Origin of the sequence: Acetoanaerobium pronyense, from assembly GCF_017874355.1 — a bacterium.
Classification (GTDB): domain Bacteria; phylum Bacillota; class Clostridia; order Peptostreptococcales; family Filifactoraceae; genus Acetoanaerobium; species Acetoanaerobium pronyense.
This window is the reverse complement of sequence record NZ_JAGGLI010000004.1, coordinates 1-115,343: the sequence shown is the minus strand read 5'-3', so window position 1 is coordinate 115,343 and position 115,343 is coordinate 1. Positions and strand designations below refer to the sequence as shown.

Below are 115,343 nucleotides of genomic sequence, written 5' to 3'. Positions count from 1 at the left end.
ATTCTTGACCGCATCGTACACGATGCATACAAAATCAATATTGAAAGCATTAACCCGTCAAAAGATGTATCCATGCGGGAGGTGTACGGGCTGAATCCCCGGGCAAGTGAGTAACCATTGTGTTAAGTGTCCTTAAAAAGGTCAAAACCGGGTTGTTTAAGGGCGCGAAATGGATTTCAATTTTCCTTGGAGGTCTGTGCCCGCGGAGAACATTTCTAGTTGATTCAAGGATGGTTTGATGCGGGTAACGGCCCCAAAAGGCGGGGCCTCCATGCGAGCCGGCCGCCTTGTAAAGGCAAAGCAAACTGCGCTTTGCCGGCGTCCTCTCGCATTTGGCTCACTGAATTTCGAATACTGGATTGAAATTTATTCTAAAAACCAGTTTTCAAAGATCATTTGGTGATGCGAGTGGCTTCCGCCACTACCACGATGGCTCTCATTGACGCACACAGTGGATCAAAATCATCATATTCATGATTTGTATGGAATATCACCAACAACGGTATCGTGTTTCCGGACTGGCGGTATCATTCATTCCGGATTCGCGGTACTCTTCAAGAAGAATGTTCAATGGTCTAATCTTACACAATTGGTTTCTGAATAATATAGTAAAGATGCCATCGTTACAGGTTGATGATTTTTATACCCTACAAATAATTTAAAGTATTTATTTTCCATGGCATTCATTAAAAGTTCTATTTCATATTCACTCTGGTTAGGTATCAATATATCATGTACAATTCGCTCGTCCCATGAATTTAAACATTTAATATTAATTTGATTAGAACTATCAATTTGATTTTCATCAGTTAAAATCATATATTGATCGTCGTGATTTACTTCTATCTTAAATCCATGTTTGATTAATATGTTCTTATTTTTGTGTAAATAACCGTTAATAAAGGGATGATAAATACGAGGGGTAATTTGTTTTTCTTGATAGAAAGCTTTAATCTCCTCTAACATTAAGTCTGTTATATTTGACGCAAATATAACACAGTGATTACTATCATGTGATGATTTATTATTCTCATTAAAAAACAGTATTCCCCAGTCTCTTTCTTCATGGTTCGAAAAAAACTTAGGAAATAGTAATTCTGTTTTAATAAGGTCATCATTCATATAATCAGTTGTTTTCACTCAACTCACCTACTCTTATTTTATAATTGATACACAGGTGAACTAATCATGGTATTGAATAATTATTAAGATTGCTTAGTTTCTCTTGACCACCTATCAGGTTTTTAGCAGCACTCTCACAGTTTTCTCCCCTGAGCTTTTTTAGTTTATTTTACGAAACCCATTCTCAACCGGCGTAGATACTAATAACCATTATACACTAAGCGTCCCATTTCTTTTATGAATATATTATTAAATCTTTCTAAAAGCAGAGCGTATAGGCCACATTTTGTGTCCTATACGCTCATTGCCTTTAAAACATTTATTAACTTTTACCCTAGTAAGCCTTGCTACACTTCACATGTCTGGTGATAGTGTCAACAAAAGAATAGATAGCACTTGCCCCTAAAATCCCCTTTCGGGATTTTTATAATTAGCCATGAAATAATCTATATCGAGTAGGAAAGTATAATGTATTTTGGATAGCAAATAATAACTAAAAGCTAAGATGAGGGAGTTAGACGTAGATTGAAGAAGAAAAAAATAATCATAATCGGAGCTGGTGTAGGTGGTCTCGCTACAGCAATTAGATTGCTTAGTAAAGGTCACGACGTAACTATATACGAAAAAAATAGCACTATAGGAGGCAGAGTTAATGTCTTGCAAAAACAAGGCTTTTCCTTTGATTTAACCGCTTCTATTCTGCTTTTGCCCGAAGAGTTTAAAGAGGTTTTCCGATGGGCAAATAAAAATTACAAGAATTATGTTACATTTAAGCAAGTTGACCCTTTGTATCGGATACATCATCATGAGGATGCCCCCCTCAATCTTTATTCTGATATAACTAAGTGTTCTCAGTCTTTAGACTCTTTTTCCGCCGCTGATGCTAAAGGGTATCTAAGATTTTTAAATGATACCTATCAAAAATATACTATTGCTAATAATCACTTTCTACAGAAATCTTATGCTCACGCTTCAGAGTTCTTTAATTTTTATTCCTTGATAAATGGGCTTAAATTAAAGCCTTTATCTACTAGCTATTCCTTTATTTCAAAATACATTAGAAATAAAAAGTTAAGAGATCTGTTATCCTTTCAGTCACTCTTGTTAGGAATTTCCCCTTTTGAGGGTCCAAACATATATACAATATTACCCTGTGTAAGTCAATTATATGGTCTTTGGTATCTAGAAGGGGGTATGTACTCTTATATTAAAGCCCTTGAAAAATTAGTGAATGAGTTAGGCGGCATAATTTTATTAAATAGTTCTGTATCTGAAATATTACTCTCCAATCAGACGGTCATAGGTATTAGAACAGAATCAACTATTGAAAAGGCTGACATTGTCATAAGTAATGCAGATTTTCCATATTCAATACAGCACCTTATTAAAGATGAAAACGCTAGAGGCAAATATACAGATGAAAAACTTAATAAAATGAAATATTCATGTTCTACCTTTATCCTTTATTTAGGTCTAAATAAGAAATACCCTGAATTAGGTGTGCACAACCTTTTTATGGGTGATCATTTCAAGGAAAGTGTTGAAGAAGCTTTTACTGGGTATCTGCCTAACGATCCTGTCCTATATATGTATTGTCCTAGCTGTATAGATGAAAGTGTTGCACCAGCTAATATGGAATCTCTTAGCATTACAGTACGTGTTCCTAATCTTTCTTTTCACCGAATAAAGTGGGATCACAAGACAATAGACACTTTACGGTCACAAATTCTGAACCAGATCAGCAAAATAAAAGGCCTTGGGGATATTAAAGAGCATATTGTTTTTGAGGATTATCTTACCCCCCTCGATCTATTTAAACGTTTCAATGCATACCACGGAACAGCATTTGGCTTGAGCCCTACCCTCACACAATCACTTTACTTTAGACCAAGTATAAAATCACCCAATGTGAAGAATCTATATTTTGTAGGAAGCTCCGTTCATCCTGGTGCAGGGATATCCTTAGTGCTACTATCTAGCAGGTTAGTAGCAGAAGAAATATTAAAGAATATTTGAGACTATTAACAATGGATTATGCTAGTATTCTAAAAACTAAGAGAGAGGTTGTAACATGAAAAAACTATTATATATTATCCCAAGTTCAAAACCTGAGGAAATATCCTCTAGCCAACAGACAGCACGGAAATTTATCAACCAATTTTTAAGTGCCTATAATGATTATTCAGTTCAAGAACTTAATCTGTATCAGGAATATATTCCTGAGCCAAATCATAGGTATTTTGTCTCTCGTGCCCAATTAGTTTCTGGAGAAAAATTTGAAGAATTAAATGATAGAGAAAAAAAAGATGTACAGAGAATGCAAGAACTATGTAATATCTTTAAATCTGCTGATCGTTACGTCATTGCTGCCCCGATGTGGACACTTTCTTTCCCTTATAAACTTAAGCAATTTATTGATTGTATCATACTAAACGAGCAGACTATTTCTATATCTACACAAGGGGTTAAAGGTCTAATGAAAGATAAGGAAAGAAAACTGCTATATATACAATCCTCTGCGGCCATTTTTCCATTCACTGCAATTAATGTTCCTTTATTAGGATCTAGAGTAAATCACGGAGTAACTTATGTGAAAGATGTATTTACATTCCTTGGCATAAAACATACTCATCAATTACTCGTTGAGGGCACGGAGATTGATGATATAGGTAGTGACAAAGCAATAGAAAAAGCTTCTACAAAGATTCAGAAGCTAGTAAAAGATATGAGATAAATACTATAGGAACTTTGTAGAGGTAGATTCACATCGCTACAGCTAAATTTGATAATATCCTGATTCCTAAAACCCAAAAGAGGGGTCTCTAACTACTATCTTGTAGTTTGGGACACCCTCTTTTCGCTTTATTAATATATGAATTGATCTTGTTGTGTCTTATCTACGGTACCATCCGCTTTAAAACATTGTATTAACTTTTACCCTTGTAAGCCTTGCCACACACTTCACTTGTGTCGAGTGACAAATGGGAATATAGTTCTTTCCCCTTCTTTAAAAATCCTTTATAGAGGACATCTTAACCGTGTTTATATATTCTTATTTTAAATTTCAATTATTAGTATTTCTTCTTCATTCACAAGTGCAATTTCTTTCCCAGTTAATATCCTTCGCCATTATATCTTTATATTATTTTCACTAGCATATTTTTTGCTCCATTCACATAAGTCATTTAATATAGGTATTAAACTTTCACCATATTTAGTCATAGAATATTCCACTGTAGGTGGAACTGTTGCATATACTTTTCTTGAAATTATTTTACTACTCTCAAGTTCTCTAAGCTGCTCAGTAAGTACTTTTTGTGAAATATCAGGTATAGATTTTTTTAATTCAGTAAACCTTTTGCTCTCTTCAATTAAATACCAAAGAATCATCAACTTCCATTTTCCACCTATTAAGTCTATAGTAAGTCCTAAAGAGCATATATATTGATTTTTAATTTTTTCCATATCAACCTCCTGTATATTCTTATTAGTTTCCTTTTCGTAACTATATAACAAAAAAGTGCCTTATTGTTTCCATAAATAACCCCATGTATAATAGTGTTAGTTTAATTGATACTAAATATATAAGCATTATAACATAACGAAAAGATAGGAGAGATTTATATGACATATCCAAGAGCATTTTCACACATAGGGTTATCAGTTACAGACTTAGATAAAGCTGTAAAATTTTATAAAGATGTTATGGGATGGTACGTAGTTATGGAACCGTCGGATGTTAAAGAAGAGAATGATACTGCTATAGGGCAAATGTGTATAGATGTATTTGGTGAAGGATGGGGAACATTTCGTATAGCTCATATGGTAACTTCGGATGGAATAGGTGTAGAAATATTTGAATTTCCTAATAGTGAAAAACCAGAAAATAATTTTGAGTATTGGAAATCAGGTGTATTCCATTTCTGTATCCAAGATCCAGACGTAGAAGGAATGGTTAAAAAGATAGTAGAAAATGGTGGTAAACAAAGAATGCCAGTTAGAGAATACTATCCAAATGAAAAACCATACAGAATGTGTTATGTAGAAGATCTATTTGGTATAATATTCGAAGTATATAGTCACAGTTATGAAGTAACATACTCATCAGGAGCATACTAAAAGTAAAGAACCGTATCTATTTTTATGATACGGTTCTTTTTTCTCTGAAATCTAGCATTTTCGATATATCTCAAAGTGTCAACAAAGTGGAACCATAAAATACGCAAAACCTATACCTTTACGCAAAACTCCATATTTCTGCGTAAAAGTTAACCCCCCTTAAATAAAACCCCTCAAACTTATTAGTCTGAGGGAACATAAAAATTGCCTTAAACCCGCTCTATTAACACAACCGTCTCCACATGGGTTGTATGCGGGAACATATCCACCGGCTGTGCTACCTTCATCTCATATCCATAGTCTTTTAGTATTTCTACATCTCTTGCTAGGGTTGATGGGTTGCAGGATACGTATACTACTTTCTTTGGTTTCATTTCTGCTATTGTTTTTAGTACTATTTCTTCGCATCCTTTTCGTGGGGGATCTACTACTACGACATCTGCAGTGATTCCTTGGTTATATAGCTTTGGGATGAGGTCTTCTGCTTTTCCTGCATAGAAAGTCGCGTTGCCTATATGGTTTTTTGCTGCGTTTTTCTTGGCATTTTCTATGGCATCCGGCACTATCTCTACTCCATAGACTTGCTTTGCACTTCTTGCTAGGAAGAGGGAGATAGTTCCGATTCCGCAGTATATATCAAATACTGTATCTTCTTTATTTATATCTGCAAATTCCAAAGTTTTTCTATATAGTACTTCTGTCTGAAGAGGGTTGACCTGATAAAATGAAAGTGGGGATATCTCAAATACTAGGTCTTCTATAGTATCTTCTATGACCCCATCTCCGTATATAGTTTTGTTTTCTCTTCCAAGTATTACATTTGTTCTTTGAGGATTAATGTTTTGGACTAAGGTTCTAAATCCAGGAACCTTTTCTTCTAACATATCAATTAAGTATTTTAGTTTAGGAATTTCCTTTTCCTTAGTTACAAGTATTACCATCACTTCTTTTGTATAGTGCCCTATTTTTGTAACTACATGTCTTAGATTTCCTGTGTGAGTCTTTTCATCATAAACTTTGATATTGAATTTAACTATATATTCCCTGACTATATCTAAAATAGTGTCATTTATAGGGTCTTGGACGTAGCAGGTTTTTAGGGGGATTATATCGTGACTCATTTTTTTGTAAAATCCCATAATCGGCCTATTGTTTTTATCTAGCCCAACTGGAAACTGTACTTTGTTTCTATAGTAATAAGGGTCTTTCATCCCTATAGTTTCTTCTACCTTTGGATTTTCTAGTTTTCCTATTCTTGTAAGGTTTTCAAGAACTGTATTTCTTTTTATCTCTAGCTGATTTTCATAATCAAGCTGCATGATTTGACATCCTCCGCAGGTATGGGCTAGTGGACATCTTGGCTCTACTCTTTGAGGGGATGGCTCAAGTACTTTAACAAGGTCAGCTACTGCATAGTTTTTTTTGGATTTTATTACTTTGCCTATGACCTTATCTCCCTTTAATCCACCTTCTACAAATACTGTAAATCCTTCAAATTTTCCTATCCCTTCTCCTTTGTGTCCCAAATCTACTATATCTATTTCATAAGTCTTTCCTATTTTTAGCATATTTTTCTCCTTAAATATATATTTAATCTAGCGTTGGGCACCTGCAAAGGCATCTGCGGTCCTTTTCATCATTGAAGATATAGATAGACCATATGGACACCTAGATTCACAGGCTTTGCAATTTGTGCAATCTGATGCTTTAACAGGAGCACTTTCATATCTATCTACTGCCCACTTTTTCAGGTCATATCGTTTTAGATATCCTTCAACTATAAACTGGGCAGGGATGTTAATTCCAACTGTGCAAGGCATGCAGTAGCCGCATCTTCTGCAAAATTTATCTCCCATTTCTTTTTTTATTTTATCTATTTGTTTTATCTCTTCATCTGAAAGAGGATTTTTATCAGATACTGCATTTATATTTTGCTCTATTTCTTTATCATCTGCCATCCCAGGAATTATTACGTCAATAAAATCATGAGACATTATATATCTTATTGCAAGACTTGTATCTTCAATCGCTCCCCCAGCTAGCGGCTTCATCACTATGGTTCCTATTCCCTTTGATTTTGCTTTTTTAAACATTTCTATACCCTGATTTTCCACTATATTGAATGGAAACTGAACTGTTTCAAATACTTTTTCATCAATGGCTTTTTCAAGTACTTCAGAGCTATGACTAGTAATCCCAATATGTCTTATTTTTCCTTCTCTTTTTGCTTCAAGTAGAGCCTTTACAGCTCCATCATTTCCCATTACTTTATCATAATCTGATAATCCTAGGTTGTGAAGCTGATATATGTCTATGTAATCTCTACAGAGTTTTGTAAATGATGCCTCTATATCTTTTTTCATATCTTCGTATGTTCTAGCCATAGACTTAGTGGCAATTACAAAATCCTCAGTATTTTCTTTTATTGCATATCCTATGTATTCTTCAGATACTGTATACATTACAGCTGTATCTATGAAGTTAATTCCTTTTTTTCTGGCATTTTGTATCACTATTTTACTTTCTTCTTTTGAAATTCTTTGAATAGGTATTCCTCCAAAGCCCAGTTCATATATATTGAGTCCTGTAGATCCTAGTTTAGACATTTTAATCCCCTGCCTTATTTTAAAATATTTTTCATATATCCATAAAAATATTATACACAATAGTAGAGCCCATATCCATCTATAGATATGAGCTCTAAATTAATCTTTTATTTAGGTTAATGTGAAGTTTTTATAGCATTTCAACTTTTCCTCTATATACTATACCTCTTAGGGCATCTACTGTAACTACTTCTCCATCTACTACGTTCGTCATAGCACCATGAGCAGCTACAATAACTGGTTTTCCAAGGCTCACACCAACTATAGCGGCATGGCTTGTAAGTCCCCCTTCTTCTGTAACTATTGCAGATGCTTTCTGAAGCATTTCAATCATATCCTTATCTGTACTAGATGCGATTACTATATCTCCTTCTTCAATAGTATCGTTTGCTGTTTTGATTACTTTAGCGCGGCCATATACGTTTGTAGTACCTATTCCTATTCCTTTTGCTATCATATCTGTAGCAAGGTGGACTTTAATCAGATTTGTAGTCCCTGCTTTTCCTACAGGTACTCCTGCTGTAATTACTACTAGGTCCCCAGATTTTATATATCCCTTTTCAAGAGATGCTTCTACTGAACTTTCAATAAGATCATCTGTAGATGTCTCTTTTTTAGTAAGAAGTGGATATACTCCCCATACCATTCCCATCTGTCTCATTACCATTTCTGAATGAGTAGATGCTATGATAGGTGCTTTTGGTCTAAAGCTTGATACCATTCTAGCCGTATGTCCTGATGCTGTAGCCGTGATTATGGCACTTGCCTTTAAATCAACTGCTGTAGTACATGTAGCATGACTTATAGCGTTTGTTATATTTATTTGTCTTTGGTCAGATTTGTTTCTAAGGATTGAAATATAGTCAAGCTGTCCCTCAGCTCTTTTAGCTATAGATGCCATAGTTTTTACTGATTCTACTGGATATTTTCCTGCTGCTGTCTCTCCAGATAGCATTATTGCATCTGTACCATCAAATATAGCGTTGGCGATATCTGTAACCTCAGCTCTTGTTGGTCTTGGGTTTCTAATCATGGAGTCAAGCATCTGAGTTGCAGTAATTACTGGCTTACCCATAATATTACATCTTTTTATTAGGTCTTTTTGAACAATTGGTATATCTTCTGTAGGTATCTCTACTCCAAGGTCTCCCCTTGCTACCATAAGACCATCAGATACTTCAAGTATCTCTTCTATATTGTCTACACCTTCTTGGTTTTCTATCTTGGATATTATTTGAATATTTGTTGCGTTATGCTCTTCTAGAATTTCTCTTATTTCAAGTACATCTGATGCTTTTCTTACAAAAGATGCTGCAATGAAATCTATTCCATTTTCTATACCAAACTCTATATCGTTTCTATCCTTTTCAGTGATTGCAGGAAGATTAATTTTTACGTTTGGAACGTTAACCCCTTTATGGTTTTTAACTACTCCAGCATTTTCTACTTCGCATATGATATCTTCATCTTTTATTTCTTTTATCTTAAGTCCTACAAGTCCATCATCTATAAGGATTCTATCTCCAACTTTTACGTCATGAATAAGGTCTTTATAAGACACTGTACACATCTCTGATGTTCCAAGCACATCTTTCATAGTTATAGTGAAAACTTGTCCTTCAACTAGGTTAACTTCAGGCTCTGCAAATTTTCCTGTTCTTATTTCTGGACCTTTAGTGTCAAGGAGTATTGCCACAGGAGCGTTTAACTCTTCTCTAACTTCTTTCATTACTTTTATTCTTTCGCCGTGCTCTTCATAATCACCGTGTGAGAAGTTTAATCTGCATACATTAAGTCCATTTTGAATCAGTTCTTTAAGTACTTCCTTCTTTTCACTTGCAGGTCCTATCGTACATACTATTTTGGTTTTTTTTGAAAACATATTTTCACTCTCCTTATTTATTTTTTAAGGGTTTTAAATAGATAATATTTGAGCAAGTTCGTACATTTCTGTATCAAATTCATTTTTCATATCAAGTGCCTCATGTATCTCCATATCAAATATTTCATTTTTACGTATTCCTACTACTCTTGATGATTTTCCTTCCATGAGTATCTTTACTGCCATTGCTCCCATTTGACTTGCAAGGAGTCTATCTTTTGCTGTTGGGCTACCACCTCTTTGAATGTGTCCAAGGGTTGTAGACCTTGTTTCAAGCCCAGTTTTTTCGTGGATTATATCTCCTATTTCAGCTGCAGTTCCCACTCCTTCTGCAACAAGTATTATGCTCTGAGTTTTCCCTCGGTTGTTTGAGCTTATGAGCTTTTTGCAAATTTCGTCAATATCATATTTTACCTCAGGTATTAGTATAGCTTCGGCTCCACCTGCAAGCCCTGAGTAAAGAGCAATATCACCACAGTTTCTACCCATTACTTCAATTAGAGTCACTCTTTCATGGGATGATGTAGTGTCTCTAAGCTTACTGATTGCATCTAGTGCAGTATTTAAGGCTGTATCAAAACCTATGGTAAAGTCAGTATATGCGAGGTCATTGTCTATAGTTCCTGGTACTCCAATAGCTGGGAAACCCTTGTCACTAAGGGCTTTTGCTCCCATAAAGGAACCATCTCCTCCTATGATTACAAGTCCATCTATTTTAAAGACTTCAAGTACATTTATGGCTTTGAGTTGACCTTCTTCTTCGATAAACTCTGGGCATCTTGCAGATCTTAATATAGTTCCTCCTCTGTGTATGATATCTCCTACTGAGGAAATAGTCATTTCATGAAGATCTCCTTCCATAAGACCCTTGAAACCTCTTTTTACTCCATAAACTTGAATTCCGTGATATATTCCATATCTTACTACTGCCCTTACAGCAGCGTTCATTCCTGGCGCATCTCCACCGCTCGTTAGAACTGCTATTCTTTTCATATGATATATCCTCCTAAAGAGTCTGGGACGATTTTGTCCCTATGATATTTTTTCAATCCCGCCTCAATTAAAAAATATATGGCAGGGATTCTCCCTTACCATACCAACTATATAATTATAGCAGATAAGGGAGAGAATTTCAAAAGCATTCACAAGATTTACTTTATTTTTACATTACTTTCTCCTAAAAGATCATTTAGGTCTTCAATTAGGTCCTCACAGATATTAATGCTAATGTTTTTTGTTGGTACAAATTTCTTTTTCTTGGTCTCATCATAGTAAAAAACATCACTAGTTCCTATATATCTTTTTAATAGATTATCTATCTGTGATATTAGTTCTTTGTCATCTATATTTTTTACCCTTAAATATAAAGAAGAATCGTTTGAAGGCTTTATTTCCTCAATTTTTTCAGATATTATTTTGGGTTCTTCATCTTCTTTTAGTGATAGTCTTCCACTTACTATAATGGCTCTATCTTCTGTCAAAATATCTGATTCAGCTTGGAATATTTTTGGGAACACAATCACTTCAACACTGCCGTACATATCTTCAAGAGTGATGAAAGCCATCATATCTTTATTTCTTGTGGTTTTGATGTTTTTCTTGGAAACAACCCCTCCAATAATCACCCTCATGCCATCTTTGTTTTGATTTGCTTCGAAGTTTTCATGAAGCTCTCTAAGCTGCATTGTGTTTGTGCTGGTTTTCCTTTTTAGTATATCTTTATATTCGTTTAGAGGATGTCCACTTAGATAAAGTCCAAGTACCTCCTTTTCCATCATTAGCTTTTCCTTTTCTCCAAATTCTGATACATCTGGAAGCTGGAGCTTTATTTCATCTTTAAGGGCTGTATCAAAGAGTGATACCTGTCCATCTATGTTGTTTTTCTTTGAGGTATTTATGCTTTCGAGGATTTTTTCATATCCTGCCATAATCGATGCTCTATTTGGGGATATAGAATCAAGGGCTCCGCATTTTATAAGGCTTTCAATCACTCTTTTATTGAGGTCTTTTCCACTGAGCCTTTTTGCAATATCATGAAAATCCTTATATTTTCCTTTTTCATTTCTTTCATTTACTATGTTCTCTACCACATTTACTCCAATATTTTTTACAGCACTAAGACTAAACCTTATGCTATTTCCCTCTACTGCAAACTCGCTGTAGCTAGAGTTTATATCTGGATTGAGGACTTCGATTTTTAGTCTTTCACATTCTCTTATATATTCAACCACTTTGTCTGTATTTCCCATTACACTAGTCATTATTGCCGCCATAAATTCTACTGGGAAATATGCCTTTAAATAAGCTGTCTGATATGCAAGGACTGCATAAGCTGCTGCATGGCTTTTGTTGAATGCATACTTTGCAAAGTCTATCATTTCGTCAAAGATTTTGTTTGCTGATTTTTCATCTATCCCGTTTCTTATGCATCCTGTAATTTCTATTGTTCCATCTTCGAAATCCTTGCCGTACACGAAGTTTCTTCTTTCTTCTTCCATTACATCCATTTTTTTCTTACTCATGGCTCTTCTTACAAGGTCTGATCTGCCGTATGAATATCCAGCAAGCTCTCTAACCACCTGCATTACTTGTTCTTGATAAACAAGTATCCCTCTAGTTACTTCAAGGATAGGTCTTAGTTTTTCATGGGTGTATGTTATGGCGTTTTGAGAATTTTTGTTTTTTACATATCTAGGGATGGACTCCATAGGTCCCGGTCTATATAGGGATATTCCTGCAATAATATCTTCAAAAAAATCAGGCTTTAACTCTTTCATAAACTGTCTCATACCAGAGCTTTCAAGTTGGAATATTCCTAGAGTATCTCCTGAAGACAAAAGCTCATAAACTCTCTTGTCAGCATATTTTTCATTGGAAAAATCAATATCTATATTCTTGTTTTTCTTTACAAGGTCAATAGATTTTTGAATCACTGTAAGTGTCCTAAGACCCAAAAAATCCATTTTGAGGAGTCCAAGCTCTTCAAGGGTTGTCATAGGGAACTGAGTTGTTACTGAGTTTTGATGAGTATAAAGAGGAACGTAGGTGTCTACAGGGTCTTTTGAAATCACTACACCTGCTGCATGGGTTGAGGCATGCCTTGGAAGTCCCTCTACGTTTCTAGCTACATCTATAAGCTCCTTGGCCTTATTGTCTTCTTCATACAATTTCCTAAGGCTTGGATTGGTCTCAAGGGCTCTATCAATTGTCATATTAAGAGCAAAAGGTATTTCCTTTGCTATTTTATCTACGTCACTGTAGCTAATCCCCATTACTCTTCCCACATCTCTAATAGAAGCTCTGGCTCCAAGGGTACCAAATGTAATTATTTGGGATACGTGGTCATCTCCATATTTTTTCCTTACATATTCTATTACTCTTTCTCTTTTTTCATAACAAAAATCTATATCGATATCTGGCATGGATATTCTCTCTGGGTTTAAGAATCTTTCAAATAGCAGAGAATATTCTATAGGGTCAATATCAGTAATCCCAAGTACATAGGCAACAATAGAACCTGCTGCCGATCCTCTGCCGGGCCCTACCATGATGTTTTCTTTTTTTGCAAAATCTATAAAGTCCCAAACTATAAGAAAATATTCTATATATCCCATAGTCTCAATTACGTTTATTTCAAATTCAAGCCTATTCTTCACTTCCTCAGTAATTTCTTTATATCTATTTCTAAGTCCTGTTTCACAAAGCTCCCTAAGGTATGAGGAGGGTGTATATCCACTTGGCACATCATAGGTTGGAAGATGTATCTTATCGAACTCAAAGTCTACATTGCACCTTTGGGCTATTTCCCAGGTGTTTAATAGAGCCTGCTCGTCTCCCTCAAACAGCTCATACATTTCATCTGTTGATTTTAGATAAAATTCATTTGTTTGAAACTCCATCCTGTTATCATCAGCAAGGGTAGTCCCTGTCTGTATACAAAGAAGTATTTCATGGGTCTTTGCATCATCTTTGTCTACATAATGAACATCATTTGTTGCAACTAGAGGAATTCCTGTATCCTGAGACAGCTTTCTTAAAAATATATTTACTCTTTTTTGCTCTTTGATTCCGTGGTCCTGAAGTTCAAGAAAAAAGTTCCCTTTACCAAAAATCTCTTCAAGCTTAAGGGCAGATTTTTTTCCTTCCTCATAAAGTCCATTCATAAGGTGCTGCTGGACTTCACCTGCAAGGCATGCAGATAGTGCAATAAGACCTTTTGAATGTTTTTTTAGTATTTCATAATCAATCCTTGGCTTATAGTAAAAGCCTTCTACAAAACCCATAGAAACTAGCTTTATAAGATTGATATAGCCTTCCCGATTTTCGGCAAGAAGTACTAGATGCCCTGATTTTTTGTCCTGACCTTCCTTGTCATGCCTTGTCCTTGCTGCCGTATATACCTCACATCCTATCACAGGCTTGATTCCAGCTGCTTTTGCTTTTTTATAAAAATCTATAATCCCAAACATAACTCCATGATCTGTAAGTGCCACAGCATCCATAGAGTACTCTTTCGCTCTTTCTATTAGTTTATCGATTTTTGTAAATCCATCAAGCAAGCTATAGGGGCTATGAAGATGAAGATGCACAAATTTTTTCTCTATTTTAACCACCATCCTGTATTTTAATCAGTAAAACTAAGATATTTTTAAAATAAACTATATATTAAAATATTGATTATAGTAAATTTTAGCTTCAATTAATATTTTTTCTTCTTATTATATATTATCATTTATAATCCCATCTCACTACTGCCTGTATAAATAATTAATGACAGTAAATCCTAAAGCTTTGGTTCAAAAAAAAGATATAGAGTATGTAGCCTTATTTAGCTAATTACTCTATATCTTTCTTTAATATTACTTTATTTATATACTTTAGTTTTATTTCTATATTCATATTTGTTTGATAAGTTTATAGAATTTTTTTAAAAGGCTGGAACTACAGAGCCTTTGTATTTTTCCTCGATAAATTTTCTTACGCTTTCAGATTGAAGAGCATTTACTAATTTTTTAATATTTTCATCGTCTCTATCTTCTGGTCTTATTGTAATTATATTTGCATATGGAGAGTCGCTACCTTCTATTATTATTGCATCTTTTACTGGGTTCAGTCCTGCTTCAAGTGCATAGTTTGTATTTATTACTGATGCATCAACATCATCTAGTGTTCTTGGAAGCTGAGCTGCTTCTATAGGTCTGAACTTTAGATTTTTTGAGTTTTCTACTATATCTGCTGATGTAGCCTCCAATGAAACTCCATCTTTAAGCTTTATAAGTCCCTTTGACTGAAGTAGTAAAAGTGTTCTTCCTTCGTTTGTTGGGTCATTTGGTATAGCAATCTCAGCTCCTTCAGTAATATCTTCTAAGGATTTGAATTTGTTTGAATAAAGCCCAAGAGGTTCTACATGAACATTTCCTGCATTTTCTAGCTCTAGGCTTCTTTCTCTTGCAAATGTTTCCATGTAAGGAACATGCTGAAAGAAGTTTGCATCTATATCTTTGCTTGTAAGAGCAAGATTTGGAGTTACATAATCTGTAAATTCAACAATTTCTAGCTTTATTCCTTGTTTTTCTAATTCAGGCTTTATATGCTCAAGTATTTCAACATGTGGTACTGGAGTTGCTCCTATTTTTAGTGTAACTAAATCCCCTTCATTTTTTGCATCTGCCTGACCGCATCCCGAAAGCACAAGAGCACCTATAATTAGTGTTAAGATTAAATAAATATTTTTCTTTGTCATTTTATTCTCCTCCTATTTTGTGTTTAGCTTTTTTGATAATGTGTTTCCTAAAGTCTGTATGATTTGGACCATAAGTATTAATAAAACAACTGTTCCTATCATTACATTTGTCTGAAACCTATGGTAACCATATCTTATTGCCAAGTCTCCTATCCCACCTCCTCCTACTGCTCCTGCCATAGCAGAATATCCCAGTATATTTATTATTGTTATTGTAATTCCAAGTACAAGTGAAGCCAAAGATTCAGGAATTAGTACTCTTGTGATAATCTCATACTCTCCTGCTCCCATTGATAGTGCCGCTTCAATAAGTCCTGAGTCTACTTCAAGAAGGGAGGTTTCAACTACCCTTGCGAAAAATGGTATTGCCGCTACAACCAGTGGGACTATTGCTGCGTTTGTTCCTATTGATGTCCCAACTAGCAAACGGGTAAATGGAAATATAAATATCATAAGAATTACAAATGGAAGTGACCTTCCGATATTTACTATATATGATAGCGCTTCATAGATAGTGCTGTTTTCCATTATATGTCCTTTGGATGTAGTAACTAAAATGATTCCAAGGGGCATTCCAAGTAGTATTGTAAAAAGTGTGGATACAAATACCATATATAAAGTCTGAAGTATCGAAGGAAACATAAGTCTAACTAGCTCTTGTATTTCTAGCATTTTCAATCACCTCCACCCTTACGTTTGATTTTTCAAGAAAACTTATTATTTCATCAATAATATTTGCCTGAGCATCACATTTTATAAGGAGCTTTCCAATTGGGATTTCCTGAATATATTCAATGCTCCCCCATACAATATTTACATCCACTCCAAACTTTTTTATGATTTGAGATATAATTGGCTGTCCTGCACTACCTTTTGTAAAGCCTAGTCTTAAGGTATATCCAGAATCTGATGATACTGGATAATATTTGTCATCATCTACAAAGTGTCTTGTTTTTTCCTGTGAAGGACTTGAGAATAAATCTATAGTGTTTCCTGAATCTATGATTTTTCCACTTTCAAGTATAGTAACTTTATTGCATATTTCTTTTATTACATCCATTTCATGGGTGATTACAACTATCGTCAGTCCCAAATTTTTATTTATATCTTTAAGTAGTGCAAGAATCTGTTTTGTAGTCTTAGGATCAAGTGCTGATGTAGCTTCATCACAAAGCAGCACCTCTGGGTCATTTGCAAGGGCTCTTGCTATTCCTACTCTTTGCTTTTGTCCTCCACTAAGATTTGATGGATATGCATGGGCTTTGTCAGTCAAATCCACAAGCTTTAAAAGCTTTGATACCTTTTCTTTAATCTCATCTTCAGATACTTTCATAATCCTTAATGGAAATGCTATATTTTCAAAAACTGTTTTGCTGTTTAGCAGATTAAAGCCTTGAAATATCATCCCAATCTTTTTTCTAACATCCCTAAGTTCTTTTTTTGAAAGATTTCCCATGTTTACCTTCCCTACAATTACTTCTCCGCTATCAGGTCTTTCAAGCATGTTGATACATCTTACAAGGGATGATTTTCCTGCTCCACTAAGCCCTATTATCCCGTATATGTCTCCTCTCTCTATATCTAGAGATACGTCATCAATAGCTTTTACGTATATATTTTCTTTTTTGTAGGTCTTTTTCAAATTCTTTATTTTTATCAATTTTGACATCCTTTCATATGAATTTATTTTTAAAACAAAAAATCTCCTTTCCAAAAGACGTGAAAGGAGATTAATCTCTTTCTCACATCTTCCAGTTATTTACTGACGGAATTAGCACCAATGCCTTAATGGCTGGTTGCTGGGTTTCATAGGGCCGTTCCCTCCACCTCTCTGGATATGAGCATCATATTCAATTAAAAAAGCCTCTTCCAAAGGAAGAGGCGCACATTAAAAATCAGGTTCGCTTCTCATCTTTGGATATATTTCATCCATGGAATTGGCACCATAGCTATATTTAAAAAATATAACCGGTTGCCGGGCTTCACAGGGCCAGTCCCTCCGCCGCTCTTGATAAGAGTATAATTATTCGGTTGATTTATATTAAGGATTATATAGCATGAGCTTTGCCTATGTCAACAGTATTTTTAAAATATTTTTAAAAAAGAAAAACCGTGAAATAGAGATATCTCTAAATCACGGTTTTAAAGTCTTTTATTTACACTCTAAAAATTAAAGTGAGAAATATATTGGTGCATCAGGTCCTATTGGAAGTCCAGCTACGAACCAGATTATCATAAGAACTGTCCAACCAGCAAGGAATAAAAGCGAGTATGGAAGCATCATAGATATTAATGTTCCTATACCAGTTTCCTCATCATACTGCTCTGCAAATGCAACTATTACTGCGAAGTAACTCATAAGAGGTGATATGATGTTTGTAGTTGAATCCCCTATTCTGTATGCAAGCTGAGTAAGCTCTGGAGAGTAACCCAGTCTCATAAACATAGGTATGAATATTGGAGCCATGATTGCCCATTTTGCAGAAGCTGATCCCATAAATAGGTTGATAAAAGCTGCTACAATGATGAAACCAACCATAAGAGGTACTCCGCTTAGGCCTATAGCCTCTAGGAAGTCCGCTCCAGTTACTGCAAGTATAGTTCCAAGCTTTGAATAAGTGAAGTATGCTATAAACTGAGAAGCAGCAAAAGCAAGCACTAGGTATCCACCCATTGAGCTCATTGCTTTACCCATAAATCTAGCAACGTCTTTATCATTCTTTACAGTCTTTGCAAATATTCCGTAGAATACTCCAGGAATTAAAAAGAACATAGCTATGATTGGAACAAGTCCAGCCATAAATGCAGATCCTCTTAGGATTTCTCCTGTTTCTGGGTTTCTAAGTATAGCGCCTTCTGGAACTAAAAGAGCAAGCATAATTCCTATAAATACAAGCATAGATACAAGTGCTGCTGTAAGACCTTTTTTTTCAGCAGGTGTGATATCTTTGATGTTTGTATCAACTTGCTTACCTTTGTATTCTCCAAGTCTTGGCTCTACAATTCTTTCTGTAACTATAGTTCCAAGTGCTGCAATTATAAATGTAGATGCAATCATGAAGTACCAGTTAGCTGTAGGTTGTACAGTGTATCCTGGAGCCATGATATTTGCAGCCTCTGTAGAAATACCTCCAAGTAATGGATCTAGTGTACCGATTAATAGGTTTGCACTGAATCCTCCAGATACCCCTGCAAACGCCGCAGCAAGTCCTGCTAGTGGATGTCTTCCAAAACTTAAGAAGATTACAGCACCAAGTGGTACTAGTACAACGTATCCAGCATCTGATGCTATGTTTGACATGATTCCTAAAAATACAACCATAACTGTGATAAGTTTTCTTGGTGTACTTAATACTGCTTTCTTAAGAGCAGCGTCTATAAGTCCTGTTCCTTCTGCAACTCCAACTCCTAGCATTGCTACAAGAACTGTACCAAGTGGTGCAAATCCTGTAAAGTTGGTTACCATTGTAGAGAATATATACCTTATTCCGTCAGCAGAAAGTAAGCTTACAGCTGCAACAGTTTGCTCAACTGTAGCGATTGTTCCATCCTCTGCCTTTTGAGTTACTTCATAAGTAACTGACACGCCTAGCATTTCACATATGTATGAAATAAGTATAACTGCAATTGCTAGGATAAAAAATAGAGTTACTGGATGAGGTAGTTTATTTCCTGCTACTTCTACAAAATCAAGAAATTTTTGGAAAACTCCTCCTTTGGCTTTTTGATCCTTAGTCGCCATAAATACACACTCCTTCTTTATTTAATTTGATGTAAAAAATAAATAATATATTTTACGTACTTTATACATCAGTATTACCATTATATTTTTTTTCTGTATTTGTGTCAATAATATTTAATGTTGTATTTCTATGGCGTACAGCACTTTTTACTTATCTAATAATTTATTGTCAACCAAATACTCGAGTTCTTGGATAGCGTTTTCCTCATCTGGCCCATCCACTATTATTTCTATTGTTTCTCCATGAGAAACACCTAGAGCCATAATACCCATAATTGACTTCGCATTTATTGTGCTATTACCTTTTTTTACCATTATTTCAGATATAAATTTATTTGCAGTTTGAACAAAAAGTGCTGCTGGTCTTGCATGAAGACCTATTTTATTTTTGATTACTACTTCTTTTTTTATCATTAATCTCTTCTCCCTTCTCTAAGCTTATCAGCTATTTCTTCTATTTTTTTTAGTCTATGATTAACTCCTGATTTACCAAGAGGTGATTCCAGCATTTCTCCTAACTCTTTGAGACTTAAATCATCATACTCTATTCTAAGCTCCGCAATTTCCCTTAAATTATCAGGCAGATATTCAAGGCCTACTGTTTGCATTATATATTTAATACTTTCCACTTGTCTCATTGCAGCGTTTACAGTTTTAGTCAGATTTGCAGTTTCGCAATTGACTATCCTATTTACATCATTTCTCATTTGCTTTTTTATTTTTATATCTTCGAGCTGAAAGAGTGCATTATGAGCTCCCATTATATTAAAAAAATCTGATATGTGATTGCTCTCTTTTAGGTATATAACATATGTATTTTTTCTAGGAATGATTTTAGCATTAAAATCATAAGTATTTAATAGATTCATAAGATATACGCTCAGCTCTTCGTCAAGGGTTACAAGCTCTACATGATAAGTTTTTTCGGGATCGGATACAGACCCTCCACCTAAAAAAGCCCCTCTTATATAAGCTCTTTTGCTGTCTTCATCCTTTACTATAAGATCTGGTATATCACTCCTTATATATACGTTTTCTCCTTGTTTTTCAATAATTCCGACTTTTTCGAGAATATCGTTAGCCCCTTGTTCGTAAGGTACAAGAAGAGAATAAGTATTATTCTTTTTTAAATTTTTGTTTTTTCTTACTTCAATATCCACGTGAATTCCAAAACAGCTTTTTAATAGGCTGAAAACTTTTCTTGCTATGGCAGGATTTTCCGTAACCACTTTAAAGGAGAGCTTGTTAAAGCCCATAAGCTTAAGGCTTCCGCTCATCCTTACAAGTGCCGCCAGCTCAGCAATTTTCACGTGCTCTTCATCAGCTATTATTCTCGACAATTCATTTTTAACTTCCATAGAAAATGACAATTTAATCACCTTTTTATTATCTACAGTTTCTTTTTTACTTCTTGTAATGCTACCTTTATTATTTCCTTCTCATCATCGTATTTCGCTATATCAAGTACCCTATCTATATGAATGAATTTGGCTTCTATAAAGCCTTCTTCTCTTTGAGGCACCGTTTCCATAGTCCTTGAGCTCATAAGATACCAAAAAACTGTTTTGTGGACTCTTCTATTGTCATCCCAGTTTTCCTTGTAAGTATAATGGATTTCACCAAGATATCTTATAATCTCAGCTTTAATTCCACTCTCTTCCATTACTTCTCTTAGGGCTGCTTCGTCTTTCATTTCACCTTTTTCAACTTTCCCTTTTGGTAATACCCAGTCGCCATTATATTTTTTGAGGAGAAGGATGGCGTTTCCAAAAACGACTACTCCACCGGAACTGATTTCTTCTCTCATGCTGCCCCTCACTCCTTATGAAATTGTAGGAACTAACTAAAAAACTATATTGAGCTCCTTAATTTTTGTTTAATACTATATCATTCTATAAATAAAAATAAAACCCTTTAGTTTTTACAAGTTTTTATTTATTTTTAGAAATTTTATATATTTTAGTAGTAAATATATCCTCTATATTAAATATCGTAGCAGCTATTTTATCACTATCATGAATAATATATCCATTTTTTATTTTTACTAGGTCAGACTCAATCACCTTGATTCCCATTGCATTTAGCTCATTTTTTTGAGCCTTATCAATATATAATGGATATTGTCCCTGTTCTTTATATCTTTTTAAAATAGAACCTGGAATTTTTTCTTTATTTACTATTACATAATTTAAAATATCTTGAGCAGAATGTTTATATATAGCCTTTACATGGTCAACTATATTCATTCCATCTGTTTCTCCATGTTCAGACATTATATTCGCTACATAAACCTTAGGAGATGAAGTCTCAGAAATGCATTTTGCAATCCCCTGAGTCAATATATTTGGGATTATGCTTGTATAAAGACTCCCTGGTCCCATGATTATTATTTGAGATTTTTCAAGTTGCTCAAGTACTTCTTTAAAAGGCTTTACATTTTTAGGAATAAGATTAATTTCCTTTATTTTAGTATTTTTTTCTATACATATTTTGGAAATATTGCATTCGCCTTCTGCTTTATCTCCATTTTCAAGAAGAGCTTCAAGACGAACATCATCTAAAGTTACTGGCAAAACTCTTCCCTTTACAGCTAGAATCTCACAAATCTTTGAGATGGCTATTTCAAAATCTCCGTGAATCTCATTTAAAGCCGCAAGAAACAGATTTCCAAAACTTTGGTCTTTTAACCTGCCTTCTTTAAATCTATGTTGCATAAGTACTTCCATAGCTGGCTCTGCTTCAGAAAGAGCAACTATGCAGTTTCTTATGTCTCCAGGAGGAAGCATGCCAGTTTCAGTTCTCAGTACTCCAGAGCCACCACCATCATCTGCCATCGTGACAATAGCAGTGAGATCTACATCATATTTTTTAAGTCCCCTAAGGAGATTTGATTGCCCGTTTCCTCCCCCTATTATTGATATATTAACTTTCACTATAACCACCCATTTATCTACTTATTTTTCACCTAAAAAACTTTTTTATGATTTTTATTTTAGAGTATAATCTCTATGTTTTTTTAATACTCTATAGCCTTTAGATTTCAGATATTCATAGAGAAGATTAGTAATAGTAACTGATCTATGCCTTCCCCCTGTACACCCTATAGCTATAACTATATGGTTTTTTCCTTCTTTGATATAATTAGGCACTAAAAAATCAATCATATCTTCTAATTTTTCTTTAAATTCTTGACTTTCATTGGAGTTCATGACATAGTCCCTGACTTCTAGATTGTCTCCGGTTTTTTCTTTAAGCTCAGGTATATAATATGGGTTTGGCATAAATCTCACATCAAAAACAAGATCAGCATCTAAGGGAATCCCATGCTTGAATCCAAAGGACATCACTGAAATTATTAGATTGCTTTTTCCATTGCCTTCGTTGTATAGATTGATAACCTCATCTTTTAGCTCCCTTGGGCTCATATTTGTCGTGTCTATTATATGGTTTGCTTCTTTTCTTAAAAGTTTTAGCATATCTTTTTCTTTTTCGATACCTGGAAGTATATTGTCCTCAGAAGATAGTGGATGTTTTCTTCTTGTCATCTTATATCTTCTTACAAGAACATTACTATCTGCTTCAAGAAATAGTATATCAAACTTGTATTCCTGCTTTTCCATGTATTTCAAACTGATATCAAGATCCTTGAAAAACTGGTAGCCCCTTATATCTATCCCTAAAGCTACTTTTTCTATCATTCCTTGGGACTGAGAGCATACCTCTACAAATTTTGGAATAAGTGCTGGTGGAAGATTGTCTACACAATAAAAATCCATATCTTCCATCACTTTCATAGCCTCACTTTTTCCCGAACCTGATAAGCCTGTAACTATTACTATTTTCAAGATTTATCATCTCCTTGCATTGTATATCCTCGAAAAGTCGATTTCTGCCTCTAATGCTCTTTGGATTGCCAAATCAAAATTTCCTACATTTTCAGGAGTATGGGAGTCTGAACCAAGTACATACTTGACATCCAGAGTCTTGATTTTTAGAAGCTGGTCAATTGTTAAATTTTTATGGTGAGCATTAATCTCAAGCAAGGTATTTGTTTCTATGGAAGCTTCTGCTACCTCCATAATATCCACTTCACCCTTATCTCCTGGGTGCGTCAATATGAATATATCGTTGTTTTTCATGGCGTTAACAAGTGCCCTTGTATTGTAGTCTTTTTCAAATTTATTGAAGGTTCTAACATAGTTATTAAAGTGATTTCTTATACCTCTTACCCATTTGGTGGGAGCCGAGCCAAAGTGATAGCCCGCCATAAGATAATCAAAATATTTCAAGATTTTGTCATCTATATCTATATTTCCTCTATCATCTAAAATATTACATTCTACACCCAGCATAATCTTAATCTGAGGATATTTTTCAGAAAGCAAATCAACTTCATATCTCATTTTTTCAAACAAATGGTGTTTTACTCCAAAACCCATATGTTTGTATCCATGATCAGATATTCCTATGATTTCTAGATTCTTTGCTATTGCAGCCTTTACATTTTCTTCTATTGTTCCTTTTCCATCGCTATATATTGTATGAGTATGATAATCTGCAAATATTTTCATGTTATTCCTCTCCTACTATTTTCACCTCTTCTTCAAGCATTACTTGAAACTTTGAATAAACTGTAGCCTTAATAAATTCAATTAATTCAAGTATGTTTTCGCAGCTTGCTTTCCCAAGGTTTATTACGAAACCGCTGTGAAGGTCTGATACTGCAGCTTCTTTCATTATTATACCCTTGAGACCTGCCTCTTGAATCAGCTTTCCTGCAAAGTTTCCTTCTGGTCTTTTAAAGGTTGAGCCTGCACTTAGAGCTTTTAGGGGTTGCTTAGTAGTTCTTCTTTCAGTAAAGTCATCTATCTTTGCTTTGATTTCACTATAATTACCCTTTGGTAGATTCATGGTAACTGATATAACTATAAGTTTTTTTTCTGTAACTAGACTTTTTCTATATCCAAAATTCATCTCTTCATTGGTGAAGTCAAAGATGTTTCCATCAAGATCCATAACCCTAACTGAAGTGATTACATCTTTTATTTCTCCATCATACGCCCCAGCATTCATAGTTACAGCTCCTCCAATAGTTCCTGGAATTCCTGAGCCAAACTCAAACCCTTTTAATGAAGCTTTTAGTATATGCTTTGATATAGTAGACATAAGTATTCCACTTTGTGCTGTTACTAGATTTCCTTCTATAGAAAACTCAGAGAAATTATCTGATATTTTCATTACGATTCCTCTAATTCCCTTATCTCTTACTAGAAGATTGCTTCCATTTCCCATTATAAATAAAGGTATATTCATTTCTTTGGCAAACACAACTATTTTTTTTATATCTTTTTCTGTTCTTGGAGTTACTACAAAATCTGCTGTACCACCTATTTTAAAAGATGTATGGCATCTCATAATCTCATCTTTTCTTATATCTTTTTCATCAAGTATTTCCAGTAATCCATCGTATATATTATTCATTACTATTCCTCCCAAAATTTCATTAACCTTGTTATTATATCATAGAAAAAGAAGGAATTAAATGAATGCTTGACAATAATAAGTTTTAGTGTAATTCATTTTAAGTTCATAAAAAAATAATGATGCCTTTTTTATTTTGACATCATTATTTTAATGACATTTAAATAATCTTAATTTCATCACCTGGTCTTATTATTCCAGTTTTTAATACTTTGGTGAAAATTCCTTCTTTGGGCATTACACATTCCCCAGTTAATCTTTTTATTTCACATCCTCCATGACATTCTTTTCCAATTTGAGTGACTTCTTGTATTGTTTCTCCTATTTCTATTTTTGTACCTACAGGAATCTCATATAGTATTATACCTTCAGTGGTGAGGTTTTCAGCAAATTTTCCTGTGCATAAGCCTTCAAGTCCCTTTGATTTCATTTTCTCTATGCTTTCTTGTCCTAAAAGACTAATCTGCCTGTGTCCTGGACCGGCATGAGCATCTCCCTCAAGCCCATGATTTTCTATAAAGAGTCCTTTTGAAACTGGCTTTTTGATAGTTCCTTTTTTTTCACTTATGTTTATTGCAATTACTTTAGCCATATTATAACTCCCCTCTTTGATAGTGACCGCTTTTTCCACCCTTTTTTTCATTGAGCCTAATATATTTTATTTCCATATCTTTAGATATGGATTTTACCATGTCATATATTGTAAGTGCTGCTATCGATACAGAAGTAAGGGCTTCCATCTCTACTCCAGTTTTTCCTTGACATCTTACTATAGAGTAAATCTTTATGGATTCATCTTTTGTTTCAAAATCTATTTCGCATCCGCTAAGATTTATGTTGTGGCACATCGGAATCAAATCCCATGTCTTTTTGCTAGCCATTATACCAGCAACCTGGGCTACAGCGATTACATCCCCTTTTTTAACCTTATACTCTTTTATTGCTTTTATTATCTCTTTTCCTACGAATATTTCTGCCTCAGCAATTGCCTCTCTTGTGGTCTCTTTTTTCTCTCCAACATCAACCATCACAGCACCAACATTTTCTTTAATATGGGTGAGCATGTATCATCCTCCTATCTTAGACATTCCTCTTATTATATACTCCATGTTTTCAAGGTTATGTTTCTTAGGTTTTGATATTATTGCAGATTTCATCTTTTTATCGATAGCCTTCATATCGTTGGAAACTCCCTTTACATCAATTTCTTGATTGGAGTGAAGACAGGGCTTTAATTTTCCATCAGCTGTAAGACGAATTCTATTACAGGCTTCACAGAAATTACATGAGATAGGTCTTATAAGACCTACTTTATATTTATGACCAGGTATCTTATAGTATTTTGCAGGAGAAGAATAATCATAGCTTTCTTCCTCTATAAGAGATGGGCAAAGGTTTAAAACTTCCTGTGCAGACATAAAATGTTTCTTCGCATAGCTAGCTGTATTTCCTATAGGCATTAGTTCAATAAATCTAACTTCAAATCCATATTTACTAAGTCCTACAAATTCTGGAATCTCGTTGTCATTAATACCTTTTAGAAGAACTGTATTTATTTTTATTCCTTCAAATCCAGCAGAAATCGCGCTTTCTATTCCTCGTTGGACGTCAATGAGTTTAGCACCTCTTGTAATCATAGAAAATGTCTTTTCCTCCATGGAATCAAGACTTATATTCAGTCTATCTGCCCCAGCAGATTTAAGATCTTTTGCCATACTTTCAAGCAATACTGCATTTGTCGTGATAGCTATCTCTTTTATTTTGTCTATGTTTTTTATTTTTTCTACAAGATTAATTATTCCTTTTCTTAAAAGAGGCTCTCCGCCTGTTAGTCGTATCTTGGTGATTCCATTTTCTGCTGCGACTTTACAGATATTTTCTATTTCTTCAAGTCTTAATATTTCGGCATGACTTTTTTTCTCAAAATTATCGGATATGCAGTATCTGCACCTCAAATTACAAAGATCTGTTACAGATATTCTCAAATAGCTTATATCTCTATTGTACTGGTCAATCATCGTAATCACCTGACCTTATTATCTTCGGTTCATCAACTTTATATCCACCAAGCTTTTCTAGCTTTTCTTTAAAATCTTTGGAGGATATAGCCTTTAGTATCTCACTGAATCTATAATCCTCAATAAAATATTTTTTCATTACAAAGTCATACTCTTCATATCCAATTTCTATAAAGTCAAGATCCATGGCCTTCGCCGCAGAATATACTCCCATAGCAACATCTGCTCCATCTTCCAACACCTCTGCTGCTACCGCCATATGAGTTGTAAGTTCTCTTTCATATCCATATATAGAGCTTTTATTTATATTCAAATCCTTTAGTTTATAATCCAGGAGTACTCTAGTACCAGCGCCTCTTTGCCTATTTACAAACTTTATATCCTCCCTTGTCAAATCTTTTATTTCGGTTATATTTTTAGGGTTTCCTTTTTTTACTATAAGGCCTTGAAGTCTTTTTATGGATTTTAAAACTGCCCAGTCCTCTCCTAGATATTTATTTAGGTAGCTTATGTTGTATAAACCTGTCTCTTCATCTAAAAGATGACTTGGCGCTATATGACATTCATTTGTTTTTAGGGACAATATGCCGCCAAGACTTCCTGAATTATTTGAGGAAAGTGGAATCATGTCAGATAAAATATCCATTATCAAGTCATGACTTCCTATTGATACTATTTTTCTGTCTATATCCCCCAAATCCTTCAAAAGCCTTACCTTGACAACTTGGCCTTTTTCTATTCCTTCTACATTTCTTGGAACTTCAATAATCCCATCTGCTTTTACAAGGCTCATTGTGATTCCAGCTCCCCTTTGTAAAGGGGTAACTATGGTCTTGTCATCTACTCTACCCACCTGAACTCTTACAATTTCTTTATGCTTTAGTGATGAAGTGATCCTCTTGCTTAGTATTCCTTCTATGTATTTTATTTTTTGAGACTCTATATTTAGCAAACTTTCTAATAGAGGTCTTACAAATTCATCGAAGGCTACAAATGCAGAGACTGGGTATCCAGGTATTCCAATTACTGGTTTTTGATTTATTATTCCTAGTATAGTGGGTTTGCCAGGTTTTAGAGCTACGCCATGACAATGTACCTCCCCTACTGACTCAATTGCCTTTAAAGTATAATCTTCAGTTCCAGCAGATGAGCCTGCATTTACAATTACAATATCTGAACTTTGAGAAGCTTCTATTATCGTATTTTTCAATTCTTGCAAATCATCTCTTATTATATTTTTAATTAGAGGGTTTCCCCCAAGTTTTGTAATTAATGCCGAAAAAAGTATGGAATTTGAGTCCATTATTTTTCCTTTTCCTATTTCCTGTGGATTTGATATTATTTCCTTACCTGTTGGTATTATTGAGATTTTAGGTTTTTTTACTACTTCTATTTCTTGGACTCCTCCCTGAATCATAGATGCCATATCAAATGGATTTATGCGTTTAGCAGATGGAATTATCATTTCATTTGCAACTATATCTTCCCCAACTGGCCTAATGTGATCGAAAGGCTTAGAGGGTGAGATTATAGATATATGTTCATCGTCTGACTCTATTACGTCTTCTATCATAATCACGCTATCATAAGGGGCTTTGATAGGATTTCCAGTATTTACATAGTCAAAGTCTACTGATTTTTTCAAAACTATAGGGTTTACTTCAGAAGCCCCTTTTGTAATTTTATGGTTTAAGGCTATTCCGTCCATTGCCGCTGCATGGTAATACGGGGAAGATTTTTTGCTATATATAGGGCAAAAACTTATCCTATCTAGTGCTTCTTTGATATCTACCTTTTCAGAAGAGGGTAGTAGTTTTAGTATGGATTTATAAGTTTCAAGTGCTATAGAAGGGTCTGAGTTTCCTATATAGATATTTCTCTGATTTTTTGTCATTTTGTCCTCCTTAAAAAAAGTTGACATTCACTTCTTGTTCTTTGTACAATCCTTCGCTATCCATAGGAATTTCTATATATCCATCTGCTTCAGAAAGACAGCTTATCATAGAAGATTTCCCCAATATGGGAATTGCCCTTTCTTTTTCGATTTTTACAAGCTGTATGGTATGCTTTCCAGGAGCTGAGTGGACATTTGTAGAAATTTTGTAAACTCCTACACGTTTTTTTGCACTACATTTTTCTAATTTGTTAATTATGGCTTTTACTACTACTTCAAATACGCTTATAGCTGCTCCAGGGTGTCCCGGCAATCCTACTATTGCGGTTTTTTCAGATACTCCTAGTATAGTAGGTTTCCCAGGTTTTATTGAAATCCCATGAACAAATACTTCCCCCATAGATTTGATTACATCGTATGTATGATCTCTGTCTCCTACTGAGCTACCTCCAGATATTAACACCAAATCACTTTTACTTATAGCCTCTTTAAGGGTCTTTTCAAAGAGAGATTTGGTGTCTTTTAAAACTACTTTGGACATTACTTCACAGCCACAGTCTTTTAGCATAGCCTCTATGGCATAGGTATTTATATCTCTTATCTTTCCTTCTTCTATTTTTTCATTTATATCTATAAGCTCATCCCCTGTAGAGATTATAGTGCATTTTATTTTTTTTCTAACCTTCACTTTATCTATTCCAACAGATGCAAGAATTGCTATTTCCTGTGGTCTTATTTTTTTTCCTTTTTGTATTATTTTAGCTCCTTTTGAGATATCATCCCCAGCTTTAATTATATTTTCTAGATGAGCAACCCCTTTATATAAAGCTACTTCATCTTCAGATAACAGCTCTGAGTGCTCAATCATTACTACAGCATCAGAATTTTTAGGGACCATTGCACCTGTAGGAATATAAGCTGCCTCCCCAGATGATAAGCTCATTTTGGATTTTTTCCCCATTTCAATTTTTTCTACTATTTTATGAATGGATGGTATAGCCTCTGATGCCCCAAAGGTATCATTTGAAATCACGCTATATCCATCTACTGTAGATCTGTTAAAATGTGGCAAATCCTCTGGAGAGATTATATCTTCGGAAAGTACTCTTCCTAATGAATCTAAAATATTGATATCTTCAGATTCAATACATATATCACTATATTTCTTTTCAATAAGCTCTAAAACCTCTTTATACGTCAAAGTGTTAAAAAAATCCATTTTAATGCCCCCTAGCAAGCCAATAAATTTAAAAATTCTAATATTTGTAAATTTTCCGATATTATAGAATATTAATATTTCTTTCATTTTAAAACAATATTCATAAACATACAATTGGAAATATCATATTTATATATTTTAATATATGGATAATTATTTCCTTGCACATTCTGAGCTTTTACCCAAAAGAATATCTAAGCCGTGATAAAGCGTATCTATTACAAATTCAAGACTTTCACGAACTGCTTTAGGACTTCCAGGCATATTTATAATCAAGCTATCATCTTTGATTCCCGATGTAGCTCGTGATAGCATAGCTCTTTTAGTTATATTTAGACTATTATATCTTATTGCTTCCGAAATTCCTGGAGTCTTTCTTTCAATAATCTCTTCAGTAGCTTCTGGAGTCACATCTCTTTTAGAAAACCCAGTACCTCCAGTTGTGATTATAAGGTTGACTTTATTATTTATCATATTGTAGAGAGCTTCTTTTATTTGCTCCTTTTCATCGGGAACTATAACCTTTACGGTAACATCGAATCCCGATTTTAAAAGTATCTCTTCGATTACTTTTCCACTTTCATCCTGTCTTTCACCTTTAGAGCCTTTGTCACTAGCTGTCAGTATTCCTGCCTTATACATAGTCCACCTCTTTTCTAAATATTCTGTCATCTTAATTTATATTATAACAATATTTTGTGTTTTTTTATACCATTAAACCTTTTAAATATGGTCTTTTTTTCTGATATAATGTATTAAAATTAATTTGATTGAAAAAGAAAGGTTTTTATTATGTGGAATGATAAAAGATACCATAGCTTGAACTATGAATTAAAAAAAATATTTGGGGAAAAGATAATAAAGCTTTCTATCGATGGAGGTTTTACTTGCCCCACCAGAGATGGCACTAAAGATACTAAGGGGTGTATATTTTGTAGCGAAAGAGGCTCAGGAGATTTTGCTGGTTTTTCAAGCACCCATATTCATGAGCAAATGAAAGAGCAAATAAACCTTCTTAAAAACAAATGGCCTAATGGTAAATATATAGCATATTTTCAAAATTTCTCAAATACCTATGATGATATAGAGAGGTTGAGAGAAAGATATGAAAAAGCCTTAGAGTTTGAAAACGTTGTTGGTCTAGCCATTGCGACGCGCCCAGACTGCATATCCAAGGAAATAGTTGATTATCTATCTACCCTTAATAAAAAGACATTTCTTTGGGTAGAGCTTGGACTACAGACTTCAAATGACTCTACAGGTGAGTTTATAAGAAGAGGATATTCTTCTAAAGATTTTGATAATGCAGTAGATTTACTAAATAATGCTCAAATTAGAACTGTTGGTCATGTAATTCTTAGTCTTCCAGGAGAAACTAAATTGGATTTTGAAAATACTATAAGACAGATGACTAAAAAAAATATTTGGGGTATAAAGATACATATGCTTCATATATTAAAAAATACAGACCTTTATAAATATTATCTTGAAAATCCATTTCCTCTCTTATCTCAAGATGAATATGTCAAATTGGTGTGTGATCTCCTTGAAATCATACCAAATGAAGTGGTAATACACAGATTAACTGGAGATGGTCCTAGGGAATTACTACATGAACCTTTATGGACTGGAGACAAAAGAAGAACTCTTAATTCAATAGACAAGGAATTAAAGAAAAGAAATACTCTACAAGGCTTTCGAGCATAACTAGATTTTTAGTTCATTTTTATATTAAAATAGGGTAATATTATTCTAAACAGCTAAATTTAGGAGGGATTAAATTTATGGAACTTTATATGAAAAACTATGAAAAATGGGTCAATGATTCTTTTATTGACGAAAAAACAAAAAAAGAGTTAGAAGAGATAAAGGATAATAAATCTGAGATTGAAGATAGATTTTATCAGGATTTGGAGTTTGGTACTGCTGGACTTAGAGGAAAAATTGGTGCAGGAACAAATAGAATGAATGAGTATGTAATAGCTAGAGCTACCCAGGCTTTTGCTAACGTAATAAATAAGCATGGAGAGGACTTTGCAAAAAGAGGAATAGCAATCGCTTATGACTGTAGATTATTTTCTCCTGAATTTGCTAAACAAACGGCCCTTGTAATGGCGGCAAACGGAATTAAAGCCTATCTTTTTGAATCTTTAAGACCAACTCCTGAACTTTCTTACGCTGTAAGATACTATAACTGCAGCGCTGGAGTTAATATAACAGCAAGCCATAATCCAAAAGATTATAATGGCTATAAAGCATATTGGCAGGAAGGCTCTCAAATTAAATCCGATATAGCAAATATGATTTTGGAAGAAATATCAAAAATTGAGTCTTTTTCAGAAGTTTCTATTATGGGTGAAAATGAAGCTCTTAAAAAAGGCTTGCTTGAATATATAGGAAAAGAAGTTGATGATAGCTATATTAATGAAGTAAAGGGAGTTTCTATAAGAGATAAAGAACTTGATAAATCTATCAAAATAATATATACACCTCTTAATGGCGCTGGAAATATTCCTGTAAGAAGAGTTCTTTCTGAGATGGGATATGAAAATGTATTTGTAGTCAAAGAACAGGAACAACCAGATGGAACATTCCCTACTATAGAATACCCAAACCCTGAAGATTTAAAGGCATTTGAGTATGCTGAAAAACTAGCCGACGAGGTAGATGGAGAGCTTTTGATTGCAACAGATCCAGACTGCGATAGGCTTGCTGTCCAGATAAGACATAACGGAAAAATAACTCCTCTTAATGGTAATCAAACTGGAGTAATCCTTATAAATTATATATTGTCATCTTTAAAAGAAAAAAATAGAATTCCGGAAAACCCAGTTATTGTAAAATCAATAGTTACAGGCGACATGGGAACAGCTATTGCAAAAGACTACGGTGTAGAAATGATAAATGTTCTTACAGGCTTTAAAAATATATGCGCCCTTCCTAATGAGTATGACAAAACCAAAGAAAAAAACTTCATTATGGGATATGAAGAAAGTATAGGTTATGCAATTGGAACATTCGTAAGAGACAAAGACGCAGTATCAGCATCCCTTATGCTTGCAGAAGCCGCAGCATTTTATAAAGCTCAAAACAAGACACTAATTGATGTGTTGAATGATCTTTTTGAAAAATACGGTTATTATCAAGAAAACACTATTTCTTTAGTACTTGAAGGAATAGAAGGACAAAAGAGAATAAAAAGAATGATGGAGCAGTACCGTGAAAAATATCCAAATAATATTGGAAGCTCTAATCTTATGAAAAAAATAGATTATGAGATTCAAATATCAACTGATATTTCCAGCGGGAAAGAGTCTAAAATCGATATCGAAAAAACAGATGCATTAAAGTTTTTATTTGACGATGGATGCTGGTATGCTTTAAGACCTTCTGGGACTGAGCCAAAAATAAAGCTTTATGTATATTCGAAGGCAAATACTTTAGAACTTGCCCAAGAAAAACTAAAAGAATTTGAAAAAGATGTACTTGAAAAACTTCACTCAATAGAATAAAGCTAAAATAAAAAACAAAGCTCATAATATTAATCGAGCTTTGTTTTTTTATTTGTTATTATAGCTATCTTAATTTAGGCCCACCTTGACCTTTTTGAGGTCTCATTACCTGAACTCTTACTGGCTGAAACTGGATTATTTCATTTGACTTTTCTTCAAAATAAACTCCATAATAATTTCCTGTTTTCATAGAAAGCTTTCTAAGAGAGAATAGTTTTTTTGAAATTTTTCCGTTTTTCATTATAATAGCGTACTTTCCAAACTTGCCCTTTGGAGGAGTTATAGACAAGACCTTGCCTTCAAAATAATACTTTTTTCTTTTTAATGAAACAAAAATTCTTATTAAGAATGCACCTAAAGCTGCTGCTAATACAATAAAAGGTGCTTTAATCCACCAGCTATTTATAAAAATAGCACCTGCAACAAGAGCTATAAATACAACAACCATAGCGGCTATCCTTAGTATGGCTTTTCTTTTTTCACTTTCCAAATGCACATCCCACCTTAACTATATATTTGACAAATTACATTATACCAAAAAACATCGTAATTCCCAACCTTTAATATATAATCCTAGGGGAGATTTCATATTTCTAACCCAAAGATTTTTTTTGAACTATTTGTTGCTCCACCTCTTCAAATATCTCTACAATTTTAGGGTCATATTTTTTCCCTTTTTCTTTTCTAATAGTTTCTAAAGCTTCATCAAAAGTCATTTTTTTTCTGTAGGGACGTTCACTAATCATTGCGTAAAATCCATCTATAAGGGCCATCACTCTTGAGTTTAAAGGTATTTCTTCTCCCTTTAAACCCCTAGGATATCCATTCCCATCATAGTGTTCATGATGATATAATATATCTTCAGCTATATATGACAGTCCTTTTGTCGCTATCGCTATCCTATATCCTACTTCTGGATGTTTTTTTAATATTTTCCAGTCTTCTTCAGTAAGGGTATCTTTTTTTTCAAGGAGTGATTCAGGAATAGAGAGTTTTCCTATATCCTTATAATCACTTAATAAAATAAGAGAGTTTATCTGTTCTTCATTTAGTTTTAATTTCGCTCCTATTTTTTTTATCAACTGTTTCATATCTACAAATTCTTTAATTTTATTATCTTGGTGTGCTATCGCAAGGGATTCCTGCAATGTCTCAAGTATGGTATCTTTGAGCTTGATTCCCTCAAGTAACTTTGCTTTATACATTTTATCTTCAGCTTTTGAAAATTCTTTCATCAGGTTTCCTGCAAGAACATCTTTTGTAATTCCTCCAAAAGAAATACTTGGCTTTACTTTGAAATTTTTTAAGGCTTTTATTTTTGCTTTTATTCTGTTTTCTACGATGTCTCTTTCTTTTTCATTTGTCTTTGGCAAAATTATGGCAAATTCATCTCCTCCAAGCCTAGCCACTATATCATCATCTCTTGATGAGTTTTTTAATACTCTTGCTATAGCTTTGAGTATCCTATCCCCTTCTTCATGGCCAAAAGCATCATTTGTAAGCTTTAAACCATTTACATCCCCAACTAGAAGACTAATCGGAAGATTTTCCTTTTTATTAAGATCTTTTATCATCATTTCAAAATAACCTCTGTTGTAAAGCCCAGTAAGAGAATCATGAAGGCTTAGATATTCAATTTTTTCTTTCATTACTTTATCTTCTTTTGAATAAACTGCAATTCCTAGCATTCCAATTAATCTTTCATCTGGTGCCGAAAGTCTTACCTTAAAAATATCTAAATTTATTTCTTCCTTTCCAATTAAAAAATTCTTGGAATAGTGAAGTATTTCGTCACTTCTTACTACAAAATCTTTTGATTTAGTCATTTCCTCTAAGATATCTTCTCTAATCTCATCTACAGAGCTTACTTCTAGTTCATTTAGTATCTTTGAATTTACAAATATTATATTGTCATTCATATCTACTGCCCAAACTGCTAAAGGAGAATTTTCTAAAATTGCATTTAAAATTGCATATTGATATATAAATTCATCCTTTAATCCTTTAACTAATTTTGTTTTGTATGGTAAAGGATTTATATCTAACATATTAAAGTAGTTTTTTTTATTCATTTCATTACCCCCTTACCAACAATACTTGTTAAAATTTATAAGTAAATATTTAAAGGAAGAAAAAGGTAAATTTTTTTTATAATTTTATTATATTCGTTTTTATATACTTATCCTATGTACTGATTTTCAAACTCATTTTGTTGAAATCTCGAAAAAATTATTACAAAAGTAGTTTTTCTTCTTAATATTTAAATACCATTATTTTTGAAGAATAATTCATATTTTTTATTTATAAATGAAAAAATAAATGATATACTGTTAAAAAGTCTTATTGCAAATAAATTGCATTTACGAAAATGGAGGTTAATATATGAAAAAAATTATTTATTTTACATTTGTCATTGCATTTTCTATTCTTATAATAGGCGGATGCACAAATAATCAAACTGAAGTAGAAGATACTCCCCAAAGCATTGAAGAAGTATCTGATTATGAAGTTCCAAAGGTATATGCATCATTTTATCCTATTTGGGATTTTGCTCAAAGGATTGGCGGAGAAAGAATAGACCTTGAGCTTATTATTCCAGCAGGTGCAGATCCTCATCATTTTGAAATAAGTGCTAGAGGGCTTGCTGATATGGAAAATGCAGACTTAATATTTTTAAACGGACTAGAATTTGAACCATGGGAAAATGACTTAAGAAGCATTGCTCAAGGAAATGTAATATCTCTAGGAGAATATGCCAGACCTCTACCTTTTGGAGATGATCATCATAGTCATGGGCACGACCATAATCACGACCACGATGGAGAAGATAATCATGAGCACGGTCTAATGGACCCTCATGTTTGGCTTGACCCAAATAGAGCAATAGATATGAGCTCTGCACTTCTTGATGCACTCATAAGCATAGCTCCATCTAATGAAAATTACTATAAAGCTAATTTCGAAGAACTTAAAGATGAACTAGATGAACTTGACAGAAAGTATTCGGCTCTTAAAGATATAGAAAATAAAAAACCTATTGTAGTATCTCACAACTCATACGGATATATTTCAGATACTTATGGAATAGAGTTTTATTCAATATCTGGAATGTCAGCTGAACAGGAACCTAGCCTTAGAGTTCTTTCTAATATAATAGAGCTGGTAAGGGAAAAAAATATAGAAGTTATATTTTTTGAAGAGCTAGCAAATGAAAAGGTTGCTCAGACTATAGCCAGTGAAACCGGAGCAAAAACTGATGTGCTTTATACAATAGAAGGTATGACAGAAGAAGAAATCCAGTCTGGAATGGGATATATTTCAAAAATGAATGAGAATCTAAATAAGATACTAGAAGCTATTCAATAAAAGCTTTATACTAAGTTAAGAAAGAACCTTACTCATAATTTACAAAATATGGATAAGGTTCTTTTTAATTATGATTTTAGATATAAGGTTTTTTACACACGGTTATTCGGATTCATCATTGATGTTGACATGTACCCTCCAGAATGAGAAGTTATATCATTTACTGAAATGAAGGCTTTTATTTCTTTTTTCTGTAGATAGTCGTATACTTCGTTAACTCTCTTTCTCTTCAGAGTGATAAGCACCATTAATCTCTCTCCATCCTTACCTTCTCCTCTGAAAATAGTTATTCCAAAACCTTTTGCTCTTAGCTCATCAATTATATATCTAGATTCATCATTAATTATAAGTCTCATCTGGACATCTCCAAATGCTAAAAGTCTCTCAACTCTAGATCCAATTAAGTTTCCCAGAGAAAAACCTATAGCATAAGCAATAAGATACCACCAGTTGTCTAGCTGGCTTACAACATTTCCTAGAACTTTAATATATACTATTACCTCTACAAAACCAATCATTGCTGCAACCTTAGACATTCCTTTAGTAAGAAGTATAGTTCTTACAGTGGCTAAGGACACATCACAAATCCTTAAAGCTATTATCATCAACATATTTATAATCAAAATCCCCATAGTCAATCCTCCAAAAAATAATTAATTACTCACTAATATTTATAGTATCATTTCTTCTAATATCTATACTTCTCACTTTACTCATATTCCCACTTTTGTCAATTGCAAAATATGTCAATCTACTCCCTTGAGGACTTACTATTCTGTATCCTCCTTCATATTCATAAGGTCTTATACTAGGATATCCATCTCCCAAGGAATAATATATCTTTACTTCTTCATCAGAAAAAAGGGTGATTTCTGAGTTTTTAATCTCCCTATATACCCTTGGAGGTGTCAAATCACCCCGTGGATGATTTATAGCCTCGTGATTTAGTACAGAAATATACCACGACATGGTATGATGCTTTAGCTTTCTTCTTGTTACCTCTTCAATAAAAAAGTATATTCTATCCATTGCAGATCTTTTAGAATCCACATCACTATCTTCTTCAATAAATACTCCTTGATCATATACTCGCTCGTTACCTATCTGCCTGAACTCTGGATTATTGGTCCTAAAAATAAAAGCAAGTAGTCTGGATTTATTTAAATATTTGTTTTCAGATATGAAACCTGCGACAACATCTCTAATATAATCAAAAGCCCTTACCCCTCTATTACTATAGGGTACTATATCATATCTTTCCACAATTCTATGAAAAGTCAACATATTAGTAATATTGTCTGAAGAAAAATATCTTTTTTCAAAGGTCTGATCTGTAAAAGGGGGAGCTCCAAAGCTATATACGGCTATGTTTTCCCTTGGGACATTGTTTATTTTTTCATCAACGAGCATAGCTCCATAAATTGCTGCCATTGCACCACCAGAGCTATGGCCATTTAAAATAAAAATATCTTTTGAGTATTTTGCTTCATCTATAATTTCTCTTAAGGTTTTACTACCTAGATATATACTTTCTTCCAGTTCTTGAAAAGCCTGTACACATGCCAGATATCCTCTATGAACCTTGACATCTTCTAGCTCTTTATGCATGCTATCTTTTGCAGATATGGCATTTATGAGCCAGTCCTCATGGACTTCTTCTGGTTTGTTAAGTCCTTCTGTCCCTCTAAATGTAATAGAGATTACTCTTACAGTATCACCATTTACATTCACCCATTTATATCCTACTATTGCCTGTGTAGAAGCCTTTGCTAAGTTTTTTATTTTAGGAGAATCAATGCCTATACTGCCACTACTTCCTTTTCTTATAAATCTCCATAACCCTCCATAGCTTTTCAAAAACTCATCGATATCAAATCTTTCTGTTTGATACTGATGAACTAACTGTATGTCATCAAAATTATTTTTATATAATATTTCTCCAAAGTATCTGTTTGAAGAGTCTACTAGCTCTGCTTCTCTAAGCTCTACTGGATTTCTATAGCTTTGTGAAGAGCTATAGGCTGAAAACTGAGCCAAAGGATATGAAAACTCAGGGTTATATCCATATATTTCTCCAATTCCTCTTGCATAATCCTGATATTTTGGTAAATATTCTCTATCTCCCAAAATAATATAGGGTCTTTCCTGAGCAAGGGAAATTTGAGAAAATATAATTAAAAAAAATAAAACGGCAAAAATAACTTTTATATATCTTTTCATTACTAAGTTCAGTCTCCCAGCTATTTGACAATCTATACCTGTATTATAAACCTTTATATCTCTTTAATCTACTAAAGGCGTCTGTAATTATTGATATCTTCTATCATCTCTTTAGTAACTGAAATAGCCTTATCAAATACACCTTCTCTATATAGATTGAAAAGTATAAGACCTAATGGTATTGCAATGAGCATACCTAAAAAACCTCTAAATTTGAATCCGGTATACATAAGAACAAGGGTAACAAGAGGATCTAATCCAATTGAATCTCCAATAAGCTTTGGCTGGATTACTTGTCTAGTTACCTGAACAGTTGTATATATAATTAAAAGTCCAAAAGCCGTAAAATAATCCGATGTCAAAGCCTTAAATAATGCCCAGGGTATAAGTATTATTCCTGAACCAAATAAAGGCAAGAAATCAAGTACTGCAATGAGTATTGTTAAGATAAAAATATAATTTACTCTTAAAACCAAAAAACCTATGAGAACTATAAAAACTACTATTATCATTAATTGGAACTGTGCTTTAAAATATCCACCTAAAACCACTTTTAGATTTTTAGAAATAAAGTAGTATCTATGAAGTATATAATTTGGAGTTATATCATTTATAAATGAATTTAGTCTATCTCTATCCACTATAAAAAAATATGCCGCTAGTATAGTAATTATTATATTAAGGAGAGTACTTGGAAGATTTTTGGCAATATTACCTGCGGCTACAACAGTTGGAATCCCCATGTTTTGGATAAATTCTCCAATATATTCACTTAGGTTTTCTGTTACTAATATTAGGTTATCCTTTAAAGGTGGCGGAAGTATTTCGTAGAATCTTATAAGATTCTGCTGAACTTTTAATATATCCGATTCAAGATTTTCATATATTTGAGGAAGATTTGAAACAAACTCTACACTCTCCGAATAAATCTTAGAGAAAGCAAAATATATACTAAATATAATTAAAGTTAATACACTGATTATTATTATAGCAGAGCTTAATTTTCTAACAATATTCACCTTGGTTTCTAGAAATTTCACAAGAGGATTAGCTATTATAGAAATTATCCATCCAATTAGGAAGGGCATAAAAAAAATCAAAGCCCTAGGAACTATAAAAAATATAATTAAAACCATAATAATAAGAAATATTATATTTACAAATATTTTGAGATATTTATTCGAATAATTATTTTGACTGTTCATAAGAGTATCTCCTTAATAAATAGTTGAAATATAGTAAATCTTCCAGAATTTATATTAGATAATTATACCCAATTTTTCATGTGCAATTCTTATTATCCTCTACTATTGCCATAATTAATCTTTCATAAGTATTAATGCACTTCTTGGAGAAACACTCACTGTGTTTCCTTCAACTATTCCAATTGGAAAAGCTGAAGCTTTATGCTCATCTGTATATATCTCCCATCCAGAATAAGGTAATTTAACTGTTTTCGAGCTTTTTAATGCATTAAATATTATAGCAATATATTTTTTTATATCTTTGTTTGCATTATTTTTCAAAATATAACCAACCATATTTTTGCTTGGCATATCAAGAAATTCCAGATTATTATTTAACATCTTATAATCAGTCATCCTAAATGCTGGGTGTTTTTTTCTAATTTCGATTAACCCCTTATAATACTCAAACACCTCTTTATATTTTGTTTTTCTGCTCCAATCGATTTCATTGACTGAGTCTGGAGATTTATAGCTGTTTTCTACAAAATTCTTTGTTCTTAATAATTCTGATCCACTGTGTATAAACGGTATCCCTTGAGACGTGAGCACTATAGCATCACAGAGTTTATTTATTTTTATTTTTTCTGATTCACTTTCATCACAGTTTGTAAGATTGATTTTATCCCAAAGAGTATGGTTATCATGGCAAGCTACATAGTTGATGCACTGAGCTGGAGAGTTTGCCCAAGGTCTTGAGGAATAAAGTATTTTAGAATAATCTACTTGTTTATGGAAGGTAGCACCTACAATCCCAAATTTCACAGTTTCCTCTAAGTTATTTTTTCCACTTGCAAAACCCTTTTCTCTTTCATCATTATAACTACCTTTTATTGCATCTCTTGTGTCATCATTAAAGGCTGCTATTTTATCAAGTTTATATGTGTTTTCCTTTACAGCCATCCTTTCAGGTCCTAAAGAAAGTTCGCTAGCCGCCCACCCCTCTCCGTATACAAGTATAGAAAAGTCTATTTCATCCAGTCTTTTCCTCACTTCTTTCATTGTCTTTATATCATGTATCCCCATTAGGTCAAAACGAAAACCATCAATACTGTATTCTCTTGCAAAATAAACAACAGAATCTACAATAAACTTTCTCACCATAGACCTTTCAGATGCAGTAGAATTGCCGCATCCTGATTCATCTATAAAATTTCCATCTTCATCTAATCTATAATAATAATCTGGAACTGTTAAATTTAAATATGAGTCCTTTGTATTTCCTGTATGATTATAAACAACATCCATAACTACCCTTATCCCATTTTCATGTAAAGTTTTTATCATTTCTTTAAATTCTTTTATTCTAAGAGCTCCATCATATGGATTTGTAGAATAGGATCCTTCAAGAGAATTATAGTTTAAGGGATCATAACCCCAGTTATATTGAGGAATATCCAAATTTTCTTCATCTATACTCAAAAAATCAAATACAGGAAGGAGATGAATATGAGTTATTCCTAACTCTTTTAGGTGTTCTGCTCCAGTAGACTCCCCTTCGTTATTTTTAGTATTTAGCTCTGAGAGTCCTAAAAATTTCCCTTTGTTTTTTATTCCAGATGAATTATTTATAGATATATCTCTAATATGTGCTTCATATATTATTGCATCAGTCATGTTTTTAAAAGGTGGCTTTTTGTGATTCAGCCATCCCTTAGGGTTAGTACTTTGCAAATCTATAATCATTCCTTTTTTCCCATTTACACCAACCGCTTTTGCATAAGAATCTACTACTTCATTTCTTGATTTTCCAATATTAATTTCATAGGTGTAGTAAATCCCATGACTATATCCTTTTAGTCTAGAAGACCATACTCCTTTATCTTCTTTTGTCATTTTTATTTTTTTAAAGCAATCTTTATCTAGTGGGTTTTTATATAGTTTTAAGATTACCTGATCTGCTGTTGGAGCCCATATCTTAAATCTTGTTTCATCACTAAGGCACATCACTCCTAGATCTTCTTTATCATAAAAAAACAACTTATCAAATTTTTTGCTGTCAAAAATATCTTCAATATTAATTTTCATAGAAGGTCTCCTTTTTAAAAAGATTTAGCCTAGATGAAATTTATAATACCATTTCATCTAGGCTAAGTCTAATTTTTAAATAGTGAGCTATCTAACTAAATTGATTATATATAGGTATTATATAGGGTTTTCCAGTCATAGGATTTTCAATTAGATTAACATCAAGATTGTAAACGTTTTTTATATTTTTCTTTGTTAAGACAGCTTCTGCTCTGCCAAAAGAAATAATTTCCCCTTCGTTCATTAATATTATTTCATCGCTATATTGTGCAGCAAGATTAAGATCATGAAGTATCGCTATTACTGTTAGATTTTTTTCCTTATTTAAATTCTTTATAGTATCTAATAGCCCAATTTGATGCTGAATATCTATATTTGATATAGGCTCATCTAATATCATTAAGTCAGTATCTTGGGTTATAGTTCTTGCAATAATAACACGTTGCCGTTCTCCACCGCTTATTTGATTTATCTTTTTGTCTCTAAGGTGCCAAACTTTGGTTATATCCATAGCTCTTTTAGCTATTTTAATGTCTGATTCACTTTCAGATTGAAATCTTCCCATATAAGGTGCTCTTCCCATTAAAACTATATCCATAACTGAAAAATCATAGTCTATTGAAGTATTTTGAGGAACACAAGATATTTTTTTTGCAATAACCTTTGCACTCATTTTTTTTATATCCTCTCCTTCAACAAACACTTTTTCACCTTGAACATCAACTAATTTGGCAATATATTTAGCTAAAGTTGTCTTGCCTGAACCATTTGGCCCTATGACGCTGTAGAATTTACCTTTTTCCAGAGATATTCCAATATCATTCAATACTATATTGTCACCATATGAAAATTTCAGTTTCTTAATCACTATTGAATCATTTATATTTTTTTTCAATTTGTCACCTTCTTTTTACTCTTAATTAAAAGATAGATAAAATATGGTGCTCCAAAAAGGGATGTAATTGCACCAACTGGTATTTCCGCTGGAGACATTAATGTTCTAGCTAATGTATCTGAAATTATCATAAAAATTGCTCCTAAAACAGCTGAAAATGGAACGAGGTGTTTATAATCGGGTCCCACTACCATCCTTACAGTATGGGGAACAATAAGTCCTACAAAACCAATAATCCCACCTACTGATACAGTTGCTGCAACAACAATAGAGCAAAGTAAAAGAAGAATTTTTTTTACCTTCTCTACTTCTATGCCTAGTGAACTTGCAGTGTCCTCTCCCATAAGCATAATATTTAAGTCTTTGGCAAAAAATATTACAAAAAAAGTTACTATTAATGTAATTGGAGCAAGTATTTTGACATGTGTCCAGCTTGCTGCGGAAACACTTCCCATTATCCAAAATACTATCTTATCCAGTTGAGATTTATTAAATATCATCATAATTGATATTACTGAGGAAAGAAGATAGCTTATTGATATTCCTGCTAAAAGAAGGGTTATTACAGGTACCTTTCCCCCAATTTTTGCTATATGATATACGATTATCATAGTAGTTATAGCTCCTATAAAAGCCATAATGGTGATTGATCCAAGTCCTAACAAACTGCTTTGAAACCCTAAAACTATACCAATTGTAGCTCCTAAGGCAGCTCCTGAGGATACCCCTAGCACATATGGATCCGCCATCGGATTTTTAAACATACCTTGAAATGCCGCTCCAGATACAGATAATCCGCATCCTATAAGAGCAGACAGTAAAATACGAGGAAATCTTATATCCCACACTATGGTTATATAATTATGTTTTATTCCATCTAATGATATTAGTCTATCCAATAAAATTATTCTATTTAGTATGATTTTTGCTCCATCTACAAAAGTTATATCTGCAACTCCCACCATACTAGATATTATTATTACTAAAAATAGCGCTATAAAGGATAGTATAAGTAATAATCTATATCGGTTTTTATTTTCAAGATATGTCATAGTTTCACTCACTTCTCAAATGTTCAATATTTTTAAAATGCATCTGGATGAATTAGTTTTGCCAGTTCTTCAAGTCCATCAGCCAGTCTAGTTCCTTGTCTATCTAATTTGTTATTATCTATTTCAAATAATCTTCCTTCTTTTACAGCTGTTAGCTGAGAATAACCATTTGCATTTTCAATACCAGTCTTTGTATCAAAATACTTAGAACATATAAGAATATCAGGATCTTTTTCCAACACTTTCTCTATACTATATTTCCATCCTTGGGCATCATCCGCTGCATTTGACCCTCCTGCCATCTCAATCATTTTGGAAATAAAGGTTTCCCCTGTTGCAGTGTAATCTCCAAACTCTCCATATCCAACAACATAATATACAGATGGTTTTTCTCTTCCCTGAACTCTACTAGTTACATACTCGACTTTTTCCTTCATTTGATTTACAACAGTTTTGGCATTTTCTTCTTTATTTAATATAGCCCCAACTTTTTCTACAGTTTCATATACTCCCTCAAAGCTTTCTGGTCCATATAAAATCAATACTTTTATTCCAAGCTCTTCCATTTTCTTTAAAACATCTTCCTTAAAATGTGTAGAAGCAATTACAATATCTGGATTTATTTCCATTATCTTTTCTATACTAGGATCAGTTAGACTTCCGATTGATTCTATTTCGATTACATCTTCTGGATAGTCACAGAAATCTGTCCTTCCAACAAGTTTTTCCTGTGCATCAATTGAATATATTATCTCTGTTATGCTAGGTGCAATAGATATGACTCTTTGAGGTTCAGTTTCAAGTTCAACTGCTCTACCATATGAATCTACTATAGTCATTGGATATCCAGATTCTATTTCCCTTATTTCACTATTTTCCGAATTAACATTTTGACACCCTGACAAAAATACTACTGAAAACAAAAATATAAAGCTTAGTAACAAATTTTTTCTCATATTTAGTCTCCTTACTATATTTTTTTTGCAATAAAAAACACACCTAAGGTGTGAAAATAAAATATGTATTCTCATCCTCCCTCCGAAGATTTTGATTGAAGATTTATGGCAGGTTTCCTGACTAATGGCTCAACTTACTATCCAACCTTCTCGGTTTCCCAATGGTTATTTGGATTTCATCACCAATTACAGTAGCGGGGGCTGTAGCGAACTTTCATCGCTTTCCCTTTTAACCCTATAGGGCACCACAAATCTAAAATATTTAGTTTTTATTCATCTAATTGAGATTATAGCATCTCAACTAGATTATTTCAAATTTTAGGTTTCTTTTTAGTTATAAATATAGCAAATGTAATTAGGAAAATAGCTAGTAAAATACCAATTAAATTAATAAATACATCTATAATACTGCTAACTCTACCATCTACAAAAGACTGTCTATATTCGTCAAGTGCAGCAAAGGAAAAAGTGATTACAAAAGCCCATATCACAGATGTATAATGTTTTTTTGTATACTGATTTATCAGATAATATATTATTATGGTAAGAAAAAAGAAAACAACAACATGGGCTATTTTTCTAAGTATAAACTCTATTATTGCAGGATTTTCTCTAGCATATACATAAAAATCATCACTTACAGTCCTAAATGGTCCAAGCTCCCCCATATCCACAGGAATATGCCTAGAAAGAAATTGAGCAAAACTTACAAAATAACTGTCAAATCCTCTTAATATAACATTCAATTGTCTAAGCACAGGCAAAACTCTTAGTCCAGGTATTGACGAAAGGTAAAATATTCCCCCTATAGCTATTATGGCTATTAACCATGTGTTAAATCTTCTCATACAGCTACTCCTTCGCTAGATTTACCTTTGGTGCATATGATTCATGGTTCAAGGTTTTATAAAGCTGTGCATATGTTGCTTCATAATAAGGGTGAACTAAAAATACCCCAATCCCAAACATTAGGGCTCCCAAAATATACCATCCTAAAAAAGACAAATCTAAAACAAACATATCCATTTTATGCCCTTGTGTCATACTCATGCTCTTTTTTATAGCTTCCGAAGAATCAACATCTGGATCTTCAACTAAAATATATGGTACCATTTTATATGAGTAATGTTTTACAATGCCTGGAATTATAAGTAGTAAAGTCCATAAAAGAGTATATACTCCTCTTAAAACCATAGTTATTACTATGTTCGGATATGAATTTGACCTAAATACCCAAGATAAATCCCCTACCCTAGGTTCTTTTTCAGTTCCATCAAGAAAAAATTTTCTTCCTCCTATTTCAAGAGGGATTCCTATAAATACTCTCAAACTAAGAAATAGAATTATTATCATAATAGCAACTATTAATGAGATTGCAATAATTCCAGGTATTCCTATGGTATCAAATACTCTTCCTAAAAACGAGTCAGAATTATTTATTACTACTTCTCTTCCCTCAAAACGTACCCCTGAACCTTCGCTTGAAGAGCCTCTTCCACCTGAATTGAAAACTATATTTTCATTTCCCCCTGCAAGAGCAATTACAAGGGCCACTGCAAAAGCCTTCCAATAATATTTATTAAGAAACTCTTTGGCTTTAGTTTTTAGTTCCTTTCTTGTCCACATAAAAAATCCCCCTTTTAATTATCTAATATATATTATACTCAAAAAAATAATATATAACTGAATTTTTTATTCTTTTAATTTAATTTTAATGAACTCCTTGTTTTATGAACATCTATGTAGTATACTAACTTTAGTAAGAGATATATTCACATTTAATATCGCGGGGTGGAGCAGTTGGTAGCTCGTCGGGCTCATAACCCGAAGGTCATAGGTTCAAGTCCTATCCCCGCAACCAAAAAGAACTTAAAAACCCAGCGAATTCTGCTGGGTTTTATTATATTTCAGAAAAAAATATGGCATATTTTAAAAGGGTATATTAAAAAATATACCCTTTATTTTTATATTGTTTTATAATTGTTTTATTAGATTAGACATTTCTATAGCTGTTGCTGCGGCTTCAAAGCCTTTGTTGCCAGCTTTTGTACCAGCTCTTTCTATTGCCTGCTCTATTGTATCTGTAGTAAGAACACCAAATATAACTGGTATGTCTGATTCCAGTGATACACTTGCAACACCTTTTGTCACCTCACTTGAAACATAATCAAAATGTGGCGTTGCTCCCTTTATGACTGCTCCTAAGCATATTATAGCATCGTATTTTTGACTTTTAGCCATTTTTTTTGCTATCAGTGGTATTTCAAATGCACCTGGTACCCATGCTATCTCAATATTTTCTTCTTCTACTCCATGTCTTAAAAGTCCATCTACTGCACCCGATAAAAGCTTCCCACCTATAAACTCATTGAACCTTCCCACAATAATTCCTATTTTTTGACCTTGTGCTATTAATTTACCTTCATAAGTTTTCATTATTTTTCCTCCTCAAATTTTAATAAGTGACCCATCTTATCTTTTTTTGTTTTTAAGTAAAATTCATTTCTTTCATTATGATTAGTTTGTATGGAAACTCTTTCAATAACTTCTATACCATACCCCGATAAGCTAGCTATTTTTTTTGGGTTATTTGTCATAAGCTTGATTTTTCTCACTCCAAGATCATAAAGGATTTGAATTCCTATACCATAGTCTCTCATATCTTCTGGGAAACCTAGTTCTAAATTCGCCTCTACAGTATCCATGCCTTGGTCTTGAAGATGGTAAGCTTTAATTTTATTTAAAAGGCCTATACCTCTACCTTCTTGCCTCATATAAAGAAGTATGCCTCTTTTTTCTCCCTCTATTTCCTTTAAAGCATGAGCTAATTGATCACCACAGTCACATCTTAAAGAGCCAAAGGCGTCTCCTGTAAGACATTCAGAGTGAACGCGAACTAAAATCGGCTCATCTGACACGATATCTCCTTTCACTAGCGCTACATGATGCTCTCCATTTAGCTTATTTGTATATCCTACCATCTGGAAATCTCCGTATTTCGTTGGGAGTTTGCATTGTGATACTTTTTCAACTAGAACTTCATTTTTTCTTCTATAAGCTATCAAATCAGCTATAGTTATTATTTTCAAATCGTGCAATCTAACATACTCCATAAGATCCGGTACTCTAGCCATAGAGCCATCATCATTCATAATTTCACAAATCACTCCAGCACTGCTAAAGCCAGCCATTTGAGCCAAATCCACGGCTGCTTCTGTATGTCCCGCTCTAACAAGTACCCCTCCATCCTTTGCACAAAGGGGAAATATATGACCAGGTTTTGTAAAATCTGAATGGGATGCATTTTCATCTACAAGCTTTTTTATTGTTATAAATCTCTCTTCAGCAGAAATACCAGTTTTAGTATTTATAGCATCTACTGAAATTGTGAATGCAGTCTCCTTTGGGTCTGTGTTTTGATTTACCATTGGAAATATCTGAAGCCTATTTAATCTATCTTTGGTCATAGGTACGCATATTAATCCCCTGCCATATTAAGCCATAAAATTTACAGCCTCAGGGGTTACGGCATCTGCCGCCATAAGTAAATCTCCTTCATTTTCTCTATCTTCATCATCTACGACAACTATCATTTTACCTTTTTTTATATCTTCCAATGCTTCTTCAATACTGTTGAACTTCATATTTTTCCTCACTTTCTTTATCTATAAAAAACCATTTTCTTTGAGAAATTCCATATCCAATCTACTAGAATCTGTGTGTTTACTGTTAAACATAGTTAATCTTTCTACGTATTTTCCAAACATATCACATTCAAGATTAACAGTTTCACCAACCTTCATATCAGTCAATGTGGTCTCATCTTTGGTGTGAGGTATTATAGAAACTTTAAACTTCTCTAAATCTACATATGCAACTGTAAGACTTATACCATCTATTGCAATCGATCCTTTTTCTATAATATATTTCATTATAGAAGGACTTGCTTTTATAGTTATGACAGTAGCATTTTCATCTTTTTTTATATCTGTTATGCTTCCAGTTCCATCTATATGTCCTGATACTAAATGTCCACCTAGCCTATCACCTAATCTTAAAGCTCTTTCAAGGTTTACTTTTTTCCCTTTACTTAGGTCTTTCAGATTGCTTCTTATAAAGGTCTCAGGCATTACATCTACAGTAAAGCTATTGGATAAAAAATCCACAACGGTAAGGCAAACTCCGTTAGTACTTATGCTATCCCCTAGTTTTACATCTTCAAGAACTCTATATGCTTCAATTGTAAGCTTAGATGACTTTTTACCTTTTTTAATATCTTTGATTTGTCCAACTTCTTCTATTAGTCCTGTAAACATAAGCTAATCCTTTCTAACATATCCTTCTATTAAAATATCGTCACCTATTTTTGTGGCTTCTAAACAAGATATATTTATAGAATCTTTTATCAGCTTTATCCCATCTCCTCCAACAGGTGTTTTTGCTTCAACACCACCTATAATCTTTGGAGCAATAAAAGCCATAACCTTATCAACAATTTGTGCATCAAATGCAGAATAGTTAAGAGACGAACCCCCTTCTATAAGTACGCTATCTATTTTCATCTCCCCTAATTTTATTGCAAGAGCTTTTAAATCAACCTTGCCATTTACTTTAGGAAGTATTATTACTTCGGCTCCTTTGTCCTTTATTCTTTTAATCTTTCCATCACTTGCATTTTCAGTTGTCACTATAATTGTTTTTGATTTTGAATCTAGATTTAACACCTTAGAATCAAGAGGAATCCTACAAGATGTATCCACTATTATCCTATGAGGATCCATAGTATCTTTCATATTAAGTCTTGTTGTAAGACTTGGATTATCTTTTAAAACCGTTCCTATTCCTACCATTATTCCAGACATTCTATGTCTAATTTTATGCACTTTTTCTCTTGCTAGCTCTCCTGTAATCCATTTTGAATCACCCGTATAGCTTGCTATTTTACCATCTAATGTCATAGCTGTTTTTACTATAAAAAAAGGTATCCCTGTAGTAATATACTTTATGAATATTTCGTTTAGTTTTGTTGCTTCTTCTTCCAAAACCCCTACAGTAACATCAATATTATTTTCCTTTAAAATTTTTATGCCATTTCCGCTGACAAGTGGATTGGGGTCTTTCATAGCTATCACAACTCTTTTGATTCCTTCCGCCACAATCCTATTTGCACAAGGAGGTGTCTTACCAAAGTGAGAGCAAGGTTCAAGATTTACATATATTGTAGCTCCTATTGGACTTTCAATAAGACTTTCAAATGCATCTACTTCAGCATGATTTTTCCCGTATCCTCTATGAAACCCTTCTCCAATAATTTTGCCATCTTTAACTATAACTGCACCTACTAATGGATTTGGATTTACATAGCCTTCACCTTTTTTTGCAAGCTCTATTGCTCTTTTCATATATATCTGATCGATAGCTATAACCCCCTTAAACACAAAAACCGCCTGTCTGAGTATTCTTCAGAAGGCGGATTTGATAGTAAATTCTATAAACATAATTCATATTAGCAGTCAAAAATTACTGAGATGCTAAAGAATTTTGCCATATTTACAACAAAAGCTCTGAATTCGTTTAATTAGAATTCAGAGCTTTAAAATAGCTTTATCAATTTTGATATAAGATATTTTTCTTCTTCCATCCAGACTTTACTGTCGGTCTTGGAGTTACACCAAGTCAACCACAATGTGGCTCGCGGACTATCACCGCCGGTCGGGAATTTCACCCTGCCCTGAAGATAATATTTAATTTTGAAATAAATTTATCATTTAAAAATTAACTTGTCAAGATTTTTATTTTTTAATATATATTTAAATTTATCATTTTGCGAAAATACAATATCTATGTCCTTCTGTTTTAAAGCACTGATTACATGTTATGCATTTAGATTTTTCAAGATTTCCTGATTTCCATCTACTTACTAAATCATACTCCCTAAGAAATGGTTTTGACATTGAGAGATAACTTATCTTTGTATTGTTTAAAATTTTTTCCATATCAGAAGGGGTTCTATTTCCTCCCACTAAAATCACAGGAACACTGATACTTTTAGCAATTTCTATAGCCTCTTTTAAATAATAAGCTTCTGAATCTCTCGTCTTATCAACTCCGCCACCGCTAATCTCAATACCATCTATTCCAAGTAATGAGAGTTCTTTGCAAACCCAAAGACAGTCTTCATAATCTAATCCGCCTTCAAAGTAGTCTCTAGAGTTGATTTTTATAAAAACCGGAAAATCTTCTCCAACCTTATCTTTAATAGCTTCTAGAGTTTCAAAAATTATTCTAGCTCTATTTTCAATACTTCCTCCATATTCATCTTCACGCTTATTAAAAAATGGAGATAAGAACTGACTATAGAGATATCCATGTGCTCCATGAAGCTGTACACCATCAAATCCAGATTTTTTAGCTCTAAGGGATGAATCTGCGAAAGCATTTATCAACAGCTTAATTTCGTTTTTTGATATTTCCTTAGGAGTAATTTTTGAGGAAGGGTTTTCAACTTCTGAAGGACCCCATATAGTTCTACTCTTTGTATTAAATCTAGTACTAGAGCCACCATACACTATTTGCATTATTATATTGCAGTTATTTTTATGAACTAGTTCAGTAAGAGGTTTGTATGCTTCTATAAATTTGTCATCGTATATCCCCATCATCCCTGGATTGGGCTGCTCATCTTTCACTACATAGGCATACCCCGTAATTATAGTGCCCACATCCTTGCTTGATAAGTCTTCATATATATTGAGTAGCTCTTTTGTCGGCATCCCATCTTCATCTGCAAGTTGCTCCCATGTTGCAGACCTTATAATTCTATTTTTGAGATTCATATTTTTGATTTTGGTTTTGTCAAATAGTGTTTTTATTGATATCAGCCCCTTTTTAATTATTTACAAATAATCAAAGAGGGCTAAAATCACCCTCTCTCTAATTTATTTATATTATTTGCACCTTTCTATAAAAAAATCAAATATTTTTTTCTGTTCTTCATATTCACTTCCCATAAACTCTGGCTGCCACTGGACTCCCATAGCAAATGAGCTTCCAGCATACTCAATCCCTTCTATAACTCCATCTGAAGCCTTAGCTGTGACAACTAAATCTTTTCCAAGCTCTTTGATTGCCTGATGATGAAAGCTATTTACAAATATTCTGTCTTGATCAAATATTTCGAAAAGATATGAGTTTTGTTCTATTACAACAGAGTGGGACTTTTCACTTAGTATTGATGATTGAAAGTGCTTTATTGGGTTTCCTCCCATATAAGAAATATCTTGGTAGAGACTTCCTCCCATAGCAACATTTAGTACTTGTAATCCTCGATCTATACCAAGTACTGGAATACCTCTTTGGATTGCTTTTTTTGTAAGCTCTACGTCAAAGAAGTCTTTTTTTGTATTAAAATATCCAAGCTTTTCAAGGGGCTCTTCCCCATAAAACATAGGGTTTATATCTATTCCTCCAGTAAGTATGATTCCATCTACAAGGTCTAGATATCTTTCAAAGGTTTCTGTGTCATGAGTATGAGGAAAAAGTACGCAACTTCCTCCAGCTTCTTCAACCATTTTTACATTTTCGCTTACTAGAAAATATCTTTCTTGGCCTTTTGTTGCACTTTCATTGGAAATGATAAAATTAGTTGTTAGTCCTATAAGTGGTTTCATAAAATACCATCTCCTCTTTTAATAAAGGTTTTATAATTCTTGTAAGATATATATCCCATTACCTAGTTTATATTCATCAAAGAATTTTTTGTATGAAATTTAATTACTTTATTCCCAAATTATAACTCCGTTTTCGTCTGTCTCATATTTATCATAATCTATTTCTAATGAAACCTTAAGTGAAGGGTAAAAGTCTATTCTTAAATACCTTTTAATCCAACTGTCTGAATAGAGAATTAGGGCATGCTCCTTAACTGCTTCCCCTTCCATATCTTCATATTCATCATCTATAAACTCGGCTCCATTTATCTTTGTTCCATCTATGACAAATACTTCTCTTCCATAAAACTTATTTTTTAGAGACATAAAGTTATTGTCATCACATTCCATTATCAGAAGATTTTCATTCTCCTCCAGTAGTTTAAGATTTACTCCAATTGATATTTTATCTTTTTTTTCTCTAAAGATGAAATTATAAACTCCCTCCTCATCACTTTTAGCTTTAATATTAAATTTTTCAGCAATAAAATCTTTTAATAGCATAATCAATCTCCTTTCCCGTGAATTTTAATAAATATTCTATATTATAAAGTGTAATATAGAATGTTCATATAATCCAAACTTTTATTAGTTAAAAAATATTTTTTTATTGACTTATCCTTAGTTTAGTCCTATTATGAAAATATAAGTAAATAATTTTTACTATTAATTAGGAGGTTATTATGAGAAAAATATTAGCTTTTACTATTTTAGTAAGTGTTTTAACCACAACTATATCCTTTGCATCTCTGGATAATCAAGGAAATTCCAAAGGTAATAAAAATAATGCTCCAGGAATTCAAAAAAAACTTAATTCTCAAGAAGACAAGTTAAATCAAAAAGATAATTCTGAAGACTACATATCTACTGAAATTGAATCATCCGAAAAATCAACAAAAGAAGAAACAGCTATAAAGGTTCTTAGTAAAAAAGAAATTCAAGAAGCTAGACGAATTCAAAAAAAATTATTAATTGAAGAATTTAAAAAAAATAAATCAGACTTAAAAGAGAGGAAGCTCGAAGAGAGGATATTCGTAAATGGTATGAATATTAAGTTTGAAATTCCTCCTGTCATCAAAGAAGGAAGAACATTAATTCCTGTTCGTGCAATTACAGAAAGTTTAGGTGCTGATGTGGTTTGGGATAGTAAAACAAGCACCGTTACAATATCAAAAGACGACACTGTAATCATACTAACACTAGGGAGCAATATTGTTTTAGTCAATGGAGAAGAAAGAGAGCTTGAAATATCAGCACAATCTATAAACAACAGGACTTTTGTACCTTTAAAATTTATAAGTGATATTCTTAAAGTTGATGTGGATTATGACTTGGAAACTGGAGAAATAGATATCATAGATTTAGACGATAATGAAAATATACCTGGCGAAAATCCATCTGATTCAGATGATGAAACTACAGAATAAAAAAATTTATATTACCGCTGTCAAGAAAGCTCTATTCTTGGCAGCAGTAATAACTTTTATAAATAATGCTTTATTTGAAAGATTGCTAAGAATTAATTAACTCAAAAGATGCAATAAACTCTATACCTTTTTTTGATATTTCTTTAAAAGGCTTGTCTTTCCATATCCCTTTTATTCCCATTTCATTTGATGTGAGTTCAAAATGACACATTGCAATGCCAATGTCTATTTTCTGCATCTCAAATCCCATTTTATTACCTGGATAGTTTTCTGTTTTTTCGAGATAAAAATCATAATGATTTAAGTCTTTAGATACTATAATTACCCATGGTTGCTTATTTGAAGCTGATGGCCCAAGTCTCACCATTTCTAAAGGTGTCCTCAGAATCTCTTTTCTAGACTTATCAATTGGATTTAATTGCTCATCAAAAAATATCTCATCCCAATCTTTTCTATTGTCAGCCTTTACAGCAATCCTCATAGCTCTTTCAAGTAAAGATCTTTTTTCCAGGGGGTATCCTATTGGAGTAATACATGGAATTATTTCTTTGTCATTAAGAGTAATTGACTTGTCTAGCTTATCTCTAGTAAATGTGCCTCCAAGCCAGCACGTTCCTATTCCAAGACTTGTAAGATAAAGAATTAATTTTTGAAATACATATCCATATTCTACAAGCTCCCTTGAATCATTTATAGAAATTCCTACAATATAAGCCTTGGCATTTTTTATCACTCCATATGTACCTATTTTACCGTTTTCAGTCGTTTTATTTTCTAAAGTAGAGATTACCTTAAATTTTATTTTTGTACCAAACGGTCCAATAAGATTCTTGTCTTCTCTTATATAGTTTTCTATTTTCTTTAAATCGCTTCCACTTATTTTCTGAGTCAAAAATGTTCTAGTGGATTTTCTTTTCTTGATTATCTCCGAAATAGGCTGGCTAAACCTCATTCATTCATCCTCCTTATAAAAATTATCCTTACCTCATTATTTATAAGAAAAGTATATCATTCTTTAGCCCTATTTTATTATTTTTACATTTAATTAATTGTTTATTTGGGATATATTTAATTTATGTATGTTATTGGGAAGGTGTTTTTAATTTTATTTCTAGTTTCAATTAATAGATATGTAAATTATCTATGATGTAATTATGTTATAATTAGTCAAGAATGAACTATTTGAAAATTTTTTTATTATTGAAATAATAGTTCAAGATTTATAAAACTTACGATTCGAAAATTAAATTGATAACTATTTATAAAGGGAGATGATTGAATGGGAATTAAAATTGTGACAGATAGTACATGCGATATATCAATGGAGCTAAAAAAAGAGCTTGATATAGAAATAGTCCCACTAACGGTTATATTTGGAGAAAAAGAATACGCTGATGGAATTGATATTTCAAAAAAAGAGTTCTATGAATTAATGAGAAGCTCTGATTCTTTACCTAAGACAAGTCAGGTTACCCCTTTAGCATTTGAAAATGTATTTAAAAAAATACTAGATGAAGGTAATGATGTTTTGGGAATATTTATATCAAGTGAGCTTAGTGGTACCTATCAATCTGCAACTATAGCAAAATCTACTCTCGGAGACGATAAAATACATCTAATAGACTCAGAAACTACTACGTTTGGTCTCGCATCACTCGTATATGAGGCTATAAGATTAAGAGATAACGGTAATGATATAGATTCAACAATAATAGCTCTAGAAGAACTAAAGAAGAAAGTAGTTGTTTATGCTGCAATTGAAAATCTCACTTACTTAAAAAAAGGAGGGAGATTATCTTCTGTAGGTGCTACTATAGGAACCATGCTAAATCTAAAACCAATAGTCGAAATAAAGCATGGAAAAATCAATGCAATTCATAAATCTCGTGGTTATAGTAAGGCTCTAGATTGGATTATAAAAAAAGCTCTAGATATGAATATAGATACATCAAAGCCTGTGTATTTTGGTCATTCTGATGCCTTTGAAAAGGCTGAAAATTTTTCTAAATCGGCTCATGAAACAATTGATATAAAAGAATCTAAAATTATAGATCTTGGTATAACAGTTGGAACTCATGGTGGCCCTGGATGTGTAGGCCTTGGATTTTTCACTAAATAATCATTAATCTGATATTCTAAAAATATTCAAAATATACCCCTTGATTGGAGGCTTTAATTTTGAAAAAACAACTCCGCAAACTTAAGATATTAGAAATAGATCCTTGGCTTAAACCATTTAAAAATGAACTTAATATAAGAATGGAAGAATATGAAAAAAACAAGAAAAAATTATTGGAAAATCATGACTCTTTTAAGGATTTTGCAAATGGTCACCTTTATTTTGGCTTTCATGAAGTTGAAAATGGATGGATTTATAGAGAATGGGCACCAAATGCAAATGAGCTAACTCTTATTGGAGATTTTAATGATTGGAACCTAGATTCTCATCCCCTTTCCAAAAAAGAAAATGGGGTATGGGAAATATTTATCCCTGGCAAGGATTCACTTTACCACGGCTGTAGAGTGAAAGTGAAAATAAATTCAATGGGGAAAACTCTTCATAGAATACCACTTTATATTAAGCGGACGATTCAAAATCCAATATCTCATGACTTTAGTGGTCAAATATGGAAAGAAAAAGATGAGTTTAATTGGTCAGACCAAGACTTTAAAGTTAAGAATGAGCCACTTTTAATATACGAATCCCATATAGGAATGGCTCAAGAGAAAGAAGATTACGGGACATTTAAGGAATTCGAGAAAAACATTCTACCTAGAATAAAGGATGCCGGATATAATACAGTGCAGCTGATGGCAATCATGCAACATCCATACTATGGATCATTTGGATATCATGTATCTAATTTTTTTGCTGTCTCTTCATGGTTTGGAAATCCAACTGAACTTAAAGAGCTGGTAAACACTGCACACTCTATGGGGCTAAACATTATTATGGATATAGTTCATTCCCATGCAGTAAAAAATATTGCTGAGGGCATTGACGAATTTGACGGAACTACTACTCAGTTTTTTCATGAGGGTTTAAAAGGAATTCATCCAGCTTGGGATTCCAAACTATTTGATTACTCTAAACCAGAAGTTATTCATTTTCTTCTTTCAAACATAAAATTTTGGATGGACGAATATCATTTTGATGGATTTAGATTCGATGGCGTTACATCAATGATATATGATCATCATGGTCTTGGAGTAAACTTTGATAATTATGAAAAATATTTCAATGATACAGTTGATATGGATGCAATTAATTATCTTCAATATGCAAATGAACTTATTAAAGAAATCAGAAAAGATGCAATCTCTATATCTGAAGATATGAGCGGAATGCCTGGTATGGCACTTCCTATAGAATGTGGAGGTATTGGCTTTGATTATAGACTTTCTATGGGAGTTCCTGACTTTTGGATCAAATTATTAGACAAAAAAGATGAAAACTGGAGTATGTATGATATTTGGTATGAGCTTACTTCACTAAGACCTAAGGAAAAGCGAATCACCTATGTAGAGTCTCATGATCAAGCACTTGTAGGGGATAAAACTCTGTTTTTTAGACTAGCCGACCAAGAAATCTACTGGCATATGGAAAAATCAGATAAAAATCCGATTATTGATAGAGCAATGGCACTTCATAAAATGATACGATTCATTACAATCACACTCTCTGGTGAAGGGTATCTTAATTTTATGGGTAATGAATTTGGGCATCCAGAATGGATTGATTTTCCTAGAGAGGGAAACAATTGGAGCTTCAAGTATTGCAAAAGGCAGTGGAGCCTTGGTGATAATCTAGATTTAAAATATAATTATCTAAAAAAGTTTGATAAAGATATGATTTATTTTACTAAAATAAATCATATCTTAGAAACATCTGAGGTAAAAGACTTATGGCTTGATGATACTAAAAAAATTATAATATACAAAAAAAATGATTTGATTTTTTTATTTAATTTTCATCCAACGGACTCTTTTGAAGATTTTAGATTTCCAACTCATGAGGCATCTGATTATAAAGTTGTGTTTGATTCAGATGCAGAGATTTATGGCGGCCATGAACGAATAAGTAGAAAAGTAATATATTCCCCAAAACAACTCCATGAGTTTAATAAAAGCACTGGAATATCCATATATTCTCCTAGTAGAACTTTTCTTGTCCTTAAAAAAATAGACTGATGTTTAAAACCAAATAACAATAAACCCTAGATTATTCATAATTAATTTACTTAATTTATTGAATAATCTAGGGTTTTATATTATATTAAATCGTTTTAATCAATAACCCCTGCTCTGTAGATGTTATTTGAGCAGTTTTACCTTCAGATAATTCTCCTTTTATTATCATCCTAGCAAGCTGTGTTTCTATGTGTTTTTGAAGATATCTTTTAACTGGTCTAGCACCATAAACCTGAGAATATCCTTCTTCAACTATTTTATTTTTAGCTTCTTCAGTTAATTGAAGTTTAATATCTTTATCATAGATTCTTTTTTGAATATCTTCAAGGGCAAGATCTACAATCTTTAATATCTCATTTTTCCCTAATGGCTTAAATATTATGATATCATCAATTCTATTTAAAAATTCAGGCTTAAATGAGCTTTTTAAAGTTTCCATAACTCTATTTTTTGCATATTCTGTAATATTGCCTTCAAGATCTATCCCTTCTAATAAATACTGGCTTCCTATATTTGAAGTCATAATAACTACTGTATTTTTAAAGTTCACAGTTCTGCCTTGAGAATCTGTAAGTCTTCCATCATCTAGAAGTTGAAGAAGTGTGTTAAATACTTCTGGATGAGCTTTTTCTATCTCATCAAATAATATTACACTATAAGGTTTTCTTCGAACAGCTTCTGTAAGTTGTCCTCCTTCTTCATATCCTACATATCCTGGAGGAGCTCCAATAAGCCTAGCTACAGTGTGTTTTTCCTGGTATTCACTCATATCTATTCTTATGATATTCTCTTCTGAGTCAAATAGCGCATTTGCTAATGCTTTTGCAAGCTCTGTCTTTCCTACTCCAGTTGGCCCTAGGAAAATAAAAGAGCCTATAGGTTTTTTAGGATCTTTCAACCCAGACCTTGCTCTTAGAACAGCATCTGATACAGCGTTTACGGCTTCATTTTGACCAATCACCCTTTCTTTTAGTATGTTTTCCAGATTAAGAAGTTTCTCTCTTTCACTCTCCATAAGTTTTGATACTGGTATGTTTGTCCATTTAGAAATTATTTCTGCTATTTCATCTTCTGTAACTTCTTCTGATAAAAGATTATTTCTATCTTTGTTTTTTTGATTTTCTCTTTCTTTTTCGAGCATTTTCTCAATCTCAGGAAGTTTGCCATACTTAAGTCTTGCAAGTTCTTCCAAATCATACTTTCTTTCTGCTTCTTCTATTTTTCTTTTTACATCATCCATTTCCTGTTGAAGTCTTTTTATTTTAGATATATTCTCTTTTTCAATAATCCACTGGGTATTCATTTCACTGTATTTTTCTTTAAGGCTTGAAAGTTCTTCCTGAAGATTCTTCAGCCTTTCCCTTGAATTAAAATCATCTTCTTTTTTCAAAGCTTCTTGCTCTATTTCTAGCTGCATTATTCTTCTACTTATTTCATCAAGTTCAGAAGGCATACTATCGATTTCCGTCCTTATCATTGAAGCAGCTTCATCCATAAGGTCTATTGCCTTATCTGGCAAAAATCTATCACTTATATATTTATTTGAGAGAACTGCACATGCAACTATTGCATTATCTGCAATTCTAACTCCATGATGTATTTCAAACTTTTCCTTTATTCCTCTTAATATTGAGATAGTATCCTCAACAGTTGGTTGATCCACAAGAACTGGTTGAAACCTTCTTTCTAGTGCTGCATCCTTTTCTATATATTTTCTGTACTCGTCAAGGGTTGTAGCTCCAATACAGTGAAGTTCTCCTCTTGCTAACATTGGTTTAAGCAGATTACCTGCATCCATTGCCCCTTCAGCTTTTCCTGCGCCAACTATATTGTGTAGCTCGTCAATAAATAATATTATTTTACCTTCAGATTTATTGATTTCGTTTAAGACAGCTTTCAATCTTTCTTCAAACTCTCCCCTAAATTTTGCTCCAGCTATTAATGAACCCATATCAAGAGCAAATATGGTTTTATTTTTTAGGCCTTCTGGGACATCCCCTTTTAAAATTCTTTGGGCTAATCCTTCTACAACTGCCGTCTTTCCAACCCCAGGCTCACCAATAAGAACTGGATTATTTTTTGTTCTTCTTGATAATATTCTAATGGCCCTTCTGATTTCATTGTCTCTCCCTATTACAGGATCTAGCTTTCCTTTCCTTGCCATCTCAACTAAATCTCTACCATATTTTTCTAATACTTCGTATGTCTCCTCTGGATTTTGATTCGTTATTCTTTGATTACTTCTTATCTTCATCAAAGCTTCTAAAAAAGCTTCTCTAGTAATTCCATATTTTTCAAATATTTTTTTTGAAAATGTGCCTCTTTGCTCGAGTAGAGAAAGATATATATGTTCAACCCCTATATAATCATCTTTAAACTTTTCTGCCTCATCCTTTGCCATCATTAAGACTTGATTTGCATTTCTGCTTATATATACGTTTGATACCTCTTGACCTGAAACTTTTGGGAGCTTATCTAAATGATCATATAGCTCTTTCTCTATTTTAATTTTATCTTTATTCATATACTGAAGAAGTTTACCAATTAAACCATTCTCTTGTACTATAAGGCAATAATGTAGATGCTCTATCTCTATTTGTTGATTCCCTAATTTGAGTGCCATTTCTTGAGAGCTTGAAATAACCTCTTGAGATTTTTGAGTAAACTTATCTATATTCAAAATCATCACCTCTCTAAAATTAAATATTTATTAATTTAATATACTTTTTTATTTATCCTTTTTTATTTATCTATGTTATCTTTCTGGCTTGTAGTCTGATATCTTGGAAAGTTTTTCGTATAATTCCTTTTCGCTTTGTGAAAGACTCTCTGGATTTACAATTAAAATTGTTAAGTATAAATCACCTCTGTTACCATTTTTATCAACATAGCCTTTACCTCTTAGTTTTAGTTTCCCTTTGCTTTGAATTCCAGCAGGCAGCTTGACCTTAACAGTCTCATCTAATGTTTTTACCGATATTTCTTTACCAAGTGCAGCTTCCCAAGGTGTAACCTTTATTTCCTTGTATAAATTTAATCCCTCTATAGAAAACTTACTGTTATTTTTTAGCTTCAGTGTAATATAAAGATTTCCTCTTCCTCCAGAATAGGGATTTAATCTTCCTTGGCCTTTTAGTTTGATTTTAGATCCACTTTTCACACCTTTTGGTATTTTTATATTTATTGTTTTTTCTCCCTCTTCTGTACTTAATTTCACCCTTTTCTCAGATCCTTTTAAGCCTTCCAAAATCTCTATTTCAAGTTCTGATTCTATATCATCATTTCGAGATGAACTTTGTCTGAAATCTCCATAGCTAGAGTTCCCGCTTCCAAAATCTCCCCAAATATTATCAAATCCTCGTCCTCCAAAAAACATATTAAAAAAATCACTAAAATCACCACTACCAAAATCCGAGTAATTTCCTTGAGAATTACTTCTAAATTCAAACCCAAAATCCGAGGGATTAAAATCATAATTATTATTAAAATTCATATTAGAGCCTAAAGCATCATACTTTTTTCTTTTTTCTGGATCTCCGAGTACTTCATAGGCTTCATTAATTTCTTTGAATTTTTCTTCTGATGTTTTATCATTTTGATTTCTATCTGGATGATACTTTTTAGCAAGTTTTTTATATGTTTTTTTAATTTCCTCTTGGGAAACATCCTTGGACAAACCAAGTATTTCATAGTAATTTTTGTATTTCAAAAGCCCACCTCCTTATCTTTTATAAAATACCCTTATCCTAAAAATAATAACTTTATTGTAAGGACAATAAAATTAAAGCCTCAGATAAAATCTGAAGCTTTATGACTTATTCTATGACAATTTCATATTTCCCTTTATCTTCTTCTTTCTTTGGTACAGTTATCTTTAAAACACCCTCTTCAAGTTTGGCTTTTATTTTTTCTACATCCATATTTTTTAAATAAACTAATCTTTGCATGGAAGATAATCTTCGTTCTCTGTGGATATAATTTTCTTTTTCTTCATTTATTTCATCTTGCTGCTTCACAGAGATTATTAACCTGTCATCATTGTAGTCGATAGATATTTGCTCTTTTTTAACTCCAGGCAATTCGGCTTCCACTAGATATTCGGTCTCTTTTTCTTTTATGTCCATTTTGAAAGAGTCTTTTCTTGTTGTTCTTCTTTCAGGAAAACGATCATTGAAAAAGTCATCAAACATGTTGTAAAAATCTAAAAAGTCATCTTCTCTTTTTTGAATCTGATTTCTTCCAAAAGGCGTTAATCCTAACATACTGATTCCTCCTTCATATTTTTTATTAGCACTCCCTTTTAATGAGTGCTAATTTTGATTTAATTTTAAAACTTCCTTATTTTTTTGTCAAGTAGTTTTTAAAACTTTTTTAATTTTTTTTCTATCTGTGGTATATTTTCTTCATTCATTGTTATTAATTTTCGGATTTTTCTATTGGGAAATATCCTTTTTCTTGGGGTATAGAAAACTTCAAGTACAGCCCCATTCATTCCAGATGATTTAATCCATCTATACTGCACTATATTTTCCCAGTATAAAAACCCATCAACTGTAGTCATTCCTTTTTCTCTTATCTCTTTTGAGTTGAGAGTTCTATACACATTGAGCATTGAAATTAACAGCCATAATATAGGTGTGGTTATCATAATTACAGGACTTGTATAATAATTACCACCACTGCTTAAAAAACTATTTAGAGATAGATATATCCAAAAAAATCCCATCATTACCCAGAAAAAAACTAGGGCATTTGTCTTTTTATCTCTTGGAATTTTAAAAATCAGTTTTCCAAGGTAATCTTCTCTTTTGATTTCCTTTAAAAAAAAGTGGATTGCAGCCGTTAGAGCAATCGCCATGACTATTTCTATCAAACCAATATTAAACATATTTTTCACTCCTATTTTTTAATGTCGTTTAATTAATTAATACCTCTATATATTAACATGAAATAATGAGTTATAATTTAAAAAACTAATATCTATATTAATTACTAGATACTTAAATTTTAAAGGAGAATAAGTCTTATGATACTATCCACTCACTGCTACATAGAAAAAGATAATAAAATTCTAATGTTACATAGAAACAAAAAGAAAAATGATATACATGAAGGCAATTGGATGGGCCTTGGCGGAAAGATAGAATCTGGCGAAACTCCAGAAGAATGTATAATTCGAGAGGTAAAAGAAGAAAGTGGACTTACCATAATAAACCCCATATTAAAAGGTGTTCTTACTTTTCCAAATTTCATGGATTCAGGGGACTGGTATATGTTTTTATTCAAGTGCACTGAATTTAGTGGAGATTTAATCGAATCTCCAGAAGGAAATCTCAAATGGATAAGCAAGGAAGAAGTGTTCGAGTTGAATCTATTGGAAGGTGACAAGCTTTTTATGAAATGGATGAATGAATATAGTTTCTTTTCTTCTAAAATGATTTATGAGAATAATGAGCTAAAAGATTACACATTGAATATATATTAGAATTTAATAATTGGTTTAATCTTTGGACAGGTATATAATGTACTTAATAATATAACTACATGCTTATAGTACTTTATATAAAGCTGTATTTCTTACTTAACATCTTAAATATAGGGAGGTATAAAATGAAATTTGTAACTTATAAAGTCTCTAATAACCAAGATTTTGGAATATATGAAAAGAAATTGAATAAAGTTTTTAGTTTAAACGCTCTTATTGGTTCTAATTTTAAAAACCTTTTAGAATTTATAGATTCTTCTTTGGAAAATAAAATAGGGCTTATTAATGAAGCTTTAAAAAATAGAAATTTGGTTGAAAGTTTAGGAATTGATTTTTCAGATGTTACTTTATGCTCTCCTATTCCTATCCCTAGAGGAGATGTACTATGCCTAGGTCTTAATTACAAGGATCATTTAGAGGAAACTTCAAAAGTACTTGGAACTAGTAGCGAGCCACCAAAATATCCTATATACTTTTCAAAGAGAGCTACTTTTACGACTGGACCTTTTGAGGATATTCCATCACACAGTAATATAACCACTAAGCTTGATTATGAAAATGAGCTTGCTGTAATCATTGAAAAAAAAGGAAAAGATATATCCCAAGATAAAGTAGAAGACTATATATTTGGTTATACCATACTTAATGATTTTTCAGCTAGAGATCTTCAGAAAAATAACGGTCAGTGGTTTAGAGGAAAAAGCCTTGATTACTTAACTGCTCTTGGTCCGTGGATTGTATCAAAAGATGAAATACCATTTCCTGTTCACCTTGATATAATTACAAGAGTTAATAATGAGATTAGGCAGACATCAAATACAAAGGAGTTTATATTTGATATTCCTACGGTTGTAAGCGATCTTTCTAAAGGTATGACTCTTATGCCAGGAGATATAATAGCAACAGGCACGCCTTCAGGAGTTGGTATGGGTCTAAATCCTAGAGTCTGGCTAAAAGATGGAGATAAAATCGAGTGTGAAATCAAAAGTATAGGAACCCTAACAAATACAATTAAAGACTAGTTGTTTATAACTTAAAAACTTTTTAGGATGTGATTTATGGAAAACGAGATAGAAATTATTGATTTTATATTAAAAAATAATGCAGAGGCTATATTAGAAAAGCTTGATGATATCCATCCTGTAGACTTTCTTGAAGCCCTTAGTTCATATCATGGCGAGGCTGTTGAGGTTTTAGAAAAGCTTCCTGACGATTATATAGCTTTATTGATAGATGAAGCAGAAGACGATGAAAAATATGGACTGCTCTCTTTGTTTTCGCAAAATCGAAAAAATAATATTATATCGGAAATGTCTTCTGATGAGCTTGTAGATTTGCTTAGAAATATAGATGAGGACGAAAAAGAATCCATTATCTTGAAAATGGATAAAGAAGATGCAAAAGAGGTCAAAGAGCTTTTGGAGTACGACCCTGATTCTGCAGGCGGAATAATGGCTACAGAGTTTTTATCTGTTAAAGACAATATGACAGTTGATGAAGTAATTAAATTTCTAAGAGATAATGCCCCTGATTCAGAGACTCCTTACTATATTTATGTACTTGATGATTACGATGTTTTAAAGGGAGTTGTTCCTCTAAGAGATATAGTGATTTCCGACGCTCAAACCATAGTAAAAGATATAATGATTGAAAAAGTGATTACAGTACCTGTACAGATGGATCAGGAGGATGTTGGAAATATATTTGACAAGTATGGATTTATGGCAGTTCCTGTAACAGACGACTTTGGCGTAATGCTGGGAATAATAACAATAGATGATATAGTTGAAATCTTAAAAGACGAACATACAGAAGACCTTTATCGTCTAGCAGGTCTGGATGAAAGTGAAAAAATTTCAGGCTCTGTAAAATCTTCTATAAAAAGCAGGCTTCCTTGGCTTATAGTAAATTTAGGAACTGCTATCCTTGCAGCTGCCACTGTAAGCTTATTTGAAAATACTATCGAAAAAATAGTTGCTCTAGCGACTTTTATGCCTATTGTAGCAGGTATGGGTGGCAATGCAGGAACTCAAACTCTTACTATGATAATAAGAGGAATCGCACTGGGTGAACTTAATTTTGAAAATGAAAAAGAAGTATTGAAAAAAGAAATTCTTGTAGGTCTTGTAAATGGAACCTGTCTTGGGATTATTGTTGCAACGCTTGGGCTTTTGTGGGTAGGTAACCCTGTGTTTGGACTAGTAATTGGAATAGCTATGTTTTTAAATCTAGTAATAGCTACAATTGCAGGATATTTTGTCCCATTGATTTTAAAAAAAATAAATGTAGATCCAGCGCTAGCATCTGGAGTATTTGTAACTACAGTAACTGATGTACTTGGTTTTTTCTTTTTTCTTGGGCTTGCAACCCTTATGATAAATTTTTTAATATAGTAAAACTTCCTATGATAAGGCTTAGCTTAGACGTATCATAGGAAGTTTTATTTATTCACTCTTATAAACCCTATCAATAGTTTTTCCAAGATTTTCAAGTACTTCTGTAGCAATCACATTATATGAATCTTCCCCTAAAATATCCCCAGCATATCCATGTATATAAACTGAAGTTAGAGAAGCTTCTAAAGGGCTTAGCCCCTGTCCTGCAAAAGAAGCTATAATTCCTGTAAGAACATCTCCCATACCACCAGAAGCCATTTTAGAACTTCCAGTCGTATTGATATAAAGGCTTTCTTTATCTGCAACTACAGTGTTATACCCTTTTAAAATCAAAGTAACTCCAAATTCTTCAGCAAATTTACGAGCTATTTCAATTTTATTTTTAATAATTATTTCTTGGGAAACTTTAATTATCTTTGAAAACTCTCCAACATGTGGTGTCAAAATTATATTTGTTTTTCCTTTTAATATATCCAAATTTCCCTCAAGCACTGTTACCGCATCTGCATCAAGAATAATCGGACAACTTGAATTTCCTATAAGGTAAGAAACTGCTTTAAATGTATCTTGATTATTTCCCATACCTGGACCTATTGCTATAGAATCAGCCTCTTCTATTAGAGACTTTATTTCATTTGAGTCGTTGTCTAATATCATAGCCTCATTTAATTTAATTTGCATAATATCAACGATTTCTTTGTCTGTAGCTAGGGTTACAAGTCCGCTTCCACTTTTCACTGCCCCTTGAGTACATAGATATGCAGCCCCTGTATATCTTTTGCTTCCTGCAAAAATCAATACTTTTCCAAAATCCCCTTTATGACCATCCATTTTTCTTATGGGGATTAAAGATTTGACCTTTTTTCGGGTAATTTGATTCATCTATTCACCTTCTTTAAAAAATTTCTATAAGTTCATAATCTTTTTCTCCAAATCCTATTTCTACGGCGTGTTCTATTGATTCTCTACCATCTTCAAAGAGCTTTTCTCCCTGTTCTCTTTGGAGTATATCAAGACAGGCTGTATCAATGGACACTGGATCATTTGATATAAATACTCCGATATCCTTGGCAACCTCATCCATTGGTTGTCCAACGCAGTCACACTCTTTTGTAATATTCATAAGAAAATTAATATAAATAATCTCTTTATCTTTTTGCGCTCCATATGCATACTCTGTTACTTTTTTCTTAAAAGCTTCTTCACTCCAATCATTAACTATAGCTCCTACAGGACAAACTGCTATACATCCTGCACATCCTACACACTTATCATGATGTATATAGGCTTTTTCTTTCATTTCGATTGCATCAACATCACATTTTTTTATACAAAGCTCACATTCTATACATTTTTTTGCAATTACTTCTGGTTTGATTCCTGAATGCTGAGCAAGCTTGCCTCCCCTTGATCCAAATCCCATTGAAAGCTGCTTCATAGCCCCACCAAATCCGGCTGACCCATGACCTTTAAAGTGCGCGCACACTAGATACTGACTATAGTCTCCAAAAGCTTTTCCTATTTTACAGCTATCAAAGTATGTTTTATTAATTGGAACCTCTATATATTCATTTCCATATTCTCCATCTGCAATTATTATAGGAAGTTGAGTAAATCCATGCTCTTTTGCAAGCTTTATGTGACTTTCAGCAGTAGTTCTACTTCCTCTATAGAGCACATTGGTTTCTATATAAGAGGATTTAATATTTTTTTCTGAAAGATAATCAATAATACCCATATAGCAATCAGGAGGAATAAAAGTCTTATTTCCCTTTTCTCCAAAATGAACCTTGATGGGAACATGCTTTTCAAATTTGAAATCTATTTCTTCAACAAGCTTTTCTAAAAGAATCCTTGCTCCATCGCTCAAATCCTTATAATCTTTGTTTGTAATTCTTTTAAAAAACACCTTTGCCACAAAAATCCCTCCTAAATGTTTCAACCTTGTTTTAATCATATTTAGTTTTACATGAAGTATTTAAAATTTTATATAATCTTTATCTGTAACTATTATATACTTTTTTTATATTTTATAGACTGTTATAATTTTTATAAAACGAAATGGAGGTATAATTTTATGAAAAATATAAAATTAATAATAGCTATACTTATTTTTTCTATAATGATTCCATCTTATTCTCATGCCCTTCCACCGATTACGATAAGCCTTAATGGCTCTATAGTACCTACTGATGTTGCTCCTTCAATCGAAAATGGAAGAACATTAGTACCTATAGCACATATATTTGGAGCTTTAGGGGCGGATGTAAAATGGGACGGAGATAGAAGAACAGTCCTAGGCACCCTTGGTGATACTAAAATTGAGCTTGCAATAGACAATCAAATTGCTCTAGTAAATTCAAGGATGGTCCGTCTTGATGTTCCAGCTAGAATTCAAAACAGCAGAACCATAGTTCCCCTTAGATTTGTAGCAGAAAGTCTTGGAGCTACAGTAGAGTGGGATGATCCAAATAGACATATTTCTATAACTACAAGGATTTCAGAACCACAAGTTCCTCAGATTCCACAAAAACCTCAAGATGAACTTGCTCTATCTGTATATTTTATGAGAATCACCCCTACTAGCTTCGTACTTGATAAAGAAATTCAAAAGTTTGATGGCCCTGAGCTTAATCTTATGGAACTAGGTGAAAGACTTTTGAAGCAGCCAAATAGCTCTGAGCTTACAAAAATAATACCTGAGGGTACTACTATAAATAATATGTATATTCAAAATAAAACAGCATTTATAGATTTCTCAGCTGAGATAAAAAGTGCTCAATATGGACATGAAGCAGAATCAGTGCTTGTAAACTCTATAGTAAAAACTTTCACTCAGCTTGATAACGTAGATTATGTTCAAATTCTAGTAGATGGAGAAATCACAGACACATTATCTGGTCATATTCCAGTTGATGCTCCACTACAATAAAACAGATTAATTGAAAGCAAACTCCTCTTAGGCTTTTATAGGGTATCCTAAGGCTTAAAGAGGAGTTTTTTAGTGTTTTTATACTTTTTTAAAGCAATCTGCTTCATGATCTTCCACAATCCCTACAGCCTGCAAATATGAATAAATAATAGTGGTTCCAATAAACTTGAATCCCCTTTTTTTAAGGTCCTTTGAAATATCATCAGAAAGTTTTGTCTTTGTAGGTATTTCATGATATGATTTGAAATTGCTTTTTACAACTTCTCCATTTGAAAAACTCCAGATGTATTTATCAAAGGTTCCAAATTCTTCCCTTATCTTTATAAAAGCCTTTGCATTATTTATTGAGGCCTCTATTTTTTTTCTATTTCTAACTATCCCTTCATCTTTAAGTAGCATATCTATCTTTTGACTGTCATAAAGTGCTACCTTTTTAAAATCAAAGTTTTCATATGCTTTTTTATAGTTTTCTCTTTTTTTAAGTATAGTAATCCAGCTTAGCCCTGCTTGTGCGGATTCAAGTACAATAAACTCAAAATGCTTGTAATCATCATGGACTGGAATGCCCCACTCTTCATCATGATATTTTATATAAATAGGATCATCACTTACCCAAAAGCACCTTTTTTTCATATATATCCCCTTTTTATAAGATCTCCATTTTATTCATAGTATGTTGCCCTAATAATTATAACCTTATCCTCTTACTATTTTTGTTTCTATATCTTTTCCATCTGCAAATTCTCTCAGTAAATTTTTTGCATGCTCTAAATGTCCATCCATATTATTTTCTCCTTCAAATGAAATTATAACCATAAAAATTTCACTTGTGGTTTCCTTTATCATAGCTCTTGTGGAGTCAGATGTAGTACTTCCAAATTTTCCCTGACTATCCTCAAATACAGGCAGATTAAACAGGTTTACAGGCCCTCTTCCTATTCCATCATAATATTCTCCTTCTTTCCCCTTTGTAAAATATATTTCATTATCTATATTTTCTATGTCAAATGTTCCTACTGGTAGCCTTGAAGAAAGAGATATTAAGTTATTTATTTCAACTATATTATTTACCTTGTATAGTCCATTTCCTTTTGTAATCCTTCTAAAAAGAGATTCCGAAGACAGTCTATACCTGCTTGGATCTTTTCCTAGTTTTTTGTATGCTTCTCTTGATTTTTTTATTTCATGGATTTCAAGTACTTCACTTAAATCATAATTATTTTCTATGGATATAATTTCTTTTTCGATATTATCCCAAAGATTTAAAGAACTTTCTTTTACAGTAACCTTAGCCTTTATACATCCAAGTACTATACTTGGAAGAGCAGTTTTTAAAACATCATTAATATAAACCTTAATCATTTTTTCCTCCTTCTTATTAGTCTTATATATATTCTAACAAATTTTCAAGCATTTAAATATCTATAATAAATCTCTATAGAGTTTAGACAATGCCTAAAATAAATGTTATAATATTGCAGTTAAATTGTGAGGTGAAAAAATGAGTGAATTATCAGGAAAGGGTTGCGATATTTTAGTACCATTTAATGAGCGTAAGCCTTTACATGAAATCGAAAGAAGTCTTATAAAAACATATAGGAAAGGCATATGGTCTAAATTTATAAAAGCTTTAAATGACTATAGTCTTGTTGAAGAAGGAGATAAGATTGCTGTTGCAATCTCTGGTGGAAAAGATAGCATAGTTATGGCTAAGCTTTTTCAGGAACTTAAAAAACACAGTAAGGTCAACTTTGAACTAGAATTTATAGCTATGGACCCTGGCTATCATGATAGCATCAGAGAACTTATGATGGATAATTTTGCATATCTTGAAATCCCAATTCACGTATTTGATACAGATATATTTAAGGTGGCAGATAAAATAGCCCAGGACTACCCTTGCTATATGTGTGCAAAGATGAGAAGAGGAGCACTCTATAACAAGGCTGAAGAACTAGGGTGCAATAAGCTTGCCCTAGGACATCATTTTAATGACGTAATAGAAACTACTATGCTAAATCTACTATACACTGGAAATTTTAAAACCATGCTTCCTAAACTAAAATCTTCTAATTTTGAAGGACTAGAGCTTATAAGACCACTATATCACATTGAAGAAATATATATAGAGAGATTTATAAGAAACAGCGGAATCTGGCCACTAAATTGTGCTTGCATGGTAGCAGCTAAAAAGACAGGTTCTAAAAGGCATGAAATGAAACATCTCATTGCTGATTTAAAGAAGAATTTCAACAATGTTGACAAATCAATATTTAAGGCAGCAGAAAATGTCAATATGGATTGTATACTTGGATGGCAAAAAGATGGGGAAAAACATTTTTATTTAGATGAATAATCAATTTGCTATCTCAAGACAAAAGCTTAGATGGGTTATGAAATTATAAAATTATTCAATTTTAAAATAAAAGTAGAGGATTAATGATGCGCTATATCATCCAATCCCCTACTTTTATTTTTTGAATGCAATTTATTTATACAGAGTATTTATCTAAATAGTTTTTAAAGCCTTTTATTCAACTAGCTTGGCAATAGCATTTAGATATATAGTTGTAGCAGTCATAAAATCTTCAATATCTATATATTCGTTAGCTTGATGTTCGGTTTTTGGCTTTCCTGGAAGTACAGCACCAAAGGCTACGCAGTTTGGCATGGCTCTAGCATAAGTGGCTCCACCTGATGTCAGAGGAGTACTATCAAGTCCAGTAACTTCATTAAATACATCTCCTAAAGTCTTAACTAAAACATGATCTAATGGCACATGTATTGCTCCAAGAAAATCTCTTTCAGAAGAAGTTAACTTATATTTATCTAAAAATTTGCTTAGATTTTCTACAAACTCTTCTTTCTCAAAGCTAACAGGAATTCTTATATCAAGGGATATCTCACTTTTCTCTTCATTTATGGTAAGCATTCCAACATTTATAGTCAGCTTCCCAGAAAAATCCTTCCACTCTCCTACTATATTTTCCCCATAATGGCTAGTTCCCAAAACATCACTTATAAACTCAGCCGCAGGTATCTTGAATCCTGCCTTTTTAAGGGCAACCGCAAGTCTATTTATAGCATTGATTCCAGCTTCTGGTTTGGCTGAGTGAGCACTCTTTCCAATTACAGTCAGTTTATTCCCCTCACATTTATACTCAAATCCTAGCTTTTTTAAAATATGCTCTACTTCATCTAGATTTTCCATCTCTATTGTTGCTTTGTCTGCCAAAGCATTAAAACTATTTCCAGCTTGAATTTTAAGATCATTTCGTCCATCTCCAGTAAGTACTAGCTGAAGAAGGCCTTTTTCCGCATGTATCATAGGAAAAACTGAGTCTGGAGTAAATCCAAAACTTGGCTTTTCTTCTTTTTCCATATATTTTTGTATACCTCTCCAAAGATTCTCTTCATCGGTTCCAAATATAAATCTAAGCCTTTTATTGAATTTGTATCCCTCATCTAGAAGCTGTTTTGCTGCATACATAGTAGCTATAGTAGGACCTTTATCGTCTTGTACGCCTCTACCATAAATCTTCCCATCTACATATTTTGCTTCAAATGGGTTATATGTCCAGTTTTCAAGGTCTTCTGCTGTCACTACATCAAGATGTCCAAGGATTCCTACAAGCTCTTCCCCTTCTCCAATTTCTGCATAACCATAATATCCTTCTGGATCAATTGTTGTTTTAAATCCCAGTTTTTTAGAAAGCTCTATTGTTTTCTCTAAAGCTTCTTGAATAGGTTTTCCAAAAGGATATGGAGAGTCATCTTCAGTATATACACTTGGTATGTCGACAATAGATATAATGTCCTTTATCATATCCTCTTTATATTTTTCCTCATTAAAACGTTTCATTTTTTCACCTTCCCTATCATAATCAAAGTCATTAATATTGATAAAGCTTACATGACTCTATTTACCCTAAGAAGATAATATAAATCAATTAGAAAAAAACATTATATTTCATAAATGATTCAGTCAATGAACATTCAAGTACAATGTTTTTTTCTAAAAATACTTCGTCTAATGCCTTAAGAGTTTCAATAATCATATTTTCATCTAGGTTATCTCCCATATGCCCTATTCTAATGGTCTTTCCCTCTAGATGTCCTACTCCAGGTGATATAAATACTCCTTTTTGAACCATCCTATCAACAATTTCTACATCAGTTATATTGTCAGGCAGTAGTACCGTAGTTACCGTGTTTGAAAAATGACTCTTAGGATATAGTTTTAAACCTGATTTTATAAAAGCATTTCTCACTCTTTCACCAAACTCTTTGTGAATACTTACATAGTCAGTATCCAGTATATTTTTCAGAGAAATATTTAAGCCATATATCAGAGAGTCGTTCATGGTATATGGAAATTCTCTAGAGCCTGATTTTTCCAGATGGTTTTTAAAATTACAATAATAAGACTTTATAGGAGTTTTCCTATTTAAAACTATAGACTCTGCCGTTTCGCTGATTGTGATTAATGTTAACCCAGATGGTACAGACAAACACTTTTGAGATCCTCCGATTAATACATCGATTTTAAACTTATCAAAATCAATAAATTCTCCCCCTATTGAAGAAACAGCATCTACTATGCTAAGCACTCCATAATCCTGTAATAAAGAGCATATTTCATCTATTGGATTCATTATTCCTGATGGAGTTTCACAATGAACCAAAGTTGCAAATTTAAAATCACTATCTTTTTTTAGATATTCATCCAAAATGTCTTTATTGAGGCCTTTTGTGTAATCCATTTCTAGCATTACAGGTATACCGCCATACATCTCAATAAAGTATTTAAATCCATATCCAAAAAACCCATTGTGAATTACAAGAACTCTGTCCCCTTCTTCTATTAGCGAACTACAGGCGGCTTCAAGGCCAAGAATCGCCTCTCCTAGCATTACAAAGCTCTTTGCATTAGTATTAACAAGTTTTGAAATCAAGGCTTCAGTTTCTCTATGAATAGTTATGTAGTTTTTATCTATGTCTGTATTTGTTGAATTTTTCATCATATAATCCAGTTTTTCTCTGCTTACTGTAGTCGGTCCTGCACTCATTACTATCATATTCATCCTCCTTTAATTATGGTTTGTAATACCTGCTTTAATCAGTGCCGCTGAAGCCGGAATACTGATTATAGCTCCTATAGCAAGCTGCGTAATATTACCCGGTATTGATGTCATAGGAGTCAAAAGGTTTCCATAAAGTATTACCTCTGTAATATAATACCCAAATATCATCCATATGCTCGCTACTAAAATACCAATTGAATTATAAATAGTACTTTTTCCACTTTTTTTAGACGCTATATGTCCAATTATGTATCCCATTACTCCTCTAATCACAAATGTAAATGGCGCCCAAAGCATCCACCCAGATAAAATGTCAAAAAGTCCCATTCCAAAAGCTCCTGCAATAGCTCCTTTGTTTTTACCAAAAACAATGGCACTAATAAATAGCATTACGTTTCCTAGATGTATAAGTCCTCCGTTAATTGATATAGGTAGTCTTATATTTATAAATTTGGTTGATACAAATACAAGTGCTATAAGTAGTGATGATATGACCAAGTCCTTTGTTTGCCAAGCAGATTTCATCTCATTTTTTCTAATTGCCTTTTCCAATTTAAAACATCCCCTTTGCTTTTTTAATATTTTGAAATTCTAGTCATTTGATACAAATATTATAATATTTAGAGAAAAATAGCAATACAATTTTAGAGATTCCAAGAATTGTATCGCTACAAATTTATTGTTTTATACCTAAAAGATTTGGTATAGATATTTAGTAAAGGAGATGAGATTATGGATTTTAAAGAAGTGAAATTAGAAATATATATTCCAGAAGAATACTTAGAATCTCTCCAGAATAAATTAAGAGAGTCTAATCTATGCGTAATTGGAAACTACGATAGTGTAATGGCAGTTACTGAAGTCACAGGTTACTGGAGACCACTTGACGGAGCTGAACCGTTTGAAGGAAAAGTCGGCTCTATATCTAAAGAAAAAGAGCTAAAGATTGAATTCAGATGCCAAACAGAACAAGCTGAAGAAGCTTTAAAAGCCATTAAAGAAATTCATCCATATGAAGAACCTGTAATAAATATACTGCCACTACTTTTTTAGTCAAAAAAATCTTCAAAAAAACTATTTTTTACTTTTAAATAGTTTTTTTGAAGATAAAATAATCCAAGTATAAAAAATCACCTTATAATCTTACCACCAGGTAGTGATATCATTACATCTGTTCCTTTACCTACTTTACTTTCTATTTGTATAGTGCCGCTATGAGCCTCAACTATTTCCTTGGTAATCGTGAGTCCTATCCCAAAGCCACCCGTTGATTTATCTCTCGATTTATCAGCTCTATAAAATCTCTCAAAGATATATTTTAGATTTTCTTTAGGAATACCTATTCCATAATCTTTAATTTCAAGTATAGTATTACCCTTTTTAAAATCTAAATAAATATATATTCTGCCATTTTCATTACTGTATTTTATAGAGTTTGAAATCAAATTTATAATAGCTTGTTTGATTTTGTCCTCATCTCCGTAATACTCTACATTTGTTTTATTGACTATAATCTTAATATCTTTTATATTGGCTTGAGGTTCTAATGTGTATACGATTGAATCTAAAGTTTCTTTAAGATTAAAAACCCTCCTATTTAATTCCATATTTCCATTTTCATATCTAGCTAGTTTTGTAAGCTCCCCTACTAAACGATTAACTCTTAAAATTTCTTTATAGATGCCTTCAAGTCTCTCCTCATCTGGTTCAAGCACACCGTCAACTATCCCCTCGAGATTAATCTGAATGGCAGCTAAAGGAGTCCTCAGCTCATGAGAGACATCTGAGACTATCCTTTTTCTTGTCAATTCATGTTCTTTAAGATCCTTGGCTAGTTTATTTATCCAAAGAGCCAATTCGTTTATTTCTATTATTTTAAATGTTTCACTTATATGTTCATCATAGTTACCTTTTGATATTTCTCTTGTGGCCTTGGTTGTTTTTAAAATAGGAATTGAAATGCTTCTCGATATTAAAAGTCCTAAAATTAGGGCAAAAAATATTGATAGGAAAATTGATATGGTAATAACCTCATGTATGGAATTAATAAATTTTGAGTCCTCTGATGTAAAATAAAAAGGAGTATAGTAAGAAATAAAAAGAGTCCCTATTTGTCTATTTTCATGAATAAGCCTTCTCTCGTGAGTAGTGATTTTACCTACCCAGTTTTTATAATGATTTTTCATACTTTTAGAAATATCTGATAACAGTTCTTCTGGGCTAGATTCTCTCTCTTTTGCAATATCAAAAATAATATCCCCCTGAGAGTTTTCAACCGATATTACAAAACCATCTTCAAGAGCTCTATCTCCGGTTTGTCTTATCCTAAACTCTCTCCAATCATCATGATATTGATGACTTATATCAGTTATTATATTTTCTAATTTTATATTTTGGGTTTGTTTTACGTATTCAATAAACTGACTATCCACTATACGATTCAGTAAAATAAGGATGGAAATAACTGTTACAAATGCAGTAATTCCATGAGTTGTAGACAAGGCACTCCTTAACTTAACCTTCATCGCTTCCTCCCGTAAATTTATATCCAACTCCATGAACAGTTTTAATGTAATGAGGATTCTTTGGATCAGTTTCGATTTTATTTCTAAGTTTTTTTACGTGGGTATCTATTATTCTATCATATCCATCAAATTCACTTCCAAGGGCAATGAAAATAAGTTCTTCTCTTGAAAATGTCTTGTTTGGATATTTTATCATCGAGAGCAATATTTTGTATTCGCTTGGCGTAAGCTTAATAATACGTCCATTTTTCTTTACCTCGTTGCTAATCATATCAACTACAAGGTCCTGATTATTAAACTCCATTACATTAAAAAGGGGAACTGGATCCATCTTCACTCTTCTAAGTATCGCTCTTACTCTAGCTATTAGCTCCTTAGCACTAAAAGGTTTTGTCATATAATCATCAGCACCCATATCAAGGCCTTCTAAAAGTTCTGACTCCTCTACCTTTGCCGTGAGCATTATTATAGGGATTCTAGAGCTTCGTCTTATCTCCTTGCATATTTCTTCACCAGACATTTCAGGAAGCATTCTGTCTAATATAACTAAATCAGGCATTATATTATAAAAAGCATCTAGTCCTTTTTGTCCATCATTTTCCTTAAAAGCTTCAAATCCTTCTTTTTCAAGATATTTGCTTACAACGTCAGTTATCATTTTTTCATCATCTATTATTAATATCTTTTCACTCAATTTACTTACCTCCATCTTGTTGCTTTATTATGTTTGTATAATTACATTTTATAACATTAATTTTTTAATATAACAATATACTTTATTTATACCAAAAAAACCCGTTTGAAATCCAAACAGGTTTTTAATAGGCATTTATGAAACTCATATGTAATACTTAAAATATTGAATCTTTATATAAGTTATCTATTTTAAAATTCTTGATGCTGTAATGTATCTACTTGAGTAGTATCCTTGACTCAAACTATCTACTCTTACACCTCTGCCCGATGATGAAGCATGAATGAAGTTTCCATCAGAAAGGTATATTCCAACATGAGTTATGCTACCTGGAGCTCCAAAGGTATTAAATGCAACTATATCTCCAGGCTGAAGGTCATTTTTTGAAACAGTTTCCCCTGCTCTAGCTTGATCTCTTGATACTCGAGGAAGTGTAACTCCAAGGGCATTTCTATATGTATATTGAATAAAGCTTGAACAGTCAAAACTGCTTGGTCCATTAGATCCGTATCTATATGGAGTTCCAAGAAGTGAATTTGCCATGCTTAACAACTTTTCTGAGTCCCTTTGAGCAGATCTTGATACTCCTGATTTAAATTCCTCTTCAGTTACTATATACTTTGAAAAAACATATCCTGTTGTGCCTTTAAATAATACTTTTGACCATTCGCCATCTTCTTCTAGTACTAAAACCTTATCAGAGTTGTTTACTATACCAAGAGCTTTACTTTGAGCATTTGGCTGTGATCTAAGATTAACCCCTTGATTTGTTATTATGCCCTCATAGGTTCTTTTGATATTTATATCGTTTTTATTTACGTATCCTTCCATTCCAAGCTGAGTCTTTACCTTTACCCAGTTGCCTTGCTCTTCCAATACAAAGAGTTCTTGCCCTTGCACTGCTTTTGATACTAATGTTGAATCTTCACTTGCCTGTGCTCTTACTGATACTAGAGTTGATTTTGCTTCTGCTTTATTATATGTATTTGCATATGATGTCACTGGAACAGAAAAAATCATTCCTAACGCTACAACACTTGCTAATATAGTATTTTTTTTCATTTAAGTCCTCCTAAAGACAATTCACGTCTAACAAAATGCCATTAATTAATTTGATTTATATTATTTTCGACTTTTTAATCTTAATAAATCTTTATGAACATTTTGTGAAGAAATTAAAAAAAAATTACAAAAAAGTTAAAATCCTATTTATTTTTTACATAAATAGGATTTTATGAGCCTTATATTTTAGTTTTTATATAAGCAATATCAGTCTATACAGCTTTTATATTTTCATTATAGTTAGAAATAATTTCTTTTTCTTTTTCCATAGCAGGCTTTTCATATAAATGAAATGCAATAAATACCCCTGCCACTATTGCATATCCAAGTGCATATTGATAGTCATAAAAAAGCTGGAGTTTAGGAGCGTGCATAAATCCTACTGCGCTTAGCACTACACCTACCATAGATGCATATGCAGCTTTGTCATATTCATTATCAATTATAAATACAAGGATAGCTCCCCAAACGAGTCCAGTAAACATAGCACCCTGACCTAAAGGTACTATTCCACTTGAAAGATTTGCAACAGCTTCTGGAGCTGAATTATTAAATCTTGTCATTATATAATTAGCAAAGTATGGAAACATGGCAAGAGCTACTGCTGGAAAATGCTTTTTTTCTACTGAAGAAAATGCCTGCGATACCATAGATATTCCAACAAAAACAAGTATTGGCGATATTACTGCAACTGGTATTATTTTTGAAATAGCGGCAATAACTCCAAAAGTTGAAGCTAATAAAAATACTCCTCCATTTAATATAGAGTATCCTCTACCTGCATTCATCCACTTTGAACCAATAGAAGCTATATAAACAGTAGTTGGAAACACTCCTCCAAAGATTGTTCCAATTATAGTTCCTATGCCATCAGCAAGTTGCGCCTCTCCTACGCTATATTTGTCTCCTGCTGCTGCCATAGCTTCTACGTTATTCATAGTTTCTACAAAGTTATAAATAGATATTGGAAGAAGTATTGCAAATAAACCTATCATATTTGACGTCAGATATGTAATTCCATGAAATACTGCAAAAGATGGAAGCGGAAGATAAAATCCTACAACCGAAAAACCTTCTTTAATTTGTGATACATCAGTACCACCTACAGTATAAGCCATAAATGTTCCAATCACTATTGCAAATAGTGAAGCTGGAATTCTAAAAGGCATTGATTTCTTAGCTACAAGACCCATAAGTACTATAGCAAGTACAAGCATACCAACTACAGGCATTTCATAGGTTTTAAATAGTAGTTCTCCTCCAATAAATGCAAAGGCAACTCCTGCAAGAGCACCAAGCATAGCAGCTCTAGGAAGTTTTTTATGAACCCATGTTCCTATTATACTTCCAAGGATCTCTATTGTTCCACCAAGAAAACAGGCTGCTAGACCAATCTTCCATGCTATATCAGGATTTCCTGTAAGATCAAGTGCCGGCTTTAAAACTCCAAATAGATAAATAAACATAACAGGTGTGCTAACCCCATAAGCAAGTGCAGTTACATCTGACCTTTTTTCCTTTTGAGCCAGCTTATTTGCCATATGAGCATAATATAGATTTCCAAAAAGAACTGAAACTGCTACTCCTGGGATTACTTTTCCGTAAACTATAGATGCTGGAAATCCCATAGCTATCATAGATACTGCTATAAGAACAAAGTTCGCCAAATTATTTTGAAAAAGTGCAAAAAAGCCATCAAAATCTTCTCTTTTAAACCATGGATAGTGTGTGCTTTGCATTTAGTTTTCTCCTTATTAATATCATATTATTCAAAAATTATTTTCCCATCTACCATTTCTTTAATACTTGCTAAAGAATGAACATTTAAATTCATCTGTCTTAATTTGTCTCCACCTTTTTGAAATCCTTTTTCTATCACTACTCCTACACCCATAAGCTCTGCTTGTGCTTCATCTACTATTTCTTTAAGGCCAAGTATAGCTTCCCCATGAGCTAAAAAATCGTCTATAATTAATATTTTGTCTTCACTGCTTATGTATCTTTTAGAAACCCTTATTTTGTAATGCTTTTCCTTAGTATAAGAATATACACTGCCCTCAAATGTCTCTTTGTCTAGATTTTTTGATTCAGTTTTTTTTGCAAATACCACTGGTACATTAAAATACTGTGCGGCTATAGCCGCTATGGCAATCCCGGATACTTCAGCAGTAAGTATTTTCGTGATTTTTAAATCTTTGAATATTTCTTTGAACTCTTTCCCAATTTCATTTAAAAGAGAGATATCAAGCTGATGATTTAAAAAATTATCAACCTTGAGTACTTCACCTTCAAGTACTCTTCCATCCTCAATTATTCTTTTTTTTAGCAGTTCCAAAGCTGATCCTCCTTTTTTACATTAAAAAGCCCGTAGATTAAAATCTACGGGCTTGGAATTAAACGAAGCTAATTAATAGTTAGCGATAGGAATATTAAGATAATTCCTATATAACTATAAATTAAGTTATTCGAATAAAATCCCGTAGTCAGACTGTTTACGGTAGTCTGGTAGAAACTTATGGACCATATCTCCAAGATTATACGGAAACGACCTAAAGGCCATTTTCTTAAATTGTTATTTAAACATTCTACACGGGAGTAAAATTGATGTCAAGGTAAAATTCAATTTTAATAATATAAACCTTTTTATCAATCTTAAATGTTATATTATTATGAAAATCAACTTAAAATTTCTCTCATATTTTTAAGATATTCTTCTGCATTATCTATATTTTTATTACTATATTCTTCCATTTTTTTAATAGTATTTCTAGCTTCGTTTTTTCTTTCAAGGTGAATATAAATATCAAATAAAATAGCATAGCCATCTATCTTTTCACTTACAAATTCATCTTCATTGTCAAGAAGCTCTATTAATTTTTTACAGTAAAATATAGTGTTTTCAATATCACCTATATGGTCGTAAGAACACATCAGCTTTTCTATAGAGTGAATTTTCTCTCCTTCTAATTCAACCATTTTTTTATATATTTCTATTGCTTTGTCAAATGCATACAAATAATATAGAGAACTTCCCATGGCAAAAAGAGTAGCAAGATTTTCACTTTTTTTATTTGCTTCATTAAAATATCTAAAGGCATTTAGATATTCCTCTTTTTCGAAATAAGAGGCTCCTTTTTCGTAAAGTTCTTTAGGAGATTTTGACTTTTCAGATTCATTAATCTCTTTGTATAAAAGCTCATCTGTAAGTACTAGGTTTTCAGTTCCAAAATCATAATTGTTTATAAAGTCAATAAGGTCATCAACATATGAAGGCATTTCTGCTGAAGTATCTATTAGCTGTATATTTTTAAAATTGCTTTGATTTTCATATTCATCGAAAGAAAAAGTTCTTTTATCTTCTGGAATGAGTTTACTGTCCATTGATTTAGAAATAATATTGTACTTTATATCATTAGATCCAGTTAAATCTGTAAAGATACTTCTTATTTGTTTTTTTCTATATATTGTTGCATTTTCGTACCACCCTACTACTCTTTTAACTCCTTTTTTATCGTAAGATATCCAAATCACTACAGCATTTTGAACATACTCGCTGTTTTTTCTAACACCTTTATAGTATGTATCTATTTTTATTTCATCTATATCACATAATCCATAACAGCTTCCATTATTGTCTTGAAATGTGAAATACTCATTACTATAATCCTCTTCATCTAATGCCTTATCTCCTGCAAAAGGTATATCATTTTCGTCATATCCATTATATTTTTTCATCCAAGGTATTTCACAAAGTAGTAATTTCAATATATCATCTCCTAAATTTTTTAATCTAAAGTCATTAATATAGTATACAGTACTTGGCGTAGTTATATTTTTTTCTTTATGATTTAATCATATCATTTTATCACTTGTAGAATTATGCTAACAGGAGTATTATATCTCTATTAACTATATTCAGGGGGATTTCATAATGAAAAGAAAAGATATTTTATTAGCTTTACTTGTAGTAGTTATATGGGGCGCTAATTTCACAGTGATTAAGCTAGGGCTTGATGGTGTCCCTTCAATGCTTTTAGCCGCTCTTAGATATACATTTGTCCTACCTGCCCTTTTATTTGTCAAAAAACCTAATATAGATTTGAAATATGGTATCGGATACGGCTTGTCGGTTGGAGTAGGTCAGTTTGCTTGCCTTTTTTATGCACTCCAGATAGGTATGCCTGCAGGACTTGCTTCAATAATACTTCAATCCGCTGCATTTATAACTCCACTTTTAGCTTTCTTATTTTTAAAAGAGCCAATTAGACAAAAACAATTTATAGGGCTAATCATTGCATCCTTTGGACTTTTCTTTATAGGAAGAAGCGGAAGTAATTCAAGTATCACTGAAATACCACTTCCAGCTCTAATGCTTACACTAGCTGCTGCGTCATTTTGGGCACTTTCAAATATAATACTAAAATTCGCTTCAAACGAAGCCGCTTCTAAGGGGCAACAAATAGATATGCTTGGAGTTGTAGTTTGGACTAGCTTAGTCCCTCCTATACCACTTTTTATATTCGCTTTTATGCTAGATACTCCGCAAATGATATTTACAACTATTTTTAACCTAAGTCCTATGTCAATATTTTCAATTTTTTACCTTGCCGTAGGAGCAACTATATTTGGATATGGAACTTGGAGTCTTTTGCTGGGTAAATACCCTGCATCAAAAATAGCTCCTATCTCTTTACTAGTTCCTATCACCGGTCTTATAACAGCTAAAATCATTCTTGGTGAAAGTCTAAGCGCTTCTCAGTGGATTGGAGGACTTATAATTCTTATAGGCCTTATATTCGCAAATCTGGACTTTCATATCTTTAAGGGCTCTTTTAAACAAACTGCATAAAAATAAAACTCATAATGCCATATATTTGACTTAATATAGTTGCTTCATAAAAGTCAAATGTTATGGCATTAATTTTGGTTTTATATTTTCTATTTCTCCAATACTGTAATTTTTTAGTTTTAGATATTTTTCAAGACCAATTGGACTAGCCTTGCTGATTCTTTTATAAAAATAAGTATCTAATCTTTTTTTGTTTTTTAATACTGCATCACTTATAAGTGTTTCCATGCTCCTTAACAAAATTATTTTCATTTCTTTATTCACATAGTCTTCATTAAAATCTATTTTATCCAAAATTTTTTCACTTAGCTTGAGGAGATTTAATATGTATTCTTGAAGTTCTTTATTTGGACAAGAGTTTGCAATAGTAGTATGGTTTACAGCTTCATCCTCTTCAATATCTTGAAGATCATCAGCAAGCTGAAGTACTATCCCATATCCTGTAAGAAAATCCATCTGAGTTTGAGTTAAATCCCCCATAACAAGATATCCATCTGCAACTACTGATGCTGCCCCTTTTTCAAATGTAGATTTTTTTATATCATTTTTTTCAGGGTTCATATACTGATTTTTAATATTATTTGTTTGAGCCTCATGTATAAGTAAAAGGCTTTCATAAACTTTGGGATAAGATTTTCTACAGTATTCTTGCTCAATAAGTGAAATCATATCAAAGATATCTTTTTCTTCAGTGTTTTTCGGACTTAATATATTTCCTTTAAGCCTTTTTTCCAATCGTTTTGAAAAATCCAACTTTTCCACTTGCAATATATTTGGATTATCAAGCAAATTATCTGTCAGAGGATAAAGCATACTATATGCAAATATGGAATTAGTAAGAACTAAATCATTTGGGTTATTTGAAAACATTATCTTTAGGGCTATCATTATCCATACATTTCTAAGTGCTTGAAAAACTTGACTTTCCTCCATGTTTGGCCAAGTCTCCTTTACTCTTTTTATAAATTCTTCTGTACATCCAATGTAATCTCCCTGAATATTATTTTCCATATTTTTTATATCTAATTCAAGCCATAATTCTATCAGATGGGATAACTCTTTATTATTCATGCAGCAAGCTCTTAAAACCCACATTTCTTCCTCTGATTCCTTCGAGAAAGATAAGTTTTCTTTGGATTGTTTTAGATGTTTGTATTTTATATTAATAGAGGAGAATGTCCTTTTCATCTGGGATTTTATCTTGAAATATTTTATAGTTTGCGTTAAATGAGAAAACTTCTTTTTTATAAACATTGGTTCTTCTAGTTCATCCCATATATCTATATATGAATCTACAAGGTTTAAAAAATCATGTTTAAGCATTTCCTCACCCTTTCACTTAATGGTAGATTTTTATTTTATTAATAAAATTTCAAAAAAATATTTAAATTGTAAAATTTTTACTTTTCAATTGTTATTATAACTCGTTTTTTAAATAAAATATGTAAACTATAAAAAAACCTAGATTATTTTATACATTTACATGTCTGTAGATGTTAAATAATCTAGGTTATCATAAATTAATTGTATTTATTTTTGAAAAAAAGACTAGCAATTTCCATGGTTCATGTGTTCATTACATACTGCCCCATTAGAAATAAGATTTCCACTAATATACATACTGGCAGCCTCTTTTGATTTTCCTTGAGCCCCAGTTATTACTTTTATATCTTTTTCATTGAATATCTCTATTGCTCCTTGCCCCATTCCACCTGATATTATAACATTGACTCCTATGTCATTTAAGAAATTTGGAAGAAATCCTGGTTTGTGTCCAGGATTTGAAATTATTTCAAATTCTACTATAGTGTTTTCTTTAACATTAAATATCTCAAATTCTCTACAGTGACCAAAATGACTAGTCACCTCTCCAAAATCACTAGCTACCGCTATCTTCATATAGAATCCACCTTTCTATTTAATATGTCAGCTGCGTTTTCAAGCCAATCTCCTTTAAAAATTTCTATTAAACCTTTATCACAAACAGGGGATAAACCAGGATTTAGAGGAATTTTTGCAAGAATATCTATATTATATTCATTAGCTATATCTTCAAGCTTACTTTCTCCAAATATTTTATGTTCTTCATCACAAGTTGAACATTTAAAATAAGACATATTTTCAACAATTCCTAAAATTGGTACATCCATCATTCTTGCCATCTTTAAAGCTTTTGATACTATCATAGATACAAGTTCTTGAGGTGATGTTACTATTATTATCCCATCTATTTTAATAGATTGGAAAACTGTAAGTGGTACATCTCCTGTCCCAGGTGGCATATCTATAAACATATAATCTACATCTTTCCAAAATTGCTTGACTGTATTTGCAATTATCGGCCCTCTCCAAACTACAGGATCAGTATCGTTGTCAAGAAGAAGATTAATAGACATAATTCCAATTCCACTTTTACTTTTTACTGGCAAATATCCATATTCAGTTGCTTGTGCTTTTTCTCTGATTCCAAAAGATTTAGGTATGGATGGCCCTGTAATATCTGCGTCTATAATCCCAACATTATATCCTCTTCTTTGCATAGTAACAGCCATCATAGAAGTGACAAGAGATTTTCCTACTCCCCCTTTACCACTTACAATACCAATTACTTTTTTAATATTGCTCATTGGATGAGGATTTTCTCTAAAATCTGAATAGTCTTTTTTTCTTTCATCACATTCACTAACGCATGTACTACAGTTTTCTGTGCAATTATCTCCCATATAAATAACCTTCTTTCATTTATAATATTTTATTTTTGCATAAAAATCTCCATCATATTTTTATATACCTTTTTTATATTTTCTGATGCAGGGGATTCAGTGTCTACTATACTTATTCCTTTATTCGTAAAGCTGACCACATTTGAATCATAAGGTATTCTTCCAGTAAAGTTTATATTATTTTCATTGCAGAATGCCTCTATTTCTTCACTCATCTTCATATTCATATCATATTTGTTAATACAGACAGCTATCTTTACATTGAATTTTTCACAAGTTCTTAAAATTCTTTTCATATCACTAATTCCCGATAAAGAAGGTTCCGTTACTATAAGTACCATATCCACATCATTAATGGATGCAATTACTGGACATCCTATTCCTGGGGGGCCATCTAAAATAGTAAAGCTTTGATTGTTAATACTATTTAAGTGACTATTACTAATTTCATTTTTTAGATTTTTTTTAACTTCAGTAACTAAAAGCCCTGAATTTCCACTGCCAATTTTTAATCTTGCGGTAGAAAAGACTTCTTTTTCTTTATATAAGATTAAATCTCCAGCTTTAGTTTTATTTAATTTTATAGCTCCTACTGGACATAAAGCTTCGCAAAGCCCGCACCCTTCACAATCTATTGAATCTACTTTATAAGTTTGTTTTTTAGTAATAGCTGAGAACCTACAATTTTTCATACATAATCCACAAGAAATACACTCTGAATTATCAATAAATGCCTTGTCCATTCCAAAAAAATCCCATCTATTAGGTTCTTTTTGGAAATTAGTAAGAAGATGAAGATTTGGGGCATCCACATCACAATCTCCGTAGGCTTTACAGTTAGATAATTTTATAAACCCTGAAGTTAAGGTAGTTTTTCCAGTTCCCCCTTTTCCGCTAATTACAAGAAGTTGTTTCATTATCTACCTCCTTTCTAACTTTATAAAGCATATTTTCAAAGATACCTTTATAAACTACATCTTCTTTAGATATGATTTGTCCATTGGATACCATTTTTGAAACCTTATTATTAAAAGGGATTTTCCCAATTATTTTTAAATTATTTTTATTGGCATATTCTTCTGAAGGATTTTTTTCATCTATATCTTTATTTAAAATTATTCCAACTGGCTTTTTAAACAACTTAGCTAATTTATGAACTATTTCTAAGTTGTGTGATCCAAAAATTGTAGGCTCTGTTACAATCAGACAATAATCTGCATCCTTTATACCTTCAATCACAGAGCATGAAGATCCAGGTGGACAATCTATGATAACTACTTTGTCTTTTTCTTTTCCAATTTTAATTATTTTTTTAATTAACGGTACCCCTGAGGGCTCTCCGATATTTAGTTCACCTGATATAACCTCAACATTTTCAAAATATCCTCGTGTAATAGTTCCTATGATTTTATCTTTTTCAGAAATTGCGTTTTGAGGACAAAGAATTGTACAGCCTCCACAAGAATGACAAATTTCTTCAAATACAACTATCTTTTCGCCCATCATGGCAAGTGCATTAAATCTGCAAAAATTAGTACACGTCCTACATCCACTACACTTTTCTTGGTCTACATGTGGAATATATACCTTCACTTTTTCTTTGCTTACAAAATTATTCTTCAGAAAAATATTGCCATTAGGTTCTTCAACATCACAGTCTAAGTAAACAGACTCATCTGAAACATAAGCCATATTTACAGCAACCATAGTCTTTCCAGCTCCCCCTTTACCACTTAAAATAGCAACTTTCATACTATCTTCCTCCGTGAAGATGATACCCTGAATGTGTCTCCTTAAGTTCTTCTAGCTTTCCTTCCCTAAAAGCTATTAAGTTTTCATCAGCTTTATCTAGAATTTTTTTATATATTTTAATATCTGACCCTTTCAATACTTCATATGCGTTCTCTCCACACTTTGCAGTTATAACTATATCGATATTATTATCAGCTATTGTTTGAGCAGCTTTAACCCCTGCTCCTCCACTGGTTTCAGCGGCATTATTATCTAAATAAATCTTTTTCCTATTTTCTGTATCATATATTAAAAAATATGGAGCTCTTCCAAAAGAATTACATGTATCTGAATTTATTTCTTTATTTTCAACCGGTATCACTATCTTCATTTACAACCTCTCCCTCTTTTACATCTTTTGCAGCCGTATACTTTTTCTTCTCCTTCACAAAGCTTATAATCTCCCCCTTCTATTTTTAATATCTTTCCATTTACGATTGCATCTGCTATCTTTTTTTTACTTTCACCATAAATCTTTTGTGCAGTTGTTCGAGCTACCCCCATTCTTTCAGCGCATTCTTCTTGATTCATATCTTCTAGGTCAATAAGCCTCACTGTTTCATATTCATCCACAGTCATCAAAACCATTTCTCTTTTATCTAGGTGTGGGGTTATTGGTCCAAACAAGTTACTTTCAGGAAGACAACATACTTTTCTTAATTTTGTAGGTCTAGGAATTTTAATCACCTCCTTTATTGGCATATGCCATTTATATTTTTCATTATACTCCGTTTATGGCATATGTCAACAATCTTTGTGTTGTATATACAATAAAAAAACACCTATATACAAAATTTTTATAGGCGTTTTACTTTTCTTATATTATTTTCTTAATTAACTTTTTTTGCCAAGGCTTTAAATTATCTTTCATATTTTTTAGTGCAGCATATTTAAAAATCTCTGATTGTGAAGGATATGGCTAGATTATATTTGCAAAATCATTCACCTTCATTTTATTTTTAATTGCAATAGATGCAATTGTAATTAGCTCTCCTGCTTTTTCACCTACAATAGTAGCCCCAAGAACGCTTCCTCTCTTACCTAATATCAGCTTTAAAAATCCATTTATGTCTCCTTCTGCAACTGATTTATCAGCTTCATCTAATGGGATAGTTATACTCTTTCCAAATACTCTTTTTTCTTTTGCAGCTTTTTCCATCATTCCCACATGAGATACTTCTGGTTTTGTGTAAGTTGTCCAAGGCACATAAGAATAATCTGCTTTGGATTTTATAGGTGAAATTATATTTTTAATAACTATGCTAGCCTGATAAGATGCCATATGAGTAAACTGATATGGACCTGTCACGTCTCCACATGCATATATATTTTTTATATTTGTCTTCATTTGCAAATCTGTAATAATACTTCCCCGCTTATCTAGTTTGAGTCCTATTTTTTCTGCCCCAATATTTTTCGTATTGGGATTCCTGCCTAGAGATACTAGTATAGAATCTCCAACTACCACTTCTTTCTTACCATCTATTTCTATAAAAACTTTTATATCTTCATTGTCTTTTTCAATTTCTAATATTTTTGAATTTAATTTAACTGATATATTCATATTTTTAAACACATCAATCATCAAATTTCCGACTTCTGGCTCATCCTTAGAAAACATATTTTTATTTCTATCTATTATAGTAACTTTTGACCCAATTTCACTAAAGCCTTGCCCTAATTCTAAACCTATTGGTCCTCCACCTAGCACAATAAGATGTTTTGGCTTTTTATCTATTTTAAAAATATTTTCATTGGTAAAATATGAAATAGAATCCAATCCCTTTATATCTGGTATGAAGGGACTGGAACCAGTTGCTATTACAATATTTTTAGTTTTTAATATTTTATCTCCCACTTTTACGCTGTTGGAATCCTCGATAATACCCCTTCCTTTTAACACATCTACTCCCATTTTTTCATATCTTTCTTTGGAATCTTTTGGTCTAATGGTTTCAATGACAGAGTTCACCCTTTCCATTACTTTATTTATATCTACTTCTTTTATTTCAGACTTTACTCCATATTTTTCAGAATTTCTTATAGCTTCACATGTATGTCCTACTTTAAGGAAGCTTTTGCTAGGAACACACCCTGTGTTTAAGCAATCTCCTCCCATATCTGATTCTTCTATAAGAGCAACCCTCGCACCTAAAGATGATGCTCCAGAAGCCACAACAAGACCTCCGCTTCCTCCACCAATGACTATAATATCGTAGTCGTATTTCATGTTTTCCTCCCCTTTAAAAGTACTTTTTTATTTCATATTTGAAATATCAATATTCTTTTTCTTTGCAAATATTTTAGGGATTTGAGATATAAAAAATAAAATAATACCCGCTAAAAGTAGATTGAAGAACAGTCTTTGAGTTACTCCATTTTCTGCTATATCTCCAGCCATATAAGCATATATGAAAGATACTGGCATCATAGTAATTAGAGATATAAGTGTATATTCTAAAGTGCCAATATTTGTCATACCATAAGCATAATTTTGAAGATTATATGGAAATATAGGAACTAGCCGTGTGAGTATAAGAAAATCTCTACCATTTTTTTCAACCCCAGATTCTATTTTTTTGAAAACTTTACTATCTCCAAATTTCTTTACAATTAAATCTCTTGCCAAATATCTCGAAACCAAAAAAGCTGAAAGAGCACCTACCGTTGCTCCAATTAATGCCAAAATTCCCCCTTTTAGTGGCCCGAACACAATTCCGGCAGTAACTGTAAATATCCATGCTGGAAGTGAAAATACAGCTGCAATTCCATAGATAAGAATATAAATAAAATAACCAAAATTTCCTCTTTCCTCTATAAATAATTTAAACCTCTCTAGGTCAGATAAAATATCTATAATCCCTAATCTTCTAATAATAAAATAAAAAATACCTAAGGTCAGTATTATAATTATAGTTCTAATATTTATTTTCATTCGTTATTCCTGCTTTCTGTTTTTATGTATTTGATTTAATTTTTAGATTATACCCTATTTCTGATCAATTTATTTAAAACAGGATTTCATACTAAAAGAATTTTTAATTCATAGTTGACAACTTGGTATTAATCTTGTAGTATTATAAAAAAAGATTGAAAGGAGTCATGTTATGAAAAAGCTAAATTCTAATCCACAAAGCTTTAATGCTCTATGCTGTTGCTCTAGTTCTGTTCAAAAACTAGATAACAGCTTTTTGTGGTGCTGATAAGGCTTTCCCTAAAACATGATTTTGTGTAATAGCGGGTAGTCCAATATGGACCTGCCCGTTTTTTATTGCAAAAAACCTGAAATCTTTACATTCTGGCCAGAATGGACTTAATTAACTTACAAAATATTTTAAAACAATAGGAGGATTACAATGAAATCTAAAAATATATTAATCGTGTCAGCTTTTATACTTGTTATTTTAGGTGGTTTTTACTTTTTAAACTCAAACTCATCTGCAAATCAAAATCAAGGTACTTCTGAATCAAATGTAATAAAGGTTGGCATGAGCGGCTCATATAAACCATATACCTATCTGGATGATAAGGGAGAGCTTACTGGGTTTGATGTAGATGTTTGGAAAGAAATCGGAAACAGAATAGGATATGAAGTAGAATTTGTTACAAGTGATTTTAGCGGCCTATTTGGTATGCTAGACTCAAATCAAATAGACACTATCGCCAATCAAATTACTGTAACTGAAGCAAGAGAAGAAAAATATCTTTTTACAAGACCATATGTATACTATGGAGCACAGCTTATATCAAAATCTGACAGAGATGATATAGTTGATCTTGAGTCATTAAAAGGAAAATCAGTAGCTGTAGGTCTTGGAACTAACTACGAGGAAATGATTAGAGAGTTTGACAAAGACTCTGAGATAGAAATAATAATATACGATAGTGGATCTGGTTCTTATCAAGATGTTGCAATAGGAAGAGTTGATGCTGCTATGAACGATAGACTTGCTCTTCAATCAGTAATAAAAGAGTCAGGACTTCCCCTAAAACTAGCTGGAGCACCACTTAATGAGCTTCATAATGCATTTCCATTTTTAAATACAGATGAAAATAAAGAACTTATAGAAAAAATTGACCAAGCTATAGACTCTATGTATGAAGACAATACAATAAAAGACATTTCAGAAAAATACTTTGATATAGATATTTCGGAGAGATTTTAATCATGACTGGATTTAGTTTTGAAATATTTTCAAATTCATTCCTTGAGCTTTTAAAAGCCCTGCCCATTACACTTTCTGTGGGGCTTTTAGCTATGGGATTTGGCCTTATAATTGGTGTTTTAGTAGGTATTATCAGATATTTTAATGTCCCATTTATAGATAGTTTTTTCAAGGTTTATATTTCTTTTTTCAGAGGTACTCCACTGATGATTCAGCTTTTTCTTTTTTTCTTTGGTCTTCCCCAGCTATTTCCTTCACTGGGAAGAATGAATGCATTTCAGGCTTCCGTAATAATCATGTCCATAAACGCTGGAGCATATATAGCAGAGACTAGCAGAGCGTCTATCCTTTCTGTTGATAATTTACAAAAAGATGCTGGTTTTTCAATTGGTCTTACTAAGCTCCAGACAATGTGGCATGTACAGCTACCCCAAGCTCTAAGAGTTGCTATACCTTCATTTGGAAATACCTTTATTGGAATTATTCAAGGTACCTCACTTACATTTATGCTTGGTCTTAATGACCTTATGGGACTTGGCAAGATGAGAGCAGCCTCTAATTATAGGTTTTTTGAGGTTTATCTAGCTGTAGGATTAATATATTTTTTTATAACTCTTTTAATTGGAAAGCTAAATTTTTATTTGGAAAAGCATTATAGTAAAGGAAGGGCTGCATGATGTTACAAATTAAATCACTAAGCAAATCTTTTGGCAATCAAAGGGTTATTTCAGATATGGATTTTACTATAAAAAAAGGAGAAGTAGTTGCAGTAATAGGTCCTTCAGGTTCTGGCAAATCTACATTTTTAAAAACTATAAACCAGCTTGTAAAGCCTGACTTTGGTATCATGCATCTTAATGATAAAGAGTATGATATGGCAAAAATAAAAGAATCAGAGGCTACAGATTTGAGGAAAAAAATTGGAATGGTATTTCAAAATTTTGGACTCTTTTCTCATTTGGATGTACTTGGCAATATAACTCTTGGACTTGAAAAGGTTCATGGCTTTAAAAAAGAAGCTGCAATCTCAAGAGAAAAAGAGCTTATCGAGGTTGTAGGACTTTCTGGGAAGGAACAATCTTTTCCAAATCAGCTTTCTGGGGGACAACAACAAAGAGTGGGAATTGCAAGAGCAATGGCCTCAAACCCTGATTTGATTTTGTTTGATGAACCAACTTCTGCACTTGATCCAGAGCTTGTAGGAGAAGTCCTGTCAGTAATAAAAACTCTTGCAAAGGCTGGAAACACTATGATTATAGTAACTCATGAAATGAAATTTGCTAAAGAGACCGCAGATAAGATAGTTTTTATGGAAAACGGAGAAATAATTATGGAAGATAGCCCTGAAGTTTTATTTTCTGAAAAAGCACCTGAAAGAATCATGACCACCCGTAAAACGGGTGGTTTGCTCTAGCCCTATAAGGGCATGGTACTTGCTGTGTCTTAAGACACCCTGAATGGTCTGCCAACCGCTTTTTATTCACAGGCAATCCCTAAAGGGATTATTTTTTCTTGCCTTTGCTTACTTGCTCACCCGTGAACGGATCTATAAATTCTTTCATGCTTATTTGATCACTTGCTATGTCTTCTTGCATTTGATTTTTTATATATTCTTCGATTACTTTTTTATTTCGGCCTACCGTATCAACATAATATCCTTTACACCAAAAATGTCTATTCCCATATTTATATTTTAAGTTCGCATGTCTATCAAATATCATCAGTGAACTTTTTCCTTTTAGATATCCCATGAATTGTGACACACTTAATTTAGGTGGTATGCTCACAAGCATATGTATATGATCTGGACATGCATTTGCTTCTATGATTTCTACTCCTTTATATTCACATAATTTCCTCAAGATTATTCCTATATCTCTTTTTATCTTTCCATATATAATTTGTCTTCTATATTTTGGTGCGAATACTATATGATATTTACAGTTCCATTTTGTATGTGCTAAACTATTTTTATCCAATTGGATAGCCTCCTTTGTAATTTAATGTTGGTTGGTCAGACCTAACTTTATTTTACAATAGGAGGTTTTCTTTTTTCTACTCACCGCTATAAGCTTTTTAGAACCACCCGCATAGCAGGTGGTTTTCTTTATACAAATAAAAAATTTCACGAGGTGATTTTTCCCTCGTGAAATTTAAGATATAAAACATAGATTTGATTTTTGAAAGCTTTATATTTATTAGTATAATTTTCTAATTATTATCAGATTTTGTTATAATCCAAGGTCATCTGAAATTTCTAACATCGCTTTTAGAGAAAGCTCTGCAAACTCAGGAAATGGTATCCCAAGTTCCTCTATAGAACTCATAGCAGCTCTGTCAGCACCTGCTGCAAATCTTAGTTCTTTCATTCTTTTAGTTATTGATTTGGTTTTTACACTGCTTATTTTTTTATCTGGATATACTAGGGTTATTGCAGTTATAAATCCTGTTATAGGGTCTGCCGCATAAAGAGCTTTTGCCATTGTGCTTTCCGGCTTAACCTTTGTTTCATAATTGTGTGCAGATATGGCATTATATATCTCTTGATCACCAATATTATTTTCTTTTAGTATTTCTACTGCTTTAATCCCATGAAGATGATTTTCATTGTTTTTGTAATCCACAAGATCAGAATCAAGATCATGTGCCAGTCCTGCTACAGCCCATCTCTCTTTATTGTCTGGATCTAGCTTTTCAGCAAGAGCCCCCATTACAGCCTCAACCGCCAAAGAGTGTTTGTATAGATGGTCTGTCTTTAAATTTTCATCAAGTAAGCTTATTACCTTTTCTCTCATAGTCATACTATCCCTTCTTTTTCGAATATTAAGAAATCTTTCTTATATATAGTATATACAAAAATCACCTGAGTTTACAGGTGATTTTATATAAAGCTATTTTTAGTATCCCATAATTTCTTTTATATAATCTTTATATTCTTTTGAAGTCATAGTCTCTAATAATTCAAGGGCAACATATGGGGCTGTTGATGGGCACCATGATGTAATTATATGCTCATCTTTTACAACTGATCCGCCTTCAATTATGGCACCAAATTCTTCAAGCTGTCTTTGCCTTCTTCCATCCATAAGATGATATGTCGTTGCTTTTTTACCTTTTAATATACCGCTTTTCCCAAGAATAAGTGCCGATACACATACAGTTGCTATTGGCTTTTTCTTGGAATCAAAATCTCTAATAAGATTAAGAAGTCTTTCATCATAAGCCTCTTCATAAAAACCAAAATATCCAAACCCACCTGGTATTACCATAGCATCATAGTCATCAGGATTAATTTCATGGAAGACTTTATCCACAGTTAGAGTTACATTAAAGGTACTTTTTATCTCTTTATTAAACCCACATGTTATTACATCGATATCTATCTTATTAAAGGTTTTGTTCCAACCAAAAACATCTACAAACGCACTCATTTCTATGAGTTCAAAACCTTTTGTCAAAAAAAGAAGTATTTTTTTCATATCCACTACCTTTTCAATATTAAAATTCATAACACCTATGTTCTATAAAAATATCTACTATTTTAGGGTCCAGTTTTTTTCCAGAAGCTTCTTTTAATAAATCTAGAGCATGTTTTGAGGAAATAGATTTTCTATAGACTCTATCTAACACCATTGATGCATATGTGTCTGCTACCGCTATAATTCTTGAATATAATGGTATATCTTCCCCTTTAAGTTTTTTAGGGTATCCATTACCATCAAAATGCTCATGGTGATATAAAACTGCCTCAGAAAATTTCATATAATCACTGGAAGAACTAAGTATAATATAACTTATTTCTGGATGCCTTTTTAATTCTTTCCAGTCTTCATAATCTAATTCTTCGGTTTTTTCCAAAATTTCTTTTGGAACAGCAATTTTCCCAACATCATGAAGAAGTCCCATTTCCCTTATTTTTTTAACCTCATCTTCTTCAAATCCCATTTTCATTCCTATGTTTTCACATAGTTTGCTTACTAAAGAGGCATGTACTCTTTCATCTTTTACTTTTATAAACAGCTGGTTGATTATGTCTTGTATCGCTTTATTTCTTAATTTGGTTCTATTCAATGTCTTGCTGTTATACATATAAGCTTCTGCTCTTTTTATTACATCTTCAAATAACATAGATTCATCTTCTTTTGTACTATAACCAATTGAAGCTGAAATATCTAAGTTTTCCACTTTTTTCCCTTTTAAATTATTTAGAAACCTTTCACTTAGCTTTTCGGTATCAAACTCTGAGGTAGATGGCAGTAATACGACAAATTCATCTCCACCCACTCTACTTATTATGTCATCTGCTCTAAAAACTTCCCTCATAGTGTTTGCCAGAGTTTTTATTAGGTCATCTCCAGCCTTGTGACCAAATGCATCATTCATGAGTTTTAAACCATTAACATCTATCATAATAACACTCATAGGATAATTTCTTTTGGTATCTAGCCTTTTAATTTCTTCTTCAAAAAATCTTCTATTATATAGTCCTGTTAATTGATCTCTATAACTAAGATATATTATCTTTTCTTCATTTTCCTTAATTTTTGTAATATCTATATCAATTCCTCTAAAGCCTATATATTCCCCTGTCATGCTATAAAGCGGAGACCCATTTGTTAAAACCCAAACCGCATCTCCGTCTTTATCAAAAAGCTTGTGCTCAAAATCATTAACACTTCCCTCTGTTTTTAGTATTTCTTCCCCAAAGGTCTTTAGTTTTTCTCTTTCTTCCCCAAAGGTGAGGTCATAAAAGTATTTTTTTTCAACAATTTCTTCTGGACTATATCCAAGGACATCCTTAACAACATCATTTATATATGTGTACTTTCCTTCAATATCAACTTCAAAAGCAATAGATCTACTTTTTTTAGATAACTCTTCATACCTATTTTTTTCTTTTTCTATTTCTATTTCTGAGAGTTTTTTTGATGTGATATCTTCGAATATCCCTAATACTCCCTTAACCTTTCCATCTGCTTCATATATTGGGAGTTTACTCGTTTTTACCCATCTAAGTTCATCATTTGCATTTATAACTTTTTCCTCAAAATTAAGCTTTACTTTTTCAGTATCAATAACCATCTGGTCATCTTCTCTATATAAATCTGCAAACTCTCTCCAGTTCATATCATAATCATTTTTCCCAACTAGCTCTTTATAGGATTCAAATCCAGAATCCTTTAGGAAATTATTATTACAACCTAGATAATTAAGATTTTTGTCCTTCCAAAATATTCTCAATGGAATGCTATTCATAACCTTCCAAAGAAGATCTTCAGATTCTTTTAGTTTATTTTTTGCCTCCACATGTTCATCTATATCCACAAAAAAAGTTTGAAAATAGAATTTTTCATCTGATAATGCAAATATTTTATACCATTTTTTTAGAGGGTCAGAAAATTGTTCAAATGTTTCACTTCCCAAGTCAAGTGCTATCTTCCCATAAATTTCTATCCAGTTAAATTTTGATTCGGAAATACTTGGAAATATTTTAGTTATTTTTTTACCTATTACATCATTTTTATTTAAACCAGTAAATTTTTCAAATGCACTATTAACTTCTAAAAACTCATAATCTATAGGAACCTGATTTTCATCTATTATTATCTTATGTCTTGCATAGGCAATAGGCATAGTTTCCAATATATTTTTATATATCATCTAATTTCCCCTCTCCTTTAAAACATCTTGGAAATTCCACTTTTTATTCATTTTGTAACCATAATTATTATAAATCTTTATTATGTAAGTTTCTATAGAAAACAATTTAAAAGGAGCTAATGCTCCCTTTAAATTGTTTCACTTTTATTATTTTGATTTTTTAGGAAACCATGGAAAAAAAACTGGCGTAACTTCTTTATATTCTTTATATCCCGGCCTTTTTGCAAAGCTCTTTTCAAGCATTGGGACTCCGGATACAAATAATAAAAGATATGTTATTGTTATTGGGCTTATAAATGAAGCTATGCTTGCTCCTGATGAAAATGCAATCACTGCTATGCCCCACCACATTGTCGCTTCTCCAAAATAGTTCGGATGTCTGGAGTATTTCCAGAGCCCTTGGTCCATTATTTTTCCTTTATTTTCAGGATTTGATTTAAAAACCTTAAGCTGATAATCTCCCACACTTTCAAAAAAGAATCCTATAGTCCAAATCAAAAGACCTACAAATCCAAAGATAGTGAACGTAGATTGATTTTCTGAGTTCAATAGAATTATAGGGAGGGCAACTATAAACATAAATACTCCTTGAAGCATATAAATCTGTAAAAATGCTCTTGGAATAACTAGCTTCCCCCATTCTTTTCTCCAATTAGCATACCTGAAATCCTCAGGTTTTCCCCAATTTCTTTTTATTATATGGTAAAAAAGTCTTAATCCCCATATGGTTATTAAAATAGTAATCACTAGATTTGAGGTGTATAGATTCAAAGTTCTTAGAGTTGTATACCAAGCTACAATAACAAATCCTATTCCCCATCCCATATCCACTATAGAGTTGTTTTTTATATATGTTCCAACAATAAAGAAACATAAAAAATAAATGAATATAACAATTATAGATTCCAAAATCATAATAACCCTTCTTTCTAGTTATCTAATAAAGCCTATAGCAACAGCTTTTTCTCCTGCATGAAGTGCTGTTATGGATGAAATTTCACATATATACTCGGGCTTTAATCCAAGTATTTCTTCCACTTGTTTTGCGAATATATTTGCATTTTTTTCATCACCAGAGTGAACCACTGCATATTTAAATATTTTTTGCTCACCATTTTTCGATTTTACTAAATCTAGTATTTTTTTCATTAATGTCTTTTTTGATATCGCTATTGAAAAGGCAGCTCCTTTACCCTCTTTGTTAAGAGATATTATAGGTCTTAGTTTAAAGAAAACTCCAATTTTTCCTATTATTTTTGGAACACGTCCGCTTTTTAATGAGTTTTTAAATGTATCTAAGGCTACATATATCTCTGTTTTAGGAATTATTTCTTGGGCACTTTTTAATATATCTTCTATATTCTTGCCTTGTTCTACCATTTGTGCAATTTCAACTACAAGCAATCCCTGTGCTACTGAGTTTAATCTACTATCAATAACTTCAATTGGATATCCAGATTTTTTTAAAACATTGGAATATTTAACTAAACTATCATATGTGCCACTGAGTTTGCTTGAGACTGAAATTATAACTATGCTTTCATAATGATCTTTTAAAAAATCTATTTTATTCTTTATATCTATATCATTTGGCTGAGAGCTATTTGGATAAATAGGAGAGTTATTAATAATATTGTAAAAATCCTCTGACTTTATAGTAGTCTTGTCTAAATATACATTATCTCCAACTAATATATTAAGAGGTATTTGGTGTATATCATGCTTTTCTAATATATCTTTTGGTATATCTGCTATTGAGTCAGTCACAACTGCAATTTTTCCTTTTGATACTTTAAGTTTCTCCTGAAGATGTATATCCTCAACCTTTGGTCTAGAAATTACTCCATATTTCGATACTTCACTAAAAAAATCTTCTACTTCATTTGTATGAATGTGTATATGTTTAAAGTTTTCATTACCTGCAACAATTATACTATCCCCTAAGTTATTTAGTTCCTCTTTTATTAGCTCTTGACTTGGAACATTTCCCTTTATAATACACTCTGTACAATACCTGTAATACGACTCTTCTTCACTAATGTGACTTTTCACCTCAAGACTTTGTCCTACAGATACAGTTTGTTTTATGTTTTCAATACTATAACCTTTTAGATATTTAATCACTCCTTCGAGAAATAAAACAAAACCTTTTCCTCCAGAGTCAACAACATTATTTTTTTTAAGAACTTCCAGTTTTTCTTTTGTCTCATCCAAGGATTTAGAAGCAATTTCTATCGAGCTCTCAAACATTTCATCAAAAAATTCATATTTACTATGATTTTCACTGATATATGCTGACCATTCTTTAATTACAGTAAGCATAGTTCCTTCCACTGGATTTGAGAGTGCAGAATATAAGCCATGGGCAGATTCCATACTTGCTGTTGCAAAATCCTTTAATTTCACATAAGCTTTACCTTTTGTTTGAGATGCAAGTCCTGAAATATATTGGGCAAATATAACCCCTGAATTGCCCCTAGCACCATAAAGCGACGCTTCAGACATAGAGTTTAAAGTTTCAGAAAAAGAATCATTAACCTGAGTATAATCTAATATGCTATTTAAAGTAGATACTAAATTATTTCCAGTATCTCCATCTGCAACTGGAAATACATTTATTTTATTTAGTTTTTCTCTATTTAATATAACTTCATTTGCTCCATAACTAAATAAATTAAAAAATTCTCTTCCATCCAGCTTTTCTTTTCTCATATATTCCTCCTAAAGTCATATTGTAAGCTCCTATATTATTGCTAAAATCATAAGAAAAATTTTTTTATAATCAAAAAACTTATAGAAGATGTAGAGGCCGCTAAAAAGGTTCCCCATGTGATATCAATGAATACTATTGTTAAAGGCCAATCTCTAACAGTTGCTAAATTCGTAAGATCATAGGTAGAATATGTTATAAATCCAAAACAAGCTCCAGCAAGAATAGCATATATAAAACTATCTTTTGTTATAGCTGGATTAATCACAAAAAACAAAATTCCGGCTATAAAAATCATATAAAAAATAATTGCAGCTACCCAGTTCACATTTTCTGCCATCAAATACCCTAGATATTTTTTATAAAGATTTCTAGCAATAAATCCAAGCCAAATGAGATCTATAACAAGAAATACCGCAAAAGTAGTTATATAAGTCTTTAGTATATACATATCATCCTCCTTATTTCTTTGTATTATTCCCTTTAGAAGGTCATTACAAACCTATTGAGTATGAAATTGTTTTTATTTCCAAATAAAAAAACTAGGCGTTTTGAATCCTAGTCTCTATTTTGTAAATATTGAATTTTGTAAGGCTGTCTTAATTTTGCACTTTGAAGCAAATTATTGTCATAAAAAATATCCGAATCTCCTTTTTTTATGATTTTACCATTATTCATAATTATAAAACTGTCTCCCCATTCCCATACAAGATTTAAGTCATGGGTAGCAATTACTATGGTCTTCCCTTTTTTATGAAGTGTATCTAGTAACTCCATAAAACTTTCTATTGTAAAGGCATCAAGTCCAGAAAAAGGTTCATCTAAGATCATGATATCAGGCTCCATTGCTAAAACCCCTGCAATAGCAACTCTTTTTTTCTGACCTAGACTCAAGTGATAAGGAGCTCTATCTTTAAATTCTAAAAGACTTAAAATTTCAAGGGTTTCATTTACTTTTGTTGAAACTTCCCCTTCTGTTAGGCCTTGATTTCTTGGTCCAAAAGCGACATCGTCGTATACACTGCTTGAAAATATTTGATCATCAGGATTATCAAATACAATGCCTACTAATTTTCTGGAATCTTTACTTTTTTTAATATTCTGTCCATGAAGTAAAACTTCTCCTCTTTGAGCTTTATTTAAACCGTTAAAATGCTGCAAAAGAGTAGATTTTCCACTACCATTAGCACCTAAAATTATTGTTTTTTTTCCGATCTCAATTTTCATATTTATATCGTCTAGAGCAAGTATTTTATTTTTGTATTCATAATATAAATTCTTAACTTCTATCGCATTCATATATCACCACTTATCTGCAAACCAAAGTATAAGGCATACTCCTACTATAAAGAAACCTTTTACCAAGTCCAATATTTTTATTTCAGAAGTCTTAAAAATAGGCATTTCTCCATTAAATCCTCGAGACCATAACGCTTTATATAGTTTTTCTGATTGGTCAAATCCTTTAACTATAAAAGCCCCTGAAAGCTCTCCATAGGTTTTAAAGGTCTTATATGTAAATCCTGACTGGAACTGTCTTGAATAGACTGCTTTTCTAAAATTATTTAGTTTTTCTTTAAAAAGAACTAAATACCTTGTGGTTAAAAAAATTATAGTAATAAGCTTAGCAGGTACCTTTAATTTTCTAAGAGAAGACCAAAATATTGCTTCTTCTTGGCCCGAAACTATAATCATAATAGCTAAGATTCCAGTACATGCTTTTATGACTATTCCTAATCCAAACATCAATCCTTCAATTTCAAATCCTTGACCTCCTCTTAAAGAAAGGGGAAGCAATAAAAAAATGAAAAAAGGCATCATATGGAAAATTCTTCTCATATATGTCCTATAATCCACTTCATGAATTAAAGCAAATATGAAAATTAAGAAAAATCCAAATCCAAGATAAAAGATATCTCTCATACCTGATAATATTATCATTCCAATAAATAAAGATATTAGCTTTATTCTAGGTTCCCAAATCTTATAATTCATATCCACTTGAGCTCTCCATAAGCATTTCCGGCTTTACCTTCATAATATATCCAACCGCAAATGAAGTCATGAAACCTTCAATAATCATAAGAGGTATATGACTTACTATTAATAGGTTGGCAACAGAAAAGAATCCTTGAGAATATCTTTCATCAGTAAAAAATAACAAGCCTATCAAAAGAACAAGACATAAAAATATACTCAATACTCCTAATAATCCTCCTGCAAAATACGGACTCACCTTGTCTTTTGCCCATTTTTGATAAATGAAGTGGGTAGATATAGCAGGTATCCCAACAAGTAGAGTATTTGCACCCAAAGTGGTTAGCCCTCCATGACCAAAAAGAAAAGCTTGAAGTAGTAGTCCTATAAAAATAGCTATTGGGCTTCTTTTTCCCAGGATTATTCCAAGAAGTCCAGCAATAAGTGGATGTGTAGAGCTAGGACCTATTGGTATGCTGAGCATAGAAAGAGTAAAAAATGTTGCAGTCATTATACTGACTCTAGGTATTTCATAATCTTTGATTCCCTTTAAAGAATATCCTATCAAGCCGGCTGCTCCTGCCGAGGTGGATAGGATAGCTACAGTACTTAAAACCCCATCTGATAAATGCATACTTCTCCCCCTGTAATTATTATGGATAATATTATATTGTCTATATAAAACTTATGTATAAAAATAAAAAACTCCTTGCAGAAGCAAGGAGTAATAAATTAAAGCAAAATAAAAGCCTCATTCATTCACCGTGAATTCGTGCAAAATAATCGTATCCTGGCTCAGGTTCATAGCTATATACACCTTCCCAGTTACCCAGTGGTCTTTGTATAAAGCTCCCCATTACAGTGGCGGGACCGCGTTGGAATTTCACCAAACTTCCATAAATATTTATTTATCAATGTTATAATATCACTATATTTCAAAAGTTTCAAGGTAAGATTATTAAAAAAAGTAAGACCCTTGCTTGAGAATCTTACTTTTAGAAATAAAATTATTCTTTTTTCTTACTTAAATATTTGATATAAGAGTTCCCGTTTCTCCCAATAAAGCTTTTTTTGCATTTTCAAGGGAAGTTATAATTGCTTTTCTGCCTTCTTTTGATTCTACAAAATCAATAGCTGCCATTACTTTAGGAAGCATGCTTCCTGGGGCAAAATGACCTTCATCTGCATATTTTCTCGCTTCTTCAGTGGTTAGTTTATCCAGATTTTTTTGGGTAGGTTTTCCAAAATTTATAGCTATTTTTTCTACTGCAGTAAGAATAAAAAGTGTGTCGCAATCTGTTAGTTCTCCCAATTTACAGCTAGCCAAATCTTTGTCAATTACAGCAGGAACACCTGTAAGTAAATTTCCTCTTTGTATTGTAGGTATTCCTCCTCCTCCCACTGCGATTACTAAATGTCCACTTTTGATGATGTCTTTAATAACATCTTTTTCAACTATATCAACGGGTTTTGGGGATGGAACTACTCTCCTATAACCCCTACCAGAATCCTCAATCATTTTATACCCTTTTTCTAGCTCTAATCTTTTTGATTCTTCTTCAGTATAAAAACCCCCTATAGGCTTTGATGGATTTTCAAAGGCTTCATCTTTTTCATCCACTACTACCTGAGTTACTACAGAAACTACTGATTTGTTGATTCCTCTATTTTTAAGCTCGAAGGAAAGTGCATTTTGAAGATGATATCCTATATATCCCTGACTCATAGCTGAACATTCAGGAAATGGCATCTCTGAAATCTTTTTGTCAACCCCTGATGATGTCTCAAAAGATGCATTTATCATGCCTACCTGTGGCCCATTTCCATGAGCTAAAACAACCGCATGACCCTCCTCTATTAAATCTGCTATAGGTACAGCCGTTTCTTTAACAAGTTCTAGCTGTTCCTGCGGAGTATTTCCTAATGCATTTCCTCCAAGGGCTATCATAACCTTGCTCATATACTAACACTCCTGTCCATTATTTTATATGCAAATATTATTCCTAACAATAAATCAACTCCCGAGGTTTCACCATAATAAAGCAAGTTATCTATATCTATTTTTACTTCTTTTTCATTTTCGATATTACTTAAAATATTTAATATATTTCTGCTAAATAATCCTTGGGATGCTGATTCTAAAAAGCTGAGACTTATATCATTAGTGTATTCATTTCCAAATTTGTTTATAAAATTACTTAGTTTTTCCATAGGTTCCATAAATACTTTATAACAAGAAAATACACTCATAATTCCAACAATGAAATCATCTCCAGAAGGGGTAAGTCCTCGTCCTCTCCCTAAAAAATACTTAATAATAGATTCATCACTGTTTTTTTTGAAAAAAGAAACTAGCTCTTCTATTTTTTTCTCAATTTCCAAGGAATCATCTGTAGGGTTAATCAGGAAATCATTACTTAAGTCAAATCCGTTTTGTTTTTTAGAATCAATGAGGATATCAAGTAGATATCTCCAGATTTCTCCTGATTGATTTAAGTTATTTTCATGCTTATCTAAGGATGAATAATATATTTCTTTAGTATTTTTAAGAGCAATTTTTAAATCTTCAAAGCATATATTATCTTCATGGATGCAAGGAACTATCCCTGCACCCACTTTATCTAAAATTTTATGAAAATCCATTTGCCTTAAGACAATGCCATAGGGTGGTAGTATATTTTCATTGTAGCTTAAATTAACTATTTTAGTATTTATTTTAAGGTTTATACTAGTTTCAAATCTGCTATGGATAGAAATCTTAGAATCATCATTAATTTCCTTTAGTATATTAAAGCTAATATAAATAGGATTAAGCTTCATTTTTTTCCCCAGTATATTTTTCAACCAGTGCTTCTAATGCTTTAGTAAAGCATCCTAATGGAGCTCTTACAGTTCCTGCTCCAACCTGTCCTACTCCTGCCTTTTTGTGAGCTATTCCTGTATTTATAATAGGAGTAATTCCTGTTTCTACTACTTTTCTTATATCTATTCCAAGACAAGCTCCCTTAAAATCCCATGTTGGTATGGAAAAATTCGGATTATGGTCTATACATATTTCTTTCATCTCATTGCTTATACTTTGGGCAGCATCAAAGCCTCCAGCTCCTACAAATCTTGTAACTCCTGGAGCTGCAATCATAGCCATTCCACCGACTCCTATAGCTTCTGTTATTGCACTATCTCCTATATCAGGGTTTGCATCTTCCTGAGAATATCCTGTAAAAAATAACCCTTGAGGCATATTTACTGGAGCGGTAAACCACTGGTCTCCCATTCCAGAAACTCTTATTCCAAATTCATATCCATTTCTAGTCATTGCTGTAACTATTGTCCCTTCTTGTATCTTTCTTGCCGAATCCATTACAGCTTTTCCAAATGCCATCATTATATTTAAGAAAAATTGATCGGTATCAGCTAAAAACTTAGTAACTGCTCCAAGATTTTCTTCACTTATATCTGTCTTTAAAAGATATGGCATTATATCTTTCATAAATAGAGCTGAAGCAGCTATGTTTCTTTGGTGAAACTCATCTCCCATAGTAATAGCCTTTGCCACTACCACATTTAAGTTCATTCCCCCATCTGTTAGTTTTAAAGCTTTTGAAAGGGATGGTCCAAGAACATCTTTCATCCAGTGAAGTCTTGTAACCACTTCATCATTATAGGCTCCAAATCTTAAAACCTTTCCTATACCTTCGTTCATTGTGCAGTAAGCTCTGTTTCCTTCGTCCTTGTTCTCTACAACAAGAACTGCCATATTCCCTGATGTTATTCCTCCCATAGGTCCTACAGCGTCCACGTGATGGCATGGTATAAACTCTATCTCCCCATTTGAAAGCATTTTATCCGCTTCCTCTTCATTAGAGGCCCATCCTTCAAATATGGCAGCTCCATAACAAGAACCTTTCATAGGTTCTGTCATATTTTCCCATTTGATTGGAGGTCCAGCATGTAGAAGAACTTTTCCATTTAGTTCTTTGATGACACTTTTTGCAGGTACTACATCTACAAGGTATGGTTGAGACGACACAATCTTATCTATTACTGCCTTATTTGCTTCATCAATATTTTTATAATTCATATTATCCACTCTCCTAAAAAGAATTTAATTTCGCTAGTAAATTTTGAAGTTTTTTATCTCCGCCTGCAACAGGTGCCCAATTATACTGTATTACTTCACCTTCATGTTTTTTTATTGCACCGCTAAAGCTCTCTAAGCCTATGTTTATTACCTTCAAATCTTCAGTCAACATAGTACTTTTTTTATCTTTTACATCTTGTTTTTCATTTTTCAATTTTTCAATCAATCTAGTTACAAATGATGTAGCCTGAGCATTTGTTTCTAATACTATAACTCCAGCTTCTTCAAGCTTTTCCACTTGTGAGGAGTAGACCTGAATATCTTCTTCAGTTCCACACACAGAAGCTACAAACAGTATTTCTTGTCTTTTTTCTTTCTTTTTATTTATTACTTTTTCAATTGAGTCTATCAGTGAGCCTGCCATATCGTCATTGGAACCATAACCTATTACATTATCAAGTAGTACTACTGCAACATCTTCTTTAGTAATTAAGCTTTCTATTGCATTTATTCTTGTAGTTGGATCTATCATAGGATGGGGTCTTCCCTTTGTATACATATCATCCCCAAAATCGATTATTTGATGTCCATCATAATTAAGCATAAAACCATCTGATTTGTTGTTTTCAATCTTACCTAAATATTCTTTAATTAATATAGCTGCTTCTCCTGCAAGTGTTCCTCCACAGAAATAACCTTGTATTTTCCTTTGTTTTTCATTATTTTTTATTGTTTCAACTTTTTCAGAAACTGATTTTAATGCGGATGAAACCTGTGATTCAAACTCAGAAATAAGAACTGCTTGTCTAGCCGCATCTTCAAGAGTCCATACATACTTTATATTAGCCTCTTCTTTTTCTGGTTTTTCTCCTAGGAAAATAGCAACAATTTTTTTGTTCATAGACTTGAATTTTTCTATTACTTTATTTTTCACTGACTCAGCAGGAGGTTTTGAAATAAAGACAACTACATCTGTATCTTCATCTCTTTCAAGGATATCAAGAGCATCTAAGGCTGATACGCCTCCTATCTCTTTTGATAAATCTCTTCCGCCTATTCCAATGGCATGAGATACACCTTTTCCAAGTCTGGCAATTATTGAAGATACTTCTTGAATTCCTGTACCGGATGCTCCAACTATTCCAATGTTTCCTTTACCTACAACATTTGCAAATGCAAGAGGCACTCCGGAAATTATCCCTGTTCCGCAGTCAGGCCCCATAACTAAAAGTCCTTTAGAATGAGCCTTTTCCTTTAATTTTTTTTCATCTTCTATAGATACGTTATCGCTAAATACAAAGGCATTTATATTTTTATCTAAAATTCTATCTACTTCGCTGTATACATACTCTCCCGGGATTGAAACAAGGGCTATATTAGCTCCTGGAAGAGAGTTTATTGCTCCATCTAAGGATCTGCTTACAGGAATATTAGTACTGCTTGATTTTGCTGATAAATCCTTTATAAAGGATTCGAGTTCTTCAGAAACCATACCTACAAGAGTTTTATCCTCAGTATCTACTGATATACAAATGTCGTTTGGACCAGCTTCTGAAAACTCCTCAGCATACATATTAGTATTTTTAAAAATATCTTTGTTTGCAGGTGTTCCCATCATTATAGATACCTTGTTGATTCCTTTAAGCTTTGAAAGCTTGCTACTTAAAAGCATCAGATTCACTGAATCCTGATACATATTCTTTTTTAAAAGTCCATAAATCATCTCATCACTCCTATAATATTTGTATCAATCTATATATCTAGTTTTAAGTCTCCATCTTTAATCCAGCCTAGCTTTCTGAATATCTCTGAGATTATAAAAGTCAGTACTCCTGGAGCTATAAAGCAAAATATAATTATTTTAATCCAAATCTCAGCTGCAGGATATCCAGCATCGCTCATTGCTGTAAGGACTCCTAGTGGAGCTACAAGCCCTGATGTCCCTGTTCCTGCTGCTGCAGAAATACTTTCCATCTTGAATAAAGTGGTCACAAGAGGCCCAAGTATCATGGCGGTGAGTGTTGGTGGTACCATTAATATAGGTTTTTTTACAATATTTCCTATTTGTATCATGGGTGAGCCTAGAGACTGTGTTATAACACCACTCCAGCCATTTTCTCTAAGACTTTGTATTCCAAAGCCTACAGTATGAGCGCATCCACCAACAACAGCTGCTCCTGAAGCTGGCCCAGCTATTGCTATCATTATTGCTATTGCAGTACTGCTTATAGGAAGAGTAAGTGTAATTCCCATAATTGCAGCAACAATTATTCCCATAGGTATTGGCTGTAATTCTGTTGCTCTGTTTATAATAACTCCAAGTCCAATCATAAATTCATTTATTCCAGGACCTACTATAGTTCCCACAATTGATCCAAAAATAGCTGTAACTGCTGGAGTAACCACTATATCAATAGGCGTTTCTTTTGAAACAGCCTTTCCGAATTCAGCTCCCACAATTGCAGCCAAGAAAGCTCCTACAGGTCCACCTAATTCGTATCCTATAAAACCATTTATCACAGATGCAAATAAAACCAGTGGAGGAGCTTTAAGTCCTAGCGCTACAGCAACAGCTATTCCAGGCCCAGAAACAGCCATCGCATTTGGTCCAATAACATTTACAAAAAAGTCTATTCCTAGTCTTTGTCCTACAGTTCTAAAAATAACACCAGTGATTAATGTGGCAAATAGTCCAAGAGCCATAAAAGAAAGTGCATCTATAAGATATCTTTGGAAGCTTATTTCTATATTTTTTTTCTTTAAAAAAGCTTTAAAACCATTATGTTGAGATGCTGCATCATGCTCATCTCTACGTTTATTTTCCATAGTTTAGCCCTCTTTTCTATTATTTTTTCCTGAGAAAATTTATAATTTTAATTGCAAATTGTATTTCAAGTATTTGGTCAGTATCCTCAAAGTCTATCTCCCCAATTTCCTTAATCTGTTCTAATCTATAAGATACAGTCTTTGGGTGAATAAAAAGCTCTTTTGCGGTAAGCTTAATATTTTTGTTGTTTTTAAGGTATACTTCTAAGGTTTTTAGATACTCTCTATTTCTGAGTTTATCAGTATCTATAACTTTCATTATGCTTTTAGGAATATAGTCATTAATGTCAGATTTTAAAGATATATCTCTGATTATCTTAAATATCCCAAGGTCATCGTAAAATAAGGTAAAGTTAGAGCCATAAATATCTTCGCCTATCCTTATAGCTCCAATTGCCTCATCATAACTTTTTTTAAGATTTTCATATCCCTTTATTTCTCCACCTATTCCTAGGCTGATAGAGATCGATCGATTATTCTTTTTTAAAATCTTTTCCATGGATTTTATATCATTGATGAAATCTTGGGTAAGTTCTTTATATGAGGAAAGCCTTTGATTCTTAACCATAATAATTACATGGTCATTTTTTATTGAATATGCTCCTTCATATTTTTTAACAATATTTCCCAAATGATTTTTCAGTTCATATCTTATGGTTTCCATATCTTTACCAAGAGTAAGTACAGATACAAAATATTTTTCAAACAAGTCTATTCCAGCTAAGTTTGCTCTTTCTACTAGAGATGAACTCATGCTTTGCTGACCGAAGATAAGGTCATTTATGATATCATTCATAAATTTTTCTTCTACTTCTTTTACAGCTATATTTCTGACCATAGCTAAAGCTATTGTTGTACATGCATTTTCAATTGCAATAAGATTCATAGCATCCACTTCATGAAATAACTCTGATACGCCTAAATAGTTTTTTACACTTTCTGTTACGGGTATTTCAAATATAAGTTCTGAAAAATCATTATCTTTAACAGATATTTTTCGATAAAAGCATTGATTGTTATTTTCAAAGTTTTTATTTAATAGTATTTTTTTGTCATGTACTATAATTGGTTCATCTCTAGAAGTGTTCATAACCAGGTTCAAGTTATAATCATACAAAGATACAGGATTTCCTATAATCTCAGATAAAGCTAAAATTACATCTTTAATCGGATAGTTTTTAATTGCCATATCTCTAAATCTTTCATGAAGACTCTTAAAATACGTTAGCTTATTTACTTGATTTTGCATCACTTCTGCCATAGCAGGATACATAAGGTCTGTATAGAATATGTGTTTAGGCACTTCAATTATAGGGATAGAATTTTTTTCTCCCCACTTGATAAGACTTTCTGGAATTTCATCAAAAGCCTTTCCTGTTTTTATAATTAAAGCACTGATTCCTCTATCAATTAGTTCATCAAAAAAATCCACCATTTGATTATCCGTATAATTTTTTATTGGGATAAGACTAGTAAGTAGTGCCTCTCCACCTTTTAACCATTTTTTTATGGTTGGATCCTCCATTATGGTTATTCCTTTGACTTCATTTGAAAGCCCGCTTTGTCCGGACATTATACGAGCTTCCTCATATGAACCAAGTGATAAAAGCTTTTCTACAGTTAATTTCATATTCTTCAACCTCACTTTAATAGGTAAACGATTTCTAATCGTCTCCGTGTTTTAATAGTATCAATTCCCACATAAAAGGTCATTATCTCCACGAGATAATAAAACAATTCTATCATCATCCCCCTTAGACAAGACTCTTCTACTATAAATATTTTAAATTTAACTTAGATAATTGAAATTTCAACAAAGTATCTTATACACATAAATATATTTCATTATTGTTTTAATTATAAGATTCTACACATTTTATCTCAATAAGATAATAATTTTATATTTATTTATCTCATACTGAAGTTGTTTGTACTTCATATCTTATTTAGAATTAAAAATATATCAACAGCTAAATTTGAAATAAATTTAAATAAAACGAAGGGCGGTTTTTATAGTGGAATTACCTGTAAATATTTTTTATTGGATTTTAGCAATTTTTCCAATACTGCTTTTATTAATATTAATGATAGGCTTTCATTTTGGTGCCTCAAGAGCAGCTCCAATTACTCTTTTAGTTACATTTTTAAGTAGTATGCTTTTTTTTAAAGCTAATTTGGGATTGATATATGTTGAGCTTTCTAAAGCTCTTTGGAATTCTCTGAGTATAATTTTAATAATTTTTAGCGCTATACTCTTATATGAAGTAAGTAATGAATCTAAATCTTTTTCTGTGCTTAACAAGGCATTTAAGGCTTTAGCTCCAAATGAGCTTCTTAGAATACTACTTATAGGCGTAGTTTTTGCAAGTTTTTTACAGGGTGTTACTGGATTTGGAGTACCTGTACTTGTTACTGCACCGCTTTTGATTGGAATAGGAGTAGCTCCAGTATGGGCTGTAGTAATCCCACTTATTGGTCATAGTTGGGCCGGAACCTTTGGAACTTTAGCTATTGCCTGGAATTCAATGATAATGCAGGTTGAAATACAAAATCCAGAATCTATAGCTCTTATTGCACTTTATACAAGCTTTCTTCTTTTTCTATTAAATATGACTGCAAGCTTTGCAATATCATTTTTTTATGGTGGATTTAAAGGACTTAAAAAAGGATTTTTAGGGATAATTTTAATATCCCTTTGCCAAGGTGGAGGTCAGGTTCTTCTATCTCAAGTCAACCCAGATTTAGCTGTTTTTATCCCAAGTTCAATATCTATGCTTCTAATTGCTCTACTTTCAAAAACTAGGTTTTATAGTTCAGAATGGCAGATTGATGAGAGTAAAATTATGATTAGAGATAAGTCTTCCTCTTCAGTACAAAATGATTCCCTTTCTGTAAACGATGCCTTTATGCCTTACTATATGATGACTGGAATCACTCTTTTTGTTCTTCTTATATCCCCTATCAATGATTTTTTAGGTGGATTTAGTTATGGCCCTAGCTACGCTCAGACATCTACTGGTTTTGGGATTGTAAATAAAGAAGTTCTAAAATACTCCCCAATCAAACCCTTTACTCATGCAAGTATGTTTCTTTTTTCTTCTGCATTTTTAGGATATATTTATTATTTTAGGAAAGGAATTATTGAAAAAAAATCCTACACTAAAATTATTTCTAGGACAATTAAGAAAACAATACCTTCTAGTATGGCTGTAATCTCACTTATATCAATGTCTCGAATAATGTCTGGAAATGGTCAGACAGAGGTTTTGGCTCAAGGTGTTTCTTTGGTACTTGGAGAAAACTATGTTCTTTTATCTCCTTTTATAGGATTATTAGGCTCTTTCATGACTGGAAGCAATATGTCATCTAATATTTTGTTTGGAAATTTCCAAATGGCAACTGCTCAAATTACAGGTCTTGATTATCATTCAATACTTGGAGCTCAAACAGCTGGCGGCTCTATAGGGACATCTATAGCCCCTGGAAATATTGTTCTTGGAACTACCACAGCATCTATCTTAGGCTCCGAGGGAAAAGTACTTAGAAAAATAATGCCTTTTGCACTTACCCTTGCCTTTATATTTGGTATTATCCTTTATTTTTTAAATTAATATTGATTTTTTTAAAAACATCTGTATAATTATTTACAAATCAATGATTAGGATGAGTAATCTAATGTTAGCTTTTCAGAGAGCCTTAGTTTGGTGGGATAAGGTATGTCTGACATAGATGAATGGACCTATGAGATGCGAGGTGAAATCTAGTACCCTTAGCCGTGTCCTCACGTTATAGAGGTAGAGCATGATAGTGCTTGATAGAGATTAGACATTTTTTGTCTAAAGAAGGATGGTACCGCGAACCTAACCGTTTGCTCCTTATTTATAGGAGTGGACGGTTTTTTTGTTTTTAAAATTAAAAGGAGGTGGATTTATGTTGTGAACAGACTGGCAGCATAGATGGGATTATTATAAACAAAATTTTATATTTGAAAAGGAGATTATAATTATGAATACAAAAGATATGATAACAACTTCTTTACTTCTTGCTATGGGGCTTGTCCTTCACACTATTGTTCCTGGAGTACTTGGAATGAAATTCGACCTACTTCTTACTTTTATGTTTTTGGCGATTTTGATTAATCCGAGTTTTAAAAACATGTTTCTAAGCGGAGTTACTGCGGGAGTATTATCTGCTCTTACTACTACTTTTCCTGCTGGACAGCTTCCAAATATAATAGACAAAATTTTCACTGCTTTTTTTGTATTTTTATTAATAAAATTTATGAAGGAAAAAATAAATCCTATTATTAGAATATCAATCATAAGCTTTTTAGGAACTATTTTTAGTGGAGTTATATTTTTGACATCAGCTCTTTTCCTTGTAGGGCTTCCAGCTCCAATAGAAATCCTTATTATTAGCGTAGTTCTTCCTACTTCCTTTATGAATACATTTATTTCCTCAATAATTTTTAAATCCCTCTATCGAATTGGGCCTATTAGAAAGATTATTTCATCTGGAAATGCATCTTCCTAAAATAAGAAATTGTAATTATTTAATCATAGTATTATCATAGTTAAATAGAACGTTCCTTAAAATAAATAACCCTCAATTAAAGTAAGCTTACTTTAATTGAGGGTCTACGCTAAATTAACTATCAGATTTGTGATACGAAAAAGATCCGAATATTCCACCGGTGTGTATGAATAAGATATTTTCAGAGTCTTGGAATCCTCCGTTTTTTATTTCACTAACAAGTCCTCTAAATGCTTTACCTGTATATACCGGATCGAAAATAATTCCCTCTTTTAATGCTATTTCTTCTATAAAGTCCCTTTCTTCTTTTGTACTAATTGCATAACCTCCCCCTTGATATCCTCCAACTATATCAAGACTAGACTCTGATTTCTTTAGTATATCTTTAAAATCAATGTCAAAATAGATAGATGTTTCTTTTAATATATTCTGAACTTTTTCTTTAAAATAATCAGAGCCTTCACTTATAGATATTCCTATGATATTTTTTAATTCATTATGAATTTCGTTTCCTAGCCAAAGTCCTGCAAATGTGCCACCTGATCCTATAGTGCATACTATAGAATCAAAGCTTATATTGAGATTTTTTTCTTGATTAAGTATCTCTTCATATCCATTAAAATATCCTAATGTTCCAACTCCATTAGATGCCCCTACTGGAATTAAGTAGGGATTTTTTCCTTCAGATAAATATGAATTTTTTATATTTTCCATAACTTCATTATAATTTTTAAACTCTTCCTCAGAAAGATAAGTAATCTTTGCTCCAAAAATATAATCCAAAAGATTATTTCCTTCTTTTTCTTCTGGCTCTTTACCATCCTTCGTTCTAAGAACTAAATGCACATCCAACCCAAGAACTCTGCAAGCCGAAACAGTTGCTCTAGCATGATTAGATTGTACTGCTCCACACGTAATTATGGTATCAGCACCTTTTGAAATAGCTTCACCCAAAGAATACTCTAGCTTTCTTGTTTTGTTTCCAGATAGTTCAATCCCGCTGTAATCATCCCTTTTAACATATATGCTTTTGCCTAGCTCTTTTGATAATCTTTCTAGCTTAATAATTGGCGTTGGGTAGTTGCCAAGAGAAACTGGCATGATATTAGGTTTCATAATAATCCCCCTCGTGTAATATGTTTATATTCACTTTTTATTAATCAATGCTATTTATTAATTTATCATATCATAAAATATAATCCATTTTTTATTGTAAACCTATTGTTTTTAACAGTTTACACTTCTCTTTTAGTATGATATTCTTTTTATTAATAAGGCAAAATATCTATACAGTTTAATTGGAGGTTTTTATGAATATTATAAACTTACTAAAACTTCGCACATGAAAATCTATATATGAACCTTGAAAATTCAATAATAATTGACAATAAAAAAGCATGAAACCATCTGGTTTTGGTATAA

Annotated in this window: 107 protein-coding genes, 1 tRNA gene, 1 pseudogene, 6 riboswitches and 1 other annotated feature (1 of these 116 running past the window's edge); of the genes and pseudogenes, 23 read left to right on the top strand and 86 right to left on the bottom strand. The window is 32.5% G+C overall.

The window, feature by feature from the left end:
* Positions 1-114: the 3' end of an IS21-like element helper ATPase IstB gene (istB, locus tag J2Z35_RS03160; RefSeq protein WP_330623354.1), read on the top strand. Its footprint begins 678 nt before the window's first position; the window shows 114 of its 792 coding nt (coding positions 679-792); its start codon lies beyond the left edge, outside the window; the stop codon is at positions 112-114.
* A gap of 453 nt (positions 115-567) precedes the next feature.
* On the opposite strand, the gene J2Z35_RS03155 is transcribed toward istB, so the two are convergent.
* Entirely contained in the window at positions 568-1,140 is a 573-nt protein-coding gene (locus tag J2Z35_RS03155) for a hypothetical protein (protein WP_209659251.1), read from the bottom strand.
* A 507-nt stretch (positions 1,141-1,647) separates the two neighbouring features.
* On the opposite strand from J2Z35_RS03155, the gene J2Z35_RS03150 reads away from it, so the two are divergent.
* A complete protein-coding gene (locus J2Z35_RS03150; RefSeq protein WP_209659249.1) occupies positions 1,648-3,138 on the top strand; it encodes a phytoene desaturase family protein in 1,491 nt (496 codons plus the stop codon).
* A gap of 55 nt (positions 3,139-3,193) precedes the next feature.
* The gene (locus J2Z35_RS03145) at positions 3,194-3,856 is read left to right on the top strand and encodes an FMN-dependent NADH-azoreductase (protein ID WP_209659247.1); all 663 of its coding nucleotides are present in this window, start codon (positions 3,194-3,196) and stop codon (positions 3,854-3,856) included.
* 395 nt (positions 3,857-4,251) lie between these two features.
* On the opposite strand, the gene J2Z35_RS03140 is transcribed toward J2Z35_RS03145, so the two are convergent.
* Entirely contained in the window at positions 4,252-4,587 is a 336-nt protein-coding gene (locus J2Z35_RS03140; RefSeq protein ID WP_209659245.1) for a winged helix-turn-helix transcriptional regulator, read from the bottom strand.
* A 159-nt stretch (positions 4,588-4,746) separates the two neighbouring features.
* Between J2Z35_RS03140 and J2Z35_RS03135 the strand changes: the two genes are divergently transcribed.
* Positions 4,747-5,241 (top strand): lactoylglutathione lyase family protein, encoded by a 495-nt coding sequence (locus J2Z35_RS03135; RefSeq protein WP_209659243.1) that lies wholly within the window; start codon positions 4,747-4,749, stop codon positions 5,239-5,241.
* A 209-nt stretch (positions 5,242-5,450) separates the two neighbouring features.
* On the opposite strand, the gene rlmD is transcribed toward J2Z35_RS03135, so the two are convergent.
* The 22 genes from rlmD to J2Z35_RS03025 form a co-directional block, all read right to left on the bottom strand.
* Positions 5,451-6,809 (bottom strand): 23S rRNA (uracil(1939)-C(5))-methyltransferase RlmD, encoded by a 1,359-nt coding sequence (rlmD, locus tag J2Z35_RS03130; RefSeq protein ID WP_209659241.1) that lies wholly within the window; start codon positions 6,807-6,809, stop codon positions 5,451-5,453.
* A 27-nt stretch (positions 6,810-6,836) separates the two neighbouring features.
* On the bottom strand, positions 6,837-7,847 hold the full coding sequence (locus tag J2Z35_RS03125; RefSeq protein ID WP_209659239.1) for an aldo/keto reductase: 1,011 nt from the start codon (positions 7,845-7,847) through the stop codon (positions 6,837-6,839).
* 130 nt (positions 7,848-7,977) lie between these two features.
* Positions 7,978-9,729: a pyruvate kinase gene (gene pyk / locus J2Z35_RS03120; RefSeq protein ID WP_209659237.1), complete on the bottom strand. Its 1,752-nt coding sequence runs from the start codon at positions 9,727-9,729 to the stop codon at positions 7,978-7,980.
* A gap of 33 nt (positions 9,730-9,762) precedes the next feature.
* Positions 9,763-10,722 carry a 6-phosphofructokinase gene (pfkA, locus tag J2Z35_RS03115; RefSeq protein ID WP_209659235.1) on the bottom strand — a complete coding sequence of 320 codons (960 nt, stop codon included), beginning with the start codon at positions 10,720-10,722 and terminating at the stop codon, positions 9,763-9,765.
* Positions 10,723-10,880: 158 nt separating this feature from the next.
* The gene (locus J2Z35_RS03110) at positions 10,881-14,333 is read right to left on the bottom strand and encodes a DNA polymerase III subunit alpha (protein ID WP_209659294.1); all 3,453 of its coding nucleotides are present in this window, start codon (positions 14,331-14,333) and stop codon (positions 10,881-10,883) included.
* A gap of 323 nt (positions 14,334-14,656) precedes the next feature.
* Positions 14,657-15,472 carry a MetQ/NlpA family ABC transporter substrate-binding protein gene (locus tag J2Z35_RS03105; protein WP_209659233.1) on the bottom strand — a complete coding sequence of 272 codons (816 nt, stop codon included), beginning with the start codon at positions 15,470-15,472 and terminating at the stop codon, positions 14,657-14,659.
* 12 nt (positions 15,473-15,484) lie between these two features.
* Positions 15,485-16,144 (bottom strand): methionine ABC transporter permease, encoded by a 660-nt coding sequence (locus J2Z35_RS03100; RefSeq protein ID WP_245330730.1) that lies wholly within the window; start codon positions 16,142-16,144, stop codon positions 15,485-15,487.
* The gene (locus tag J2Z35_RS03095; protein ID WP_330623353.1) at positions 16,119-17,141 is read right to left on the bottom strand and encodes a methionine ABC transporter ATP-binding protein; all 1,023 of its coding nucleotides are present in this window, start codon (positions 17,139-17,141) and stop codon (positions 16,119-16,121) included. The genes J2Z35_RS03100 and J2Z35_RS03095 overlap by 26 nt, the downstream gene beginning before the upstream one ends.
* 72 nt (positions 17,142-17,213) lie before the next feature.
* Positions 17,214-17,314, bottom strand: a riboswitch (SAM riboswitch).
* 63 nt (positions 17,315-17,377) lie between these two features.
* Positions 17,378-17,490: riboswitch (SAM riboswitch) on the bottom strand.
* Positions 17,491-17,642: 152 nt separating this feature from the next.
* The gene (locus J2Z35_RS03090) at positions 17,643-19,214 is read right to left on the bottom strand and encodes an AbgT family transporter (protein ID WP_209659231.1); all 1,572 of its coding nucleotides are present in this window, start codon (positions 19,212-19,214) and stop codon (positions 17,643-17,645) included.
* 147 nt (positions 19,215-19,361) lie between these two features.
* Complete coding sequence (locus tag J2Z35_RS03085) at positions 19,362-19,628, bottom strand: HPr family phosphocarrier protein (protein WP_209659229.1); 267 nt, start codon at positions 19,626-19,628, stop codon at positions 19,362-19,364.
* Entirely contained in the window at positions 19,628-20,584 is a 957-nt protein-coding gene (whiA, locus tag J2Z35_RS03080) for a DNA-binding protein WhiA (protein WP_209659227.1), read from the bottom strand. Before whiA ends, J2Z35_RS03085 begins: the two co-directional genes overlap by 1 nt.
* Positions 20,585-20,604: 20 nt before the next feature.
* Complete coding sequence (locus tag J2Z35_RS03075; protein WP_209659225.1) at positions 20,605-21,021, bottom strand: NUDIX hydrolase; 417 nt, start codon at positions 21,019-21,021, stop codon at positions 20,605-20,607.
* 124 nt (positions 21,022-21,145) lie between these two features.
* Positions 21,146-22,147, bottom strand: coding sequence for a gluconeogenesis factor YvcK family protein (locus J2Z35_RS03070; RefSeq protein ID WP_209659224.1), 1,002 nt, complete (start codon positions 22,145-22,147; stop codon positions 21,146-21,148).
* 54 nt (positions 22,148-22,201) lie between these two features.
* Complete coding sequence (gene rapZ / locus J2Z35_RS03065; RefSeq protein WP_209659222.1) at positions 22,202-23,059, bottom strand: RNase adapter RapZ; 858 nt, start codon at positions 23,057-23,059, stop codon at positions 22,202-22,204.
* A 6-nt stretch (positions 23,060-23,065) separates the two neighbouring features.
* Positions 23,066-23,785: a PHP domain-containing protein gene (locus J2Z35_RS03060; protein ID WP_209659219.1), complete on the bottom strand. Its 720-nt coding sequence runs from the start codon at positions 23,783-23,785 to the stop codon at positions 23,066-23,068.
* Position 23,786: 1 nt separating this feature from the next.
* Positions 23,787-24,695: a UDP-N-acetylmuramate dehydrogenase gene (gene murB, locus J2Z35_RS03055; RefSeq protein WP_209659217.1), complete on the bottom strand. Its 909-nt coding sequence runs from the start codon at positions 24,693-24,695 to the stop codon at positions 23,787-23,789.
* A gap of 160 nt (positions 24,696-24,855) precedes the next feature.
* Entirely contained in the window at positions 24,856-25,287 is a 432-nt protein-coding gene (locus J2Z35_RS03050; protein ID WP_209659215.1) for an MOSC domain-containing protein, read from the bottom strand.
* A 1-nt stretch (position 25,288) separates the two neighbouring features.
* Complete coding sequence (gene moaC, locus J2Z35_RS03045; protein WP_209659213.1) at positions 25,289-25,759, bottom strand: cyclic pyranopterin monophosphate synthase MoaC; 471 nt, start codon at positions 25,757-25,759, stop codon at positions 25,289-25,291.
* Between the two features lie 3 nt (positions 25,760-25,762).
* Entirely contained in the window at positions 25,763-26,713 is a 951-nt protein-coding gene (gene moaA / locus J2Z35_RS03040; RefSeq protein ID WP_209659211.1) for a GTP 3',8-cyclase MoaA, read from the bottom strand.
* A complete protein-coding gene (locus J2Z35_RS03035) occupies positions 26,706-28,607 on the bottom strand; it encodes a molybdopterin biosynthesis protein (protein ID WP_209659209.1) in 1,902 nt (633 codons plus the stop codon). The genes moaA and J2Z35_RS03035 overlap by 8 nt, the downstream gene beginning before the upstream one ends.
* Positions 28,608-28,617: 10 nt before the next feature.
* Positions 28,618-29,826: a molybdopterin molybdotransferase MoeA gene (locus J2Z35_RS03030; protein WP_209659207.1), complete on the bottom strand. Its 1,209-nt coding sequence runs from the start codon at positions 29,824-29,826 to the stop codon at positions 28,618-28,620.
* A gap of 153 nt (positions 29,827-29,979) precedes the next feature.
* Entirely contained in the window at positions 29,980-30,468 is a 489-nt protein-coding gene (locus tag J2Z35_RS03025) for a MogA/MoaB family molybdenum cofactor biosynthesis protein (RefSeq protein WP_209659206.1), read from the bottom strand.
* 150 nt (positions 30,469-30,618) lie between these two features.
* Between J2Z35_RS03025 and J2Z35_RS03020 the strand changes: the two genes are divergently transcribed.
* Together J2Z35_RS03020 and J2Z35_RS03015 are read left to right on the top strand one after the other, a co-directional pair.
* Entirely contained in the window at positions 30,619-31,533 is a 915-nt protein-coding gene (locus tag J2Z35_RS03020; protein ID WP_245330729.1) for a TIGR01212 family radical SAM protein, read from the top strand.
* Between the two features lie 77 nt (positions 31,534-31,610).
* Complete coding sequence (locus J2Z35_RS03015) at positions 31,611-33,338, top strand: phospho-sugar mutase (RefSeq protein WP_209659204.1); 1,728 nt, start codon at positions 31,611-31,613, stop codon at positions 33,336-33,338.
* A 64-nt stretch (positions 33,339-33,402) separates the two neighbouring features.
* Here J2Z35_RS03015 and J2Z35_RS03010 read toward each other — a convergent pair whose 3' ends face one another.
* Both J2Z35_RS03010 and J2Z35_RS03005 read right to left on the bottom strand, forming a co-directional pair.
* Entirely contained in the window at positions 33,403-33,828 is a 426-nt protein-coding gene (locus tag J2Z35_RS03010) for a hypothetical protein (protein ID WP_209659202.1), read from the bottom strand.
* Between the two features lie 103 nt (positions 33,829-33,931).
* Positions 33,932-35,410: a bifunctional diguanylate cyclase/phosphohydrolase gene (locus J2Z35_RS03005; protein WP_209659200.1), complete on the bottom strand. Its 1,479-nt coding sequence runs from the start codon at positions 35,408-35,410 to the stop codon at positions 33,932-33,934.
* Between the two features lie 310 nt (positions 35,411-35,720).
* Between J2Z35_RS03005 and J2Z35_RS03000 the strand changes: the two genes are divergently transcribed.
* Positions 35,721-36,704: a metal ABC transporter substrate-binding protein gene (locus J2Z35_RS03000; protein WP_209659198.1), complete on the top strand. Its 984-nt coding sequence runs from the start codon at positions 35,721-35,723 to the stop codon at positions 36,702-36,704.
* 92 nt (positions 36,705-36,796) lie between these two features.
* On the opposite strand, the gene J2Z35_RS02995 is transcribed toward J2Z35_RS03000, so the two are convergent.
* The 9 genes from J2Z35_RS02995 to J2Z35_RS02955 all read right to left on the bottom strand — a co-directional run bounded on the left by J2Z35_RS02995 (position 36,797) and on the right by J2Z35_RS02955 (position 46,725).
* Entirely contained in the window at positions 36,797-37,336 is a 540-nt protein-coding gene (locus J2Z35_RS02995; RefSeq protein ID WP_209659196.1) for a DUF2179 domain-containing protein, read from the bottom strand.
* A 25-nt stretch (positions 37,337-37,361) separates the two neighbouring features.
* On the bottom strand, positions 37,362-38,831 hold the full coding sequence (locus tag J2Z35_RS02990) for a lipase family protein (protein ID WP_209659194.1): 1,470 nt from the start codon (positions 38,829-38,831) through the stop codon (positions 37,362-37,364).
* 164 nt (positions 38,832-38,995) lie between these two features.
* Positions 38,996-40,129, bottom strand: a complete 1,134-nt coding sequence (ytvI, locus tag J2Z35_RS02985) for a sporulation integral membrane protein YtvI (protein ID WP_209659192.1) — start codon at positions 40,127-40,129, stop codon at positions 38,996-38,998.
* 114 nt (positions 40,130-40,243) lie between these two features.
* Complete coding sequence (pulA, locus tag J2Z35_RS02980; RefSeq protein ID WP_209659190.1) at positions 40,244-42,196, bottom strand: type I pullulanase; 1,953 nt, start codon at positions 42,194-42,196, stop codon at positions 40,244-40,246.
* Between the two features lie 91 nt (positions 42,197-42,287).
* Positions 42,288-43,091 (bottom strand): ABC transporter ATP-binding protein, encoded by an 804-nt coding sequence (locus J2Z35_RS02975; protein ID WP_245330728.1) that lies wholly within the window; start codon positions 43,089-43,091, stop codon positions 42,288-42,290.
* Positions 43,088-44,155, bottom strand: coding sequence for a FecCD family ABC transporter permease (locus tag J2Z35_RS02970; protein ID WP_330623351.1), 1,068 nt, complete (start codon positions 44,153-44,155; stop codon positions 43,088-43,090). The genes J2Z35_RS02975 and J2Z35_RS02970 overlap by 4 nt, the downstream gene beginning before the upstream one ends.
* Positions 44,156-44,175: 20 nt before the next feature.
* Positions 44,176-45,099, bottom strand: coding sequence for an ABC transporter substrate-binding protein (locus J2Z35_RS02965; protein ID WP_209659188.1), 924 nt, complete (start codon positions 45,097-45,099; stop codon positions 44,176-44,178).
* Between the two features lie 90 nt (positions 45,100-45,189).
* Positions 45,190-45,364: riboswitch (cobalamin riboswitch) on the bottom strand.
* 46 nt (positions 45,365-45,410) lie between these two features.
* Complete coding sequence (locus J2Z35_RS02960; protein WP_209659186.1) at positions 45,411-45,947, bottom strand: VanZ family protein; 537 nt, start codon at positions 45,945-45,947, stop codon at positions 45,411-45,413.
* A gap of 4 nt (positions 45,948-45,951) precedes the next feature.
* On the bottom strand, positions 45,952-46,725 hold the full coding sequence (locus J2Z35_RS02955; RefSeq protein WP_209659183.1) for a DUF975 family protein: 774 nt from the start codon (positions 46,723-46,725) through the stop codon (positions 45,952-45,954).
* A 159-nt stretch (positions 46,726-46,884) separates the two neighbouring features.
* Between J2Z35_RS02955 and J2Z35_RS02950 the strand changes: the two genes are divergently transcribed.
* Positions 46,885-46,960, top strand: a tRNA-Met gene (locus tag J2Z35_RS02950).
* 113 nt (positions 46,961-47,073) lie between these two features.
* On the opposite strand, the gene ribH is transcribed toward J2Z35_RS02950, so the two are convergent.
* From ribH to J2Z35_RS02915, 7 genes and pseudogenes are all read right to left on the bottom strand, one after another.
* Positions 47,074-47,535 (bottom strand): 6,7-dimethyl-8-ribityllumazine synthase, encoded by a 462-nt coding sequence (gene ribH / locus J2Z35_RS02945; RefSeq protein ID WP_209659181.1) that lies wholly within the window; start codon positions 47,533-47,535, stop codon positions 47,074-47,076.
* A pseudogene (locus J2Z35_RS14920) lies at positions 47,535-48,743 on the bottom strand (bifunctional 3,4-dihydroxy-2-butanone-4-phosphate synthase/GTP cyclohydrolase II). The gene ribH and the pseudogene J2Z35_RS14920 overlap by 1 nt, the downstream one beginning before the upstream one ends.
* A gap of 21 nt (positions 48,744-48,764) precedes the next feature.
* Positions 48,765-49,415 (bottom strand): riboflavin synthase, encoded by a 651-nt coding sequence (locus tag J2Z35_RS02935; protein WP_209659180.1) that lies wholly within the window; start codon positions 49,413-49,415, stop codon positions 48,765-48,767.
* A gap of 3 nt (positions 49,416-49,418) precedes the next feature.
* Entirely contained in the window at positions 49,419-50,537 is a 1,119-nt protein-coding gene (ribD, locus tag J2Z35_RS02930; RefSeq protein ID WP_330623350.1) for a bifunctional diaminohydroxyphosphoribosylaminopyrimidine deaminase/5-amino-6-(5-phosphoribosylamino)uracil reductase RibD, read from the bottom strand.
* A gap of 187 nt (positions 50,538-50,724) precedes the next feature.
* A riboswitch (FMN riboswitch) is annotated at positions 50,725-50,842 on the bottom strand.
* Between the two features lie 76 nt (positions 50,843-50,918).
* Positions 50,919-51,971, bottom strand: coding sequence for an NADH:flavin oxidoreductase (locus J2Z35_RS02925; RefSeq protein WP_209659280.1), 1,053 nt, complete (start codon positions 51,969-51,971; stop codon positions 50,919-50,921).
* 75 nt (positions 51,972-52,046) lie between these two features.
* The gene (locus J2Z35_RS02920; RefSeq protein WP_209659178.1) at positions 52,047-52,769 is read right to left on the bottom strand and encodes a gamma-glutamyl-gamma-aminobutyrate hydrolase family protein; all 723 of its coding nucleotides are present in this window, start codon (positions 52,767-52,769) and stop codon (positions 52,047-52,049) included.
* A 108-nt stretch (positions 52,770-52,877) separates the two neighbouring features.
* Positions 52,878-53,312, bottom strand: coding sequence for a hypothetical protein (locus J2Z35_RS02915; protein ID WP_209659176.1), 435 nt, complete (start codon positions 53,310-53,312; stop codon positions 52,878-52,880).
* 179 nt (positions 53,313-53,491) lie between these two features.
* Here J2Z35_RS02915 and J2Z35_RS02910 point away from each other — a divergent pair, with 179 nt between their 5' ends.
* Positions 53,492-54,235 carry a copper amine oxidase N-terminal domain-containing protein gene (locus J2Z35_RS02910; RefSeq protein ID WP_209659174.1) on the top strand — a complete coding sequence of 248 codons (744 nt, stop codon included), beginning with the start codon at positions 53,492-53,494 and terminating at the stop codon, positions 54,233-54,235.
* Positions 54,236-54,320: 85 nt separating this feature from the next.
* On the opposite strand, the gene J2Z35_RS02905 is transcribed toward J2Z35_RS02910, so the two are convergent.
* The gene (locus J2Z35_RS02905; protein WP_209659172.1) at positions 54,321-55,187 is read right to left on the bottom strand and encodes a nitroreductase family protein; all 867 of its coding nucleotides are present in this window, start codon (positions 55,185-55,187) and stop codon (positions 54,321-54,323) included.
* A 327-nt stretch (positions 55,188-55,514) separates the two neighbouring features.
* Between J2Z35_RS02905 and J2Z35_RS02900 the strand changes: the two genes are divergently transcribed.
* The gene (locus J2Z35_RS02900; RefSeq protein ID WP_209659170.1) at positions 55,515-56,354 is read left to right on the top strand and encodes a DegV family protein; all 840 of its coding nucleotides are present in this window, start codon (positions 55,515-55,517) and stop codon (positions 56,352-56,354) included.
* Between the two features lie 59 nt (positions 56,355-56,413).
* Positions 56,414-58,426, top strand: a complete 2,013-nt coding sequence (locus tag J2Z35_RS02895) for an alpha-amylase family glycosyl hydrolase (RefSeq protein ID WP_245330726.1) — start codon at positions 56,414-56,416, stop codon at positions 58,424-58,426.
* An 85-nt stretch (positions 58,427-58,511) separates the two neighbouring features.
* On the opposite strand, the gene clpB is transcribed toward J2Z35_RS02895, so the two are convergent.
* The 4 genes from clpB to J2Z35_RS02875 form a co-directional block, all read right to left on the bottom strand.
* On the bottom strand, positions 58,512-61,106 hold the full coding sequence (gene clpB / locus J2Z35_RS02890) for an ATP-dependent chaperone ClpB (protein WP_209659168.1): 2,595 nt from the start codon (positions 61,104-61,106) through the stop codon (positions 58,512-58,514).
* Between the two features lie 75 nt (positions 61,107-61,181).
* Positions 61,182-62,135: a DnaJ C-terminal domain-containing protein gene (locus J2Z35_RS02885; RefSeq protein ID WP_209659166.1), complete on the bottom strand. Its 954-nt coding sequence runs from the start codon at positions 62,133-62,135 to the stop codon at positions 61,182-61,184.
* Positions 62,136-62,241: 106 nt separating this feature from the next.
* Complete coding sequence (locus tag J2Z35_RS02880; protein WP_209659164.1) at positions 62,242-62,688, bottom strand: Hsp20/alpha crystallin family protein; 447 nt, start codon at positions 62,686-62,688, stop codon at positions 62,242-62,244.
* A 98-nt stretch (positions 62,689-62,786) separates the two neighbouring features.
* Positions 62,787-63,314, bottom strand: coding sequence for a hypothetical protein (locus tag J2Z35_RS02875; protein WP_209659162.1), 528 nt, complete (start codon positions 63,312-63,314; stop codon positions 62,787-62,789).
* A gap of 138 nt (positions 63,315-63,452) precedes the next feature.
* Between J2Z35_RS02875 and J2Z35_RS02870 the strand changes: the two genes are divergently transcribed.
* From J2Z35_RS02870 to mgtE, 3 genes are all read left to right on the top strand, one after another.
* Positions 63,453-63,911, top strand: coding sequence for an NUDIX hydrolase (locus J2Z35_RS02870; protein ID WP_209659160.1), 459 nt, complete (start codon positions 63,453-63,455; stop codon positions 63,909-63,911).
* Between the two features lie 125 nt (positions 63,912-64,036).
* Positions 64,037-64,933 carry a fumarylacetoacetate hydrolase family protein gene (locus J2Z35_RS02865; protein ID WP_209659159.1) on the top strand — a complete coding sequence of 299 codons (897 nt, stop codon included), beginning with the start codon at positions 64,037-64,039 and terminating at the stop codon, positions 64,931-64,933.
* Between the two features lie 36 nt (positions 64,934-64,969).
* Positions 64,970-66,304 (top strand): magnesium transporter, encoded by a 1,335-nt coding sequence (gene mgtE / locus J2Z35_RS02860; protein WP_209659157.1) that lies wholly within the window; start codon positions 64,970-64,972, stop codon positions 66,302-66,304.
* A 51-nt stretch (positions 66,305-66,355) separates the two neighbouring features.
* Here the strand turns inward: mgtE and J2Z35_RS02855 are convergent, their stop codons facing one another.
* Together J2Z35_RS02855 and J2Z35_RS02850 are read right to left on the bottom strand one after the other, a co-directional pair.
* Entirely contained in the window at positions 66,356-67,189 is an 834-nt protein-coding gene (locus J2Z35_RS02855; protein ID WP_209659155.1) for an NAD(P)H-hydrate dehydratase, read from the bottom strand.
* A 13-nt stretch (positions 67,190-67,202) separates the two neighbouring features.
* Positions 67,203-68,225: a DUF362 domain-containing protein gene (locus J2Z35_RS02850; RefSeq protein ID WP_209659153.1), complete on the bottom strand. Its 1,023-nt coding sequence runs from the start codon at positions 68,223-68,225 to the stop codon at positions 67,203-67,205.
* 159 nt (positions 68,226-68,384) lie between these two features.
* Between J2Z35_RS02850 and J2Z35_RS02845 the strand changes: the two genes are divergently transcribed.
* A complete protein-coding gene (locus J2Z35_RS02845; RefSeq protein ID WP_209659151.1) occupies positions 68,385-69,239 on the top strand; it encodes a stalk domain-containing protein in 855 nt (284 codons plus the stop codon).
* 78 nt (positions 69,240-69,317) lie between these two features.
* On the opposite strand, the gene J2Z35_RS02840 is transcribed toward J2Z35_RS02845, so the two are convergent.
* Together J2Z35_RS02840 and J2Z35_RS02835 are read right to left on the bottom strand one after the other, a co-directional pair.
* Positions 69,318-69,872 (bottom strand): DNA-3-methyladenine glycosylase I, encoded by a 555-nt coding sequence (locus tag J2Z35_RS02840; protein WP_209659149.1) that lies wholly within the window; start codon positions 69,870-69,872, stop codon positions 69,318-69,320.
* 63 nt (positions 69,873-69,935) lie between these two features.
* Positions 69,936-70,601, bottom strand: coding sequence for a B3/B4 domain-containing protein (locus J2Z35_RS02835; RefSeq protein ID WP_209659146.1), 666 nt, complete (start codon positions 70,599-70,601; stop codon positions 69,936-69,938).
* Positions 70,602-70,740: 139 nt separating this feature from the next.
* Here J2Z35_RS02835 and J2Z35_RS02830 point away from each other — a divergent pair, with 139 nt between their 5' ends.
* Positions 70,741-71,595 (top strand): tRNA 2-thiocytidine biosynthesis TtcA family protein, encoded by an 855-nt coding sequence (locus J2Z35_RS02830; protein ID WP_209659144.1) that lies wholly within the window; start codon positions 70,741-70,743, stop codon positions 71,593-71,595.
* Positions 71,596-71,769: 174 nt separating this feature from the next.
* On the opposite strand, the gene J2Z35_RS02825 is transcribed toward J2Z35_RS02830, so the two are convergent.
* The 3 genes from J2Z35_RS02825 to J2Z35_RS02815 all read right to left on the bottom strand — a co-directional run bounded on the left by J2Z35_RS02825 (position 71,770) and on the right by J2Z35_RS02815 (position 74,875).
* Positions 71,770-73,101 (bottom strand): Sapep family Mn(2+)-dependent dipeptidase, encoded by a 1,332-nt coding sequence (locus J2Z35_RS02825; RefSeq protein ID WP_209659142.1) that lies wholly within the window; start codon positions 73,099-73,101, stop codon positions 71,770-71,772.
* 88 nt (positions 73,102-73,189) lie between these two features.
* Positions 73,190-74,317: a pyridoxal-phosphate-dependent aminotransferase family protein gene (locus tag J2Z35_RS02820; RefSeq protein WP_209659140.1), complete on the bottom strand. Its 1,128-nt coding sequence runs from the start codon at positions 74,315-74,317 to the stop codon at positions 73,190-73,192.
* A 12-nt stretch (positions 74,318-74,329) separates the two neighbouring features.
* On the bottom strand, positions 74,330-74,875 hold the full coding sequence (locus J2Z35_RS02815) for an ECF transporter S component (protein ID WP_330623347.1): 546 nt from the start codon (positions 74,873-74,875) through the stop codon (positions 74,330-74,332).
* Between the two features lie 180 nt (positions 74,876-75,055).
* Between J2Z35_RS02815 and cutA the strand changes: the two genes are divergently transcribed.
* The gene (gene cutA / locus J2Z35_RS02810; protein WP_209659138.1) at positions 75,056-75,376 is read left to right on the top strand and encodes a divalent cation tolerance protein CutA; all 321 of its coding nucleotides are present in this window, start codon (positions 75,056-75,058) and stop codon (positions 75,374-75,376) included.
* Positions 75,377-75,453: 77 nt separating this feature from the next.
* Here cutA and J2Z35_RS02805 read toward each other — a convergent pair whose 3' ends face one another.
* From J2Z35_RS02805 to J2Z35_RS02780, 6 genes are all read right to left on the bottom strand, one after another.
* Positions 75,454-76,848, bottom strand: a complete 1,395-nt coding sequence (locus J2Z35_RS02805; protein ID WP_209659136.1) for a sensor histidine kinase — start codon at positions 76,846-76,848, stop codon at positions 75,454-75,456.
* On the bottom strand, positions 76,838-77,542 hold the full coding sequence (locus J2Z35_RS02800) for a response regulator transcription factor (protein WP_330623346.1): 705 nt from the start codon (positions 77,540-77,542) through the stop codon (positions 76,838-76,840). The genes J2Z35_RS02805 and J2Z35_RS02800 overlap by 11 nt, the downstream gene beginning before the upstream one ends.
* Before the next feature lie 186 nt (positions 77,543-77,728).
* Entirely contained in the window at positions 77,729-78,604 is an 876-nt protein-coding gene (locus tag J2Z35_RS02795) for a C40 family peptidase (RefSeq protein WP_209659133.1), read from the bottom strand.
* Between the two features lie 212 nt (positions 78,605-78,816).
* On the bottom strand, positions 78,817-80,343 hold the full coding sequence (locus tag J2Z35_RS02790) for an NCS2 family permease (RefSeq protein WP_209659131.1): 1,527 nt from the start codon (positions 80,341-80,343) through the stop codon (positions 78,817-78,819).
* Positions 80,344-80,369: 26 nt separating this feature from the next.
* Positions 80,370-80,939 (bottom strand): xanthine phosphoribosyltransferase, encoded by a 570-nt coding sequence (locus J2Z35_RS02785; protein WP_209659129.1) that lies wholly within the window; start codon positions 80,937-80,939, stop codon positions 80,370-80,372.
* 125 nt (positions 80,940-81,064) lie between these two features.
* Positions 81,065-81,166: riboswitch (purine riboswitch) on the bottom strand.
* Between the two features lie 114 nt (positions 81,167-81,280).
* Entirely contained in the window at positions 81,281-82,369 is a 1,089-nt protein-coding gene (locus tag J2Z35_RS02780) for a tetratricopeptide repeat protein (RefSeq protein WP_209659127.1), read from the bottom strand.
* Positions 82,370-82,535: 166 nt separating this feature from the next.
* Between J2Z35_RS02780 and J2Z35_RS02775 the strand changes: the two genes are divergently transcribed.
* On the top strand, positions 82,536-83,453 hold the full coding sequence (locus J2Z35_RS02775) for an EamA family transporter (protein ID WP_209659125.1): 918 nt from the start codon (positions 82,536-82,538) through the stop codon (positions 83,451-83,453).
* A gap of 60 nt (positions 83,454-83,513) precedes the next feature.
* Here J2Z35_RS02775 and J2Z35_RS02770 read toward each other — a convergent pair whose 3' ends face one another.
* The 9 genes from J2Z35_RS02770 to J2Z35_RS02730 form a co-directional block, all read right to left on the bottom strand.
* Positions 83,514-84,776, bottom strand: a complete 1,263-nt coding sequence (locus tag J2Z35_RS02770) for a hypothetical protein (protein WP_209659123.1) — start codon at positions 84,774-84,776, stop codon at positions 83,514-83,516.
* 225 nt (positions 84,777-85,001) lie between these two features.
* The gene (locus tag J2Z35_RS02765; protein WP_209659120.1) at positions 85,002-85,352 is read right to left on the bottom strand and encodes a NifB/NifX family molybdenum-iron cluster-binding protein; all 351 of its coding nucleotides are present in this window, start codon (positions 85,350-85,352) and stop codon (positions 85,002-85,004) included.
* Positions 85,349-86,176 carry an Mrp/NBP35 family ATP-binding protein gene (locus tag J2Z35_RS02760; RefSeq protein WP_209659118.1) on the bottom strand — a complete coding sequence of 276 codons (828 nt, stop codon included), beginning with the start codon at positions 86,174-86,176 and terminating at the stop codon, positions 85,349-85,351. The genes J2Z35_RS02765 and J2Z35_RS02760 overlap by 4 nt, the downstream gene beginning before the upstream one ends.
* A gap of 29 nt (positions 86,177-86,205) precedes the next feature.
* Positions 86,206-87,093, bottom strand: coding sequence for an ATP-binding protein (locus J2Z35_RS02755; RefSeq protein WP_209659117.1), 888 nt, complete (start codon positions 87,091-87,093; stop codon positions 86,206-86,208).
* Complete coding sequence (locus tag J2Z35_RS02750; protein WP_209659115.1) at positions 87,071-87,928, bottom strand: nucleotide-binding protein; 858 nt, start codon at positions 87,926-87,928, stop codon at positions 87,071-87,073. The genes J2Z35_RS02755 and J2Z35_RS02750 overlap by 23 nt, the downstream gene beginning before the upstream one ends.
* 1 nt (position 87,929) lies before the next feature.
* Complete coding sequence (locus J2Z35_RS02745) at positions 87,930-88,298, bottom strand: NifB/NifX family molybdenum-iron cluster-binding protein (protein WP_209659113.1); 369 nt, start codon at positions 88,296-88,298, stop codon at positions 87,930-87,932.
* Positions 88,295-88,669 carry a DUF134 domain-containing protein gene (locus tag J2Z35_RS02740; RefSeq protein WP_245330725.1) on the bottom strand — a complete coding sequence of 125 codons (375 nt, stop codon included), beginning with the start codon at positions 88,667-88,669 and terminating at the stop codon, positions 88,295-88,297. Before J2Z35_RS02740 ends, J2Z35_RS02745 begins: the two co-directional genes overlap by 4 nt.
* A gap of 217 nt (positions 88,670-88,886) precedes the next feature.
* Positions 88,887-90,197 carry a dihydrolipoyl dehydrogenase family protein gene (locus J2Z35_RS02735; RefSeq protein ID WP_209659111.1) on the bottom strand — a complete coding sequence of 437 codons (1,311 nt, stop codon included), beginning with the start codon at positions 90,195-90,197 and terminating at the stop codon, positions 88,887-88,889.
* A 27-nt stretch (positions 90,198-90,224) separates the two neighbouring features.
* The gene (locus tag J2Z35_RS02730) at positions 90,225-90,902 is read right to left on the bottom strand and encodes a TVP38/TMEM64 family protein (RefSeq protein ID WP_209659109.1); all 678 of its coding nucleotides are present in this window, start codon (positions 90,900-90,902) and stop codon (positions 90,225-90,227) included.
* A gap of 421 nt (positions 90,903-91,323) precedes the next feature.
* Here J2Z35_RS02730 and J2Z35_RS02725 point away from each other — a divergent pair, with 421 nt between their 5' ends.
* Genes J2Z35_RS02725 through J2Z35_RS02715 form a run of 3 tightly spaced genes read left to right on the top strand, consistent with a single transcriptional unit; the run spans position 91,324 to position 93,547 of the window.
* Complete coding sequence (locus J2Z35_RS02725) at positions 91,324-92,133, top strand: amino acid ABC transporter substrate-binding protein (protein WP_209659108.1); 810 nt, start codon at positions 91,324-91,326, stop codon at positions 92,131-92,133.
* 2 nt (positions 92,134-92,135) lie between these two features.
* The gene (locus J2Z35_RS02720) at positions 92,136-92,810 is read left to right on the top strand and encodes an amino acid ABC transporter permease (protein WP_209659106.1); all 675 of its coding nucleotides are present in this window, start codon (positions 92,136-92,138) and stop codon (positions 92,808-92,810) included.
* Entirely contained in the window at positions 92,810-93,547 is a 738-nt protein-coding gene (locus J2Z35_RS02715; RefSeq protein ID WP_209659273.1) for an amino acid ABC transporter ATP-binding protein, read from the top strand. The genes J2Z35_RS02720 and J2Z35_RS02715 overlap by 1 nt, the downstream gene beginning before the upstream one ends.
* 88 nt (positions 93,548-93,635) lie before the next feature.
* Here J2Z35_RS02715 and tnpA read toward each other — a convergent pair whose 3' ends face one another.
* The 16 genes from tnpA to J2Z35_RS02635 form a co-directional block, all read right to left on the bottom strand.
* On the bottom strand, positions 93,636-94,112 hold the full coding sequence (gene tnpA / locus J2Z35_RS02710) for an IS200/IS605 family transposase (protein WP_209659104.1): 477 nt from the start codon (positions 94,110-94,112) through the stop codon (positions 93,636-93,638).
* A 252-nt stretch (positions 94,113-94,364) separates the two neighbouring features.
* Positions 94,365-94,934, bottom strand: coding sequence for an HD domain-containing protein (locus tag J2Z35_RS02705; protein WP_209659102.1), 570 nt, complete (start codon positions 94,932-94,934; stop codon positions 94,365-94,367).
* Positions 94,935-95,030: 96 nt separating this feature from the next.
* Positions 95,031-95,642: a DJ-1/PfpI family protein gene (locus tag J2Z35_RS02700; protein WP_245330724.1), complete on the bottom strand. Its 612-nt coding sequence runs from the start codon at positions 95,640-95,642 to the stop codon at positions 95,031-95,033.
* Positions 95,632-97,794 (bottom strand): PAS domain S-box protein, encoded by a 2,163-nt coding sequence (locus J2Z35_RS02695; RefSeq protein ID WP_209659100.1) that lies wholly within the window; start codon positions 97,792-97,794, stop codon positions 95,632-95,634. The genes J2Z35_RS02700 and J2Z35_RS02695 overlap by 11 nt, the downstream gene beginning before the upstream one ends.
* Positions 97,795-97,941: 147 nt before the next feature.
* Positions 97,942-98,709, bottom strand: coding sequence for a DUF1295 domain-containing protein (locus tag J2Z35_RS02690; RefSeq protein WP_209659098.1), 768 nt, complete (start codon positions 98,707-98,709; stop codon positions 97,942-97,944).
* 18 nt (positions 98,710-98,727) lie between these two features.
* The gene (locus tag J2Z35_RS02685) at positions 98,728-100,506 is read right to left on the bottom strand and encodes a DAK2 domain-containing protein (protein ID WP_209659096.1); all 1,779 of its coding nucleotides are present in this window, start codon (positions 100,504-100,506) and stop codon (positions 98,728-98,730) included.
* Between the two features lie 47 nt (positions 100,507-100,553).
* Positions 100,554-100,955, bottom strand: a complete 402-nt coding sequence (locus J2Z35_RS02680; protein ID WP_209659095.1) for a DUF2177 family protein — start codon at positions 100,953-100,955, stop codon at positions 100,554-100,556.
* A gap of 107 nt (positions 100,956-101,062) precedes the next feature.
* Positions 101,063-101,803, bottom strand: a complete 741-nt coding sequence (locus J2Z35_RS02675; RefSeq protein ID WP_209659093.1) for an energy-coupling factor ABC transporter ATP-binding protein — start codon at positions 101,801-101,803, stop codon at positions 101,063-101,065.
* A gap of 3 nt (positions 101,804-101,806) precedes the next feature.
* Complete coding sequence (locus tag J2Z35_RS02670) at positions 101,807-102,499, bottom strand: energy-coupling factor transporter transmembrane component T family protein (protein ID WP_209659091.1); 693 nt, start codon at positions 102,497-102,499, stop codon at positions 101,807-101,809.
* A complete protein-coding gene (locus J2Z35_RS02665) occupies positions 102,489-103,142 on the bottom strand; it encodes a CbiM family transporter (RefSeq protein ID WP_330623357.1) in 654 nt (217 codons plus the stop codon). The genes J2Z35_RS02670 and J2Z35_RS02665 overlap by 11 nt, the downstream gene beginning before the upstream one ends.
* 103 nt (positions 103,143-103,245) lie before the next feature.
* Positions 103,246-103,429, bottom strand: a riboswitch (cobalamin riboswitch).
* Positions 103,430-103,505: 76 nt separating this feature from the next.
* Positions 103,506-104,441 (bottom strand): carbamate kinase, encoded by a 936-nt coding sequence (gene arcC, locus J2Z35_RS02660; protein ID WP_209659087.1) that lies wholly within the window; start codon positions 104,439-104,441, stop codon positions 103,506-103,508.
* A complete protein-coding gene (locus J2Z35_RS02655) occupies positions 104,438-105,301 on the bottom strand; it encodes a DUF2877 domain-containing protein (RefSeq protein ID WP_209659085.1) in 864 nt (287 codons plus the stop codon). Before J2Z35_RS02655 ends, arcC begins: the two co-directional genes overlap by 4 nt.
* Positions 105,291-106,562, bottom strand: coding sequence for a YlbE family protein (locus J2Z35_RS02650; RefSeq protein WP_209659083.1), 1,272 nt, complete (start codon positions 106,560-106,562; stop codon positions 105,291-105,293). The genes J2Z35_RS02655 and J2Z35_RS02650 overlap by 11 nt, the downstream gene beginning before the upstream one ends.
* A gap of 13 nt (positions 106,563-106,575) precedes the next feature.
* Positions 106,576-108,285, bottom strand: coding sequence for an acyl-CoA synthetase FdrA (fdrA, locus tag J2Z35_RS02645; protein WP_209659082.1), 1,710 nt, complete (start codon positions 108,283-108,285; stop codon positions 106,576-106,578).
* A gap of 29 nt (positions 108,286-108,314) precedes the next feature.
* Positions 108,315-109,388 (bottom strand): PTS transporter subunit IIC, encoded by a 1,074-nt coding sequence (locus tag J2Z35_RS02640; protein WP_209659080.1) that lies wholly within the window; start codon positions 109,386-109,388, stop codon positions 108,315-108,317.
* 19 nt (positions 109,389-109,407) lie between these two features.
* Complete coding sequence (locus J2Z35_RS02635) at positions 109,408-111,018, bottom strand: PucR family transcriptional regulator (protein ID WP_209659078.1); 1,611 nt, start codon at positions 111,016-111,018, stop codon at positions 109,408-109,410.
* 385 nt (positions 111,019-111,403) lie between these two features.
* Here J2Z35_RS02635 and J2Z35_RS02630 point away from each other — a divergent pair, with 385 nt between their 5' ends.
* Positions 111,404-112,999 (top strand): L-lactate permease, encoded by a 1,596-nt coding sequence (locus J2Z35_RS02630; protein ID WP_330623342.1) that lies wholly within the window; start codon positions 111,404-111,406, stop codon positions 112,997-112,999.
* Positions 113,000-113,033: 34 nt separating this feature from the next.
* Positions 113,034-113,267, top strand: a binding site (T-box leader).
* Positions 113,268-113,393: 126 nt separating this feature from the next.
* Positions 113,394-113,921: a tryptophan transporter gene (locus tag J2Z35_RS02625; RefSeq protein WP_209659074.1), complete on the top strand. Its 528-nt coding sequence runs from the start codon at positions 113,394-113,396 to the stop codon at positions 113,919-113,921.
* A 114-nt stretch (positions 113,922-114,035) separates the two neighbouring features.
* Here J2Z35_RS02625 and J2Z35_RS02620 read toward each other — a convergent pair whose 3' ends face one another.
* Positions 114,036-115,037, bottom strand: coding sequence for a D-cysteine desulfhydrase family protein (locus J2Z35_RS02620; RefSeq protein ID WP_209659072.1), 1,002 nt, complete (start codon positions 115,035-115,037; stop codon positions 114,036-114,038).
* Between the last annotated feature and the right edge of the window lie 306 nt (positions 115,038-115,343).

Coding starts and splice junctions, on each gene's coding strand:
- J2Z35_RS03145 (WP_209659247.1), top strand. CDS start 3,194: ATGAAAAAACTATTATATATTATCCCAAGTTCAAAACCTGAGGAAATA.
- J2Z35_RS03140 (WP_209659245.1), bottom strand. CDS start 4,587: ATGGAAAAAATTAAAAATCAATATATATGCTCTTTAGGACTTACTATA.
- J2Z35_RS03135 (WP_209659243.1), top strand. CDS start 4,747: ATGACATATCCAAGAGCATTTTCACACATAGGGTTATCAGTTACAGAC.
- rlmD (WP_209659241.1), bottom strand. CDS start 6,809: ATGCTAAAAATAGGAAAGACTTATGAAATAGATATAGTAGATTTGGGA.
- J2Z35_RS03125 (WP_209659239.1), bottom strand. CDS start 7,847: ATGTCTAAACTAGGATCTACAGGACTCAATATATATGAACTGGGCTTT.
- pyk (WP_209659237.1), bottom strand. CDS start 9,729: ATGTTTTCAAAAAAAACCAAAATAGTATGTACGATAGGACCTGCAAGT.
- pfkA (WP_209659235.1), bottom strand. CDS start 10,722: ATGAAAAGAATAGCAGTTCTAACGAGCGGTGGAGATGCGCCAGGAATG.
- J2Z35_RS03105 (WP_209659233.1), bottom strand. CDS start 15,472: ATGACAAAGAAAAATATTTATTTAATCTTAACACTAATTATAGGTGCT.
- J2Z35_RS03100 (WP_245330730.1), bottom strand. CDS start 16,144: ATGCTAGAAATACAAGAGCTAGTTAGACTTATGTTTCCTTCGATACTT.
- J2Z35_RS03095 (WP_330623353.1), bottom strand. CDS start 17,141: ATGTCAAAATTGATAAAAATAAAGAATTTGAAAAAGACCTACAAAAAA.
- J2Z35_RS03090 (WP_209659231.1), bottom strand. CDS start 19,214: ATGGCGACTAAGGATCAAAAAGCCAAAGGAGGAGTTTTCCAAAAATTT.
- J2Z35_RS03085 (WP_209659229.1), bottom strand. CDS start 19,628: ATGATAAAAAAAGAAGTAGTAATCAAAAATAAAATAGGTCTTCATGCA.
- J2Z35_RS03075 (WP_209659225.1), bottom strand. CDS start 21,021: ATGAGAGAAGAAATCAGTTCCGGTGGAGTAGTCGTTTTTGGAAACGCC.
- J2Z35_RS03060 (WP_209659219.1), bottom strand. CDS start 23,785: ATGAAAATATTTGCAGATTATCATACTCATACAATATATAGCGATGGA.
- murB (WP_209659217.1), bottom strand. CDS start 24,695: ATGAATAATATATACGATGGATTACTGGAAATACTTGATGAAAAAGAT.
- J2Z35_RS03050 (WP_209659215.1), bottom strand. CDS start 25,287: ATGGCTAAAGTAATTGCAATAAACATAAGTGAAAAAAAAGGAACTATC.
- moaC (WP_209659213.1), bottom strand. CDS start 25,759: ATGCTCACCCATATTAAAGAAAATGTTGGTGCTGTGATGGTTGATGTT.
- moaA (WP_209659211.1), bottom strand. CDS start 26,713: ATGATTGACCAGTACAATAGAGATATAAGCTATTTGAGAATATCTGTA.
- J2Z35_RS03035 (WP_209659209.1), bottom strand. CDS start 28,607: ATGACAAAAAATCAGAGAAATATCTATATAGGAAACTCAGACCCTTCT.
- J2Z35_RS03030 (WP_209659207.1), bottom strand. CDS start 29,826: ATGGATTTTTTTAACACTTTGACGTATAAAGAGGTTTTAGAGCTTATT.
- J2Z35_RS03025 (WP_209659206.1), bottom strand. CDS start 30,468: ATGTATAAGGCAGGAATACTGACAGCTAGTGACAAAGGCTCTAAAGGT.
- J2Z35_RS03020 (WP_245330729.1), top strand. CDS start 30,619: ATGTGGAATGATAAAAGATACCATAGCTTGAACTATGAATTAAAAAAA.
- J2Z35_RS03015 (WP_209659204.1), top strand. CDS start 31,611: ATGGAACTTTATATGAAAAACTATGAAAAATGGGTCAATGATTCTTTT.
- J2Z35_RS03005 (WP_209659200.1), bottom strand. CDS start 35,410: ATGAATAAAAAAAACTACTTTAATATGTTAGATATAAATCCTTTACCA.
- J2Z35_RS03000 (WP_209659198.1), top strand. CDS start 35,721: ATGAAAAAAATTATTTATTTTACATTTGTCATTGCATTTTCTATTCTT.
- J2Z35_RS02995 (WP_209659196.1), bottom strand. CDS start 37,336: ATGGGGATTTTGATTATAAATATGTTGATGATAATAGCTTTAAGGATT.
- ytvI (WP_209659192.1), bottom strand. CDS start 40,129: ATGAACAGTCAAAATAATTATTCGAATAAATATCTCAAAATATTTGTA.
- pulA (WP_209659190.1), bottom strand. CDS start 42,196: ATGAAAATTAATATTGAAGATATTTTTGACAGCAAAAAATTTGATAAG.
- J2Z35_RS02965 (WP_209659188.1), bottom strand. CDS start 45,099: ATGAGAAAAAATTTGTTACTAAGCTTTATATTTTTGTTTTCAGTAGTA.
- J2Z35_RS02960 (WP_209659186.1), bottom strand. CDS start 45,947: ATGAGAAGATTTAACACATGGTTAATAGCCATAATAGCTATAGGGGGA.
- J2Z35_RS02955 (WP_209659183.1), bottom strand. CDS start 46,725: ATGTGGACAAGAAAGGAACTAAAAACTAAAGCCAAAGAGTTTCTTAAT.
- ribH (WP_209659181.1), bottom strand. CDS start 47,535: ATGAAAACTTATGAAGGTAAATTAATAGCACAAGGTCAAAAAATAGGA.
- J2Z35_RS02935 (WP_209659180.1), bottom strand. CDS start 49,415: ATGTTTACAGGACTAATAGAAGAAGTTGGACAAATCAAAGATATTAAA.
- J2Z35_RS02920 (WP_209659178.1), bottom strand. CDS start 52,769: ATGAAACCACTTATAGGACTAACAACTAATTTTATCATTTCCAATGAA.
- J2Z35_RS02915 (WP_209659176.1), bottom strand. CDS start 53,312: ATGCTATTAAAAGATTTTATTGCTGAAAAATTTAATATTAAAGCTAAA.
- J2Z35_RS02910 (WP_209659174.1), top strand. CDS start 53,492: ATGAGAAAAATATTAGCTTTTACTATTTTAGTAAGTGTTTTAACCACA.
- J2Z35_RS02905 (WP_209659172.1), bottom strand. CDS start 55,187: ATGAGGTTTAGCCAGCCTATTTCGGAGATAATCAAGAAAAGAAAATCC.
- J2Z35_RS02900 (WP_209659170.1), top strand. CDS start 55,515: ATGGGAATTAAAATTGTGACAGATAGTACATGCGATATATCAATGGAG.
- J2Z35_RS02880 (WP_209659164.1), bottom strand. CDS start 62,688: ATGTTAGGATTAACGCCTTTTGGAAGAAATCAGATTCAAAAAAGAGAA.
- J2Z35_RS02875 (WP_209659162.1), bottom strand. CDS start 63,314: ATGTTTAATATTGGTTTGATAGAAATAGTCATGGCGATTGCTCTAACG.
- J2Z35_RS02870 (WP_209659160.1), top strand. CDS start 63,453: ATGATACTATCCACTCACTGCTACATAGAAAAAGATAATAAAATTCTA.
- J2Z35_RS02865 (WP_209659159.1), top strand. CDS start 64,037: ATGAAATTTGTAACTTATAAAGTCTCTAATAACCAAGATTTTGGAATA.
- mgtE (WP_209659157.1), top strand. CDS start 64,970: ATGGAAAACGAGATAGAAATTATTGATTTTATATTAAAAAATAATGCA.
- J2Z35_RS02855 (WP_209659155.1), bottom strand. CDS start 67,189: ATGAATCAAATTACCCGAAAAAAGGTCAAATCTTTAATCCCCATAAGA.
- J2Z35_RS02845 (WP_209659151.1), top strand. CDS start 68,385: ATGAAAAATATAAAATTAATAATAGCTATACTTATTTTTTCTATAATG.
- J2Z35_RS02840 (WP_209659149.1), bottom strand. CDS start 69,872: ATGAAAAAAAGGTGCTTTTGGGTAAGTGATGATCCTATTTATATAAAA.
- J2Z35_RS02835 (WP_209659146.1), bottom strand. CDS start 70,601: ATGATTAAGGTTTATATTAATGATGTTTTAAAAACTGCTCTTCCAAGT.
- J2Z35_RS02830 (WP_209659144.1), top strand. CDS start 70,741: ATGAGTGAATTATCAGGAAAGGGTTGCGATATTTTAGTACCATTTAAT.
- J2Z35_RS02825 (WP_209659142.1), bottom strand. CDS start 73,101: ATGAAACGTTTTAATGAGGAAAAATATAAAGAGGATATGATAAAGGAC.
- J2Z35_RS02820 (WP_209659140.1), bottom strand. CDS start 74,317: ATGATAGTAATGAGTGCAGGACCGACTACAGTAAGCAGAGAAAAACTG.
- cutA (WP_209659138.1), top strand. CDS start 75,056: ATGGATTTTAAAGAAGTGAAATTAGAAATATATATTCCAGAAGAATAC.
- J2Z35_RS02805 (WP_209659136.1), bottom strand. CDS start 76,848: ATGAAGGTTAAGTTAAGGAGTGCCTTGTCTACAACTCATGGAATTACT.
- J2Z35_RS02795 (WP_209659133.1), bottom strand. CDS start 78,604: ATGAAAAAAAATACTATATTAGCAAGTGTTGTAGCGTTAGGAATGATT.
- J2Z35_RS02790 (WP_209659131.1), bottom strand. CDS start 80,343: ATGCAAAGCACACACTATCCATGGTTTAAAAGAGAAGATTTTGATGGC.
- J2Z35_RS02775 (WP_209659125.1), top strand. CDS start 82,536: ATGAAAAGAAAAGATATTTTATTAGCTTTACTTGTAGTAGTTATATGG.
- J2Z35_RS02770 (WP_209659123.1), bottom strand. CDS start 84,776: ATGCTTAAACATGATTTTTTAAACCTTGTAGATTCATATATAGATATA.
- J2Z35_RS02765 (WP_209659120.1), bottom strand. CDS start 85,352: ATGAAGATAGCGGTAGCTAGTGATTTTGGAGAGGTGACTAGTCATTTT.
- J2Z35_RS02760 (WP_209659118.1), bottom strand. CDS start 86,176: ATGGGAGATAATTGCACAGAAAACTGTAGTACATGCGTTAGTGAATGT.
- J2Z35_RS02755 (WP_209659117.1), bottom strand. CDS start 87,093: ATGAAACAACTTCTTGTAATTAGCGGAAAAGGGGGAACTGGAAAAACT.
- J2Z35_RS02750 (WP_209659115.1), bottom strand. CDS start 87,928: ATGAAAGTTGCTATTTTAAGTGGTAAAGGGGGAGCTGGAAAGACTATG.
- J2Z35_RS02745 (WP_209659113.1), bottom strand. CDS start 88,298: ATGAAGATAGTGATACCGGTTGAAAATAAAGAAATAAATTCAGATACA.
- J2Z35_RS02740 (WP_245330725.1), bottom strand. CDS start 88,669: ATGCCAATAAAGGAGGTGATTAAAATTCCTAGACCTACAAAATTAAGA.
- J2Z35_RS02735 (WP_209659111.1), bottom strand. CDS start 90,197: ATGAAATACGACTACGATATTATAGTCATTGGTGGAGGAAGCGGAGGT.
- J2Z35_RS02730 (WP_209659109.1), bottom strand. CDS start 90,902: ATGAAAATAAATATTAGAACTATAATTATAATACTGACCTTAGGTATT.
- J2Z35_RS02725 (WP_209659108.1), top strand. CDS start 91,324: ATGAAATCTAAAAATATATTAATCGTGTCAGCTTTTATACTTGTTATT.
- J2Z35_RS02720 (WP_209659106.1), top strand. CDS start 92,136: ATGACTGGATTTAGTTTTGAAATATTTTCAAATTCATTCCTTGAGCTT.
- J2Z35_RS02715 (WP_209659273.1), top strand. CDS start 92,810: ATGTTACAAATTAAATCACTAAGCAAATCTTTTGGCAATCAAAGGGTT.
- J2Z35_RS02705 (WP_209659102.1), bottom strand. CDS start 94,934: ATGACTATGAGAGAAAAGGTAATAAGCTTACTTGATGAAAATTTAAAG.
- J2Z35_RS02700 (WP_245330724.1), bottom strand. CDS start 95,642: ATGAATTTTAATATTGAAAAGGTAGTGGATATGAAAAAAATACTTCTT.
- J2Z35_RS02695 (WP_209659100.1), bottom strand. CDS start 97,794: ATGATATATAAAAATATATTGGAAACTATGCCTATTGCCTATGCAAGA.
- J2Z35_RS02690 (WP_209659098.1), bottom strand. CDS start 98,709: ATGATTTTGGAATCTATAATTGTTATATTCATTTATTTTTTATGTTTC.
- J2Z35_RS02685 (WP_209659096.1), bottom strand. CDS start 100,506: ATGAGAAAAGAAAAGCTGGATGGAAGAGAATTTTTTAATTTATTTAGT.
- J2Z35_RS02680 (WP_209659095.1), bottom strand. CDS start 100,955: ATGTATATACTAAAGACTTATATAACTACTTTTGCGGTATTTCTTGTT.
- J2Z35_RS02675 (WP_209659093.1), bottom strand. CDS start 101,803: ATGAATGCGATAGAAGTTAAGAATTTATATTATGAATACAAAAATAAA.
- J2Z35_RS02670 (WP_209659091.1), bottom strand. CDS start 102,499: ATGAATTATAAGATTTGGGAACCTAGAATAAAGCTAATATCTTTATTT.
- arcC (WP_209659087.1), bottom strand. CDS start 104,441: ATGAGCAAGGTTATGATAGCCCTTGGAGGAAATGCATTAGGAAATACT.
- J2Z35_RS02655 (WP_209659085.1), bottom strand. CDS start 105,301: ATGAAGCTTAATCCTATTTATATTAGCTTTAATATACTAAAGGAAATT.
- J2Z35_RS02650 (WP_209659083.1), bottom strand. CDS start 106,562: ATGAATTATAAAAATATTGATGAAGCAAATAAGGCAGTAATAGATAAG.
- fdrA (WP_209659082.1), bottom strand. CDS start 108,285: ATGATTTATGGACTTTTAAAAAAGAATATGTATCAGGATTCAGTGAAT.
- J2Z35_RS02640 (WP_209659080.1), bottom strand. CDS start 109,388: ATGGAAAATAAACGTAGAGATGAGCATGATGCAGCATCTCAACATAAT.
- J2Z35_RS02635 (WP_209659078.1), bottom strand. CDS start 111,018: ATGAAATTAACTGTAGAAAAGCTTTTATCACTTGGTTCATATGAGGAA.
- J2Z35_RS02625 (WP_209659074.1), top strand. CDS start 113,394: ATGAATACAAAAGATATGATAACAACTTCTTTACTTCTTGCTATGGGG.
- J2Z35_RS02620 (WP_209659072.1), bottom strand. CDS start 115,037: ATGAAACCTAATATCATGCCAGTTTCTCTTGGCAACTACCCAACGCCA.